General features: G+C 36.9%; 105 protein-coding genes, 1 tRNA gene and 3 other annotated features (1 of these 109 running past the window's edge). Of the genes, 17 read left to right on the top strand and 89 right to left on the bottom strand.

What is annotated here, in order from left to right; translation table 11 throughout:
* Window positions 1–128 precede the first annotated feature (128 nt).
* A complete protein-coding gene (locus CBF30_RS01845; protein ID WP_126822187.1) occupies window positions 129–1,484 on the top strand; it encodes an MATE family efflux transporter in 1,356 nt (451 codons plus the stop codon).
* Window positions 1,485–1,525: 41 nt separating this feature from the next.
* On the opposite strand, the gene CBF30_RS01840 is transcribed toward CBF30_RS01845, so the two are convergent.
* From CBF30_RS01840 to CBF30_RS01830, 3 genes are all read right to left on the bottom strand, one after another.
* Window positions 1,526–3,163, bottom strand: a complete 1,638-nt coding sequence (locus CBF30_RS01840) for a peptide ABC transporter substrate-binding protein (protein ID WP_126822185.1) — start codon at window positions 3,161–3,163, stop codon at window positions 1,526–1,528.
* A 243-nt stretch (window positions 3,164–3,406) separates the two neighbouring features.
* Window positions 3,407–5,161: an ABC transporter ATP-binding protein gene (locus CBF30_RS01835; RefSeq protein WP_126822183.1), complete on the bottom strand. Its 1,755-nt coding sequence runs from the start codon at window positions 5,159–5,161 to the stop codon at window positions 3,407–3,409.
* The gene (locus CBF30_RS01830; protein WP_126822181.1) at window positions 5,158–6,888 is read right to left on the bottom strand and encodes an ABC transporter ATP-binding protein; all 1,731 of its coding nucleotides are present in this window, start codon (window positions 6,886–6,888) and stop codon (window positions 5,158–5,160) included. The genes CBF30_RS01835 and CBF30_RS01830 overlap by 4 nt, the downstream gene beginning before the upstream one ends.
* A 413-nt stretch (window positions 6,889–7,301) precedes the next feature.
* Here CBF30_RS01830 and CBF30_RS01825 point away from each other — a divergent pair, with 413 nt between their 5' ends.
* From CBF30_RS01825 to CBF30_RS01815, 3 genes are all read left to right on the top strand, one after another.
* Window positions 7,302–7,517 (top strand): DNA-directed RNA polymerase subunit epsilon, encoded by a 216-nt coding sequence (locus CBF30_RS01825; RefSeq protein WP_126822179.1) that lies wholly within the window; start codon window positions 7,302–7,304, stop codon window positions 7,515–7,517.
* A gap of 1 nt (window position 7,518) precedes the next feature.
* Window positions 7,519–9,195 carry a ribonuclease J1 gene (gene rnjA, locus CBF30_RS01820; protein ID WP_126822177.1) on the top strand — a complete coding sequence of 559 codons (1,677 nt, stop codon included), beginning with the start codon at window positions 7,519–7,521 and terminating at the stop codon, window positions 9,193–9,195.
* An 88-nt stretch (window positions 9,196–9,283) separates the two neighbouring features.
* Entirely contained in the window at window positions 9,284–10,150 is an 867-nt protein-coding gene (locus tag CBF30_RS01815; RefSeq protein WP_211340461.1) for a glycosyltransferase family 8 protein, read from the top strand.
* 5 nt (window positions 10,151–10,155) lie between these two features.
* On the opposite strand, the gene CBF30_RS01810 is transcribed toward CBF30_RS01815, so the two are convergent.
* From CBF30_RS01810 to CBF30_RS01765, 10 genes are all read right to left on the bottom strand, one after another.
* Window positions 10,156–10,356, bottom strand: coding sequence for a cold-shock protein (locus CBF30_RS01810; protein ID WP_126822175.1), 201 nt, complete (start codon window positions 10,354–10,356; stop codon window positions 10,156–10,158).
* 169 nt (window positions 10,357–10,525) lie between these two features.
* On the bottom strand, window positions 10,526–11,233 hold the full coding sequence (gene radC, locus CBF30_RS01805) for a RadC family protein (RefSeq protein ID WP_126822173.1): 708 nt from the start codon (window positions 11,231–11,233) through the stop codon (window positions 10,526–10,528).
* A gap of 112 nt (window positions 11,234–11,345) precedes the next feature.
* Window positions 11,346–12,665 (bottom strand): bifunctional folylpolyglutamate synthase/dihydrofolate synthase, encoded by a 1,320-nt coding sequence (locus CBF30_RS01800; RefSeq protein ID WP_126822171.1) that lies wholly within the window; start codon window positions 12,663–12,665, stop codon window positions 11,346–11,348.
* Between the two features lie 54 nt (window positions 12,666–12,719).
* Window positions 12,720–15,374 carry a valine--tRNA ligase gene (locus CBF30_RS01795; RefSeq protein ID WP_126822169.1) on the bottom strand — a complete coding sequence of 885 codons (2,655 nt, stop codon included), beginning with the start codon at window positions 15,372–15,374 and terminating at the stop codon, window positions 12,720–12,722.
* A 54-nt stretch (window positions 15,375–15,428) separates the two neighbouring features.
* Window positions 15,429–15,647: a binding site (T-box leader), on the bottom strand.
* Window positions 15,648–15,686: 39 nt separating this feature from the next.
* Window positions 15,687–16,175 carry a thiol peroxidase gene (tpx, locus tag CBF30_RS01790; protein WP_126822167.1) on the bottom strand — a complete coding sequence of 163 codons (489 nt, stop codon included), beginning with the start codon at window positions 16,173–16,175 and terminating at the stop codon, window positions 15,687–15,689.
* Between the two features lie 71 nt (window positions 16,176–16,246).
* Complete coding sequence (locus tag CBF30_RS01785) at window positions 16,247–16,915, bottom strand: redox-sensing transcriptional repressor Rex (protein ID WP_126822165.1); 669 nt, start codon at window positions 16,913–16,915, stop codon at window positions 16,247–16,249.
* Window positions 16,916–17,099: 184 nt separating this feature from the next.
* Window positions 17,100–18,317 carry a tRNA uracil 4-sulfurtransferase ThiI gene (gene thiI / locus CBF30_RS01780; protein ID WP_126822163.1) on the bottom strand — a complete coding sequence of 406 codons (1,218 nt, stop codon included), beginning with the start codon at window positions 18,315–18,317 and terminating at the stop codon, window positions 17,100–17,102.
* Window positions 18,318–18,335: 18 nt separating this feature from the next.
* Window positions 18,336–19,484: a cysteine desulfurase family protein gene (locus tag CBF30_RS01775; RefSeq protein WP_126822161.1), complete on the bottom strand. Its 1,149-nt coding sequence runs from the start codon at window positions 19,482–19,484 to the stop codon at window positions 18,336–18,338.
* Window positions 19,485–19,845: 361 nt separating this feature from the next.
* The gene (locus CBF30_RS01770) at window positions 19,846–21,567 is read right to left on the bottom strand and encodes a septation ring formation regulator EzrA (protein ID WP_126822159.1); all 1,722 of its coding nucleotides are present in this window, start codon (window positions 21,565–21,567) and stop codon (window positions 19,846–19,848) included.
* Window positions 21,568–21,746: 179 nt separating this feature from the next.
* Entirely contained in the window at window positions 21,747–22,400 is a 654-nt protein-coding gene (locus tag CBF30_RS01765) for an HAD family hydrolase (RefSeq protein ID WP_126822157.1), read from the bottom strand.
* A gap of 214 nt (window positions 22,401–22,614) precedes the next feature.
* On the opposite strand from CBF30_RS01765, the gene CBF30_RS01760 reads away from it, so the two are divergent.
* Window positions 22,615–23,970, top strand: a complete 1,356-nt coding sequence (locus CBF30_RS01760; protein WP_126822155.1) for an aspartate kinase — start codon at window positions 22,615–22,617, stop codon at window positions 23,968–23,970.
* A gap of 34 nt (window positions 23,971–24,004) precedes the next feature.
* Window positions 24,005–24,295: a hypothetical protein gene (locus CBF30_RS01755; RefSeq protein WP_126822153.1), complete on the top strand. Its 291-nt coding sequence runs from the start codon at window positions 24,005–24,007 to the stop codon at window positions 24,293–24,295.
* Window positions 24,296–24,348: 53 nt separating this feature from the next.
* Here CBF30_RS01755 and CBF30_RS01750 read toward each other — a convergent pair whose 3' ends face one another.
* The 4 genes from CBF30_RS01750 to CBF30_RS01735 form a co-directional block, all read right to left on the bottom strand.
* Entirely contained in the window at window positions 24,349–24,552 is a 204-nt protein-coding gene (locus CBF30_RS01750) for a hypothetical protein (RefSeq protein ID WP_126822151.1), read from the bottom strand.
* A 176-nt stretch (window positions 24,553–24,728) separates the two neighbouring features.
* Window positions 24,729–25,232, bottom strand: coding sequence for a pyrophosphohydrolase domain-containing protein (locus CBF30_RS01745; protein WP_126822149.1), 504 nt, complete (start codon window positions 25,230–25,232; stop codon window positions 24,729–24,731).
* 13 nt (window positions 25,233–25,245) lie between these two features.
* Window positions 25,246–26,082 (bottom strand): Cof-type HAD-IIB family hydrolase, encoded by an 837-nt coding sequence (locus CBF30_RS01740; RefSeq protein WP_126822147.1) that lies wholly within the window; start codon window positions 26,080–26,082, stop codon window positions 25,246–25,248.
* Window positions 26,083–26,098: 16 nt separating this feature from the next.
* Complete coding sequence (locus CBF30_RS01735) at window positions 26,099–26,941, bottom strand: DUF72 domain-containing protein (RefSeq protein WP_245974987.1); 843 nt, start codon at window positions 26,939–26,941, stop codon at window positions 26,099–26,101.
* Between the two features lie 105 nt (window positions 26,942–27,046).
* Here CBF30_RS01735 and CBF30_RS01730 point away from each other — a divergent pair, with 105 nt between their 5' ends.
* Together CBF30_RS01730 and CBF30_RS01725 are read left to right on the top strand one after the other, a co-directional pair.
* The gene (locus CBF30_RS01730) at window positions 27,047–28,021 is read left to right on the top strand and encodes an asparaginase (protein WP_126822143.1); all 975 of its coding nucleotides are present in this window, start codon (window positions 27,047–27,049) and stop codon (window positions 28,019–28,021) included.
* Window positions 28,022–28,176: 155 nt separating this feature from the next.
* Window positions 28,177–28,374 (top strand): hypothetical protein, encoded by a 198-nt coding sequence (locus CBF30_RS01725; RefSeq protein ID WP_126822141.1) that lies wholly within the window; start codon window positions 28,177–28,179, stop codon window positions 28,372–28,374.
* 85 nt (window positions 28,375–28,459) lie between these two features.
* Here the strand turns inward: CBF30_RS01725 and CBF30_RS01720 are convergent, their stop codons facing one another.
* From CBF30_RS01720 to tyrS, 15 genes are all read right to left on the bottom strand, one after another.
* Complete coding sequence (locus tag CBF30_RS01720; protein ID WP_126822139.1) at window positions 28,460–30,580, bottom strand: PTS sugar transporter subunit IIABC; 2,121 nt, start codon at window positions 30,578–30,580, stop codon at window positions 28,460–28,462.
* A 238-nt stretch (window positions 30,581–30,818) separates the two neighbouring features.
* Window positions 30,819–31,331 (bottom strand): adenine phosphoribosyltransferase, encoded by a 513-nt coding sequence (locus CBF30_RS01715; protein ID WP_126822137.1) that lies wholly within the window; start codon window positions 31,329–31,331, stop codon window positions 30,819–30,821.
* Window positions 31,328–33,652 carry a single-stranded-DNA-specific exonuclease RecJ gene (recJ, locus tag CBF30_RS01710; protein WP_126822135.1) on the bottom strand — a complete coding sequence of 775 codons (2,325 nt, stop codon included), beginning with the start codon at window positions 33,650–33,652 and terminating at the stop codon, window positions 31,328–31,330. The genes CBF30_RS01715 and recJ overlap by 4 nt, the downstream gene beginning before the upstream one ends.
* Window positions 33,653–33,807: 155 nt before the next feature.
* Entirely contained in the window at window positions 33,808–34,197 is a 390-nt protein-coding gene (locus CBF30_RS01705; protein ID WP_126822133.1) for a LapA family protein, read from the bottom strand.
* Between the two features lie 12 nt (window positions 34,198–34,209).
* Complete coding sequence (locus CBF30_RS01700; RefSeq protein ID WP_390221181.1) at window positions 34,210–35,007, bottom strand: SDR family NAD(P)-dependent oxidoreductase; 798 nt, start codon at window positions 35,005–35,007, stop codon at window positions 34,210–34,212.
* Window positions 35,008–35,028: 21 nt separating this feature from the next.
* On the bottom strand, window positions 35,029–35,955 hold the full coding sequence (gene rnz / locus CBF30_RS01695) for a ribonuclease Z (protein WP_126822129.1): 927 nt from the start codon (window positions 35,953–35,955) through the stop codon (window positions 35,029–35,031).
* An 88-nt stretch (window positions 35,956–36,043) separates the two neighbouring features.
* Window positions 36,044–37,360: a sensor histidine kinase gene (locus CBF30_RS01690; RefSeq protein WP_126822127.1), complete on the bottom strand. Its 1,317-nt coding sequence runs from the start codon at window positions 37,358–37,360 to the stop codon at window positions 36,044–36,046.
* A 9-nt stretch (window positions 37,361–37,369) separates the two neighbouring features.
* Window positions 37,370–38,047, bottom strand: a complete 678-nt coding sequence (locus CBF30_RS01685; protein ID WP_126822126.1) for a response regulator transcription factor — start codon at window positions 38,045–38,047, stop codon at window positions 37,370–37,372.
* Between the two features lie 182 nt (window positions 38,048–38,229).
* Window positions 38,230–39,546 carry a GTPase ObgE gene (gene obgE / locus CBF30_RS01680; protein WP_126822124.1) on the bottom strand — a complete coding sequence of 439 codons (1,317 nt, stop codon included), beginning with the start codon at window positions 39,544–39,546 and terminating at the stop codon, window positions 38,230–38,232.
* 67 nt (window positions 39,547–39,613) lie between these two features.
* Complete coding sequence (locus CBF30_RS01675; protein WP_170168906.1) at window positions 39,614–40,375, bottom strand: MurR/RpiR family transcriptional regulator; 762 nt, start codon at window positions 40,373–40,375, stop codon at window positions 39,614–39,616.
* A gap of 283 nt (window positions 40,376–40,658) precedes the next feature.
* Window positions 40,659–42,440 (bottom strand): ABC transporter ATP-binding protein, encoded by a 1,782-nt coding sequence (locus CBF30_RS01670; protein WP_170168905.1) that lies wholly within the window; start codon window positions 42,438–42,440, stop codon window positions 40,659–40,661.
* Between the two features lie 2 nt (window positions 42,441–42,442).
* On the bottom strand, window positions 42,443–44,194 hold the full coding sequence (locus CBF30_RS01665) for an ABC transporter ATP-binding protein (protein WP_126822118.1): 1,752 nt from the start codon (window positions 44,192–44,194) through the stop codon (window positions 42,443–42,445).
* 90 nt (window positions 44,195–44,284) lie between these two features.
* Window positions 44,285–44,515: a YneF family protein gene (locus CBF30_RS01660; protein WP_126822116.1), complete on the bottom strand. Its 231-nt coding sequence runs from the start codon at window positions 44,513–44,515 to the stop codon at window positions 44,285–44,287.
* Between the two features lie 105 nt (window positions 44,516–44,620).
* Complete coding sequence (locus CBF30_RS01655) at window positions 44,621–45,517, bottom strand: deoxyribonuclease IV (protein WP_126822114.1); 897 nt, start codon at window positions 45,515–45,517, stop codon at window positions 44,621–44,623.
* Between the two features lie 137 nt (window positions 45,518–45,654).
* Window positions 45,655–46,917, bottom strand: a complete 1,263-nt coding sequence (gene tyrS / locus CBF30_RS01650; protein WP_126822112.1) for a tyrosine--tRNA ligase — start codon at window positions 46,915–46,917, stop codon at window positions 45,655–45,657.
* Between the two features lie 187 nt (window positions 46,918–47,104).
* On the opposite strand from tyrS, the gene CBF30_RS01645 reads away from it, so the two are divergent.
* Complete coding sequence (locus CBF30_RS01645) at window positions 47,105–49,513, top strand: transglycosylase domain-containing protein (RefSeq protein WP_126822110.1); 2,409 nt, start codon at window positions 47,105–47,107, stop codon at window positions 49,511–49,513.
* A gap of 37 nt (window positions 49,514–49,550) precedes the next feature.
* Here CBF30_RS01645 and ccpA read toward each other — a convergent pair whose 3' ends face one another.
* Window positions 49,551–50,552, bottom strand: coding sequence for a catabolite control protein A (ccpA, locus tag CBF30_RS01640; RefSeq protein ID WP_126822108.1), 1,002 nt, complete (start codon window positions 50,550–50,552; stop codon window positions 49,551–49,553).
* Window positions 50,553–50,749: 197 nt separating this feature from the next.
* Between ccpA and CBF30_RS01635 the strand changes: the two genes are divergently transcribed.
* Window positions 50,750–51,850, top strand: a complete 1,101-nt coding sequence (locus CBF30_RS01635; RefSeq protein ID WP_126822105.1) for a M24 family metallopeptidase — start codon at window positions 50,750–50,752, stop codon at window positions 51,848–51,850.
* Window positions 51,851–51,915: 65 nt separating this feature from the next.
* Here the strand turns inward: CBF30_RS01635 and CBF30_RS01630 are convergent, their stop codons facing one another.
* The gene (locus CBF30_RS01630; protein WP_126822103.1) at window positions 51,916–52,377 is read right to left on the bottom strand and encodes a YtxH domain-containing protein; all 462 of its coding nucleotides are present in this window, start codon (window positions 52,375–52,377) and stop codon (window positions 51,916–51,918) included.
* A gap of 12 nt (window positions 52,378–52,389) precedes the next feature.
* A complete protein-coding gene (locus tag CBF30_RS01625) occupies window positions 52,390–52,809 on the bottom strand; it encodes a DUF948 domain-containing protein (protein WP_126823728.1) in 420 nt (139 codons plus the stop codon).
* A 162-nt stretch (window positions 52,810–52,971) separates the two neighbouring features.
* On the opposite strand from CBF30_RS01625, the gene CBF30_RS01620 reads away from it, so the two are divergent.
* Window positions 52,972–53,901: a mechanosensitive ion channel family protein gene (locus CBF30_RS01620; RefSeq protein ID WP_126822101.1), complete on the top strand. Its 930-nt coding sequence runs from the start codon at window positions 52,972–52,974 to the stop codon at window positions 53,899–53,901.
* A 40-nt stretch (window positions 53,902–53,941) separates the two neighbouring features.
* On the opposite strand, the gene CBF30_RS01615 is transcribed toward CBF30_RS01620, so the two are convergent.
* The 11 genes from CBF30_RS01615 to CBF30_RS01565 form a co-directional block, all read right to left on the bottom strand.
* The gene (locus CBF30_RS01615) at window positions 53,942–55,081 is read right to left on the bottom strand and encodes an N-acetyldiaminopimelate deacetylase (RefSeq protein ID WP_126822099.1); all 1,140 of its coding nucleotides are present in this window, start codon (window positions 55,079–55,081) and stop codon (window positions 53,942–53,944) included.
* A 55-nt stretch (window positions 55,082–55,136) separates the two neighbouring features.
* Window positions 55,137–55,838, bottom strand: coding sequence for a 2,3,4,5-tetrahydropyridine-2,6-dicarboxylate N-acetyltransferase (gene dapD / locus CBF30_RS01610; protein WP_126822097.1), 702 nt, complete (start codon window positions 55,836–55,838; stop codon window positions 55,137–55,139).
* Between the two features lie 77 nt (window positions 55,839–55,915).
* On the bottom strand, window positions 55,916–56,404 hold the full coding sequence (gene cbpB / locus CBF30_RS01605; RefSeq protein WP_126822095.1) for a cyclic-di-AMP-binding protein CbpB: 489 nt from the start codon (window positions 56,402–56,404) through the stop codon (window positions 55,916–55,918).
* A 104-nt stretch (window positions 56,405–56,508) separates the two neighbouring features.
* On the bottom strand, window positions 56,509–57,030 hold the full coding sequence (locus CBF30_RS01600) for a metallophosphoesterase (protein WP_126822093.1): 522 nt from the start codon (window positions 57,028–57,030) through the stop codon (window positions 56,509–56,511).
* A gap of 24 nt (window positions 57,031–57,054) precedes the next feature.
* Window positions 57,055–58,389 carry a ribonuclease PH gene (gene rph / locus CBF30_RS01595; protein WP_245974986.1) on the bottom strand — a complete coding sequence of 445 codons (1,335 nt, stop codon included), beginning with the start codon at window positions 58,387–58,389 and terminating at the stop codon, window positions 57,055–57,057.
* Between the two features lie 16 nt (window positions 58,390–58,405).
* Window positions 58,406–59,218, bottom strand: a complete 813-nt coding sequence (gene racE / locus CBF30_RS01590) for a glutamate racemase (RefSeq protein WP_126823724.1) — start codon at window positions 59,216–59,218, stop codon at window positions 58,406–58,408.
* A gap of 199 nt (window positions 59,219–59,417) precedes the next feature.
* Entirely contained in the window at window positions 59,418–61,832 is a 2,415-nt protein-coding gene (gene pheT / locus CBF30_RS01585) for a phenylalanine--tRNA ligase subunit beta (protein WP_126822091.1), read from the bottom strand.
* A 6-nt stretch (window positions 61,833–61,838) separates the two neighbouring features.
* Window positions 61,839–62,885 carry a phenylalanine--tRNA ligase subunit alpha gene (gene pheS, locus CBF30_RS01580; RefSeq protein ID WP_126822089.1) on the bottom strand — a complete coding sequence of 349 codons (1,047 nt, stop codon included), beginning with the start codon at window positions 62,883–62,885 and terminating at the stop codon, window positions 61,839–61,841.
* A gap of 48 nt (window positions 62,886–62,933) precedes the next feature.
* Window positions 62,934–63,144, bottom strand: a binding site (T-box leader).
* 31 nt (window positions 63,145–63,175) lie between these two features.
* Window positions 63,176–63,508: a winged helix-turn-helix transcriptional regulator gene (locus CBF30_RS01575; RefSeq protein ID WP_390221182.1), complete on the bottom strand. Its 333-nt coding sequence runs from the start codon at window positions 63,506–63,508 to the stop codon at window positions 63,176–63,178.
* Between the two features lie 97 nt (window positions 63,509–63,605).
* Window positions 63,606–64,109 (bottom strand): HD domain-containing protein, encoded by a 504-nt coding sequence (locus tag CBF30_RS01570; RefSeq protein ID WP_126822085.1) that lies wholly within the window; start codon window positions 64,107–64,109, stop codon window positions 63,606–63,608.
* 111 nt (window positions 64,110–64,220) lie between these two features.
* The gene (locus CBF30_RS01565; RefSeq protein ID WP_126822083.1) at window positions 64,221–64,979 is read right to left on the bottom strand and encodes a TrmH family RNA methyltransferase; all 759 of its coding nucleotides are present in this window, start codon (window positions 64,977–64,979) and stop codon (window positions 64,221–64,223) included.
* A 126-nt stretch (window positions 64,980–65,105) separates the two neighbouring features.
* Between CBF30_RS01565 and CBF30_RS01560 the strand changes: the two genes are divergently transcribed.
* The 3 genes from CBF30_RS01560 (at window position 65,106) to pbp4 (ending at window position 68,556) form a co-directional block, all read left to right on the top strand.
* Window positions 65,106–65,378 carry an acylphosphatase gene (locus CBF30_RS01560; protein ID WP_126822081.1) on the top strand — a complete coding sequence of 91 codons (273 nt, stop codon included), beginning with the start codon at window positions 65,106–65,108 and terminating at the stop codon, window positions 65,376–65,378.
* 103 nt (window positions 65,379–65,481) lie between these two features.
* On the top strand, window positions 65,482–66,411 hold the full coding sequence (gene yidC, locus CBF30_RS01555; RefSeq protein WP_126822079.1) for a membrane protein insertase YidC: 930 nt from the start codon (window positions 65,482–65,484) through the stop codon (window positions 66,409–66,411).
* A 123-nt stretch (window positions 66,412–66,534) separates the two neighbouring features.
* Window positions 66,535–68,556, top strand: coding sequence for a penicillin-binding protein PBP4(5) (gene pbp4 / locus CBF30_RS01550; RefSeq protein WP_126822077.1), 2,022 nt, complete (start codon window positions 66,535–66,537; stop codon window positions 68,554–68,556).
* Window positions 68,557–68,594: 38 nt separating this feature from the next.
* Here pbp4 and CBF30_RS01545 read toward each other — a convergent pair whose 3' ends face one another.
* From CBF30_RS01545 to secG, 15 genes are all read right to left on the bottom strand, one after another.
* Complete coding sequence (locus CBF30_RS01545) at window positions 68,595–68,774, bottom strand: DNA-directed RNA polymerase subunit beta (protein ID WP_126822075.1); 180 nt, start codon at window positions 68,772–68,774, stop codon at window positions 68,595–68,597.
* Window positions 68,775–68,795: 21 nt separating this feature from the next.
* Window positions 68,796–70,097: a UDP-N-acetylglucosamine 1-carboxyvinyltransferase gene (murA, locus tag CBF30_RS01540; RefSeq protein WP_126822073.1), complete on the bottom strand. Its 1,302-nt coding sequence runs from the start codon at window positions 70,095–70,097 to the stop codon at window positions 68,796–68,798.
* A gap of 91 nt (window positions 70,098–70,188) precedes the next feature.
* Window positions 70,189–70,431, bottom strand: a complete 243-nt coding sequence (locus CBF30_RS01535) for a DUF1146 family protein (RefSeq protein WP_126822071.1) — start codon at window positions 70,429–70,431, stop codon at window positions 70,189–70,191.
* Between the two features lie 103 nt (window positions 70,432–70,534).
* The gene (locus CBF30_RS01530; RefSeq protein WP_126822069.1) at window positions 70,535–70,957 is read right to left on the bottom strand and encodes a F0F1 ATP synthase subunit epsilon; all 423 of its coding nucleotides are present in this window, start codon (window positions 70,955–70,957) and stop codon (window positions 70,535–70,537) included.
* 15 nt (window positions 70,958–70,972) lie between these two features.
* Window positions 70,973–72,376 carry a F0F1 ATP synthase subunit beta gene (atpD, locus tag CBF30_RS01525; protein ID WP_126822067.1) on the bottom strand — a complete coding sequence of 468 codons (1,404 nt, stop codon included), beginning with the start codon at window positions 72,374–72,376 and terminating at the stop codon, window positions 70,973–70,975.
* An 18-nt stretch (window positions 72,377–72,394) separates the two neighbouring features.
* A complete protein-coding gene (locus tag CBF30_RS01520; RefSeq protein WP_126822065.1) occupies window positions 72,395–73,306 on the bottom strand; it encodes a F0F1 ATP synthase subunit gamma in 912 nt (303 codons plus the stop codon).
* 16 nt (window positions 73,307–73,322) lie between these two features.
* Window positions 73,323–74,864, bottom strand: coding sequence for a F0F1 ATP synthase subunit alpha (atpA, locus tag CBF30_RS01515; RefSeq protein WP_126822063.1), 1,542 nt, complete (start codon window positions 74,862–74,864; stop codon window positions 73,323–73,325).
* Between the two features lie 31 nt (window positions 74,865–74,895).
* Complete coding sequence (gene atpH / locus CBF30_RS01510) at window positions 74,896–75,438, bottom strand: ATP synthase F1 subunit delta (protein ID WP_126822061.1); 543 nt, start codon at window positions 75,436–75,438, stop codon at window positions 74,896–74,898.
* Entirely contained in the window at window positions 75,425–75,952 is a 528-nt protein-coding gene (gene atpF / locus CBF30_RS01505) for a F0F1 ATP synthase subunit B (protein WP_126822059.1), read from the bottom strand. Before atpF ends, atpH begins: the two co-directional genes overlap by 14 nt.
* Window positions 75,953–76,033: 81 nt before the next feature.
* A complete protein-coding gene (atpE, locus tag CBF30_RS01500) occupies window positions 76,034–76,261 on the bottom strand; it encodes an ATP synthase F0 subunit C (RefSeq protein WP_126822057.1) in 228 nt (75 codons plus the stop codon).
* A 43-nt stretch (window positions 76,262–76,304) separates the two neighbouring features.
* On the bottom strand, window positions 76,305–77,024 hold the full coding sequence (gene atpB / locus CBF30_RS01495; RefSeq protein ID WP_126822055.1) for a F0F1 ATP synthase subunit A: 720 nt from the start codon (window positions 77,022–77,024) through the stop codon (window positions 76,305–76,307).
* Between the two features lie 337 nt (window positions 77,025–77,361).
* The gene (smpB, locus tag CBF30_RS01490) at window positions 77,362–77,826 is read right to left on the bottom strand and encodes an SsrA-binding protein SmpB (protein WP_126822053.1); all 465 of its coding nucleotides are present in this window, start codon (window positions 77,824–77,826) and stop codon (window positions 77,362–77,364) included.
* Window positions 77,827–77,843: 17 nt separating this feature from the next.
* Entirely contained in the window at window positions 77,844–80,210 is a 2,367-nt protein-coding gene (gene rnr / locus CBF30_RS01485; RefSeq protein WP_126822051.1) for a ribonuclease R, read from the bottom strand.
* Window positions 80,211–80,257: 47 nt separating this feature from the next.
* Window positions 80,258–81,007, bottom strand: a complete 750-nt coding sequence (locus CBF30_RS01480) for an alpha/beta hydrolase (RefSeq protein WP_126822049.1) — start codon at window positions 81,005–81,007, stop codon at window positions 80,258–80,260.
* A 68-nt stretch (window positions 81,008–81,075) separates the two neighbouring features.
* Window positions 81,076–81,315 carry a preprotein translocase subunit SecG gene (gene secG / locus CBF30_RS01475; protein WP_126822047.1) on the bottom strand — a complete coding sequence of 80 codons (240 nt, stop codon included), beginning with the start codon at window positions 81,313–81,315 and terminating at the stop codon, window positions 81,076–81,078.
* 248 nt (window positions 81,316–81,563) lie between these two features.
* On the opposite strand from secG, the gene CBF30_RS01470 reads away from it, so the two are divergent.
* Window positions 81,564–82,769: an NAD(P)/FAD-dependent oxidoreductase gene (locus tag CBF30_RS01470; protein ID WP_126822045.1), complete on the top strand. Its 1,206-nt coding sequence runs from the start codon at window positions 81,564–81,566 to the stop codon at window positions 82,767–82,769.
* A gap of 124 nt (window positions 82,770–82,893) precedes the next feature.
* Here the strand turns inward: CBF30_RS01470 and CBF30_RS01465 are convergent.
* From CBF30_RS01465 to CBF30_RS01425, 9 genes are all read right to left on the bottom strand, one after another.
* Window positions 82,894–82,965, bottom strand: a tRNA-Arg gene (locus CBF30_RS01465).
* A gap of 183 nt (window positions 82,966–83,148) precedes the next feature.
* Window positions 83,149–84,351 carry a GNAT family N-acetyltransferase gene (locus CBF30_RS01460; protein ID WP_126822043.1) on the bottom strand — a complete coding sequence of 401 codons (1,203 nt, stop codon included), beginning with the start codon at window positions 84,349–84,351 and terminating at the stop codon, window positions 83,149–83,151.
* 46 nt (window positions 84,352–84,397) lie between these two features.
* Complete coding sequence (locus tag CBF30_RS01455; RefSeq protein WP_126822041.1) at window positions 84,398–85,801, bottom strand: glycoside hydrolase family 1 protein; 1,404 nt, start codon at window positions 85,799–85,801, stop codon at window positions 84,398–84,400.
* Window positions 85,802–85,916: 115 nt separating this feature from the next.
* Window positions 85,917–87,185, bottom strand: coding sequence for a PTS sugar transporter subunit IIC (locus CBF30_RS01450; RefSeq protein ID WP_126822039.1), 1,269 nt, complete (start codon window positions 87,183–87,185; stop codon window positions 85,917–85,919).
* 76 nt (window positions 87,186–87,261) lie between these two features.
* Window positions 87,262–87,576, bottom strand: coding sequence for a PTS sugar transporter subunit IIA (locus CBF30_RS01445; protein ID WP_126822037.1), 315 nt, complete (start codon window positions 87,574–87,576; stop codon window positions 87,262–87,264).
* Window positions 87,577–87,610: 34 nt separating this feature from the next.
* Entirely contained in the window at window positions 87,611–87,937 is a 327-nt protein-coding gene (locus CBF30_RS01440) for a PTS sugar transporter subunit IIB (RefSeq protein WP_126822035.1), read from the bottom strand.
* A gap of 151 nt (window positions 87,938–88,088) precedes the next feature.
* Window positions 88,089–90,782: a sigma-54-dependent transcriptional regulator gene (locus CBF30_RS01435; protein WP_126822033.1), complete on the bottom strand. Its 2,694-nt coding sequence runs from the start codon at window positions 90,780–90,782 to the stop codon at window positions 88,089–88,091.
* Between the two features lie 19 nt (window positions 90,783–90,801).
* On the bottom strand, window positions 90,802–92,094 hold the full coding sequence (locus CBF30_RS01430; RefSeq protein WP_126822031.1) for a DEAD/DEAH box helicase: 1,293 nt from the start codon (window positions 92,092–92,094) through the stop codon (window positions 90,802–90,804).
* A 20-nt stretch (window positions 92,095–92,114) separates the two neighbouring features.
* Window positions 92,115–93,125, bottom strand: coding sequence for a Gfo/Idh/MocA family protein (locus CBF30_RS01425; protein WP_126822029.1), 1,011 nt, complete (start codon window positions 93,123–93,125; stop codon window positions 92,115–92,117).
* A gap of 158 nt (window positions 93,126–93,283) precedes the next feature.
* Here CBF30_RS01425 and CBF30_RS01420 point away from each other — a divergent pair, with 158 nt between their 5' ends.
* Window positions 93,284–93,649, top strand: a complete 366-nt coding sequence (locus CBF30_RS01420) for a DUF4828 domain-containing protein (protein WP_126822027.1) — start codon at window positions 93,284–93,286, stop codon at window positions 93,647–93,649.
* A gap of 73 nt (window positions 93,650–93,722) precedes the next feature.
* Here the strand turns inward: CBF30_RS01420 and CBF30_RS01415 are convergent, their stop codons facing one another.
* Window positions 93,723–94,178 carry an Lrp/AsnC family transcriptional regulator gene (locus CBF30_RS01415; RefSeq protein WP_126822025.1) on the bottom strand — a complete coding sequence of 152 codons (456 nt, stop codon included), beginning with the start codon at window positions 94,176–94,178 and terminating at the stop codon, window positions 93,723–93,725.
* A gap of 258 nt (window positions 94,179–94,436) precedes the next feature.
* Between CBF30_RS01415 and CBF30_RS01410 the strand changes: the two genes are divergently transcribed.
* Window positions 94,437–95,828, top strand: a complete 1,392-nt coding sequence (locus CBF30_RS01410; RefSeq protein ID WP_126822023.1) for an aspartate ammonia-lyase — start codon at window positions 94,437–94,439, stop codon at window positions 95,826–95,828.
* 91 nt (window positions 95,829–95,919) lie between these two features.
* Here CBF30_RS01410 and CBF30_RS01405 read toward each other — a convergent pair whose 3' ends face one another.
* From CBF30_RS01405 to CBF30_RS01320, 18 genes are all read right to left on the bottom strand, one after another.
* The gene (locus CBF30_RS01405; RefSeq protein ID WP_126822020.1) at window positions 95,920–96,741 is read right to left on the bottom strand and encodes a Cof-type HAD-IIB family hydrolase; all 822 of its coding nucleotides are present in this window, start codon (window positions 96,739–96,741) and stop codon (window positions 95,920–95,922) included.
* A gap of 123 nt (window positions 96,742–96,864) precedes the next feature.
* Entirely contained in the window at window positions 96,865–98,112 is a 1,248-nt protein-coding gene (pepT, locus tag CBF30_RS01400; RefSeq protein ID WP_126822018.1) for a peptidase T, read from the bottom strand.
* 29 nt (window positions 98,113–98,141) lie between these two features.
* Complete coding sequence (locus tag CBF30_RS01395) at window positions 98,142–99,797, bottom strand: peptide ABC transporter substrate-binding protein (protein ID WP_126822016.1); 1,656 nt, start codon at window positions 99,795–99,797, stop codon at window positions 98,142–98,144.
* Between the two features lie 59 nt (window positions 99,798–99,856).
* Window positions 99,857–100,121 (bottom strand) — a binding site (T-box leader).
* 72 nt (window positions 100,122–100,193) lie between these two features.
* Window positions 100,194–100,865: a phosphate signaling complex protein PhoU gene (gene phoU, locus CBF30_RS01390; protein WP_126822014.1), complete on the bottom strand. Its 672-nt coding sequence runs from the start codon at window positions 100,863–100,865 to the stop codon at window positions 100,194–100,196.
* Window positions 100,866–100,880: 15 nt separating this feature from the next.
* Window positions 100,881–101,633 (bottom strand): phosphate ABC transporter ATP-binding protein PstB, encoded by a 753-nt coding sequence (pstB, locus tag CBF30_RS01385; protein ID WP_126822012.1) that lies wholly within the window; start codon window positions 101,631–101,633, stop codon window positions 100,881–100,883.
* 11 nt (window positions 101,634–101,644) lie between these two features.
* A complete protein-coding gene (gene pstB / locus CBF30_RS01380; RefSeq protein ID WP_126822010.1) occupies window positions 101,645–102,454 on the bottom strand; it encodes a phosphate ABC transporter ATP-binding protein PstB in 810 nt (269 codons plus the stop codon).
* A 16-nt stretch (window positions 102,455–102,470) separates the two neighbouring features.
* The gene (gene pstA / locus CBF30_RS01375) at window positions 102,471–103,355 is read right to left on the bottom strand and encodes a phosphate ABC transporter permease PstA (RefSeq protein ID WP_126822008.1); all 885 of its coding nucleotides are present in this window, start codon (window positions 103,353–103,355) and stop codon (window positions 102,471–102,473) included.
* Window positions 103,356–104,276, bottom strand: a complete 921-nt coding sequence (pstC, locus tag CBF30_RS01370; protein WP_126822006.1) for a phosphate ABC transporter permease subunit PstC — start codon at window positions 104,274–104,276, stop codon at window positions 103,356–103,358.
* 20 nt (window positions 104,277–104,296) lie between these two features.
* On the bottom strand, window positions 104,297–105,148 hold the full coding sequence (locus CBF30_RS01365; protein WP_211340459.1) for a phosphate ABC transporter substrate-binding protein PstS family protein: 852 nt from the start codon (window positions 105,146–105,148) through the stop codon (window positions 104,297–104,299).
* Between the two features lie 165 nt (window positions 105,149–105,313).
* On the bottom strand, window positions 105,314–106,762 hold the full coding sequence (gene cls / locus CBF30_RS01360; protein ID WP_126822004.1) for a cardiolipin synthase: 1,449 nt from the start codon (window positions 106,760–106,762) through the stop codon (window positions 105,314–105,316).
* Window positions 106,763–106,868: 106 nt separating this feature from the next.
* Complete coding sequence (ftsX, locus tag CBF30_RS01355; RefSeq protein WP_126822002.1) at window positions 106,869–107,753, bottom strand: permease-like cell division protein FtsX; 885 nt, start codon at window positions 107,751–107,753, stop codon at window positions 106,869–106,871.
* Window positions 107,746–108,432: a cell division ATP-binding protein FtsE gene (ftsE, locus tag CBF30_RS01350; RefSeq protein WP_126822000.1), complete on the bottom strand. Its 687-nt coding sequence runs from the start codon at window positions 108,430–108,432 to the stop codon at window positions 107,746–107,748. Before ftsE ends, ftsX begins: the two co-directional genes overlap by 8 nt.
* Before the next feature lie 122 nt (window positions 108,433–108,554).
* Window positions 108,555–109,653 (bottom strand): peptide chain release factor 2 gene (gene prfB, locus CBF30_RS01345; RefSeq protein ID WP_126821998.1). Its coding sequence is split into 2 segments (ribosomal slippage): window positions 108,555–109,580 and window positions 109,582–109,653, totalling 1,098 coding nucleotides; the frame shifts between segments, so codons are not numbered across the junction.
* Window positions 109,654–109,717: 64 nt separating this feature from the next.
* Complete coding sequence (gene secA, locus CBF30_RS01340; RefSeq protein ID WP_126821996.1) at window positions 109,718–112,243, bottom strand: preprotein translocase subunit SecA; 2,526 nt, start codon at window positions 112,241–112,243, stop codon at window positions 109,718–109,720.
* A 165-nt stretch (window positions 112,244–112,408) separates the two neighbouring features.
* Window positions 112,409–112,963, bottom strand: coding sequence for a ribosome hibernation-promoting factor, HPF/YfiA family (gene hpf / locus CBF30_RS01335; protein WP_126821994.1), 555 nt, complete (start codon window positions 112,961–112,963; stop codon window positions 112,409–112,411).
* Between the two features lie 142 nt (window positions 112,964–113,105).
* Window positions 113,106–113,792 (bottom strand): ComF family protein, encoded by a 687-nt coding sequence (locus CBF30_RS01330; RefSeq protein WP_126821992.1) that lies wholly within the window; start codon window positions 113,790–113,792, stop codon window positions 113,106–113,108.
* A gap of 12 nt (window positions 113,793–113,804) precedes the next feature.
* The gene (locus tag CBF30_RS01325) at window positions 113,805–115,031 is read right to left on the bottom strand and encodes an ATP-dependent helicase ComFA (protein ID WP_170168904.1); all 1,227 of its coding nucleotides are present in this window, start codon (window positions 115,029–115,031) and stop codon (window positions 113,805–113,807) included.
* A gap of 192 nt (window positions 115,032–115,223) precedes the next feature.
* Window positions 115,224–115,343 carry the end of a DUF7662 domain-containing protein gene (locus CBF30_RS01320; RefSeq protein ID WP_126821988.1) on the bottom strand. It continues 186 nt past the right edge of the window, so the window shows 120 of its 306 coding nt (coding positions 187–306); the start codon falls outside the window, past its right edge; it ends in the stop codon at window positions 115,224–115,226.

Below are 115,343 nucleotides of genomic sequence, written 5' to 3'. Positions count from 1 at the left end.
TTTTTTACTTGTATTCTCTTTTTTATTAGAATTTAAAAAAAAATACCAGAATGGCCAATTTTATGCTTGACTTTTACTTGTTGTCGCTTAAAATAAGCAAGAATCAATCATAAAGGAGGTTCTAAAAATTGAAAAAAGGTCTCAATATTTCAGATAAAGAATTACTATTTTTAAGTTGGCCGATTTTTGTGGAATTGTTTCTTAGAGTGGTCATTGGGAATATTAATGTTTGGATGATTTCGCATTACTCTGAACTTGCCGTTGCCTCTGTTGGAGCCGCAAATCAGCTGCTTAATTTAAGTGTTTTTATCTACGGTTTCATTACAGTCGGCTCTCAAATTATTATTGCTCAGCTGATTGGCGCAAAAAGAAGAGAGGAGATAAACACGGTTATTACCACCTCTTTATACGGCGCATTATTTATTGGTCTTATCGTTAGCAGTATTTTCTTACTATTTCCAGGGCAGTTATTATCGTTTATGAATTTGGACGGACAATTGGTCATGATTGGTAAAAGTTATCTACGCATTTTTGGAGGGAGCCTGTTTATCTCTGCACTTTCGTCTTCTATTATTGCAGTACTAAGAAGCCATGGGTTCACTCAACCCGCTTTATTAATTCCTTTGTGCGCGAGTATTCTTGCAGTCATGGGTAACTACATTGCTTTGTATGGACCTTTTGGATTACCCCATTTAGGTGTCGCAGGACTTGCCTGGTCGAGCGCTATCGGAAATTCTATTGGCTTAATCATTGCTTTTTCATTGCTGAATAAGTACTTAAACTATTCTATTTTCAATTTAAAATTCAAAGGAATTTCTTTTAGTTATTTAAAGAAAATCTTAGCGCTTGGACTTCCCTCTTCAGGGGAATCACTTTCCTATCAAGCTGCTCAAGTTGTCGTCACAATGATTGTTGCGTCCTTGGGCTCTAGTGTCCTCATTGCCAAATCTTACGTGACCGCGATCACTCAGTTTGTGTATCTAATTGCAGCAGCACTTAGTCAAGGGAACCAAATTATGATTGGCCGAAACGTTGGGGCAAAAAAATATGAGGATGCTTATACTCGTGGTATCAGAACAGTCGTAATTGGAATATGCTGCTCTGCCATTATTTGCTTTTTCACTTGGCTTTTTATCCATCCAATTATGGGCATCTTCACAACCAATGAAGAAGTCATAAATATTGCCTATTACGTTTTACTAGTAGATATTTTCCTTGAATGTGCACGAGCTGTAAATATGGTATTAGTCGGATCACTAAATGCTTCTGGTGACGTAAAATATCCATTATTTTGCAGTCTACTTGTTCTTTGGGCAATCAGCTTACCCTTTTCCTATACGCTTGCAGTTTGGCTAAAAATGGGATTAGTTGGTGTTTGGCTTGCGTATGCCATTGATGAAATCCTTCGAAGCTTACTTATGCTATATCGTTGGCGCTCAGGTATTTGGAAAGAAAAGTCCACGATTCACTCGGCGGAAAAATAAAAAAGGAAGGGGGAGTCCCCTTCCTTTTTTTTATTTTTCTATCATTTCACGTAAGATAGTCTGTACGATACTGAGCGTCCAAATGGAAAGGTCTGAATATCCTTTACATCAGATGTTTTAAGATACGCAATTGCACCTTGATACACAGGTACAACCGCTGCATCTTCTTTAATCATAATTTTCTCAGCTGCTAGCATTGTATCCCAGCGTTTTTCTGGCTCGGTAGCATAGGTCGTCATCGCTTGATTAATCGCATCATCATAGGCAGTATTACTATACTTACCAAAATTCAATCCACCAGTAGTCGTATAAGGTTGTAAAAAGTTGATTGGATCAGCATAATCTGGTGTCCATGTTCCGAAGAAGACGTCATAATCTCCCGCACGATTTAAATCCAACCTTTGACCAATAGGGACAGAACGAACATTTATGCTTAGTCCGCTCAAATTCTTTTCCAGTTCCCCTTGTAAAAATTCAACTGTTTTCTTAGCAATAGAAGTATCAGCGGATAAGATTTCAATTGTTACTTTTTCTTTACCAAGTTCTGCTTTTGCTTTTTTCCATTCTGCTTTTGCCTCTTTCAAATTATAGCTCGAAAGATTACCATTTTCTGTACGAAATTCATTTTTATTATTTGGATCTTTAGCAAAATTCGTCGGTACCAACCCATTTAAAGCAGTTGAACCATCTGCTAAAACATTTTGAGCAAAGCTTTTCTTATCAATTGCTTGGGCAATTGCTTTTCTAAAATGAACATTACCTGTTGTTTCTCGTTTAAAGTTAAAGTTCAAATAACCGATTAAGGACTTAGGAACAGAGTGATACTCTGCACTTCCTTGCTTTTGTTTCGCATATTCGTCTGTTAGGACTGTAAAATTCGTTTTTCCAGAATCAAAAAGATTTACGCCTGTGGCAACTTCTTTTACAACATCTACTTTTACTTCTTCCATTTTAACATTCTTAGCATCCCAATAATTTTTGTTTTTAGTCAAGGTCCAACTATCATTGGTTCCATTCCAGCCACTGATTAAAAAAGGTCCATTGGATACAATCGTGTCAGCAGAAGTACCATATTTTTTCCCTACTTTTTGCGCAAATTTAGCATCTTTAGGCAAGAATCTAGTACCTGTCAATAATTTTTTCAAGTAAGTAATCGGATGTTCTAAGGTTAATTCAAGCGTTTTATCATCTAACGCTTTGACACCGAATGTACTCTTATCAGCATTTCCAGAAGAAAAAGCTGCTCCATTTTTAAAGACATCCATACTATCTGAATTTTGAGAACCATAACTTGGATCCGCTACATTTTGAAACGCATAAACAAAGTCATCCGCCACTACTGGATCTCCATTACTCCATTTAGCATCACGCAATTTAAATGTATAAACCGTTTTGTCTGAACTAACAGTTGGCTCAGCAGCAGCAATTCCCAGTTCAGGCTCATTATTTTTGTCTAAACGATATAACCCTTCAATCGCTTGACCAATATTATCAGAGCTGTACACATCATCATACAATGCACTATCAAGAGTAGTCAGAGAACCACTTGAGGTGACATTTATTTTTTGCTCAACTTTCGTATTGGAACTTGTTTTTTTGTTGCTTGAATTCGTGCCCCCACACGCCACAAGAATCAGTGCCAAAGAACTAACCACAAGTAACTTACTTATCTTTTTCATTTCATACCTCCAATTTTTTTAATAAACAAAACTCACATAATTGCTTTTTATTGTAATGTAGGATGCCATTTTTCACAACTAATATGCTGTCTCTTTTTATTATCAAATAAAAAAGTGTATGAAGAGGATGATTTCCATCTTCACACACTCTCTAGCTTGGCATCAACAATCGAAAGAAAAAGTACTTTATAGCAAATGTGCTTCTATTCGAGTTCTTTTTCATTTGTTGCCACAAGCATTACTCTATTCTTCTTGGAATTGACTCTTATATAGAGTTTCGTAAAACCCTTTTTGTTTTAGCAATGATTCATGCGTTCCTTGTTCAATAATTTTTCCATTTTCCATGACTAAAATTAAATCTGCCTCACGAATCGTAGACAAGCGGTGTGCAATCACAAAACTTGTTCGCCCTTGCATCATCTTGTTCATTGCTTCTTGGATTAAAGCTTCTAGACGTGTATCCACTGAACTTGTTGCTTCATCTAAAATCAAAATTTTAGGATCCGCAATCATTGCTCTGGCAATAGTAAGCAACTGTTTTTGTCCAAGCGAAAGATTAGAAGCCTCTTCGTTGATCACCATTTCATACCCACCAGGCAGATGACGAATAAAATGATCTAGGCTCGCATGACGCGCCACGGCCATGACTTCTTGTGTGGTCGCATCTAGACGGCCAAAACGAATATTTTCAGTAATCGTATCATTGTAAACCCAAGCATCTTGTAAAACCATGCCAAATAAAGACCGGACATCCGCTTTACTGATGGAGGTTGTTGCAATGTTATCCACCTTGATGGCACCTTGGCTGACATCATAAAAGCGCATGAGTAAATTAATGAGGGTCGTTTTTCCAGCACCAGTTGGTCCCACAATTGCTACGGTTTGACCTGGCTGAACCTCAAAATTCAAATTTTGGATAAGCGGTTTGTCTTGCGAATACGCAAAGGACACATTCTCAAAACTTACTTTGCCCTCTATTTTATCAGGCAGTTGAACAAGTGTCTTCATTTCTGTTTCTTCTGGCTCATCTAAAAACTCAAATACACGAGATGTAGCGGCAAAAGCACTTTGTAAAACAGCAGATAACTGGGTGATTTGGCCCATTGGTTGACTGATTTGCCAAATATATTGGATAAAGGCCTGTAAGTTTCCAACAGATAAGACACCTTGCAAAATAAAGAATGAACCTAAAACAGACATTCCAATATAGGTTGCATATGCAGTCAATTGAACAAGCGGCATCATAAGTCCGGAGATCACAGCGGATTTAAAACCGAAATTAGACAGCCTATGACTGATTTTTTTAAAGTCTTCCATTGATTCTTTTTCTTGGCCAAAGGCTTTTAGCACACTAAAACCCGTCATATTTTCTTGTACATACGAATTAAGTTCGCCAAGAGAATTTTGCTGTTCTTTAAAATATTTCTGCGATATTTTGACGATCGTACGAGAAATATAAAAAGAGAGTGGAATCATAATCAGCGAAATAACCGCCATTTTGACATTGATATAAAACATCATTCCAACCGCTAGTCCAATGCCCAGCAAAGAATTTAAAATGGCAATAAAACTTTGCTGCAAGGCATTGCTGATAGCGTCCACGTCGTTGGTCACTCTTGACAACACATCTCCTTGCTGATGGCGATCAAAATAAGCAACTGGTAATCGGTTGATCTTCTCTTCAATATCGCGACGCAAATTTCGCATTGAGGTTTGCACAACATTGGTCATCAAATAGTTCGCCAAAAATTGCGCAACACAGTAGCCAAACCCTATCAGTAGGATTAGAACAAGTATTTTCAAAATGTAATCAAAATTAACTGGTTGGTGCATCTTAATATTCTTTGTTACTTCTGTAATGGGTAAACCCGTCACAAGTGGAATTAGCGCATTGCAAACCGTGGCTACCACTGTAAAAAATAGAGCTGAAAAGAACATCAACTTGTGTTGCCTTAAGTATCTCCAAATTCTTTTCCCTGTGACTTTTAGGTTTTTCATGCTAACTCCTCCTCAGACAATTGCGACTTGGCAATATCATAGTAGACTGAGCAATTTTGAAGTAACTCTTTGTGTGTCCCCATTCCTATAATTTTACCCTCATTTAAAACCAAAATTTTATCAGCGTGCATAATCGTTCCAACGCGTTGTGCCACAATCAGAGTAGTAGATTCTTTCGTTTCTTTTTTTAGTCTTTGACGTAGTTTAAAATCCGTCTGATAATCAAGCGCTGAAAAGCTGTCGTCAAATATATAAATCTCTGGTTTACGAATCACCGCACGAGCAATCGCAAGACGTTGTTTTTGTCCACCTGAAAAATTACTTCCACCTTCTGATAGCCTTTCCTCAAATCTCAAAGACTTGGAATCAACAAATTCTTTTGCTTGTGCAATTTCTATTGCTTCTTCTAAATCAGACTCAGTCGCTTCTTTTTTTCCGTAGCGCAAATTTTCTGCTATTGTTCCAGTAAAAAGTAAGGCTTTTTGAGGCACATAGCCAATTTTTTTTCTCAATGACTCTAATTTGTAATCACGGATATCCACACCATCAACCAAAATTTTCCCTTGGTTTACATCATAAAAACGAGGGATTAGCTGTACCATTGAGGTTTTTCCACACCCTGTGCTCCCGATGATCGCAACGGTTTCCCCTGGACTTGCTTTAAAACTAACATTTTCGATTGTAGGAGTGTCTTCTTGTCCTGGATAAGCAAACGAAACATTTTGAAATTCAACATAACCTTTTAACGTTGTCTTTGTCACAGCTGATTCTTTTTCTTTAATAGAGGTCTTAAGTTCTAAAACCTCTTGAATTCTTTGTGCTGAAACAGAGGCACGAGGATACATCATAAAAACAGAGGCAAATAACATGAATGAGAATAAAGCATGGAAGATGTATTCAATAAACGCAATTAAATTCCCAATTTGAAGACTACCATTATTAATTTGTACCGCACCAAACCAGATGATTAATGCCATAATGATGTTAAAAAGAAAGAAAAATGCCGGCTGAGCAAGCGCCATTAATTTGAATAGTTTTTTTGAGCTATCTGCATAATTCTCATTCACTTTTTCAAATCTTTTTTCTTCAAATTTTTCATTCACAAAAGCTCTTATCACACGTAATCCTGATAAATTTTCTCTAAGTATCCTATTGATACCATCTAGATTTTTCTGTTGACGCTTGGACAATGGGTCAGAATATTTACTAATCAATAGTACACCTAAAAGTAGGATTGGAATCGCAAAAAAAACAAATAAAGACAATCCTGGACTGGTTTTCAATACTAAGAATAGACTGACGATAAACATCAATGGCGTCAATAAGCCGGTCTTTAGTATCATTCCTATAAAAATCATCACTTGATACGCATCATTTGTTGTCCTTGTAATTAAAGAAGAGACCCCAATCTGATCATATTCATTATGTGAAAACGTTTGTATATTTTCGTACATATCATCGCGGATTTCCATAATAACCTTTGTCGTGATTTTTTGACCAAAATAAACAAGCAGCACGTTCAAACTAACCCCGATAACGGTAATTAGAATCATCCATAGTCCCATCTTTTTTATATAGCCAAAATCATTGTTCAAGATTCCTTTATCTAGCATCGCTGCTAACAAAGTTGGCAATCCTAATTCAATAATGATGAAGCCAAATACACAAATAAAGTTTCCTAAAAGTAATTTTTTGTGCTTCATCAAGTAGTGCAACATCAACTTCACAAATTATCCCTCCTTATGCTTACTCTTCCAAATATAGCACAGAAAAAATATATCGTAAACTTTTAAAAAAACATCTTTTAATCTTAGTATTTTTTTAAACTTTTCTCACTCAATAACGAGGCTTAAAAAAACAAAAGAAGTAAGACTAATAAGTAGACTATTCTATACTTATGAAAAAAAATATGGTAAAATAGAAGTAATTATTTGGACACAGCGAAATGATACACGCACAGTGAATGAGTATACTACGACAAATGAAACAAAGACGAGGTTTCATTTCATCATCAACAAATATTAGTTATGATGGTTTATTGCTGCTGGGATGCTTTCTTCCCCTGTTTTGTTGTGCTCAAAATGAACAAGCACTCAATACTATTATCATAAATAGTATAATTATAAAGGAGAATGATTTTATGATTTTTAAAGTATATTACCAAAAAACAAAAGAAAGAAATCCAAAAAGAGAACAAACCCTTTCTTTATATGTTGAAGCGGATGATGCTGTACAAGCACGTATCAAAGTGGAAGACAATACCCCATTTAATATTGAACATGTTCAAGAATTAGTCGGAAACCATCTTGAATATGAAAAAGAACATGCAGATTTTGTGCTGACGGAGTTTAACTAACATGAAACTTTCGATAAAAAACAACGAAACAGGTGTTTTTGCTATCGGTGGTCTTGGAGAAATTGGAAAGAATACTTATGGGGTCCAATTTCAAGACGAAATTATCATTGTAGATGCTGGGATTAAATTCCCTGAAGATGACTTACTTGGGATAGATTATGTTATTCCTGATTATAGTTATATCATCCAAAACTTGCACAAAGTCAAAGCGCTCATCATCACCCATGGTCACGAAGACCATATTGGCGGGATTCCGTTTCTATTAAAGCAAGCAAATATTCCGATTTATGCTGGTCCATTAGCGTTAGCGTTAATTACAAACAAATTGGAAGAACATGGATTACTGCGTGAAGCAGAAATGCATGAAATTCATGAAGATACGATTATTAAGTTCCGGAAAACAGCGGTTAGCTTTTTCAGAACAACTCATAGTATTCCAGACGCACTAGGTGTTGTTATCAAGACCCCTTCTGGAAATATCGTTTGTACCGGTGACTTTAAATTTGACTTTACTCCTGTTGGTGAGCCGGCCAACTTACACAAGATGGCAAAAATTGGTGAGGAAGGCGTTCTTTGTCTCTTATCAGACAGTACAAATGCAGAAATCCCTGAGTTTACCAAGTCAGAAGGTGTCATTGGAGAGTCTATTGCTAAAATTGTTGAAAAAGTAGAGGGTCGGATTATATTCGCTACCTTTGCGTCAAATATTTTTAGATTGCAACAAACAGCGATGGCTGCTGTTAAAACGGGGCGCAAAATTGCAGTATTTGGTCGCAGTATGGAAAACGCGATGATTAATGGTCGTAGACTCGGCTATATCGATGTTCCAGATGACACGTTTGTTGATGCACGTGATATTAATCGCATCCCTGCAAACGAAATGATGATTTTGTGTACAGGCTCTCAAGGTGAACCAATGGCTGCTTTAAGCCGAATCGCAAATGGTACACACCGTCAAATTTCTATTCAGCCAGGAGATACTGTGATTTTTTCTAGTTCACCAATTCCTGGGAACACCACAAGTGTCAATCGTCTCATCAACCTACTTTCAGAAGCTGGTGCAGAAGTTATTCATGGGAAAGTCAACAATATCCATACTTCTGGTCATGGCGGTCAAGTAGAGCAAAAATTGATGTTACGTTTAATGAAGCCTAAATATTTTGTTCCAGTTCATGGTGAGTATCGGATGTTAAAAATCCACTCGCAGTTAGCTCATGCTGTAGGTGTGCCCAAAGAAAACTCATTTATTATGGGGAATGGGGATGTTCTTGCCTTGACTGCTGACAGCGCACGACTAGCGGGACACTTCAACGCTGGCGATGTATATGTAGATGGAAATGGAATTGGAGATATCGGCAATGTGGTTTTACGAGATCGGCGCATTCTTTCTGAGGAAGGACTCGTACTTGCAGTTGTCACAGTTAATTATAAGAAAAAAGAAATTTTGGCTGGACCAGACATTCTTTCTAGAGGATTTATCTATATGCGCGAATCTGGTGAATTAATTAGTGAAGGACAACGGATCTTGTTCCACGCCATTCGTAAAGCATTAAAAAACCCAGACTGCGACGAGCAATTGCTGAATACAACCATTATAGACACGCTTCAACCATTCTTAATCGAAAAAACGGAGCGTCATCCAATGATTCTACCTATGGTGATGGAGCCTTCAATATAATAATAACAACTTTAGATAAAAATAGGGCTTGAACCAACGGTTCCAAGTCCTATTTTTCTTTATACTAAAAAAATTAAAGGAGCTTCTGATGAATATTTTAGTAACCATTGATAAAAATTATCTACAGCCACTGTATGTAATGCTCCAATCATTATTTATCAATGATGATTCGGAAACCATGACTATTTACCTAATTTATGATCACCTTGAAGAACGTGATTTAAGAGAATTGCGTCAGTTTTGTACAAATCATCATGCCACTCTTTTCCCAATCCAAGCCGAAGCTCATTTGTTTGCTGAGGCCCCTGTCGTTAAACACTATACTCAGGCAATGTATTATCGTCTTCTCGCTTATAAAATGCTCCCAAAAGATGTCGATAAAGTGCTCTATTTAGACCCCGATATTCTTGTGATTAATTCTTTCTACGAGTTCTATCACACGAATCTATCCACTTACTTATTTGCCGCTGCTAGTCATACAAAAATCACAAAGTTAACTGATCAAGTAAATAAATTACGCCTCAATTCTTATGATACGAAGGGCTATTTCAACTCTGGTGTTTTATTGATGAATTTGAAACAACAGCGCCAAGAAATAAATGAGCAGGATATTTTCACTTATGTGCGCAAACATAAATTAGAATTAATTTTACCTGATCAAGATATTTTGAATAGTTTATATGGTAAAAGAGTTCTATCTATTGACGATACGATTTATAACTATGATACTCGCTCCTATCAGACTTACTATCTTCTTAGTAATGGTGAAAAGGATATCGACTGGGTGATGACACACACAATTTTTTTACACTTTTGCGGGAAAAATAAACCTTGGAACAAGTCTAATCACAATCGCTTTAGTATCCTTTACAAACACTATCAACAAATCGTAAAACGTGAAAAAGTACTGAACAAAAAACTCGCATCTAAAAAGATGCGAGTGATAATTTTATAATCAAATTAGTTTTTTTCAACGTTTGCTGCTTGAGGTCCGCGGTCTGTTTCTTCAATATCAAAAGTAACAGATTGTCCTTCTTCTAATGATTTGAATCCTTCACCTTGGATTGCTGAAAAATGTACAAATACATCTCCACCATCTTCTTGTTGAATAAATCCAAATCCTTTTTCAGCATTAAACCATTTAACTGTTCCTTGAGCCATTATACATTTCCTCCTCGTGCCTAACGCACATATGATTATTGTAATACTTGCTACTGGTACGATAGAGGTGTCTTGATTGATAGATAAAACAACTTCTATGATGCGACCGAACAAAAATTACACTTACATATTAACGTATTTATAAAAAAATTGCAAGTTTTTCTCCTATTTATTCTTCACACTCCCCACTTTCTTTGAGGCTGATATACGATTTTGTCCCCACAATAAGGTGATCCAAAAGCTCAATCCCCATCATCCTACCACAACTAAAGATCCTTCTAGTAAATAAGATGTCATTGGTTGACGGCGTAGGATTTCCAGACGGATGGTTATGAACTAGAATAATTTGAGCAGCAGAACATCTCACCGCCCCTTTAAAAATCTCTCTTGGATGTGCAATTGTTTGATTAAGCGATCCAATAAAAATCGTCTCTTTTTTTAATAATTCATTTTTTACATTCAGATATAGGGCAATTAAATGTTCTTGCTTGAGGTCTTTTAATTCGTACATCATTGATCTAGCGATCTGCTTACTCGAACTTACCTTCCCAAGTTTTAATTGATTTGAGCCAGCAATTCGGCATCCAAGCTCAATAGCTGCTTTGATTTCTAACGCTTTGATTTCACCAATTCCATTGATTTTTTGAAGTTCCTCTACTGTCGCCTCTTTTAATTCATGTAAGTTCTCAAATTGATTTAAAAGATGCAACGCTACCTCCATCACATGCTCTTTTTTTGAACCGGTGCGAAGCAATACTGATAGTAATTCTTGGTTTGATAGTGCTTTTACTCCATACAATCTTAATCTTTCTCTTGGTCGAATTGACTTTGGTACTTGGTTACAAAACTTCATCAACAGTTTTTCCTGCACAATCATCCCCACTTTCTTTCTAAAGACTATCTTTAAATACGCAGATTCAGTGTTTTACTACAAAAAAACTTTCTAGCTAACTTAACGCAATCGTTAAGTTAGCTAGAAAGTTTAATTCTTACTCCTCGTGTGCTTTTTGAAGCTCACGAATCTCTTTTTTCACTTCTGAAATAAAATAAAGAGAACCTGTTATCAAAATAATTTCTTCACCGGACTCCTGCTGTAAAAAATCATGTAGCGCCTGGCGCCAGTCTTGATAATACACAAAATTCTTTTCCAGAGGCAACGCTTCATAATTACTTTGATCTGCTGCATTTGGATAGTCAAATGTTGAAAGAACGACATGTATATCGGGAACAGTGGTAAGCTCTGATAGCATATTGTTTAAATTTTTTGTTTTTAATCCAGCAAAAATGGTATTTACTTTTTGTCCTTTAAACTCTTTTTTTAGATTACTTACCAAGCATTTTATCGCTGGTTCATTATGAGCACCATCTAGAATAATCAATGGTTCTTCTGATATTTTTTCCATTCTTCCTGGCCAAAAAGCTTGATTCAATGCTTCTTGACGTTCTTTTTTAGAAGAATGGAGTTGGAGTACCTGACTGATGATGCAAAAGAGTTGGAGCGCAACAGAAGCATTGTCAACCTGATGTTGTCCAAGCATTGGGATTTGATACGTCTCTTTTGGCCATACCTCATTTTTGAAAGAAAAACGTTCACCCCATGTACTTAATGTTTGCACATGTTGGGACTCAAACGCTTGATGTTGTATATAGACTGGACTATTTTTTTTAGAAGCCTCTTTTACAATTACTTCCCTTGCTTCATCGTCCACATCACCAACTACAACTGGCACTTTTTCTTTGATAATCCCAGCTTTTTGGTACGCAATTTTTGCCAAGCTATTGCCTAAAATATCCATATGATCAAATCCAACGGTCACAATCCCAGAAATAATTGGTGTAATAACATTCGTTGAGTCAAGAAGTCCGCCGATTCCGACTTCGATAATCATGATATCTACTTTTTTTTCAGCAAAATAATCAAACATTAATGCCGTCAAAATTTCAAATTCAGTGATACCATTCGTTTCTTCTTGGCTGTCAACTTCAGCTACTAAGGGTCTGATTTTATTGCTCCAAAAAATCAAATCATCATTTGAAATAGGTACACCATTAATACTAATTCTTTCATTAAATATCTCCACATATGGTGAGGTAAACGTTCCCACTTGTAAAGCTTGTTTTTCTAATAAACAGCGTAAAAATGTAACCGTCGAGCCTTTTCCGTTGGTCCCAGAAATATGCACCGACTTTACTTTATTCTGAGGATTACCTAGCTTTGATAAAAGCGCATTTACTCTTATCAAACCAGGTCTTGAACCAAATTTTTTACGACTGTGAATCCACGATAAAGTTTCTTCATAAGTCTTCAAACTACATCGCTCCTCATATTTTATTTCAATAATTTTTTACGAACTGTTTGAACTTTACATATTTTTAAGTGTGGCAATTCGTTCTGCCACAGCAATTTGTTTTTCTAAATAATCTTTTTCTTTTTCTTTTTCAGCCGCAACAACTGCCTCGGGCGCTTTCGAAACAAATCTTTCATTGTTCAATTTTCCTTGCACACGCTTCACTTCATTGTCCCATTTTACCAACTCTTTTTCTAGACGCGCAACCTCTGCTTTAATATCAATTAAACCTTCAAGCGGCAAGTAAATTTCTGCCCCCGTAATGACCGCACTCATCGCACTTTCTGGAGCTGAAACAGTTTGGGCAATTTCCAATTTTTCTGGATTACAAAAGCGCTCAATATATTGTTTATTTTCAAGTAAAAATTGTTCAATCTTTGCATCAGTCGTCTTAATTAATAAGGTAACTGCTTTGGAAAGTGGCGTATTTACCTCAGAACGAATGTTTCGAACAGCACGAATCACTTCTTTTAAGACTTCCATTCCTTCTGCTGCCAATTTATCATTTAACTCTGGTCGAACTTCTGGGTACTTCGCTACAACTAGTGAACGACCCTCATGAGGGATTTTTTCCCAGATTTCTTCTGTTACAAATGGCATAATTGGGTGTAATAAACGTAAGATCTGATCGAGTACAAAAACAAGGATGCTTTGTGTCATTTTCTTCGCTGTTACATCTTCCCCGTACAATACTTCTTTACTCATCTCAATGTACCAATCGCAAAAATCATCCCAAATAAAGTTGTACAATTTGCGACCCGCTTCGCCAAATTCAAAATGATCAAATAAATCCGTGACTTGTTCAATCGTTTCATTTAATCGAGTTAAGATCCACTGATCCGCTACATTCTTTGTCCCTTCAAGTTGGATATCTTCATAAGTTAGCTCTTCTGTATTCATGATTACATAGCGACTAGCATTCCAAATTTTATTGATAAAGTTCCACGATGCATCCATTTTTTCATAACTAAAACGAACGTCTTGCCCTGGAGCAGAGCCATTTGATAAGAACCAGCGAAGCGCATCAGCTCCGTATTTTTCAATAACTTCCATTGGATCAATTCCATTACCCAATGATTTGCTCATTTTCCGTCCTTGCTCATCACGAATCAAACCATGCATTAGTACATTGCTAAAGGGTTTTTTTTCTGTAAACTCTAAGCTTTGGAAAATCATCCGACTAACCCAGAAGAAAATAATATCATAACCTGTCACTAAAGTGTTGGTTGGAAAATAACGTTTATAATCGGCCGCTTCTTCATCTGGCCAACCCATTGTTGAAAACGGCCATAAAGCAGAGCTAAACCAAGTATCCAACACATCACTATCTTGTGTCCAATTTTCTAAATCCTCAGGTGCTTCTTCCCCAACATATACTTCACCAGTCTCATTATGATACCATGCTGGAATTTGATGTCCCCACCACAGTTGTCGAGAAATAACCCAATCATGGACATTTTCCATCCAACGAATAAAGGTTTGATTAAAGCGAGGTGGGAAAAATTCTACAGCCTCTTCAGTTGCTTGATTTTGAATGGCTTTTTCAGCAAGTGGTTGCATCTTAACAAACCACTGACTTGATAGACGTGGTTCTACTACAACTCCTGTACGTTCTGAGTGCCCAACTGGGTGCACAATTGGCTTGATTTCAATTAGTAAACCAGCATCTTTCGCATCCTTGACAAATTGTTTCCGAGCATCAAATCGATCCATTCCACGGTATTGAAGTGGAACACGCTCAACATCTGCCATCTTTCCTTCTAAATCCATAATAATATCTTGAGGAATTTGATGTCTCAAGCCTACCTCAAAGTCGTTAGGATCATGTGCTGGGGTAATCTTTACACAACCAGAACCTTTTTCAATATCTACATACTCATCGGCAATAACAGGAATTTTTACTCCAGTTAAAGGAACAATCACTTCTTTTCCAACAACGTCTTTGTAACGCGCATCATCTGGATGAACCGCAATTGCCCCGTCTCCAAACATGGTCTCCGGACGAGTTGTCATAATTGTTAGATACTCACCGCTTCCATCTGCAAATAGATACTTAAAGTAATGTTCGTTTCCTTGAACTTCTTTATGGATGACTTCAATATCTGATAAAGCGGTTTTTGCCTTAGGATCCCAATTAATAATGTATTCCCCACGGTAGATCAGACCTTTTTTATAAAGAGCAACGAAAACTTTTCGAACTGCCGCAGAAAGTCCGTCATCTAAAGTGAATCTTTCTCTTGAGTAATCGAGGGATAGACCCATTTTTGCCCACTGTTCGCGAATGTGGCTAGCATACTCTTCTTTCCAATCCCATACTTGTTCTACAAATTTTTCTCTCCCTAAGTCATAGCGAGAGATTCCTTCTTGTGCAAGCTTTTCTTCTACCTTAGCTTGAGTAGCAATTCCTGCGTGATCCATTCCTGGAAGCCAAAGTGTGTCGAATCCTTGCATGCGTTTTTGCCGAATAATCATATCTTGAAGGGTTGTATCCCAAGCATGTCCTAGATGAAGCTTTCCGGTGACATTTGGTGGTGGGATTACAATCGAATAGGGCTCTGCCTGTTTATTTCCACTCGGACGAAAAACATCTTCTTCTAACCATTTTTCATATCTTCCTTTTTCTACTTCTTGTGGTTGATACTTTGTTGGCAAATTTTTTCCTTCTGTCATCTTACTGCCTTCTTTCTTTTAAAATAAAAAAAAAGTCCTAAAATACGTATTGTATTTTAGGACGAATCGACTCATTCGCGGTACCACCTAATTTGTAGTGCGTTTACTACCTCTCTAGCGTGAAATAACGATCACGAATCGGCTTTTTCTACATTCATTCAAAAAAGCAACTCCCAAGCTACCTTCGCACACTTCCAATTAAAAATCTTTCAGCATCTGATTTTCTTTCTTTAAATTGGTACCTGTGTTACTCCTCTTGTTCTGCGTCTAACCCTTATTCTACAAGAAAAAACAAAAGACGTCAAACACAACTTATAAGTTTGTAACAACGTCTAGTGCTTTGCCATAATCTGGCTCCTGTGCCATTTCTGGTACAATTTCTTCATATACAATTACACCATTTTTGTCTACCACAAAAATAGAACGTGCTAAGTGTTTAGCACTTGGGATATAGAGCCCGTACGCCTTTGCAAAGTTAAGTTCGGTATCATGTAACAACTCCATATCGACTCCCTCAGCCGCACACCAATTTGCTTGTTCTTCTGCTGTATTATTCGAAATCGTCAGGAAATGCACTTCTTTAATATTTCCAGCCTCTTGATTGAAACGTTTTGTCTGTAAAGCACAAACACGCGTATCAATATCTGGCACAACACTGATTAATACTGGCTTATCTGTCAAATCAGATAAATTGATTATTTGTTTTTTTAAATTAACTAAGGAAAAATCTGGTGCTTTCTCTCCTACTTTAGGTTGAACTCCTTCAACTTCTGCCATCGTTCCTTTGATTGTAATTTCCATACTCGGCCACCTCTTTCTCTTATGATTATAAGAGATTGGGGATAAAAAAACAAAATAATTGCCTTATCGCACTATTTTGAAAAACGAAACTTATTAGCAGTCGGAAAATTCTCATCAAAATAAATTAAAGTTTGTAATTCAGTCGTCAAATCAATGTATTGGACTTTGACACTTTCAGGAACTTTCACTCGATTAGGTGCAAAATTTAAAATAGCGGTTATTCCCGATTCTACTAATTTTTCTACTACCTCTTGAGCATATTCACTTGGTACCGTGGTAATAGCCGTGGTAATGCTCTTTTCCTGAATGATTCTTTTTAAATCGTTCATTGAAAACACTGAAATGCCATTAATTTTTTGACCTATTTCAGCTGAGGATACATCAAACGCACAGGTTATTTTTAGGTTTTCATTTCTTCTAAAATTATTTTTAAGTAGCGCCTTTCCAAGATTGCCCACCCCGACTAAAGCGATTCTTCTTTCAATTTTTGTGTGTAAAATATTTCCAAAAACTTCTAATAAATACGCTACACTATAGCCATATCCACTTCGTCCAAGTTCACCTAGGTGGGAGAAGTCACGACGAATAGTCGCTGCTGGTACTTGAATCATTTGGCTAAATTCTTTTGACTTAATTCTTTCTATTTTTGATTCTTCTAAGATTTTTAAATAACGATAATAAATTGGAATTCTCTTAGCAGTAGCTCTGGGTAGTCCCTTAATTTCTGAATTTTCTTGCATTTTATCACCCACTTGTTATCTTTTTCACATATTATTATAACATTTAGTACTGATATTGACAATCGATTGTATATGAAAATAAGTCGAAGCAAGCCTTAAATAGCTTGCTTCAACAGCTTCTCAGTGGGAAACAAATGAATATCTTGCTTGTTTTAGCCCAATCATTATTAACCAAAAAATACTTTTACAAAAAGTCGGAAAACTCATCTTCCTGATTTTCTAAATAGCTTTCGCCTGCGTGAATCTCTGTTATCTCAATTCTTTCTAGTGCTCTTTCAATTAATCCTGCAACATCAAGTCTATTCTCATATTCTATAGCCTTCTCTAGCTTAGGCTTTGTTTTAGGTTGTGGTGGGGCAAAAATAGTACAACAATCTTCAAATGGTTGAATAGCCAATTCAAACGTATCGATTTTTATTGCGAGATCAATAATTTCATTTTTATCTAATGCTACTACTGGACGAATAATCGGTGTATTGGTGACATCATTAATCGCTATCATACTCTGCAAAGTCTGCGAAGCAACTTGCCCTAGTGATTCCCCATTAATGATTGCTAGCCCCTTCCTTTTTAAGCGGATAGCATCCGTAATGCGCAACATCATTCTTCTTGTCACTGTCATTAAATAACTTGGTGGCACGTGCTGCTTTATTTCTTCTTGTATTTCTGTAAATGGAACTTCCAAAAACTTGATTTCGCCTACATAAGGAGCCAATTTAACCGTCAAATCTTTGGCTTTAGCTAATGCTTGTTCACTCGTATAAGGAGGACTGGCAAAATGCACCGCTTCGATTTTCACTCCACGCTTCATCGCCATATAGCCTGCAACTGGAGAATCAATTCCGCCTGATAACATCAACATCCCTTTTCCACTCGAACCAACTGGCAAGCCACCAGCTCCTTTAATGGTCAAACAAGATAAAAAGGCTCCTTCGTTGCGAACTTCAACTCGTAATTTGATATCAGGCCGGACCATTTGCACCTTGATTTTAGGAAATGCTTTCACGATACGTGCACCAAGTTCACGGTTCAAATCATTCGTATCCAGCTCAAATGTGTGGTCCGCTCTTTTAGCTTCTACCTTAAAACTTTTTCCTGCTGTGTCGATTTCATCCATTAACTGTAGCGCTGTATCCTCAATTTGATCCAGTGATTTTTCTACTTTAATTGATGGAGAAAAATTTTGAATTCCAAAAATAGGACGCAAGCACTCCATGACCTTCGTACTATCTTCTCCGTTTAAAAGGAGGTGCATTCGATCACGTTCACCGTGGATCCTAACATTTGGAAATTGATGTAAGGCTTTTTTTACATTCATCACCAATTGATTGATAAAAATCTTTCTGTTTTTCCCTTTCGTAGATAGTTCGCCATAGCGAACCATAATTTCTGTATATTGCATGGTAGTTCCTTTCAATAGTTAGTTGATTTTTGAAAATTTTTGGTATAGTTGTTGAAAGATAATCATAAACTGCTCTGCTTCCACCATAGTGTTTTTTTCACAAAGGCTTAGGCGCACGGCACCAGTTGCGATAGACGGACTTACAGCCATTGCTTGTAGTGTACCAGGTGTCAATCCTTTCTTACTCGAGCATGCACTTGTTGTTGAAATAAAGACTTCTTTTTTTTCAAAGGCATGGACAAGGACCTCACCTCTGACACCTTTTAACGAAAAACATAAAATATGTGGCGCATATTTTTGCTCACAAGCTTCGGAAAAAACTGTCACTTTTTCAAACTTTCTTAATGAGTCTAGTAAAAATTGTTTAATATTTCGTTGATGTGCATTTTTTTTAGCTTGATCTTCTTGTAACATTCTCAAGGCTTTTGCCGTAGCAACAATTCCAGGAACATTTTCAGTTCCATTGCGTAATCCACGCTCTTGACCTCCACCATTTAAAAGAGGGGCTAGTTTCTTTCCTTCTTTTGAATAAACAATTCCTACTCCTTTTGGTCCATGGAACTTATGTGCAGAAAAAACCGCAAAATCAACTCTTGGAGTCAGCCAGCTTGTAATTGGAATTTTTCCAATCGCTTGCACCGCATCCACATGAAAATGAATTTTCGGAAATGCCTCCAGAACCTCACTAATTGCTTGAATAGGTTGAATCGTACCAATTTCATTGTTAATTGCCATAACAGAAACAAGGATTGTTTGACTCGTAATCAAGTTTTTCAATGCTTCTACTTTCACAAAGCCCCGATTGTCTACGGGTAAAAACTTTACTACAAACCCTAGACGTTCTAGTTGCTTCGCCGACTCACTTACAGCAGGGTGCTCAATAGCAGAGAGAATAATTTCCTTGCCAAATGGAGCTTTTTCAATTGCGGTGCCTTTTATCACCCAATTATCGCCTTCTGTTCCGCCACTTGTAAAAAATATTTCATTGACGGAAACATTTAATAAGCTCGCGACTTGCTTTCTTGATTGTTCCAACAAACGATATGCTTGGCCGCCTACCAAGTGCAAGCTAGAGGGATTGCCAAAGATTCGTTGGCTTGTTCTCATATATGTGTCTAGTACACTTGGCTCGATTTGAGTTGTTGCACTATTGTCAAAATAAATCATTTATTTCACTCTTCTCTTCATAATCTAACTTTAACATTATATACCAAACAACCGCATTATTCATTCTTTTTTTGCGTGAATATCTAATTGAAATGCCTAGATTAGAAAAAAATAATATCTACCAAAGAAAAGACTTAAAGCCTTCCCGCTAATTTTGACCCTAAAAAGGATACTCTTTGTTATTTTACTTGTCTCTCAAAAAAAATTATTCCCCTCTATTTTGAAGTAGAAACGCGTTACAAGAATCTTTTCAGTCGGTCCATGTCGAGTGTTTGTGCTAGTGATTTAAATTATATTCAGCTATGTTTTCGCTTTTGATTTATAAAAAAAAGTTTTGAGCTTAACAGCTCAAAACTTTTTCTTATAAAATTTCGCGATTGTGATAGTAGAATGATTCAATTCGCTTTGGTGCGCCTGGCTCAGTCAGCTCTAAAGCAGCACGAATTTCTTCCAGAGCGTCTTGATAGCGATATTCTTTATCAAACAGTTCTAATGTACGATCCATTGCTCCTTGAATCGCTGGATGTGTATGCTTAAAACGATTAGCATACTGAAGCATTTGTTCTGTAAGAGCAGCACTATCTACAAGCTCATTGGTCTTTTGTTCGAGTAATTGAATATCGTCTTGGCAGAATCCCACAAGATCATTGATATGGTCCATGTCGATTCTCAATTTGTTCAACTCTTGCGATAGTTCTTCTACGCGATCAGTCGCCACAAAGAAAAATTCTAAATAGTCGGCTGGAATCCCTGGCAACCGGTATTTTTCAATGTATCGTTTCATTGTCCGTAGTTTAAACTCAAATTCATCTACTTTTGCCAGTGCGTGTTTTTCATCCGTTCTTAACTTTTGAATGGATTGGTCAATCACGATTTGTTCATTTTCTATGTCCCCTAGGTACTGGAACATTTCCTCATAAAAACTTTTCACTTCTGAAAAGACAGCAGTTTGATCGGTCAATTTTTCTTCAACTTCAAGATTTTGTTTTTGGATTTCTTCAATTTGTGTTTGGAAGGTCCTAGACGTTCCAAGTTCATTATGGTTTAATGTATAACTTTGGGAAGTATGATCTAGTTCAATAATCAATTGACGGTTATTTCTTTGTACATGTCTTAGATAATCATTTATCTTACTTTGATTTTTAGAAACGTATGTTTTCGCATCCATTTCTTTTTCCATTTCGCTGTATAAACGATCAATTTTTTTATCAATTTCAAGATTATTCTCTTCCACAATTGAAATTTCACATTTTTCTAACTCTTTTAGCGTACTACTTTGTAGTTTTTTCACTTTAGCCAGTTCTTCCCCGACAAAATTGTTACTAAATTGATAATTTTCTGCTTTTAATTTGGCATATCCTTCATCAATTTCTTTTATTTGCTCTGGGAACACCTCGTTCAAATCTTTGTACAAAGGTGGTACTTTTTCTAAAGTAGCTTTTAACTCATAAGTTTTCTCTTCTGCCTCTGTTAAAACAGAACGAGCCTCCATCGGATCTCCTGACGTATTAAGCGCAACAAATTGGGTGAACTCCGTTTCAATCTTATCAACACGTTTTTCTAGTTCTTTCAAAGCAGGTCCATATTTTTCACCGTTATCATGTACGTCTTTTGCGATTTCTTCATAGGCATCAAGTGCCTTTTGAACATCGAGAGAGTTTGTTTTTTCACTTTCTCTCAGTTCTTTTAGCCCTGCTCTGACTTGATCAACTTCTCGTTCCATTTCTTCCATGGTTTCGTAAGCTTCATCTACAGCTTGTTTTACTTTTAAAAATCTAAACGTGTCATTTAAACTTTCTGCTTCAAAAATTCGACTTTCTAATTCTGCAAAGGATGTTGTTGAAATGTCTGACCATTTTTGATTCCACTCTCTAAAAGTATTTTGACTTTGACCAACCAAATGCATTTTTTTTACTTCATCTACCTCTTCAATTACAGGTAAATCAAACAGTGCGATTTTTCTTTCTTCTAATTTTTTTAGCCGTTCATCATTTTTTCTTTTCATTAAAAAGGCAACTAAATAGAGAATGGCTGCTACTACTATAATCGAGACAAAAATAAATAACATTGTGTTTGATTTCATGAAGATTCCTCCGTCTATTTCGCTATAATCCTACACTTAAATAGGAAGACTATGTTTTCGTTATATTTATATTCACTATTGCTTTTCCGTTCTCCATATTATATGAAGACATCTAAAGTTGATTATAGCACAGCAAAAAGGTTCTATCACTATAAAATTAAAAAAATCATGCAATAAATTTATTTAGTTAATACTTTTAATACTTCTTTTAAGGAATAAATTTTTTGATTAGCTTTTTCTTGATTCATCTGGTAACGACTGTCCACTAAAGCCCAAACTTCCAACTGGGCATTTACTGCAGCAGCGATTCCTGCTTCTGAGTCCTCAATCACCACACAGTTTTCAGGCATTACCCCTAAAGCCTGAACGGTATACGTATAAATTTCTGGATTAGGTTTGGTTTCTTTAAAGTCTTGTCCACTAACAAGAAGATCAAACTCGTCTTCTAACTCACATTGTGCTACCATTTTATCGATTGCAATTTTAGTTGAAGAAGAAGCAATAGCGACTTTGACATGTGCAGCCTTTAGCTTTTTCACAACTTCTTTTACCTCAGGATTTAATAGCGTTTCATATGGGATAATATTTTGCTTTTTAAATTCTTTGTATGCCTCTTCTAATTCAGCTACTTTCTTTTCAGAAAATTGCTCTGAATTCTCTACTAATTTTGGGAATATTTTTTTAAAGGTTAAACCAATCAACTGATTCATCGGAATTTTCCTAACAGTTAGACCTTGAGAAACTAAAAATTCGCTACGACGTTCTTGGTAGAACTCTTCGCTGTCCACTAAAACCCCGTCCATATCAAATATAACGGCTTCTATTTTTTTCATTCTATCGCAACCTTTCTATTCCTATTTATGCTAGCAACTTCTATATGAATGGTCAAGGAAATACTTTTCTCATGACACAAATATGTTATGTTTTCCTTTAAAAAAAAGAAATAACAGAGAAATTTATGGATTTTAATTGATTTTATAGCAGAATTTTTGTATTCTAAATAGTGATAAATAACTCGAGAAACTCACATAATAGGAGTGAATATAAGTGAAGGTTATAAAATTTGGTGGCAGTTCTTTAGCTTCCGCCACACAATTAAAAAAAGTTTTGGATATTGTAAAATCTGATGATAAACGAAAATTTGTCGTCGTTTCTGCTCCAGGTAAACGTAGCACCGATGATGAAAAAGTAACGGATATGCTTATTCAATACGCAGAAGCTTACCTCGCAAATAAAGAGGTAAACAAGTATCAAGAAAAAATTATCAATCGATATGCAGATATGGTGCAAGAACTTCACTTAGATTCTTCTGTCTTAACCAAAATTTCAGATTCCATCAAAAAACTTTGCCACTTGGATAAAACGCATCCGCATCGTGTATTAGATACGTTTAAAGCGAGTGGTGAAGATAATAACGCCAAATTAGTTGCGGCTTATTTTAGCTCTAATGGCTTGCCTGCAACGTATGTGAATCCTAAACAAGCAGGCTTACTTGTTAGTGACGAGCCTGGCTGCGCCAATGTACTAGATGAAGCTTACGAGCAGTTATCCAACTTGCATCATATAGAGGGAACACTCGTGATTCCTGGTTTCTTTGGTTATACAAAAAAAGGAGATATCTGTACGTTTTCAAGAGGTGGCTCTGATATAACTGGTTCCATTATTGCCGCAGGAGTTCATGCTGAATTATACGAAAACTTTACGGATGTTGATGCGATTTATGCAGCGCATCCCGGAATTATTGACGAGCCTAAAAAAATTGATGTTTTGACTTTTAGAGAGATGCGTGAGCTTAGTTACGCTGGCTTTGGTGTTTTTCATGATGAAGCATTAATCCCTGCATTTAAAGCAAATATTCCAGTTGTCATCAAGAATACCAATAACCCTAGTGCTCCTGGAACCAACATCGTAGCTTCAAGAGCGACTAATCCTCATGAATCCGTCATTGGAATTGCTGGAGATGCTGGATTTTCAAGTATTTATATTAGCAAATATTTGATGAACCGCGAAGTGGGTTTTGGTCGTCATGTTTTAGCTATCTTTGAAAGTTTAAATTTGAATTATGAGCATATGCCTTCTGGAATTGATGATATTTCAATTGTGCTGAGAGAAAGTCAAATTACATCTGAGCTTGAGCAAATCCTACTGGAGCGTTTAAAGAAAGAATTATGTCTTGACGAAGTAAAAGTAAGACATGGTCTATCAATGATTGTTGTAGTAGGTGAGGGAATGAAAAGTCGCGTTGGAATTGCGGCAAAAGGTACTTGCGCTTTGGCTAAGGCTGGAATTAACTTGGAAATGATTAATCAAGGCTCTTCAGAGGTGAGCATTATCTTTGGAATAAAAAAAGAGGATGAAATAGACGCAATCAAAGCTCTTTACCATGCCTACTTTAACGAGTGATAAAATACTAAATACATTGAGGTTTAAAACAATTATGACAAAAGATATCAAAACTACTTCTATTGAAGTAGACGCCAATGCTTCTGTAGATTTTACTGATTTATTCACAAATGCATTCATGAAAGAACACACTTCTTTTTCTGATATTTATTCTTTCTTTGAAAAAGGTGGATTCAAAGCAAAAACGAATGAAGATTTTGAAAAAATTGATGAAAAATCACTTGATGCCTATATCATAAAACAGACAGACTTTAGTAGTTGGCTCGAAATGTTAGCTATCGCTTCCAATGAATATATTGCGACTAAATTTGAACAAAAAAAATAAGACAAAAACCCCTTCTCAAGTTATTTTGAGAGGGGTTTTTGTTACTTCTTTACTTAAACTTTAACTAGGTGTTCGTATTTGGCTACAACCATTTTTATTTTTTCTTCTACCGTATCTGCATCACATGTTGCACAACTTTCAATTGCAATGACCACGCAGTTTTCCATTTTATGTGTTACTTTTCCAACCGCTTCTTCATTTAACCCAACTGCTTGGCAGAGATATTCTTCCCCAACCTCTACTAATTCTTTATTCATAAATTTTCACATCCAATTAAATAGAATAGGCCAATTTTTTTATAGTAACAAAATAACAAAAAAATACTAGAAAAGGAACAAGATTAGCAATATTTATCCGTTTTAGAAAAAATTGTTCTAAAAAGAGGCATTTTCCAAGCGCTTTTAATACAATATTGTATTAAAATAAAAATTTGTTATTTATTTTTTTGTTTGTCCAGCGCTTTTTTGATTTTATTTTCAGGAGCAAACATTGCTTCCCAATGTGCAGGTTTTAGTATTTTATGTGTTATTGGGTCAAAATGAGCCAGTCCATCTGGAAATTTCTTCCCCATATTTGCTTGATGGACAATGTGAAAGATTTCAGTTGGGTCGACTCCCATTAAAACAAATGAACCATACGTCAAATAAAGTAAATCTGTCAAAGCATCGACCTGTTCTACTAATGGATCCTTAACTTTTTTTTGTTTTTGTTGAATTTTATTTACAGCCTTATCTATACTCCCTTTTAGATAGGCAATATTTTGTGCAAAAAGCTGCGAGTCATTTTCAGATGATGCATAAATAAATTCTACTATTTCTTCAATTTTAAATTCAGCACGATGTTTTGCTTCTACTAGATTGAATGCAGTTGGTTTTGAGTGTTCACTTGGATGAAATTCATTGTGGAATTCTTGAACTTTTTCATAAAAATGATCCATTATTTCTCTCCTTTTAATTAAGTAACTGATAATAGTGTAAAGCGTTCATAATTCCATCGTGATTGTTATCGCTCGTCACATAGTTGGCGCTTTTTTTGACTTCCGTTAACGCATTCCCCATTGCTACCCCAATTCCTGCATAGCTTAACATCCCAATATCATTCCAGCTATCTCCAAAAACCATAATTTCTTCTTGAGTTATGCCGTAAGCAGCACACACAGCCTGTATGCCTTTTTCCTTTGCACCATTTTTTGGTAGGATGTCGACTAAATAACTACTTGATCGAGTAAAATCACAATCAGGAAAACTTGTACTCAGCGCAGATTGTTCACGAATATCACTCACCATCATACACTGATAAACTGGTTCAGTCGTATGCAAGAGCTTTTTATACGTACCTTGTCCTCCACTACCTAAAAGCCGCAATACTTTTTTAAGAAAAGAAGCAGAAATATTCTTGGGAAATAGGTTCGAAATTTTTTTCAACCATCCTTTTTCTCCTTGGGTCATATAATAACTGCCTTTTAATTCATCTGAAAACCCAAAGACGGTTTGTTTCTTTTCCTTAATCGAATACTTAGCGATAGCGTGAACAATCTCTTGGGAAAATGGTTTTGAAACAAAGGTCGTCGTCTCGTTATAAGCCAATTGTCCATTATAGGTCACAAATAGATCAAATGTGACGTTGTCTAACCGATTTTTTAATTGACTTGGCCCTCTCCCCGTAGCAATACCACACAGAATTCCTTGTTTTTGTAGTTGCTTGATTGCTTGTTTTGTACTAGGTAAAATCTGTGACTGATTTGTTAATAGTGTCCCATCAACATCAAAAAAAACTGCCTTTATCATGTTTCTCCTCTTCTCTTTAAAACAAATCAATTTGTTCAGGATTCAGATCCGCATATTGAATGTTTAATCTATTTTTTAAAGAAGTTGCATTCCGATACGCATCTCCACCAGAATTATTATTAAAAATAATTGCTACCTCTAATTGCTTACTTTCTAATTGTGACGCATGCTCTGCAAGTTCTTCTAATTCTTTTTCGTTATAATCATATAATGTTCTTTTTTGGCGCCAATCTTCCCCTTTTTCAAGCCAGCCTTGAATGTTTCTGCCATGACAACGAATCAATACTTTTGAACTATGAGTTGCAAGTGGTAAAAAAGGAATGGCATTTGTTGGGAGTTGCGGACTATCGACAATCGTTAAGATAAATTGATTTTCCTGCATAAATCGAATCATTTTAGCTTGCATTGGATCGGAAAACCATGCCGCATTGCGAAACTCAATAGCAATTGGTAGTTCTTTAAAGATTTTTCGAATCTTTTTTAGATGAAGAATGTTTTCTTTTGTACAAGAAAAATATGGTGGAAACTGAAACAAAAAAGCATACAACTGATTTTTTGAGATAAGAGGAGCAACTGATTCAAAAAATTGTAGATAGAGATCTTTTTCACTCTCATAGTTTTTTTGCCATTCCTCATGCAAAGTCATTGCTTTTGGCACTTTTAAAATAAACCGAAAACTTGGTGGAACTGCTTCTATCCATGAAGCAACCGTAGTTTTCCTTGGAATCCCATAAAAAAGAGTATCTACCTCTACCAAAGGAAATTTTGAGGCGTATTCAGCCAATGTCGGTTTTTTCCCATTACTTAAGTCTGTATGTTCTGACCAAGTTGTGAGCCCTATACGAATCAATTCCCTCATCCCTTTCCCTGACTATCTTGTAGTTTGTTACGTATTTTCTGATTGTACTCTCTTAATAAAAATAGTATCATAAATAAGAATTATAATACAGAAAGTTGGTGTCCAATGAAGAAAGTTCTAATTTTGCATACAGGTGGTACCATTGCCATGCACGAAGATCCTGAATCAGGAAGTGTCGTGACCGATCCTCAGAATCCACTTCTTACCTCTTCTCTTACTTTGGAATCGGGTACTGAACTTATCATAGAGGATTTCTTGAATGTTCCCTCTCCTCATATTACGCCTACTCACATGCTGCACCTAAAAGAACGCATACAAAAAGCGCATACTGAGGGTGTCTATGGAGTGGTGATTACCCATGGTACAGATACCTTAGAAGAAACAGCTTATTTTTTAGATATCACGATTGGACAACTTATGCCAATTGTTTTGACTGGAGCAATGCGTTCCAGTAATGAAATTGGCTCGGATGGTCTCTATAATTTTCAGTCTGCTATTCGTGTGGCCTCTGCTAAACAAAGTAAAGGAAAAGGTGTTTTGGTCGTTATGAATGATGAGATTCATACTGCTCGCTATGTTACAAAGACTCATACCACCAATGTTGCTACGTTCAGAACTCCAACTTTTGGTCCTATCGGATTGATTACAAAAAGTAAAATCTTGTTTTTTCAAGAACTGACACAAACTTCACAACTAGCTATTCAATCTGTAACAGGTACCATTCCAATTGTTAAAGCCTATGCTGGGATGGAAGAGACCTTACTAACGATTCTTTCAGAAGCACAGCTAGATGGACTAGTAATTGAAGCATTAGGAGCCGGAAATCTTCCCCCTAAAACTTTACCTGCAATACAAAAGCTTTTAGACAAAAAAGTGCCAATCGTTTTAGTTTCTCGTTGCTTTAACGGAATTGCCGAAGGAGTATACGGTTATGAAGGCGGGGGGAAACAACTGATTGACTTAGGTGTAATGTTTTGTACAGGACTAAACAGTCAAAAAGCACGAATCAAATTACTCGTGGCCCTTAATCATCAGATGTCGTCAAATGCTTTGGTTGAATTTATTACTACTGAAGGGTAGAAATGGTAGTGCATTAGCTATTCAGATACTAATAAGTACGGGACATAACTCAAAAATTATGTCCCATACTTATTTTTTTCTTTACAACGGGAACATTTGTTTGTATACTATAAATAAGAACAAACGTTCTCTATAATTAATTAGGAGGAAAAATGATGACAGCGATTAGAAGAATTGGCGCTATATTGGTTGTATTGCTTATTGGAATATTTTTAGGGTTTTTAGGATGGAAAAATGCCCTTCTTGTTGTCGCCCCTCTCATTTTACTCTGGTTAATGAGCTGGGATGAAAGACGTTACCGAAATTTTGAAAAAGAACAATATTATCAAGAGCATTATGCTTATCGAAAATAAAATCGTTTCTTCATAAAAAAACACTTTAGAGAAAACTTTTTCTCTAAAGTGTTTTTACATTTAAATCGACCTATATATCTGGGAGCTAAACCTCGACCGTCCCCACACTGCTACTAGCAGCTTGATTTCCCGTCTTTGCTAATTCAAAAGCTTTCACTTTATCCATATTAGTCAAGACAACAATCATCTCATTGCCTTTCCCAGCATCTTTAAGTGCCTGTAAATCAACCGTAGCCAGCTTAGTCGTTGGCTCTACTTTGTCGCCATCTTTGACAAAGATTTCAAATGGAGCTCCTTCAAGCTCCACTGTATTGATCCCCATGTGTAGTAAGACTTCCACACCAGTATCTGTTTTAATTCCAATTGCGTGTTTTGTTGGGAAAACACTCATAATTTCCCCTTTTACGGGAGAATAAATTTCCCCATTTTCTGGAATAACAGCATAGCCATCCCCCATCATTTTTTGGGCAAATACAACATCATTTACTTGCTCAATTGGAACGACTTTTCCTTTTGCTACAGAGTATAGCTCAAGCTGCTCCGTGACAGGAACTTGATTTGTAGCCTCATCTACTGAAATTTGCGTTTCAGCCTGCTGTTTTTCGGTCGTTTCAACCAGGTGTGTTGCTGCTTCTTTGGGTGCTTTTCCAGTTGCAATAAATTCATCAACATTTGTTTTTATATTCGCAACTTTTGGTCCGTAAATTACTTGTACACCATTTCCGTTTACCACCACTCCAGCAGCCCCAGTACTTTTTAACTGTGATTGATTGACTAGTTGTCCATCTTTTACAGTCACACGCAGCCGGGTAGCACAATTATCAACGTCTACCAAATTATTTGTTCCACCTAATCCTGAAACAATCTCATAAGAAACAATTTCTTTGTCGGTCAAATTGGCTGTTTCTTTTGAAGCTAAATAGTCTTTTTTAGTAAACATTTTGGTTTCTTCATCATCTTCTTCACGTCCTGGTGTTTTCAAGTTGAACTTTTTGATAAAGAAAGTAAACACAGTATAGTAAACAATCGCATAAATAACCCCAACTATAATAATTGGAATCCAGTTTGTTTTGTCTTGCCCTGGTAAGATTCCATTAAAGAACAAGTCAATTAATCCTCCAGAAAACGAAACGACTACTCCCACTTTCAAGAAATTCATCAATGCAAATGAAAATGCTGCAAGCACACAATGAACCCCAAAGTAAAGAAGCGGAGAAGCAAATAAAAAGGAGAATTCTAATGGTTCAGTTACCCCCGTTACAATCGAAGTAATTGCTGAAGAAAAGAGCAAACCTTTTGCTTCTTTCTTCTTATTTGGTTTTGCTTGACGATACATTGCTAACGCTGCAGCAGGAAAACCAAAAATCATGAAAGGAAACATTCCAGAGAAGTACTTAGCCGCTTCAGGCGAAACAACTTTTCCAGCTGAAATTTGTGCAAAGGCGATATTTTGTGCCCCTTCTACCAAGTGCCCATTGATTGTCGCTGTACCTCCAAGTGCTGTTTGCCAAAACGGCATGTAAAACACATGGTGCAAACCAAGTGGAATTAACGCACGGTAGATGTATCCATAGATAAAGGTTCCAAATACACCTAATGAAGCAATGGCAGCGCCAAGCCAAGCAATTCCTGCCCCAATATAAGGCCATATAAGTGCTAATAATACCCCAATCACCACTCCGGCAATCGCAGAAATAATTGGAACAAATCGAGTTCCCCCAAAGAAGGACAAACTATCTGGTAATTCAATCTTATAAAATTTATTATGTAACGCTGCAACGACAAGCCCAATAATAATTCCACCTAAAACACCAGTGTTCATTGTATTATGGAAACCTACAACATCTCCTATTAGGCCTAAAGTTTCTTTTAGCTTTTTAACATCCAGAAAGTTACTAATCATACTCGTTAGAGAAGCATACATAAAGAAATAACCCACAACTGCTGATAATGCGGCAACTTCTTTGACCTTATTCGCCATTCCTAATGCAATAGATACTGCAAACAATAGTGGCAGATAAGCAAATACAATATTCCCACAATCATTAATAACCGAGAACAATTTAAATAAAAATGAGTGAGAAGAAGTATGGGTGGTAACCGCTGAACTAACCCCTAGCATTAGTCCTGCAATTGGCAGTAAAGCAATTGGTAACATAAATGTTTTTCCAATTTTTTGTAAAACCTCAAATCCTTTCCCTTTCATACGGGTTCCTCCAAATTATTTTTTTGTTGTTTTTTCGAAAGCGTATTCATGAAAACAATCAAAAGAATTTCACTATAAAAAACCAACGTTCTTATTCTAACATTGTGAAAATGATGCGTCAATAAGTCCTACGAACAAAAAAGAGTGTAGCACAAAGTAAACGTTACTTGTGTTCTACACTCTCTGTATTTTTTATTTAGTCAGAATTTATCCTTTTGCTGCGTGCGCACTCACAAAACTAATATTCCATTAAAGCTAAAATATCGTAGCCTTCAATTTTATTGCGACCTTTTAATGCTTCTAATTCGATTAAAAAGGCTGCTCCTACAACAATGCCGCCTAAACTTTCAACAAGCTCAATCGTCGCTGCAATGGTGCCACCAGTTGCTAATAAATCATCACAGATCAAAACTTTTTGTCCAGGCTTGATTGCATCTTTATGTAAGGCTAATACATCTGCTCCGTATTCTAAACCATAGCTAACTTCGACCGTTTCACGAGGGAGTTTGCCTTTTTTACGTGCTGGAGCAAAGCCAATTCCTAGTTCATAGGCAACAGGACACCCCACAATAAAGCCTCTAGCTTCTGGTCCAACAACCATATCTACTTCTTTTTCTTTGGCATATTCAGCAATTCTTTTTGTTGCTTCGCGGTATGCATCTCCATCCGCCATTAGTGGAGAAATATCTCTAAAGATGATCCCTTTCTCTGGAAAATCTGGGATACTTGCAATATAATCTTTTAAATTCACTTTTTTTCCTCCTGTTTTAAAAACCAGTCTTTCAACGTCGTCAAATTACTATACAATAAAAATTCTTCTGATTTGATTTTTGCTTCTCGACGCTTAAAAGCTTGGCTATCATTAAGTTGCTGATTTTTTGGATTTTCGATTTGGTTCATAACACCATTATCTATTGTAACAAATTCCAGTTCAGAAAACACTTCAATCATAAAAATTAATAGGTTTTCTTTTAACTGTAAAAAACTCGCGATTTGTTTGAGCTTATATCGAATATCGATATTTTTATGTTGTGAAATAAAGCGGAACAACTTAGAAAATTGCTCTCTACTTGGCATACCATCTAAATAGCATTCATCTTTTGAAGCACATTGTAGATAGATTCGTTGATAGTTGCCTTGAATTAATACATCACGCAGGCTTTCAACTTCCACTGGACAATCTACCACTACCAAATTAGACACAACCGGATGCTCACTAGAAATAGTTTTTGGGGTCAAAATAGCCTCAGGTGTAACATAGGATGGCACCAAGTCTAAATTTTTTTCTTCAAAAACCATGTACTGAGTTGCTTCTGTTAACCGAGGTAATTCTTTGGCTCTGCCCCCTCTATAATCAAAAACTTGCAGTCCCGATATTTGATAGTCCACTAATAAAAGCTGTGGTTTCTTTAACCCATTCCATTCATTCACATTTAGCTTTCCAACAAAAGTCGCTGTTAGGTCTTGTTCTTGAAGTTCCAGGGCTTCTTCTCCTTTACCAAACGCAACACAATCTAAGCCATTTTGCTGATTATCTAAGAGTTGAAACTTCAAATGTTGCTGTGTAGCACCAATTCTTTTTATCTGCACTACTTGTTTAGGTGAAAAAGCAAAATTAGGAGCAGGATTATCTGTCCCAAATGGAGCTAACAAATCCAAGCTTTGAATAAATGCAACGGACGCATCTGCAATGTCCATTTCCTCATCAATTAAAAGTGGTTGGCCTATAGAGAAATCAATATTATGTTCATCAACATAGGCGTCTAATTGTAGCTGAAATGAGTCGAGATTTTCATAGGGAAATGTTAATCCAGCAGCCATATGGTGTCCCCCAAAACGAGTAAGTAGCTGACTTGAATGAGTTAGAGCATCATAAAGATTTAGTTGCTCAACGCTTCGACCAGAACCTTTTACTGTTTGTGCAGCTGCATCAATGTTTAGGACAAATGTGGGTCTTCCAGTTTTTTGAACAATCTTGCTTGCGACAATACCGAGCACGCCCTCATGCCAGTCTTCTTTTGCCAATACATAGACAGAATGTTGGTCTTGTTCTGCAATCATCTGGAACGCTTCACAAGAAATTTTTTCAACAATTGCTTGTCGTTCTTCATTTTTCTTTTGAATGGTTTGCGCCAACACGATTGCCTCTTCCTCATCAAAAGTAGTCATCAGCTTAACTCCTGGTGTCGCATCCCCTAATCTCCCGATTGCGTTGAGTCTAGGGGCGATAATAAACCCAATATTTTCACCAGTAACTTTCTCAACTTGAAGACCTGCTTCCTTGCACAAAGCTCGAAGTCCAATACGATCCGTTTCTTGTAATAGTTTCATGCCAATTTTTACCAACGTACGGTTTTCACCGGTTAAAGAAACCAAATCTGCAATCGTTCCAATTGCAACTAAATCCAAAAATTCATAAGGGATGTCATCTAGTAGCGCGCACGCCACTTTAAAGGCCACACCGACACCAGCTAAATCGCCAAATGGATAGTTTCCATTTGGATGTCTTGGATGAATAATTACGGTTGCATTAGGCAGCTCTTCTGGCAATTCATGGTGGTCAGTCACAATGACGTCTACCCCTTGATTTCTAGCATAATCAATCGCCTCATGTCCAGCCACACCATTGTCAACAGTCACAATTAAGCTGACCCCAGACTCAATTTCTTTGGCAAACGCATCCACATTTGGACCATAGCCTTCACTAAAACGATTGGGTATATAAACTTTAACTTGACCCCCTATTAACTCAATTGCCTCCTTCATCACAGTTGTGCTTGTGATGCCATCTGCATCATAGTCTCCATAAACTAAAATAGTCTCACTATTTTCTACAGCTAACTGAATTCGTTCGACTGCTTTTTCCATCCCATAGATTGCTAATGGATCGTGTAATGATTGAATTGTCGGATTTAAAAATTGTTCTATTTCTGCTTCTGTTTGCACCTTACGATTCCAAAGAAGCGTAGCTAAATTTTCAGGAAGTTTCTTTGTATTCAAGTAAGTAATAAGTGGAGTTATTTCTTCTTTCTTTGGTGCCTGATAGTGCCATTGATACATTGCTGGTTTCAAATTATCACTCCTAACCCTATATATTATACCAAAATTTTCTTTTGAACCAAAGAAAATTAAGCGATTTACTTATTTCTATTCTTTTTGGAAAAAAAGAGTCCAAGACTCGAAACAGTCTGGGACTCCTTTTTATTTAAATGACTCACTGTATTTCTTTATTCTACAGGTGAGTCTTGATTATTATGATCAAGTAACTGTTCGCGTAAAACACGAATTTCTTGCTCTTTTTGCTCTAATTGTTCTTCTAAATCTTTTTTTGTCTGCTCTAAATTTTTTTCTAGCTCTGTTTGAAAATTGTTTTGATAAGATTTCACTTCTTTTTTCAAACTTTTAACTTCTTTTCCTTTTCTCCATAAAGAAGAATAAGAGGTTAAAATGACAATCAGCGCACCGAAAATGGCTGAACCCAAAATAATAAAAATTAACGGCCATTGATACTCTTTAAAGCCAAAACTTACTGCTACATTCTTAGTATTAATCACCGAAAATATCACAATAATCACTACCATTGCAAAACTAATCATCAATCTACCTTGCTTTTTCATTACAAACTCCCCCTATTTCTTATTAAATAAACTACCTGCTAGATAATCGCCAACACTTGGAAATAACGTGTATGCCTTGCTTGCCATCTCCATAAACAACGGACTATTAATCTCTCTTTTATTACTTCCCATAGAGCGTACAACTTTACTTGCCAGTACTTCTGGTTTTAGCACCATCCAGTCTACAGATGATAGATAACTACCACTTTCATCCGCAATCGTAAAGAAGTTGGTCTCAATGGGTCCTGGATTGACCGTTGTTACTTGAACCCCCAGTGGCTTCAGCTCGAGCCTGAGTGCATTGGAAAACCCAATTACTGCGAATTTGGTTGCCGAGTATACGGTACTTTTAGGTGTAGCCATTTTCCCCGCCTGAGAGGCTACATTAATGATATGTCCGGCTCTTCTCTCTCCCATATGGATTGCCACTTTTTGTGTCATGTACATTAGACCTAATACGTTAACACGAAACATTTTTTCAGCTATATCCATCGAAAAATCAGAAAATGTTTCAAATAAGCCAAAACCAGCACAGTTAACTAATATGTCAATTTTGCCGATTTCATGGATGATTTTTTGGTACACTTCCTCAATGTTTTCTGGTTCTGCAATATCTAATTGAAAAGCATAAGCCTTCTGACTAGATAACTCTTCACAGCGCTCCCGTACTTTTCCAATTAATTGAATACGTCTTGCACAAATCACCACAGTTGCATTTTTTTTTGCAGCTTCGTATGCAATTTGTTCACCCAGTCCTGAAGACCCACCTGTTATCACAACAACTTTATTGGTTAAATCTTTAAATCCCATTTTCATCTTTTCTCCTCCTTTTTACTTAGTTGGAATAGAAAACTCATCAAAATCTTTCACGACTTTTGTTTGTTTGAAGACTTTTTTGGCTTCATTTTCAAGTTCAACTGCTGCTTTTCCGATATAACGCGCACTAATATGAGTCAAAAACAACTGTTTAACATTCGCTTCTTTTGCCACTTGACCTGCTTCCACTGTAGTAGAGTGATAATACGCTTTAGCTAGTTGTGCCTCACGTTGATTAAATGTACTCTCATGCACAAGGACATCGGCATTCTTAGCAAGTTCAACACTGTTTGGATGTTTCCTAGTATCTCCTAATATGGTGACTGTGCGTCCTTTTTTGTCTGGACCTAAATAATCTTTCCCATATAATATTTTTCCATTTTCAAGGTGAATTGTTTCCCCTTTTTTTAGTCGACCATATATAGGACCTGAAGGAACTTCTTCTTTTTGAAGCTTTTCCACTAGCAATTCGCCTGGTTGATCTGCTTCTTCGATACGATAACCATAACAAGTAATTCGGTGATCAAGTGGCAAACAATGTACTTGAAATTGATGATCTTTAAAAATCAGTCCACCCTCTTCAATCTCATTGTAATGAATCGGGTATTTCAAGTGTGTTTCTGAAATCTTGAGACTAGTTTGAATAAACTCCTTAATTCCTTTTGGTCCCACAATCGTCAACGGTTCACTGCCCCCTTGAAAAGAACGACTACTCAATAAGCCAGGAAGGCCAAAGATATGATCTCCGTGTAGATGCGTAATAAAAATTTTTTCTATTTTTCTTGGGCGAATACTACTTCTTAAAATCTGTTGTTGCGTTCCTTCCCCACAATCAAATAACCAAACTGAATTACGCTCATCTAGTAACTTGAGGGCAATACTTGTTACATTTCGTTGCTTTGCAGGCACACCTGCACCTGTTCCTAAAAATTGAATGTCCATCATAACCCATACTTTCTAAAAATTCTTAATTACACTGTATTGTAAAAGAAAAACACAAAATGTGCAAATCTCCGCTCAATCATTCTTTTTAAAATGGAATTTCAACATGGAAAACCGTTCCTTTAGGCTGGTTATCTCTGATTGTAATCTTTCCATTGTGATTTTTCACAATCCACATCGCGATGGCTAATCCCAGACCATATCCACCAGTTTCTCGCTGCCTTGCACTATCTTCTCGGTAAAAGCGATCAAAAACATGTTTCTTCTCTTTATCTGGAATTCCCCTTCCGCTGTCTCTAACTTCTAAAATCCACTGTTGGTTTTTAATAGTAGAGAAAACTTCAATTTCATCGCCTTCTTGAGTAAATTTGAGCGCGTTATCAATCAAAATTACCAACAACTGATGAATCCTTTTTGGGTCAAAAACCACTTGTTTTGTTGCATCCTCAGTTGCATAAAGCGTTTTGTTCTGAGTCTCAGCTATCTCCTTATACGGATCAATTACTTGCTTCATAAATTCCGATACATTGACCGGTTCCTTTTTAACAACTGCCATATTCGAATCTGAGCGCGCTAATAATAATAAATCTCTGGTTAACTGATTGAGCCTTCTTACCTCACCGAGTGCAAGCGCGATACTTTCTGACTCTTCTAATACGGTGTGAGAAGGATGCACAAACATATTTTCCAATTTGCTTTGGATAATTGTTAAGGGCGTCCGTAACTCATGTGAAGCATTTTCGACAAATTCTTGTTGCTTTTTCCAAGAGTGAAGTACTGGTTTCATATTAATTCTAGACAGATAATAACTGAGAGCGATTGAAATAAACCAAAAAATCACCATGCAGATAATCAGTACATTTTTAAATTGATTCACAGTTTCTCGTGTCGCATTTGTGTTGTACAAGATCTGAACATACAAAGGATTTCCTTCCTCGTCATCTTCTTCGAGTTGAACTGTTATGGAGCGAAAAGAAAGCGTATTTCCATTCAAGTCTTTTGTTGTAACATCGACGATCTGATTCAATTTCTTTTTTCGCAGTTTAAGCTTGGAAAAAGAGTCGTAACGCTCCCCTAAACGTGCTTTGTTTTTTATTTCGCCTGAGCTGGACCAGATCAAAGTTTGCGTTTGAAAATTTGTAGGCAGTGGTTTCCCAGCAACTCTAAGCCCCCCAATTTGAAGGCCAGATGGGACTTTCTCTAGGGAATTCGTTCGGAGCAGTTCATTTTGTAAATACTGCTGATTTGTTGATAAACTTGATAAGTTTCCATCAATTGACGCATATAATGATCGCTCTAAAATCTGGAAGACAATCAAACCTAGAACAATAAAAATAAGTGCAAAAGACCCTAAGTTTATTAAGAAAAATCTTCTATACTGCTTTTTATCCATCAAATTTTGCATGCACGTTCCTCACTCTTTCGCATCTAACATGTATCCGACATTTCGGAGTGTTTTAATTTTTTTATCCAGACCTGTTGCCTTCATATGTTTTCTTAAATTGCTCATATATACCTCTACAACTGTCAATGAGGTTTCAGAATCAAACCCCCAAATTCTGTCAAAGATTTGCTCTTTTGTGACAATCATATTTTTATTTTGAATTAAGTATGTCAATAAATCAAATTCTTTTCCTTGCAGAATAAACTCTTGATTTTGATAATGCACCACGCGACTTCCCAAGTCGCACTCAATTTCGCCTAGTTTCAATCTATTTTCTTCATGCAAACCCAATGTACGCTTTAGCAATGCTTTTGCTCTAAGTAATAGTTCTTCCCTGTGAAAAGGTTTGGTCAAATAGTCATCCGCACCTTGAGTGAATCCTTTTACCTTATCATCTAATCCATCTTTTGCCGTTAAAATTAAAACTGGCGTTGCAATCGAACGTTTTCTTAATTGTTGTAATACTTCGTAGCCATTCATTGAAGGCAGCATTAAATCAAGCAAAATCAAGTCATAAATATCTTGTTCTGCCTCATACAAGCCTTCTTCACCATCATAGATTTGGGTAATCTCGCCTAATTCTTTGACTACCGATTCAATACTATCTGAAAGAATTTTATCATCTTCTACCACTAATATTTTAATCATTTTGCACCTACTTACTTTTTCTTTTGCTCCTTAATTCTATTAAAATTACCATAAACAAAGCTTAAATCAAGTATACCATGTCTCCACTTTTTTTTGTAAAAACATAAAAGAGGAAAGAGTCTTAGCATCTGCCGAAACTCCCTCCTCTTTTTACTTTCTCTCTTTATTCGTGCGATTCATTCTTAGTCAATAAATTCAAATTCAAACTTATCGATACGAACCAAATCACCATCTCGAGCACCACGTTCTCGTAATGCCTCATCAACGCCCAATCCTCTAAGTTGACGAGCAAATCTCATCGTACTTTCGTCATGGTCGAAATTCGTCATCTTGAATAATTTTTCAATTCCAGGACCCGACAAAATCCAAGTTGCATCAGCATCGCGCGTAATTTCAAATGGACGATCTCCTACGTCAAAGCCGTATAATACGCTTTCCTCTTCAGCAGTTTCTTCGTCATATATTGGAAATTCGGGTGTCACATCAAGCAGTTCTGAGGTTGCATTTAGCAACGGTTCGAATCCTTGACGTGTAATGCTTGAGATTGGGAATACCAATTGTTCTTTGGCAAACTCGTCTTCTCTTAGATTGGCTAATTTTTCTTTGAACTCTTTTAAATTAGCTTCTGCATCTGGCATGTCCATCTTATTGGCTACAATTATTTGAGGTCGCTCCAACAAGCGTAAATTATGAGACTCTAGCTCTTTATTAATTGCTAAGTAATCCTCATACGGATCGCGTCCTTCCATACCACTCATATCAATCACATGTAATATTACCCGTGTTCTTTCAATATGACGTAAAAATTGTGTTCCAAGCCCTACTCCTTGAGAAGCGCCTTCAATCAATCCTGGCAAGTCTGCAACCACAAAACTATTGCCCTCAGCGGTGCTTACCATCCCTAGATTAGGCACAAGCGTTGTAAAGTGATACGCCCCTATCTTCGGTCTAGCTTTTGAAATGACAGATAAAATTGTTGATTTTCCAACTGAAGGAAATCCTACTAATCCGGCATCTGCTAAAACTTTCAACTCTAGTTCAATTTTTCTTTCTTGACCTGGTTCACCGTTTTCAGCAATTTCTGGCGCTGGATTTTTTGGGGAAGCAAAGCGGATGTTTCCACGTCCACCACGTCCACCTTGTGCGATGACTAATTCTTGCTTATTATGTAATAAGTCTCCAAGTACCTTGCCAGTCTCCGCATCTTTAACAGTTGTGCCAGGCGGTACAGGAATATGCTGATCCTCTGCGCCTCGACCATGCATACCCTTACTCATCCCATTTTCTCCCGGAAGTGCTTTGAAATGACGATTAAAACGAAAATCCATCAATGTACGTAATCCCTCATCAACTACGAGCACCACATCACCACCATGACCCCCATCGCCACCAGCTGGTCCTCCATCAGGAACGTATTTTTCTCTTCTAAATGCAACCATTCCGTCTCCGCCTTTTCCAGCTTTGACATCTATGGTTACCTGATCTAAAAACATGGACATTACTTGTCCTCCCTTGCTTAATTAAAAATGCTCTCTTCATTGTACGTGCTAAAATACTTTTTGTCTATTACTTCTCCAAACTATCCAGCGTTTTGCCATGTTTCTCTTTCAGTTGTCTTGCTTTTCTTGCTAGTTCCTCTAAAAGATAGACAGTTGGAACTTGACTGGTAACATTGTAATGGTCAGCAACCAACTCAATGGGAATGTAACACGGAATGCTTCTATCTGAAATTTTGGCCAATGTTGATGTTTCGTGATTGGTAATACTGATAATTAGCACGCCTCTTGCTTTTAAACGTGACACAAGTTGCAGCATCATTTCCGTTTCGCCAGATACAGATAGCACTACCAAAATAGTCGATTCGTTATCCGTATCAGGTAATGGATAAAAGGAATCTTCAATGTTTAGTGTATCTATGCCTACCGTAGAAAACAAACGTGCTCCATACTGTGCCATCATACCACTGCTACCCATACCAAAAAAAAAGAGACGTGATGCTTTTTGAAGCATCTGTGCGCACGCTAAAATATTTTGCTGAAATGCTGGTTTCCTCGCTAATTTAAAAAAATCTTGCAATTCATCATCACGCTTAGATAAGTTGCTCAGCGCTTTATTTTCTTTTTCTATTTTTAGTTGAAGCTTAAAATCAGAATAACCTTCGTAGCCCATTTTTGTACAAAAACGCAAGACAGTCGTGGTCGATACATGGGCATTAGCCGCTAACTGTCTAATTTTCATATGCATGACTTCATCTCTATGAGTCATCACATAATTGTAGACGCCAAGCTCTAATTCGTTTAATTTCTGTACGCTTTTGTAATGAAACATACCTCTCCTCCGAACCCTCATGATACATTTATCATAACACAAAAATCGGCTTAATCAGAAATATTTTTATTCCTCTTACCTGGGTCTGTATCCCAATTTTAACCCTATTTTCAAATATAAATGGACAATCCATTTCATAAAAATTGTGAAACAAAAGCAAAAATTAGTTTTGTTTCACAATAAAAATTTGATTCAATTAACACAATTCACCACATGTTTACTCCCGTTATCTAGCCAAAGTGATTGTTGGATTGTTGCTATTTTTCAATTATTTACTCCAGGATTAAGATTGATTGCTTTGCAAACGGTACATATCATAGTAAAGACCACCTTGTTCAATTAACGAATCATGGTTGCCCCGCTCCACAACATGACCTTTTTCCAAGACCAAAATTAAATTAGCATCTCGAATGGTTGATAGCCTATGTGCGATGGCAATCGTGGTTCTACCTTGACGCATTTTTGCTAATCCTTCTTGAATCAAGGATTCAGTTTCCGTATCAATATTAGCAGTTGCCTCATCTAAAATAAGCATTTTAGGATTGGTAACAATCGTGCGAGCAAAAGAAATCAGCTGACGTTGGCCGCTTGAATAACTGGCTCCCCGTTCAATCACTTTTGCATGATATTTTCCAGGTAACGTTTCGATAAATTTATCTGCTTGGACAAATTCCGCAGCTTCTTTAATTTGTTGGTCAGTGATATTAGAATTAAGTAAGCGAATATTTCCTGCAATATCGCCATAAAACATGAACGCATCTTGTAAAACTAGCCCCATTTTTTCGCGTAATTCTTTTAAAGGGTACGTCCGAATATCACGGTCATCTATCAGTATTTCCCCGTCATAAAATTCATAGAAACGCATCATTACATTGATTATCGAACTTTTTCCACTTCCCGTATGCCCCACAAGTGCCACAGTTTCACCTGGTTTTGCCACAAAACTAATATTATTTAGTACATTGTGTTCTCCGTCATAAGAAAAGCTCACGTTTCTAAATTCAATTTTTCCTTCTGTGACTTTTGCATCTGCATCTGAATTTTGTTTAGGAGCAAATTCTTCATGATCGAGCACTTTAAAAATTCTGGTTCCCGCAACCATTCCATCTTGATAGATACTTAGATAATCCATCATGTTGGTCATTGGATTAAAGAAAGCTTGCACATATGAAATAAACGCATAAATCATCCCTACTTCAACGGGGTGTTCCAATGCCTGGTACCCAAACATAGAAAGTACGAGCGCTGTGGCCAAAGCCATTAATAAATTGATAATCGGAGCCAGCAATAAAGAATTGGTTTTAATCATTGAAAGTCTGGTTTGTAGATATTCATCATTTGTCTGTTCAAATTCCTCTTCTAAACGATGCTCTTGACGAAATTGTTGAATAATACTCATCCCAGAAATGGATTCATTTAACTTCGTGTTCAATTGGCTCAGTTTCTCCCGCATATTTCGGTAAACTTTGGAACTGAATTTTTGATAATACCAGATAATAATCAAAAGAAAGGGTAAGAAAAACAGGCAAGCAATTGTGATTTTGACATTAATTAACGCCATTGCAATAAACGAAGAGATCACTGCAAAGACTCCTGTAAGAATCATCAAGAAAACAAACCAAAATTCAAATAAAGTATCTGTATCATTGGTCACTCGCGAAACGATTGAACCAGCAGGCGTCTGATCAAAATAACGCATCCCAAGGGTATGCAACTTTTCAAATAAGCGAACTCGAACACTTTGATACGTATTAAGGGAAGCTTTTGAATAGAGATACCCTTGAAAAAACCAAACAATACTTTTCACTAAAATCCCAATAAAATAGAGACCACCAAAAAATAATATAATTTTAGTTGTTGCAGTTTTAGGCGTCAAATATTGGTCCATAAATACTTGCAATATTTTAGGTAACAAAACATTCATGCCTGAAAGAAGAATCGCAAAAAATATCGCCCAAGCAAAAATTTTTTTAAATGGTCGAGCAAACTTCAGCATGCGACGTGTCACTGCTAGTTGTTCTTTGATGGACATTGATTTTGACCATTCTGAATTATTTTTTTGCATGATTAGCCTTCACTCCCTTCTATTTTTTCTGCTAACTGTTGTTGCTCATACATTTTCGCGTACCAACCCTGTTTTGCGAGTAACGCCTGATGTGTTCCACGCTCTATAATTTTCCCTTCGTCCAAAACTAAAATTTCTTGCGCATGTTTGACACTACTCAAACGGTGTGCCGCAATAATCGTAGTCTTCTCTTTTCTTTGCTCTTTTAGATTCGATAGAATTTTCTCTTCTGTCTTAGCATCTACGGCTGATAAAGCATCGTCCAAAATAAGTAATTCTGGATTTAGCACTAAGGCGCGTGCAATGGACAAACGTTGCTTTTGACCACCTGAAAGTGAAACACCTCTTTCTCCAACCATTGTTTCATACTGCTCTGGAAAAGAAAGAATATCTTCATGAATTGCTGTAAGTTCTGCTACTTCCTCGACTTTTGCTTGGGAAAGTTTTGGACTAGCAAAACGAATATTGTCTTTCACTGTCATTGAAAATAAAAAATGATCTTGTGGCACATAGCCGATCGATTGAAGAAGCGCATTAAGCGAATAATCTCTAATATCTTGTTTTCCAAACTGAATCGTTCCAGCGTAGTCATCGTATTCTCGTAACAGCAGCTTCAATAAAGTCGTTTTTCCAGCACCAGTTTTTCCAACTATCCCGAGTGTATGTCCTTGCTCCAAGGTAAAATCAATATTTGTTAATACTGGATGCTCACCATCGGGATATTGGAATTGATTGATTTCAAACTGAATCGTCCCTTTAGCTGGTTCAGTAATTGCATTTTCTCTTTCTACAATAGAGGATTTTTTACTCAGCATTTCTTGCACCCGGTCATAACTAGCATTTCCTCTTTCTAATACATTAAACAAACGACCAATTGCGAACATTGGCCATACAAGCATGGCAATATAATTGATAAATGAAACAAATTGACCAATAGTAATCTGCTTGTGTACAACATAATAGCCCCCTAAAACAATAGTAATCACATAAGCAGCTCCAATAATTATCGTAATCAGTGGGTCAAAAAGCGCATCTAACGTATTCACTCGATTATTTTTTTCAATTGAGTGATTAATTTTTTGCTCAAATTCTTCAATGTCTTCTTTTTCTTGACCAAATGTTTTGATTACTTTTATCCCCGAAACACTCTCTTGTGTTTTGTCATTGATATCCGAGAAGGTCTCTTGTGACTCACGAAAAGCATCGTGCAGCTTAGCACCTAATATTTTAGAAGTAAGAGCTAGCAGAGGTAACGGTAATAACGCAATGAGGGTCAAACGCCAATCAACAAAAAGAACCATTGCAACAATCGTGATACTCCCCGTAATAAAAGAGTCCGCAAACGTTAAGATCCCTGCCCCAGCAACATTTTGAATGGCTGTTAAGTCATTAGTTGCATGCGCCATCAGATCTCCTGTCCGATGCTCTTTGAAAAAGGTGTTGTCCATCACTGTAAAATGATGAAATAATCTTTTACGCAACATTTTTTCTAAACGGGAAGAGCCGCCCCAAATATTGGTTCTCCATACATAGCGTAAAAAATATTGTGTAACAGCAACTAAAATTAAGATTCCTACCCATATAATAAGTTGTTTAGCGGTTAGTTGCCTACTCGCAATGCTATCCACTACAATCCCAATCACTTTTGGAGGAATCAGTTGGATCAGCGCTACTAAAATCAAACTTGATACACCGATTAAATAAGTTTTTTTCTCCAACTTAAAAAACCAGCTTAATTTTCTAAAAATCGACATTCTTCATTTACACCCCTTTATTTTAAATCAGAGCACACAAAAACGGATAGTGAAAGAACACTACCCGTTTTTATTACGAATACCAAAATACTATTTATCAGACTTTTTAGCCTGAGTTTTCATATTCTGCATCATTTGACGTATTTTCTTCTCAGAAGGCTTTTGGCCCATCTGCAACATCATCATACGTAACATATCCTCATTAACGGGAGGATTCTTTTTTAAATAGTCTTGCATATATTTACGCGCAAAGAAAAAGCCACCGATTGCGCCCACGATCAAAGCGATTACTACAATCAAAATAACTAAACCTGTATTCATATCAAATCTCTCCTTCCTCTTTCTATTTGTGCTCTCAATTTAACATTGTACTAGAAAAAACAACAAATGGAAAGTTATTTTATTAAAAAAATCGATTTGTTTTCTTTATTCGTTTCCTTGTGCAATCTTTTCAAGTAGATCTGGTTGGAAGACTCCTGATTTTAGCATGGAAATCTCATAACCATAAGGTGCCTTAGCATTTTTTTTATCTTCTCCAACATAAGGAGTTTCTAAAATTTTAGGCAATAACGCTAACTGCTCATGGTGAACAATCTTATTTAACGCGTCAAAACCAATCGTCCCAAAGCCAATATTGGCATGACGATCCTTTTGTGCCCCTTGCGGATTTTTAGAATCATTGATATGCATGACTTTTAAACGATCCAACCCAATGATTTTATCAAATTCTTCTAAAACCCCATCAAAATCTTCTTTAACATTGTATCCAGCATCATTTGTATGACAGGTATCAAAGGTAACCGATAGCTTTTCATTTAATGTGACCCCATCAATGATACTAGCCAGCTCGTCAAAGGAACGACCAATCTCTGTGCCTTTTCCTGCCATTGTTTCCAGCGCAATCTGAGCCGTTTGTTCCTTTGTCAGCACTTCATTTAATCCTTTTATAATTTGTTTAATACCTGCCGGTGCGCCTGCCCCTACATGTGCACCTGGGTGTAACGTAATTTGTGTAGCTCCAAGTGCTTGTGCACGGACAATTTCTTGACGTAAAAACTCTGTTGCAAAGCCAAAATTTTCTGGCTTAATCGTATTTCCTAAATTAATAATATAAGGAGCATGAACAACAATCTTAGAGAGTCCCTGTTCTTTCATAAAAAGAGAGCCTGCTTCGATATTCATCTCCTCAATGGGTTTTCTTCTGGTATTTTGAGGTGCTCCTGTATAAATCATAAATGTAGATGCACCGTAACTTGCAGCTTCTTGCGCTGCGCCTAGTAACATTTTTTTTCCGCTCATGCTAACATGTGAACCAATCAACATATATTTTACCCCTTTTATTTAGTATTATTCTTCCTCATTGTATAGTGTTTCTTCCATCAAAACAAAATTGATGCTTAAAAAAAAGAGAGCACCTTCTAACCGAGGCTCTCTTTTTTGTGTGTTAATCAAAATGAGGTTTAGAAATTCAAGACAAAATATTTTTTCTTACCACGACGGACAACCACAAACTGATTTTCAATCTTATCGGCTTCCGTTAACTCATAATTCAAATCTTGAACACGTTCACCATTGATATAAATGGCGCCGTTTTGAATATCTTCTCTTGCTTGACGTTTTGAGCTATCAATTCCTGATTTCACTAAGATTTCGACTAATTTTAATTCATCATCTGCTTGAACATTGTAACTTGGAACATCCTTAAATCCTTGACGAATTTCTTCTGCATTGAGCGATTTGATTTCGCCACTAAATAACGCAGTTGAAATCTTCACCGCCTGTTCATATGCCTCTGCTCCGTGCGCTAGAGTTGTGACTTCTTTAGCCAAAACTTTTTGAGCCAAACGTTTTTCTGGTGCAGCCAAAAATTCTTTTTCAATTTCTTCAATTTCAGTCAGTGGTACAAATGTAAAGTATTTAATGAATTTAATCGCATCACGATCATCTGTGTTAATCCAAAATTGATAAAACTCGTAAGGTGATGTTTTGTCGGCATCTAACCAAACAGCATTTCCTTCCGTTTTACCAAACTTAGTTCCATCCGCTTTTGTAATCAGTGGCATCGTAATCCCGAATGCTTGTACTTCTTTTTCTCGACGAATCAATTCAATTCCGGAAGTAATATTGCCCCATTGATCACTTCCACCTAATTGAAGTAAACATCCTTCTTTTTCATAAAGCTTTAAGAAATCATAAGCTTGCAACAATTGGTAAGCAAATTCTGTATAAGAGATTCCTGTTTCAATCCTACGCTTCACACTTTCTTTGCTCATCATATAATTAATAGTAAAGTTCTTGCCTACATCGCGCAAGAAATCAATTAACGAAACACTTCCTAGCCACTCATAGTTGTTGGCAATGACCGCTGGATTTGTTTTATTATCAAAATCAATAAAACGTGACAATTGATTTTTAATTTTTTGAGACCATTCTTGCACAGTATCCAGTGTATTTAAGCTACGCTCTGCATCTTTAAAAGATGGATCCCCAATCATTCCAGTTCCTCCGCCTACCAACGCAACCGGAACATGTCCTGCTTCTTGGAAGCGACGTAAAGTTAAAATAGGCAACAAGTGCCCTATATGTAAACTATCAGCAGTTGGGTCAAAGCCAATATACAATTTTACAGACTCTTCCATCAATTGTTTAGTTAAAGCATCTTCATCTGTCGTTTGGTAAATCAATCCTCGAGCTTTTAATTCAGCAAAAAAATCTGTACGCATTGTTTTCCTCCTCAGTTTTGTCATTATTATATTAACTGATTTTCCATCTATTGAAAAGAGTAAAATCGGATAATCAAGAAATATGTCAATTCTAAAATTCCTAGATATTTTCAACAAAACTAGGCAGACTTTCAAATGTTTGCTATAATAAAGCAAAATCTTTCTAATAAAATAGAGGTGAACTTTTTTGGCAGAGCACGATCAGAATCACAAAAATAAGCATAAAAAGTCTTCATATAATAAAAATTGGCTTTTAGGATTTCATATTTCTTACGGAGTTTTAAAATCTTTGTTGCTTTTTGTGATTGTTTTGTTACTTTGGTTAGGTTCTTTAGGTATTGGTGTTGGGATGGGGTATTTTGCCTATCTAGTAAAAGATACAGAAGTTCCTACGAAAGAAACACTTAAAAATGAAATCAACGATATTGAACAAGTTTCACATATGGTTTATGCCAATAATGAGTCTATTGGAGACATTACGACTGATCTCATCCGGACAAACGTAAAATCAGATGCGATTTCACCTTACGTGAAAAAGGCCATTGTTGCAACCGAAGATGAGAACTTTTGGAAACACCATGGATTTGTACCCAAAGCAACTATTCGAGCGCTGATATCTGAAGCATTAGGTGCAAGCAACTCTTCAGGGGGGTCTACTCTGACACAGCAATTGGTGAAGCAACAAGTGTTAACCAGCGAAACTACCTTTAAGCGAAAAGCCAATGAACTTTTACTTGCTTACCGTGTGGAAAACTTTTTTTCAAAGCAACAAATTTTGACCACATACTTGAACGTTTCCCCTTTTGGACGAAATAATAAAGGAGAAAACATTGCAGGAGTTGAAGAAGCTGCTAAAGGAATTTTCGGTGTCCACGCTAAAGACTTAAGCTTGCCACAAGCTGCTTTTATTGCGGGTCTTCCGCAAAGTCCAATTACCTACAGTCCTTATACTGCTACAGGAGATAAGAAAAAGGATCTTTCAGCTGGTTTAGAAAGAAAAAATGATGTTTTATTCAATATGTACCGAGAAAAAGAAATTACGGAAAAAGAATATTTAGCAGCTAAATCTTATGATTTAGCCAAAGATTTTATTGAAAAAGGCAGCAATACTTCTAATCAAAATGATTATCTTTACTATTACGTTCAAAAAGAAGCAACCGAAGTCTTGATGCCAACTTACTATAAAGCAGATGGGTTTAAAAAAGAAGACATTACTTCCAGTGATGATCTATACAACAAGTACTACAAAATAGCCAATCGCTCCCTTAGAAGAAATGGCTATACGGTTCATTCAACCATTAACAAAGAACTTTATGACTCGATGCAAGCTACTGCCCAAAACTATGGGAACATGTTGGATGATGGTAGAGGAACCATTCAAGTTGGAAGCATTATGATGGAAAATAGTACGGGAAAGATCTTAGCGTTCTTAGGTGGCCGTAATTATGCAGAAAATCAAAATAATCATGCATTTGATACCCGCCGTTCTCCCGCTTCAACAATGAAACCAATTCTTGCCTACGCTCCTGCGATTGATGTTGGGCTTATCGGTTCTGAGTCTCAACTATCAAACTTCCCCACCACATTCAAATCAAGTGGTGGTCCTGTTACAAACTATGACCGTATCAATCGAAATAGTTTTGAAAGTGTCCGACAAGCATTAAAGAAATCGGATAATATTCCTGTTTACAACCTCTATCAGGCCTTACTTACAAAAACAAACCCTGAAAGCTATTTTAAAAAAATGAACATTCAGATGTCCTCGGCAGAATTCAGTTATGAATCTATTCCAATGGGAGGAACAGACCACGGACTAACGGTACTTGAGCAAACCAACGCGTATGCTACACTGGCAAATGGTGGCGTATATAATCAAGGCTATGTGATTGATACCATCACCGATAACAACGGGAACGTAATTTACAAGCATGAGCAAAAACCCGTTCAAGTTTATGCCAAGGCTACAGCTTCTATTATGAATAATTTGATGCGTGATGTTATAAATTCTGGGACAGGTATCAAAGCCAAGTCGACTCTTGCTCAACTTTCTCCAACACTTGCAGGCGGTGACTGGGTTGGAAAAACTGGAACTTCTCAAGATGAAAATGACTTTTGGTTCACTGCCTCTACCCCGGGGATTACGTTGAGTTCTTGGATTGGTTACGATAATAATACCCCAATGTATAGTTCATGGGGGCAAAATAATATGCAATTTTGGGCTTATCTCGCAAACGGTACCTACCAAATTGATCCAAATGCCTATCAGACGAACAGAAAGTTTGAATTAGATGCTAGCGTGATTAAATCAGAAGTTTCAAGCTTTACTGGTCAAAAATTAGGAACTTCTACAATCAATGGTGTTAAAATGCAAGTTCCAGGCAGTAAGGTCACCTCTTATTTTGCAAAAGATGGCGCAGCTAGTTCTTCTTTTGAATTTGGAATTGGTGGAACAACGGCAAATTATAATACTGTCTGGGCCCCTTACCTCTCTGCTACGAAAAAAACAACCGAAAGTACAAAAAAAGAAGAAAAAAAAGCAGAGACAACGACGAATAATGACGAAGAAGATCAAGATCAAGATGAAAATGAAGACTAAAAAAGAGCTGAGGTATTGTCCCTCAGCTCATCTTTTTTTATTTTGTAGAATCTTTTTTAGAAATCGTATAGGGCAAAATAATGGTTTTTTCTTCGACTTCCTCTTTATTCATCATCTTGGTCAACAGACGCATTGAAACTGCCCCGATATCATAAAGTGGCTGTGTAATACTTGAAAGGCGAGGTCGCGCGATTTCTGTTAGTAAGGAATTGTTGCTCGTAATAATCTCAAAATCGTCTGGTACGTTAACGCCTGCATCAGTCAAACCGTTCAAGATGCCAACTGCCAGCTCATCATCTGAGATAAAGGCAGCTGTTGCCCCACTGTTTAAAATTCTTGTAGCGAGCGTTTCACCTGCTTTGTAATTATACTCTGATTCAAAAATCAAGCCCTCTGAATACTTAATTCCAGCAGATTTCAAGGCTTTTTTATACCCTTCCAAACGCATTTTCCCATTAATCGGATCTAAAAGCGAACCACTAATAAAAGCAATTTTTTTGTGTCCGTTTTCAGCTAATAAGCTAACTGAATCACTTGTAGCTTCCTTGTAGTCAATATTTACAGAGCCTACTTGGTGATCTGGGTCAATTGAACCAGACAATACCACAGGCGTCTTAGACCGTGAAAATTCCCCGCGAATTTCTTCGGTAATGTGATGTCCCATAAAAATAATTCCATCTACTTGTTTGGCAAGTAATGTGTTTAGTACATTGATTTCTTTTTGATCATTTCCATCTGAATTTGCTAAAATAATATTGTATTTATACATGGTTGCAACATCATCAATCCCTCGTGCAAGAGATGAAAAAAAGGTGTTGCTAACATCTGGAATCACTACTCCAACCGTTGTTGTCTTTTTACTAGCTAACCCTCTTGCTACTGCATTGGGACGATAATCTAATCGATCAATGACTTCTAGTACCTTTTTTCTTGTTGCTGGTTTTACATTTTGGTTTCCATTGACAACGCGAGAAACCGTAGCCATTGAGACGTTTGCTTCACGAGCCACATCATAAATGGTAATCGTTTGCTTATCCATAATTATTTTCCCCTTTAATCTCGTCTATTTATTTTCAGAAAACTTCATTTACATTTCTTAATTAAAGATTACCAAAAGCCTATAAATTATGCAACCGTTTTAGTTGGATTCTCACAAATCTTTCGTAATTTTAGCATTTCAACCAACTATTAGTCATGATACAATGAGATTATCTACTAGAAAGAAGGGCGATTTAGTTGAATCAACAGTTAACCATTTTACGCAACTGGTTGCAAGATAACCAGATAGATCTTGCTTATATTACCGATCCAAGTCATATCCATTATTTTTCAGGGTTTCATAGTGAACCACATGAACGAATTTTAGCCTTATTTGTGCCAAAGGATGCCGAACCATTCTTATTTGTTCCTGCTTTGGAAATCGAAGAAGCACAAAATAGCGATTGGGCGTTTCAAGTGTCTGGCTATCTAGATAGTCAAAATCCGTGGGACTTGATTCAAGAGGCTATTAAAAAAAATAGTGGCGTTCCTAACAAAATGGCGATTGAAAAAAATAGTCTCACAGTCGACCGTTTAGATGCTTTAAAACAAAGAATGCCTCAGACTGATTTTTCAACAGATCTCACACAACTTATTCAACAAATGCAATTGAAAAAAAGCACAGCTGAAAAAGAAATTATGTTAGAAGCTGGGCACTGGGCAGATGTTGCATTTGAGATTGGATTTAAAGCGATTAAAGCAGGCGCAATGGAGCAAGAAATTGTTGCTGAAATTGAGTATCAATTGAAACGTAAGGGTGTGCCTTCTATGAGTTTTGACACGCTTGTTTTAGCAGGGAAAAATGCAGCAAACCCTCATGGAACTCCTGGGGAAAATCAGGTAAAACCGAATGAATTAGTCTTGTTTGACTTAGGCGTTGTCTGGAAAGGGTATTGCAGTGATGCCACTAGAACAGTTAGTTTTAAAGAACCAACAGACTTTCAAAGAAAAATTCATGCTATTGTTCTCGAAGCACAGCTTGCTGCCACCAAAGCTGTAAAACCAGGAGTCAAAGCCAGTAAAATCGATAAAATTGCTCGTGATGTTATTTCGTCATACGGATATGGTGAGTATTTCAATCATCGTCTAGGGCACGGTATTGGAACAACCGTTCATGAATTTCCATCAATTGTTGAAGGAAACGATATGACACTTGAAGCAGGCATGTGTTTTTCAATTGAACCTGGAATTTATATTCCAGATCAAGTAGGCGTTCGTGTCGAAGATTGCCTCTACGTAACAAAAGATGGGTGTGAAAATTTCACAAAAACGCCTAAAGAATTACAAATTTTTGACTAAGTTACAACCAAAAAAAGTTCAAGCAAAATATTTGCTTGAACTTTTTTGTTGAATAAGACTACCTTTTAATGTTTTAAATCTTCTTTTGCTTTTTCAACTTCATCTTTACCTTTTTCTACTATATCTGAAGCTACCTCTTTTGCTTCTTTTGTCCCTTCTTTAACAGATTGGACATTTTCTGCGGTTTGGTCTTTCACTTCGATAATAATATCTTCACTCGCATCTGCTGCCTCATCTTTGGCAACTTCCGCTACTTCTTTTAAGTCTTCTGATGATTTTTTGAATTGACTAGATAAATCAGCAGTTTGTGTTTTTAAGTTTGTTAAAACATCATCTGATACATCTTTAGCAATGTCAGCTAAGTCAGAGCCTTTTTGTTTTGCAAAATCAGTATAATCAGCTGTACGCTCACTTAGTTCTGCTCTTAATTTTTTCCCTGATTTTGGTGCAAATAACAATGCGGTTACTGCTGCTGCTGTCCCTCCAACTAATGCACCTAAAATAAAGCCACCTTTTTTCTTAGTCATAATCTTATCCCCCTATTTTTTTTTATTTCTCATAAAATGAAGTGCTGATCCTGCTAACTTAGAAGCAACTGTAGCCTTAGCAGCATTGCGTCCAATTCCACCAACTTTTGTCGCCATATTACGACTAGAATAATTTAAATCCGAAACTGTCACACTAAGATCTGCAACAGCATCAAATAATGGATCAATTGTTTCCACCTTTTTAGTTACATCAGCTAACAGTTCATTACTTTTGACTAGTAACCCTTCGACCTGATCCGTCAAAACCTCTACATCCTTCGTAACAACATTAATCGTTCGATTTGTCTCATCAATCGTCTTTGATAGTTGATCCATTGTTTTCGATGCTTTAATTAGGATTGGAACACAAAAAGCTACCAAAACAACAAATGCTATCGCTGCAATAATCGCTGCAACTTCTCCACCCGACATTGTCACACCCCTTTCTTCCATTAAAACTTGCTCTAAGCATACCATTTTCATCTTTTTTTCTCAATAAATAACTTCATACAATGAAACATAACGGTGATTTCTTAAATTTTATGCTTTATTATGCTATAATAAAAAAAACTTTTTATGAAAGTAGGATTGAAAATGTTCGCACTATTCCCTAAATTTTTTTCGTTATTTGCAGCAACTACTTCTGATACTACCAATGAACTAACAAAGGCAACGACTGTAAAAGTCAATGCACTAACTAAATACTGGCAATCAATTGACTGGGATGGGATTGTTTCTTTACTTATCTCAAAAGGAATCACTTTAATCATGCTATCCATTTTCATTATCGTTTTAAGGAAAATTGGAATGCGTTTAATCAAAAAGAGTTTTGATAACTATAGTAAAAAAGAAGCATTTAGTCAAAGTCGAATTCGCACCCTTTATACGCTTTCTTCTAACCTTTTTCAATACACGCTATTTTTTATTTTCCTTTATAGCCTGCTGACCTTACTTGGAATTCCAATTGGTTCGCTTATTGCTGGAGCAGGAATTGCAGGGGTCGCCATTGGGCTTGGTGCACAAGGTTTTATCAATGACTTAATTACTGGTTTTTTTATCATTTTAGAACGGCAAATTGATGTAGGCGATTATGTCAAGATTGGAGCTGTCGAGGGAAATGTAGTCGCTGTAGGTTTGCGTACAACCCAGCTAAAATCTTTAGATGGAACACTTCACTTTCTACCTAACCGAACGATTTCTCTCATTAGCAATCTCTCTAGGAGTAATATGCGCGTCCTTATTGACCTTAGAATTAGTGGAGATACTGATTTAGAAAAAGTCAAACAAATTATTGAAGTTGTCAACCAACGACTCACACCTAAATATAAGGATATTCAAAGTGGTCCTACTGTTATCGGTCTCGTTGATACTGGAAATGGCAATTTTGCTTACCGCATCATCTTATACACCTTAAACGGTTCTCAAACCGATATTCAGGTTGCCTTTCTATCAGAATATGTCGAAGCGCTCCACAAAGAAGGAATTGAGCTTCCACAATCTCCCGTTAACTTTAGTGCTAATTAAAAATAAAAAGGTTTGATTCGTGCAATCAAACCTTTTTATTTTATTTTTTATCTAACTCAGCAAAAAAAGCACTAATTGCTTGCACGCCTATTTCAATTGCCTCTTCTTTGGGCATCATTTTTTCATGATGCAACCCATACGGACTATCTACCCCAAGCCAAAACATTGTTCCTGGAATTTTGGATAATAAATAACCAAAATCCTCACCTGTCATTGCTGGCTCCGTTTCTATTAAATTAATCGCCGCATAATGACGCATAAAATCCATAAAATTTTTGGTAGTTTCTGGATTATTTTCTACTGGCAAGTAGCCTTTTTGCGTCAGTGTCATATCCAATTGGCATTGAAAAGAGACGGCGATTCCTTCTGCAATCTGACGAATTCTTTTTTGGGTTAATTCGTTCATACTCTGTGTCAAGGTCCGAATGGTTCCAGAAACATGCGCACTACCTGCAATCACATTGTTGGTGGTACCCGCTTCGAACGTGCCAAAAGTGACAACTGCCCCCTCAATTGGATTAACGTTACGACTAACAATGGTTTGAGCTTGCTGTACAAACTCTGTAGCAGCAATGATCATATCGTTGGATTCGTGAGGAAAAGCTGCATGTCCACCCTTACCTGTAAAATGAGCTTGAATCTCACACGTTCCTGCAAACAGCGTTCCAACTCTTGTGCCAATCGTTCCAACAGGCAAAAATGGTTGCACATGTAGCCCATAAAATTCATCTGGAAGACAGTCATCTAACAAGCCATATTCATAAACAAGTTTCCCCCCTGATTCATTTTCCTCAGCTGGTTGAAACAAAAAGACAAAGTCATTTTTAGGTTTTTGATTCACTATTTCTTGAAGTAATCCTAGTGCTACCGTCATATGCATATCGTGACCACAGGCATGCATTTTTCCTGGATGAGTAGAAGAAAAGTCCAGACCTGTTTCTTCTTTAATGGGCAAACCATCAATATCTGTTCGCCAGCCAATTGTTTTACTTGGACTTGTTCCCTTTACTTTGACCACAATCGCGGTTTTCCACTCTTTGACCTCAATCTGTTCTTGCGGAAGTTCGTTTATTTTTTGCATCAAGTACTCGTGTGTTTCAAACTCTTCTAATCCAATTTCTGGAATTTGATGAAGTTTTCTTCTGATAGCAATTAAATCATTTTTAGTCCATACTGTCATCTTAGTAAGCTCCTTTATTATTTTTTTTTGCAAAAAAACCCCTCAATGAGGAGTTTTATAATTTGCGAAGTTCTGCCATAATGCTTGTTTTGCCTTTTGTTTTTTCGTCAATGTCTTTAATTTTTTTTGCCGGTACTCCAGCCACAACTGTATAAGGTGCTACATCATCTACTACAATTGCACCTGCTGCAACAACTGCGCCTTTGCCGACTCTAACTCCTTCGAGGACCACTGCATTGGCACCGATTAACACATCGTCTTCTACGATAACAGGATCTGCACTAGGTGGTTCAATCACTCCTGCAAGCACAGCACCTGCTCCAATATGAGCATTTTTTCCAATAGTAGCACGCCCACCCAAAATTGCTCCCATATCAATCATTGATCCTGCACCAATTACAGCGCCAATATTAATCACAGCACCCATCATTACAACCGCTTGATCTTCGATAGTTACTTGGTCACGAATCACTGCACCAGGCTCAATTCTGGCATTTACATATTTAGTATCCAACAATGGGATGGCAGAATTACGCCCATCATTTTCAACGACATAGTCTTCAATTTTGTCTTTATTTTCATTTAAAAAAGCTTCTACATCTTTCCAATCTCCAAAAATTGTTCCAGTTTTACAATTAGTAAAGGTCTGAATTGTTTCTGGAAAAGAAATTTCTTTTAGCTTTCCTTTTAGTGTTACCTTAACAGGGGTTTTCTTTTCTGATTCGCTAATAAAACGAATTATTTCGTATGCATCCATTCACGAATTCCTCCTTTTTTCTTTTCTCTATAAGCATAGCAAAAAAAAGGTGAAAAATACATTTTTTTCTTCTAAAATTATATTTTTTCTTTTTCACATGCCTCTTTTTTGGTCAGCTCATAATTCAATTCTAACTCATGTGCCATATGATTAACCGCTTTCAGTAATTCTCTTCGCGTAACAATTCCTAGAAACACCTCATCCTCATCCACTACTGGAATAAAGGAACGGTCTACCATCATATGAAGGACTCGTTCAATCTCATAAGGCGCTTTAAGCACAGGAACTTTCGCATCCATTACGTCTTTTACTTTTAAAGTATCCAACTTTTTCGTATCAATCGTCGTCAATTCAAACATTTCATCCACAATTGCTGACAAACTAAGTAAACCTACAATTTGATCTTTCTTGTTTACCACAGGGATGACCGAATAGCCCACTTTACTTAAGACAAGCAATGCATGACTAAGTGGATTTTCGGCCATCACCGTTGCAACGTTATCTGAGGATATCAAAAAATGTTCTTTGTTTTCTAGTAATAAGGATTTTATAGCATTTCCGATCATCGGAGTGCCTCCATTTCGTTGTTAATCTCTACTCTATATATTGTATCCAAAATATTACAGAAAATCAGTAATTTCACAATTTTTTCAAGACTCTTCAAAAAAAGTTAATCTTTTATCTTTTGGATAGTTTGTGTCAGTTCTGTAATTTCCTGATGGTCACGTGTATAATAGGTAACCTGATAATTGGTTAGGTTTTCTTCAATAATTGCATAGGTCTTTATTGGATACTTGCCACGAGGTAAGCAAATACTACCGGAGTTTACTAGAAGCAGATGTTGGTCCTGCCATACGCCCAGCTGATGCGTATGACCAAATAATGCAATACTAGCGCCTAATTCTTTTGCCCGATAGCTTAGCTTGTCTAAAGAAAAGTTAACCCCCAAAAGATGCCCATGCGTTAGATATATCTTATCCTTGCCCGTATCAATTAGCTGTTCCTCTTGGTAACCCGAATCAAAATCACAATTTCCACCTACAACATAAAATACTTTCCACAAGCTATCTGTTGCCGGCAACTCTGAATCTCCACAATGAAAAAAAACATCTACTTTCCCTTGATATTTCTGTACTAACTCCTCTAATATCCCTCTATCTCCGTGATTATCACTGACAACTAGATATTTCATTCTGACATTCTCCTCCTATTAAAATCAAGATTTCCACTGACCACGAAGTGCTTCTATTGCTTTAGCTCGGTGACTGATTCTGTTTTTTTGATCTTCTGAAAGTTCAGCTGCTGTTTTCTTTTCAGAGGGAATATAGAAAAGTGAATCGTAGCCAAACCCATTTTCACCTTGGGGAATCGTACCAATTGTTCCTTCAAGTTCTCCTGAAACAACCAGACTTTCCTTATTCGGCTCAGCTAAAACAAGGGTGCAGTGGTAACGTGCCGTTCTTTTTTCAGTCGCAATCCCGGTTAGCTCATGAAGGAGTTTCGCATTGTTAGCGGCATCGCTCTTGTTTGGCCCTGCAAAACGGGCAGAATAAATCCCTGGCTGCCCCAAAAGAGCATCTACAATCAAACCTGAATCATCAGCTAAGACAGGACCTTGGACAATTTGAGCAATCGTTTCAGCTTTAAGGCGTGCGTTTTCTTCAAAGGTTTTGCCTGTTTCTTCTACATCTGGTAAATCTGGATAATCTAACAAGGTCTTTACCGTAAATCCTTTTTCAGCAAAAATAGCCGCAAACTCTTTTGCCTTTCCTTTGTTTCTAGTTGCAATGAGGACTTCCTTTTTTTCCTGAGAAGTTTCTTGTCTTTTAGACACTAACAATACTTCTTTTTGCTTGGCAATCAATGTTTCAATTCCAGATTTCCCGTAAAAAAGCAACGTATTTAGCTCCTCACCAGAAAAGGTTGCTTCTTCACCTGTTCCTTGTATTTCAACAAAGCGACCGCTGCCTGTCATGACCAAATTCATATCAACAAGCGCTGCTACATCTTCTTTATAATCTAAGTCAAGCACACATTCACCACTTGGTAAGATTCCTACACTAATCGCTGCCAAATAGTCTTTTACAGGGTTCTTTTTAATTATATTTTTCCTCATTAGCTCTTGGATGGCTAGTTGTACGGCTACAAAAGCACCTGTAATACTTGCAGTCCGTGTCCCCCCATCAGCTTGGAGGACATCACAATCAACAATGATCGAGCGCTCCCCCAGTAAAGTTAAATCAATGACAGCACGCAAAGAGCGTCCAATCAACCTCTGGATTTCCATGGTTCTTCCAGAAACTTTTCCTTTGGTGCTTTCACGCATATTTCTTGTTTGTGTTGCACGGGGTAACATTTGATACTCAGCCGCAATCCAACCTGTCCCTTTTCCTCGGATAAACTTAGGTACACGTTCCTCAACTGTTGCACTACACAAGACTTTTGTATCACCAAATGTAATCAGCACCGATCCTTCTGAGTATTTCATCACATTCGTCTCTATCTCAACATTTCTTAACTGATTTTCTGATCTGCTATCGTGTCTCAACATGCGTCTTTGCTCCTTTTCATTTCTTTAAGTTAATTTTTCTACTGTTTATTTCTTTTAAATTTAACCATTCTTTTGTAATGTTGTTGAATAAATTTTGTGAGCCTGTCATATAAAATTCATGTTCTCTAACAGCCTCTTTTTTGGCCGATGCTGCGATATCAAAATAGTCTAACAGCATGCTTACTTCACTGATTGTTTCTGCACCTGAATCAATCAAGGTAACTTTCTTCCCCATTACATGTTGAATGATGGGCTTAAGTAATGGATAATGCGTGCATCCTAAAATAAGTGTATCTAATTGTTGCTTTTTTAGTCCATTCAAAGCTTCTGCCACAATCATCTTTGCAATAGACGAACTCGCTTTATGGCTTTCTACTATTGGAACAAACTTTGGACAGGCTTTTTGAATAACCTTGGTATGTGGAGACTTTTTTTGAATGACAGTCGCATAGGCTTTACTATTTATCGTAACTTCCGTACCTATCACGCCAATCCGGTTATTTCTAGTTGCTTTTAGTGCCGCTCTACTTCCCGGCATAATTACCCCTACAACAGGGATATCTAAAGATTTTTTGATTTCTTCCAAAGCAACTGCCGTCGCGGTGTTACAAGCGATCACGAGCATTTTTATTTTTTTATTTAGTAAAAAGGAAGTCATTTGCCAGGTAAATTCTAGAACTTGTTCATTAGGTCTTGGACCATACGGACAACGTTTTGTATCTCCCAAGTAGATGATTCGTTCATTTGGTAGTTGCCGCATTGCTTCTTTGACAACTGTTAATCCCCCAACACCTGAATCCATAAATCCAATTGCTGCTTCGTTAGCCATGTTTTCCCCTCTGTTTTCTTTCATTTATTCTTTTCTATTTTCTCTTTTTTCTTAGCTTTTTTCAAGTGATATCGCATAGTTATTATCCGAATTTATTAATTTTAAAAAAAAGAAACTAAAACAAAACTCAAAAACAGTTTTGTCTCAGCTCCTTTTAGCTTGGCTTTGGCATATTTCTCTTCAAATGATGCGGTAATTGCTAGCGAATTTCAACTTGATAATTGTCTACCAATGCCCGTTCAACTTTTGCCATGGCTTTTGTGACATCTTCATCAACTAGGGTTGCCTCTGAGTTTAAGAAAGTGAGTGAATAGGCCATGGATTTTTTATTTTCTCCAAGTGAACTACCTGCATAAACATCAAATAGTTCAACAAATTGTAAATAGTTGCCCCCATTTGCTTGAATGACAGTAGTCAGCATGGCATTGGTTACTGCAGCATCCACTAAAATAGCAATGTCTCTTTTTACTGCGGGATACTTACTAACCACTTGATAATTGATTCCAGCATTTCTCATACTAAATAGCGTCTCTAAATCAAGTTCAGCAACATATGTTTCCATGATGTCATAACGTTTGGCAACCTCTGGGTGAACTTGACCAATGAATCCTACCAGTTGACCATTCAAAATAATTTTGGCAGTGCGTCCTGGATGAAGCTCCGCAAACTCGTCTGTTGCTTCAAGTATCACTTGTTGCTTGATTCCATAAACCTTAAACAATTCCTCTAGCACACCTTTAGCTAAGAAAAAGTCAACAGGTTGTTTTTCCGTTTGCCAGTCTTTTGTTTGCCACAAACCTGTTAGCGCAAAAGCTAGATGGTTTTCTTCGATGGGTAGTGTGGCATCCGCTTGATAAAATACTCGACCTAATTCATAGAAAGCGACATTTCCATTTTTTCGAGCCTGATTATAAGCAATGTCATCCAACAAGCCACTGACTAGATTTTGACGAAGGACCGCATGCTCTTCAGTCATTGGCCAATCAACCGCAATCGTATTTGCCTTTTTCAAGCGGAAATCCGTTGCTTTTTCTTTCGTAGTTAAAACATAACTAATGGCTTCAAATAATCCCGCACCCTCTAGTACTTGCTTACTTTCTCTCATCAATCGTTGCTCTTTTGTTAGACTTCCAGCAAGTGCTTGGCCACTTGGAAGGGTTGATGGCAGTGCATCATATCCATAAATTCGTGCGACTTCTTCGATAATATCAGCCTCAATTGAGATATCCCAACGTCTTGGAGGAATGGATACAATAAATTGTTGCTTTTCTTCTGTGTACGAAAAACCTAATGCTACAAATATATCGCCAACCTCGTGCGCATTTAACTCGGTGCCAAGGTAATCATTAATTCGAGCTAACGTAATGGGTACTTCAACATTTGTTGCTTGATACTCACTCGCTGCTAAAACGCCACTGACTACTTGTCCTCCACCAAGTTCAACCATCATCGCACTCGCAAAATCTAGCGCTTCTTTTACCGTTGCTGGATTAATTCCTTTCTCAAAACGACTACTTGACTCACTTCTTAAATGGAATATTTTAGCAGTCTGGCGAATAGATACTGCGTCAAATAGAGCTGATTCTAGTGCTACAGTCGTAGTTTTATCCGTGATTTCAGATTCCAGTCCACCCATTACTCCAGCAAGAGCTAATGGCTTGTAACCATTTGTCACCACAATATTTTCAGGGGTAAGCGTGCGTTCTTCTTCGTCTAATGTCGTTAGAGTTTCGCCTTCTTTGGCGCGGCGAACCAAAATTTCTTTTGAACCAATCTTATCATAGTCAAAAGCATGCATTGGTTGGCCAAACTCAAGTAAAACAAAGTTTGTCACATCCACAATGTTGTTGATTGGGCGAATCCCTGCGTTCATCAACCGCGTTTGTAACCATAATGGACTTTCTTTAATTGTGACATCTTTAATCAGTCGCATAGTATACGTTGGTGTGTCTGTTTGATTCTCTACTTCTACAGATAAATAGTTTTCAATTTGTTCGTTTTGCTGTTCAACCACTTCTTTGCATTCAAAGTGCGGCGTTTGCTGGTATAGAGCACCTACTTCATACGCAACCCCGCGCATACTAAGAGCATCTGCTCTATTTGGAGTAATAGCAAGATCCACGATAGCATCATCCATATCCAAATAGTGAAACACTTCATCTCCAGGAACAGCTGCTTCTGGTAGATAAAATATTCCTTCAGAATATGCTTTGGCGACCACGCTGTCTGAATAGCCTAGTTCTTGTAAGGAACAAATCATGCCATTTGATACCTCGCCACGCATCTTACCTTTTTTTATTTTCACGTTTCCTGTAATTCTAGATCCCGGTAACGCAACAATTACTTTCACACCTGCTTTGATATTTGGGGCACCACACACGATTTGTGCTAGGTCCTCTTCGCCAATGTCTACTTGACAAATCGAAAGATGATCACTGTTTGGATGAGGTGTACATTCTTTTACGTCCCCAACTACTATTTTTTTAAGTCCTTCTTTTGGAACTTCAATCCCCTCTACTTCAATTCCAGTACGTGACATTTTATCTGCCAATTCACTCGGCTGAACCTTCGTTAAATCTACATATTCACTTAACCATTTATAAGAAACTAACATGTTTTGCTACTCCTTTACCTTGAATTGTTCTAAGAACCGGCGATCATTTTGATAAAAATCTCGAATATCATTGACACCGTATCGTAACATAGCCACACGGTCTGGCCCCATTCCAAAGGCAAAACCACTGTACTTAGTTGCATCAATTCCTGACATTTCTAACACATTTGGATGAACCATACCAGCGCCTAAGATTTCAATCCAACCTGTATGTTTGCATACGTTACAACCTTTTCCACCACATTTAAAGCAGCTAATATCTACTTCTACAGATGGTTCAGTGAATGGAAAGTAGCTTGGACGAAGACGAACATCACGTTCTGCACCAAACATTTTTTTTAGCACCACTTCTAGTGTCCCTTTTAAATCCCCCATGGTGATTCCCTTATCCACTACAAGTCCTTCAATTTGATGAAATTGGTGACTATGAGTGGCATCATCCGTATCACGACGGAATACTTTACCTGGACTAATCATGCGTAAAGGACCTTTAGAAAAATCATGTTTTTCCATTGTTCTAGCTTGAACAGGAGAAGTGTGCGTACGAAGTAACAGCTCTTCCGTAATATAAAACGTATCTTGCATATCCCTGGCTGGATGATTTTTAGGCAAATTCATTCGTTCAAAGTTGTAGTGATCTTGTTCTACTTCACGACCATTGATTACTTGATAGCCCATTCCCAAAAATACGTCTTCGATCTCGTTCATTGTTTGAGTCAAAATATGTGAAGTCCCTTGCGTCATCTTTTTACCTGGAAGCGTCACATCAATTGTTTCGCTTTTTAGCTTTTTAGCTAATTCGAGTTCTTCGATTGCTACTTTTTTTTGCTCGATTTTTTCTGTCAAGTCATCTCGAATCTGATTGGCAAAGCTCCCAACAACTGGTCGTTCTTCAGCTGATAAATCTTTCATACCACGTAAAACTTCTGTGATAGGACCCTTTTTACCCAACATCTCTATTCTTATTTTATTTAGTTCATCTAATGATGTAGCATCTTGAATGTTCTTTTCTGCTTGTTCTTTCAGTGCTTCTAACTGATTTTTAAGTTCCATTGACTTATTCCTTTCTCTTTTTAAACATAAAAAAAACTCGCTCCTAATTAAAGGAACGAGAGAATTTCGCGGTACCATCCTGTTTTATATGCAATAAAAATCGCACATACACTCTTTTTGTTAACGATGTCTTCACCGGCTCTACTGGAGCGATTCAGGAAGTGAACTTCATCTTACGCTCTTATACTTGCTTGCAGTCTGAGACAAGTATTCCCTAAAAAGAAACAATAAAATTACTCTTTTCCCTCATAATCTTTCACTTCATAGTTTACAAGAAATCACCTGTTTGGTCAACTAATATCTTGACTTGTCAGCCATTCTTCTCCCCAGTGATGAATTTCTTGCATCACTCGCTCTAATGCAATACCTTTTTCGGTCAGTGAATATTCACTTCGATTGGAGTCACAACAGCTTTTTTGAATAATTTGATTTTTTTCTAATTCTTTCAAACGTTCAGCCAACACCCGATCACTCACGTCTGGTATTTTTCTTGCAAGTGCAACAAAGCGTTGTGGTCCTTCCCCAATAAGAACATCAATAATTAAACCATTCCATTTTTTGCCTAGAATAGCAAATGTTTTTTCAAATTTTGGACACAGCACAAATTCTTTTTCAACATACATTTCTGCCATTCTATTCACCACTATTCTTTGAATTTATTTTATTTGTAATTAGTATAAAATAAAAAGTCAACTATTGCTAGTCAACTTGTTTATTTTCTTAAATATCGCCAGAATATCCTAAATAGCTTTTGCATTTGTTCTTCACATTCACCGCAAAGGGAACTAAGACTTCTTGGCACGCACAGTATTTGTCAACAAAGGTCACAATATAGCTTTCTTTATATCTTGGAAAGGCGATGGTTGCAAGCCACATATGTTTAATGATTATATCTCTTTCTAAAGGGGAAAGATCGGTGATTTTTTCAGCATTTTTGACAGCAATTCTTGGATGAACATAGGCATGTGTCCCCTTGTCTGATTTTTCAGTACGCCAATCATAATAAAACAAATCATGCAGCAGACCTGCTCTAGCCGTTGCTTTTGCATTAGCATGGAATTTTTTTGCCACTTTGTAGCTAGAGTACGAAACACTGATGGAGTGCTCTAAACGATTCGTATAGTGATGTTGCTTAAATTTTTTTAATTTTTGTACTTCTGGACGATTAATTAAATCTTCTATATAACTCATATATTCTGGATCATTTTCCCAGCTTTTTGCCATTACGTCTCACCTTATCTACTTAAAAGTTTATCAATTATTGTTTAAATAATAGCACGTTACTTCTTGAATGACTAGAAGAAGCAGCTCTATTTAAGTATTCTTAATAAATAACTACTTTTTCAAGCTATACATCAATATCCCTGCTGCTACAGCCACATTAAGTGACTCTGCACTGCCGTATATGGGGATATAGGTGGTCAGTGTGGTTTGTTGGAGCAGTTCTTTTTGCACGCCTTGCCCCTCATTTCCCATCAATAATGCAAACCGCTTCATTTTAGTGATTTCATCATAGTGTTGGGCCTGTTTGTTTAGCTCCGTCCCAACAATTGAAATCTCTTGCTCTTTCAATTCTTCCATGCATTCACCCAGCTCTTTACGAAAAATTGTAATATGAAAATGACTCCCTTGCATTGCGCGCAGCACTTTCTCGTTATAGATATCTGCACTACCATCACCAAGAATCACCGCTTCAAAACCTGCCGCATCAGCAGTTCGAATCATGGTCCCAACATTACCTGGATCTTGTACATTATCTAGCAATAGCACCGGTCGCTCAAAAGACTGATTCTTGCGCTCTGCTTGCATGGCCACAATCGCAACAATTCCCTGAGGTGTAGGAACGCTTGAAATACTCGCTAAAACTTCATCCGTTACAAGACAGGTTTTATCATCAGGAATCGAAAAGTTCGTCTCTGCAAATGCTTTTTGTGAGAAAAGTACCCACTCAATTGGCGCTTGCGCTTTGATTGCTTCTTCGAGTAAATGCTCGCCTTCTATTAAGTATTGTTGTTTCAGCTCACGGTATTTTCTTTTTTGTAATTTTTTTATTTCCTTAATAAATTGATTTTTAGTCGAATGTATTTCTTTCATGATTGAACGTTTCCCCCATCTAATTAAGGTATTCTTCTATTTTAACAAATTTCCAGCTGAATTACTTCGGTTTTTCGCGCTTTTCGGGTAAAATAAAGAAAACAACTCTAACTAGGAGGTACTGTCATGTCAAAAATTCGAATGAATATCCAAGGTCATGTTCAAGGAGTGGGCTTTCGCTTTATGACCAAAATACTCGCTGAACGCATAGGCGTTTTTGGAATTGTCAGAAATGAAGCCGATGGTTCGGTCTATCTTGAGGCAAATGGCGCAGATGAACTGATTGAAGACTTCATCCAACAAATCAAAAATTCTCCTTCTCCAAGTGGAAAAGTAACAAATTATACCCTTGATTATGATTCCACAATCGAAGAACGAAAAACGTTCAAAGTTGTTTAATTCATACATTTAAATAGGTTTTTATTGAAAAAAAAGCTCAAATCCAGTATAGTTAATCATGTTGAAAACTACTTATTTATAGTAAATGTAAAGGAAGAATTAGATGAAAAATGTAAAAAAATGGTTCCTTGCTTCCGGATTATTTGGTTTACTTCTCACCTTGTCTGGTTGCGTAGATACGTATAAGTCTGGCTCAAAAATCGGTCAACCGACTGGCAATGGCTGGGTTTACAATCTTCTCGTTAAACCGATGGGAAATGCCATCACTTATTTGGTCCACAATTTTGATTGGAGTTACGGAGTTGCGATTATTGTACTGACGATCATCGTCCGAATTATTATCATGCCACTCGGTCTTTATCAGTCTCGTAAGACCATGCAACAAACAGAACGAACAACTTATCTAAAGCCCCAAATTGATGTGATTCAAGCAAAAGTAAAACAAGCTCAAACCCAAGAAGAAAAAATAGCAGCAAATGGAGAGCTACAAGCTTTTTATAAAGAAAACAATTTGAGTATGTTTGGTGGTATGGGCTGCTTGCCTCTACTCATTCAAATGCCGATATTCACAGCTCTTTTCTATGCTGCAAAATTTACTCCTGGTATCAACGGCAGTATGTTTTTAGGGTTTAATCTTGGCAAATCAAGTATCGTTTTTGTTGTACTAGCTGGAGTTAGTTATTTGATTCAAGGTCTGGCAGGAATGATTGGCGTTCCAGAAGAGCAAAGAAAAATGATGCGCTCCATGGTGATTTTTTCTCCTTTAATGATTGTTTTCATTTCGTTAAGTTCACCAGCCGGAGTTACGTTATACTGGATTGTCGGTGGGATTTTCAGTACGCTACAAACACTGATTACAAATTTGTATCACAAGCCAAAAATTCGTGCTGCAATTGAAGAAGAATTCAAAAAAAATCCACCTAAAGTGGTTAAACCTTCCGTGGTCAATCCTATAAAACCAAAGCAAAATCCAACGATGACTAATCAGTCTAAACGAAATAGTGGGAAACAGCCACAGCGTAAAAAACATTAAAAAAATAATGATGCCTTTCTAATTAGGGCATCATTATTTTTTTAGAATTCTCCGCACTCCATTATATATTTATTTTCTAAACTAGCGTATACTTTATTTTAGCAGAAATCAAGGAGGATTTATATGAAAAGAACAACTAACAAAAGAACAAAGAACCGACCTTTTTTAATTATCGGAGGGGTTGTGGTTGTTGGAGTTATAGCTATGTGCTTTACTTTCTATAGTAGTTATCAAGATAAACAAAAAAGCAAGGAAGTGGCACAGAGCTTTTTATCAGAATTAAAAGCCAAAAATACGACTGAGTTGTCAAAATTAATCAATCCGAATTCTTTGAAACAGACAGATTATACCCAAAAAACTGTAGCTAAAAAATATGAAGCAGTTTTCTCTGGTTTAAACGTACAAAAAATTCAGACAAGTAGTATTTCCATCAAAAAAACTAAGAGCAATACCTACACCCTCTCTTATAAACTCGCAATGGATACGGAATTGGGTAACTTGAAAGACTTGACGTATAAAACTACTTTAAAAAAAGTAGATGGCAACTATAAAGTAGACTGGAAGCCTTCTTTAATCTTTCCTGGAATGACTGGTAATGATAAAATCTCTGTTACAACAGATGAGGCTAGTCGAGGCACGATTGTTGATCAGGATGGGACTCCCCTAGCCACTAACCAAGCACTTGACCAATTAGGAGTTGTGCCCAAAGAGCTTGGAACAGGCGCTGAAAAAACTAAAAATATTGACGCAATTGCTCAAAAATATCAACTCGAAAAAAGTTTCATCGAATCTCAGCTGAAACAATCGTGGGTAACAGATGATTCTTTTGTTCCGCTTAAGACGCTCTATAACGAAGCATATGTCGCCCTCACCGGAACTACCATTGGCAAAAAAACTGTTCGTTATTATCCATTAAAAGAAGCTTCTGCGCAACTGATTGGCTATACTAGTAGTGCAACAGCTGATGATCTAAAAGAAAATGCAGCTTTAAATGAAAATTCATTGGTTGGCCGAAGCGGACTTGAGAAAACTTACGAGAAAAAGTTACAAGGAACTCCTGGTGGGAAAATCAATATATTGACTAGTGCAGGTGCCATTAAAGATACTTTATTTTCAAAAGATAAAAAAGATGGGCAAACCATTACCTTAACGATTCGCTCAGATATTCAGCAAAAAAGTTATGAGGCACTGCAAGGAAAATCAGGATCAACCATTGTAACCAATCCCACTACAGGGGCTGTGGAAGCTTTAGCGAGTTCTCCCTCCTTTGACCCTAACAAATTTTCACTTGGCATTTCGCAAGCAGACTATAATAGCTATGCAAATAATGCTGCCAAACCTTTTCTGGCACGTTACGCCTCCAGATATGCACCTGGCTCTACTTTTAAAACCATCACAGCCGCAATTGGGCTAGATGCTGGTGTCACTCAGCCAGATAAAGTGCGCACAATCAATGGACTAAAATGGCAAAAAAATTCTAGTTGGGGTGATTACCAAGTAACACGTGTTTCGGATTTATCCTCTGTAACAATGAAAACTGCCCTGATCTATTCAGACAATATATACTTTGCCCAAGAAGCACTTGAGATGGGCGAGACTACTTTTAGAAAAGGACTTGATAAGTTTATCTTTGGTGAGAAACTAGACCTTCCAATCGCAATGGACGCTGCACAAATTTCAAACAAAAAATCTTTCAATTCAGAGATTTTACTTGCAGACACCGCTTATGGTCAAGGACAATTATTGCTTTCACCTATTCAACAAGCCACGATTTATTCCGTCTTTAGTAATCAAGGAACGCTCGTGTACCCACACTTGTTAAAAGAAGAAAAGACGAAAACAAAAAAAGAAGTAATCAAAAGTACTACTGCAAATGAACTAAAAACTGATTTAGTCCAAGTCGTTGCAGATGAAAATGGGACGGCCCATTCTCTTTACAACAGTTCAGCTACGTTAGCAGCCAAAACTGGAACAGCTGAATTAAAAGAAAAACAAGATGAAAAAGGCAAAGAGAATAGCTTTTTACTTGCATTTGATGCAAGCAATGGCAAATATCTAGTTGTCTCATCGATTGAGGACTATCAAACAGGAGAATCTGCAACTGTACTAGCTAAACCACTTGTTGATTACTTAGAAACTAAATAATTAAAAAAAGCCAAAGTGCGTGTTTCGCACTTTGGCTTTTATTTTTTAAAGAAGTCTAAAATATGTATCCAAGTTCCAGACTTAAACACTTCTGAACTTTTCCCTTCTCCAATTACACTATATCCAATGACTAAACCAATCAAAAATAAAACCAAGATTAATAATAGAACCATCAATATTTTTATTAAATTGCGTGTAATATAACGGGAAGATTTCATTCTCGGACTCCTCTTGCTTTTCTATACTTCTTCTAATACAGATTTTTCTACTTCAATCATCGTATCATAGACACGCTCAACATTTCCACCTAATTTTTGAAGTTTATGATGAAAATCGTAATATCCACGGTCTAAATACTCTAAATGAGTCACTTTTGTACGGCCTTTTGCCACCAGCCCTGCCAAAACGAGTGCTGCTGCGGCTCGTAAATCGGTTGCAGCTACCTCTGCACCGTGTAGCTGAGGAGTTCCATATATATAAGCTGTATTGTTATCCACCTTATATTCAGCACCCATACGTACCATTTCATCTAAATGCTGAAAACGATTTTCAAAAACAGTTTCAGTGACGGTACTCGTTCCTTGAGCCACTACTTGTAAAGCAGACATTTGTGCTTGCATATCTGTTGGGAAGCCAGGATGAGGCATCGTTTTAATATCTGTTGCCTTTAAGTGATCCGTTCCAATCACTCGAATCCCGTTTTCTTCTTCTTCGACTGTAACACCCATCTCACGAAGCTTTGAGATTAGGGGACTATTGTGCTCCATAATCCCTTCATGAATCAGGACGTTCCCAGCTGTCATCGCTGCGGCAACCATAAAGGTTCCTGCCTCAATCCGATCTTGGACAATCGCATGCTCTACCGCATGAAGCTTTTCGACCCCTTCAATTTTCATCGTTTCAGTTCCAGCACCAACTATTTTAGCGCCCATTTTATTCAAGACGTTCGCCAAATCGACAATCTCTGGCTCACGCGCAACATTTTCAATCACAGTAGTTCCAATCGCTTTCACTGCTGCCATCATAATGTTTTGTGTCGCACCAACACTTGGAAAATCCAAATAAATACGTGCGCCATGTAATTGATCGGCAATGGCTTCAATATAGCCATTTTCTTGACGTATCGTGGCTCCTAATGCTTGAAATCCCTTTAAATGGAGATCAATTGGTCTTTTCCCAATGGCACAACCACCTGGCATAGCGACTTTCGCATGTCCATTTCGTGCTAACAAAGGTCCCATCACGACGATAGAAGCTCTCATTTTACTTACATATTCATAAGGTGCCTCGACAAATAAATCTTTCGTTGCATCGATGATAACTTGATTTTTTTGTTGATTAAAATCAACTGTTGTATTTAAGTGGCGAATCACGTTGTTCATCATAAAAACATCTGAAAGAATAGGTACATTATTCAGTACCGTTTGGCCTTCTTCTGCAAGCAACGTTGCAGCAAGGATAGGTAAAACAGCATTTTTTGCCCCTTCGATTTTCACTGTTCCTTCCAACTTATTTCCGCCTTGAACAAGAATATAGTCCATTATTTCCCCTCCAAAATTTTAACAAACCTTAGTTATTATAGCATTAATGTTTGCATATGAATACCATTTTTAAACTTAAAGTTTTATTTCTTTAAGACTGCATAAAAACAGCGAGAAAATTCTTAGTTAATGTCATACATTCCCAGAAGAAAGAACTCACAGTATATCCGATGACTATTGCTAAAAGAAGATAAAAAACCTGAATTTTTTTTGTTTGATTTCGTTTAAACAATTGTTCAAGACTTAGAGATTGAATCGCCCAAAAAGCTATGTATATGAAAATTAGATGTAAACTTAACCGTAAAATCGCATCAATGCCATATATCTGTGACAATCTGGTTTTCCCTCATTTCTTAATATAAACAATCTATTCTCCTATTCTAACATACTTATGTCTTTTCAAGCAAAAAAATAGTGAGCCAAAGGCTCACTATTTTTTAATGGTGACTTGAAGCATTAATTCTATTAATGGCTCTGTGTAGTGCAACTGTTGCACGTTTGAGTTCATTTTTATCTTGAAGTTCTTTCGCTTTTTGAATTTTACGCTCTGCACGTATCTTTGCTCTTTCTGCTCTAGAAACATCGATATCACGATCACGCTCTGCACTATCAGCAATTATAGAAACAATATTATCACGCATTTCCATAATCCCACCATTAACAGCAATCCAATCCACGTGTGTGTCTGCATCCGTCCTTCTCACTCGCACTTCATCTATTGCAAGTGGAACGATAATAGGCGCATGATTTGGCATAATACCCACTTCACCGTCAATCGTTTTTGCCACAACTAACTTAGCATTATGCTCATAAATCGTTCCATTCGGAGTCACAACATTCACGACTAATTTGTTACCCATGGTGATGCCTCCTTATTAGTAACCTAGTTGTTTCGCTTTTTCCACGACGTCTTCTATACGGCCGACACTTCGGAAAGCTTCTTCTGGATATTCGTCATATTTACCATCTAAAATAGCCCTAAATCCTTTGACCGTTTCAGCAACTGGAACATACGACCCAGGTTGTCCGGTAAATTGTTCTGCAACGTTAAAGTTTTGTGACAAGAATAATTGAATTCGTCTAGCACGAGATACTAAAACTTTTTCAGTATCTGATAATTCATCCATCCCAAGTATTGCAATGATATCTTGAAGTTCACGGTAACGTTGAAGCACACGTTGAACTTCTGTTGCAACATTGTAATGTTCCGCCCCAACAATTTCAGGTGCAAGAGCACTTGAAGAAGAGGCCAATGGATCAACGGCTGGATAAATCCCTTGTTCTGTCAAACGGCGTTCAAGGTTAGTCGTCGCATCCAAATGCGCAAAAGCGGTTGCTGGCGCCGGATCGGTATAGTCATCTGCTGGTACATAGATGGCTTGAATCGAAGTAATAGACCCTTTTTTAGTAGAGGTAATTCGTTCTTGTAATTGTCCCATTTCAGTCGCAAGTGTTGGTTGGTATCCAACTGCTGATGGCATACGTCCTAATAGCGCAGATACTTCTGAACCAGCTTGAGTGAAACGGAAAATATTATCAATAAACAAGAGTACATCTTGACCTTCAACATCACGGAAATACTCCGCAATCGTAAGTCCTGTCAGTGCCACACGCATTCTAGCACCTGGTGGTTCGTTCATTTGTCCAAACACCATCGCTGTTTTTTCAATAACGCCTGACTCTTTCATTTCAAAATACAAGTCATTACCTTCACGTGTTCGTTCACCAACACCAGTAAATACTGAAATCCCACCATGTTCTTGTGCAATATTGTGGATTAGTTCTTGAATCAAGACCGTTTTCCCAACACCGGCACCACCGAATAGTCCGATTTTACCACCTTTTAAGTAAGGAGCAAGTAAATCAATGACTTTGATTCCAGTTTCTAAAATTTCAGTACTTGTACTTAAATCATCAAATTCAGGGGCTTTTTTATGAATCCCACTACGTTTTGCATCCTCTGGAAAGGGTGCTTCTCTATCAATTGTTTCTCCTAATACGTTGAAGACACGCCCTAAAGTTTCTTCCCCAACAGGAACAGAAATCGGACCACCAGTGTCAAGCACTTCCATTCCTCTTTGTAATCCATCAGTTGATTCCATCGCAATTGTGCGAATTACACCGTCTCCGAGTTCTAACGCAACTTCTAACACAACTTTTTGCTTAGAACCAGACTTATAAACAACTAGAGCATTGTTTATATCGGGTAATGATTTGTCTAACGGAAATTCCACGTCAACAACGGGACCGATGACTTGTACAATCTTACCTGAATTCATTCCATTTTCCTCCCGTCATCATTCTAATGCCGCAGCTCCGCCAACTATCTCTGTAATCTCCTGTGTAATGGATGCTTGGCGTGCTCGGTTATATGAAATGGTTAACTCATCAATAATCTTTCCTGCATTATCTGTAGCACTTTTCATTGAGGTCATTGAGGCTGCATGTTCTGCAGTCTTCGCATCTAAAATTGCCCCGTAGATCAAGCTCTCAGCATATTGCGGTAGTAAATTTTCTAATATGGCATCTTCATTTGGTTCTAGAAGATACTCTACATCATAAGATTTTGCTTCATTCGTATCAATATCAGAAATCGGCAACATTTTTTCTGCACGAAATTCGCTTGTCAAAGAATTAACGTGATGATTATAACAAACATATAATTCATCAAAAACTTCTTGTTCGTACATTTTCGTAGCAGTTGTCACAATTTTTCTTACTTCTTCAAAAGAAGGTTGATCACTCAAACCTCTCAGTTCATAAGAAAGATCGTATTTTCTAGACTTAAAGAAATCTGCACCAGTACTTCCAATCGCCATAATGGCATATTCATCTGCAGATTGATGATCTTTTTCTAGCATAGATAATGTTTGTTTCAAAATCGAACTATTATAGCTTCCTACAAGACCTCTATCAGAAGTGATGACAATGTATCCCGTTCGTTTAACTGGTCTAGAAACTAACATACTATGATAATCAACATCCGCTGACTGACTGCCTTTTGCAGAAGAGTCATATGCTGGAAGCTGAGACGAAACCAAATGAGTGACGATTTCTCTAACTTTAGAAGCATAAACCTGAAATTGTGTTGCTGCTTGTTCAGATTTGTTGAGCTTAGCCCCAGATACCACTTGCATGGCACTGGTAATCTGACTTGTTTTTTTTGTTGAGCCAATTCTTTTTTTGATTTCAGTTAGTGATGCTCCCAATTTTTGTCACCATCCTTTATTCGTTTCCACCTTTTTGACTGGCTGAAGCGGTACTTGTCGCACTGAACATTTCTTTGTATGCATTGATTGCTGCATCTAAGTCTTTTGCTTCTGGCAATTCTTTTGTTGTACGAATTGTTTCAAATAATTCATCATGATTTTGTTCCACGTATTCAAACAATTCTTTTTCAAAGCGTAAAATATCGTTTACGGGAACACTGTCTAAGAAGCCATGTGTTAATGCATATAAAATGACTACTTGCTTTTCAACCGCAAGCGGTGCATGCAAATCTTGTTTTAGGATTTCTACAGTTCTACGTCCACGATTTAATTTTGCTTGTGTTGCTTCATCTAAATCTGAACCAAACTGTGTAAATGCTTCAAGTTCTCGGTAACTAGCTAAATCTAAACGAAGTGTTCCTGCTACTTTTTTCATTGCTTTGATTTGGGCGGAACCCCCTACACGTGATACTGATAATCCAGCAGCAATCGCAGGACGAACACCAGAATAAAATAGATCACTTTCCAAGAAAATTTGGCCATCTGTGATAGAAATTACGTTTGTTGGAATATACGCTGAGATATCTCCTGCTTGCGTTTCAACAAATGGTAAGGCAGTCATGGATCCACCACCTAGTTCATCACTGAGTTTTGCCGCACGTTCTAATAAACGTGAGTGCAAATAGAAAACATCCCCTGGATAGGCTTCACGACCTGGAGGACGACGAAGTAATAAAGAAATTTCACGATAAGCTGCTGCTTGTTTTGATAAATCATCAAATACAATCAACACGTGCTTACCATTGTACATAAATTCTTCACCCATCGCTGTTCCAGCATATGGTGCGATATACAATAATGGAGAAGGTTGTGAAGCACCTGCTGTCACAACAATTGTATAATCCATTGCCCCATAACGTTTTAATGTTTCAACTTGTGTACGCACAGTTGATTCTTTTTGTCCAATAGCTACATAGATACAAATCATATTTTGACCTTTTTGATTCAAAATCGTATCAATTGCAATAGATGTTTTTCCTGTTTTACGGTCTCCAATTACTAGTTCACGTTGTCCACGACCAATTGGGACTAAAGCATCAATCGCTTTTAAACCAGTTTGTAGTGGTTCATCAACTGATTTACGTTGCATAACTCCTGGAGCTGCTGCTTCCACAGGTCTTGTTTTATCCGTTGCAATGTCACCAAGTCCATCGACTGGTTGACCTAACGGATTTACGACACGTCCAATTAAAGCTTCCCCTACTGGGACTTCCATAATTTTTCCTGTCCGTTTTACTTTGTCCCCTTCACGAATATTTTCAAATTCTCCAAGGACAATAATACCTACATCATTTGATTCAAGGTTTTGCGCCATTCCATATGCGCCAGTGGAGAATTCTAACAATTCACCAGACATTGCATTTTCTAAACCATGAGCTCTGGCAATACCATCCCCAACGTAGGTAACTGTTCCTACTTCGTCTACTTTTAAATCATCTTCATAGTGGGCAATTTGCTCTTTGATTAATGCACTGATTTCTTCTGCCTTGATGCTCATCCGTTTCACCTCTTCACATTTTCATTCGCCATTAATTTTGTAAAACACTACGCATTTTATTCAATTTGGCTTTTACACTTCCATCAATAACATGGTGATTTGCTTCGACAATCATGCCACCAATCAAGCTTTCATCAATCATACAGCTTACTTTAGCTTCTTTATATCCTAGTAGCTGTGCTAATTTCATTTCAATTTTTTTCTTTTGATTCTCAGTTAGAGGCACGACTGTTGTCACTTTACCGTATACAACTCCGTGGTGCTCGTAATATAAATGTTGAAAATCTTCAATCATTAAAAGTAAATCATCCATTCGAGCATAATCATATACAACACGAATGAATTGTCGTACAATTCCTTCAAATGGTTTTTCTAATTGTTGCATAAGTAATTTTTTTTCATCTAGATTCAAGCGAACGTCGGTCAACATATGTCCTAGATCAGGTATTTCTTCAAAAATCTTTTTCAATTCTTTTAGTTGTTCATTGACTTCTTCAAGTTGCTTTTTTTCAACCGAAAGTTCAAACAACGCTTTACTATACCGTTTTCCTACTGTGTCTTTATCTAGTTTCATGATTGTTTCCCAACCCTTCGATGCAGGAATTAATCAAATCTTCGTGTGCTTCTTTTGTTAGTTCTTTTTGTAAAATTTTTGTTGCAATTTGAACAGAGAATTCTGCTACTTCATCTTTCACAGAACTTAATGCTTGTTGACGTTCTAATTCAATATCATCTTTTGCTTTTTGCTTCACTTGTCGTGCTTCATCTTTTGCATCGTTGAGAATAGTTGCACCGCTTTTTTCAGCAACGCTTTTCGCATTATTGACAATCGTTGCAGCTTCTTGTCTAGAATTCACAAGATTTTCTTGGCGTTCTTGTTCAAGAGAAGCAGCATGAATGCGAGATTGTTCTGCTGAATCTAAATCATTAGCAATTTTTGCCGCACGTTTTTCTAGCATTTCAGCTATTGAACCCCATGCAAACTTCTTAATCAACGCTAACAGAAGTAAAAAACATAGCGAAACAAATAGTAATGTCCCTAATGTGGTACTCGTAGTTGTTTCGGCTACGACCAAATGTTTGAACATCGCATTGGCACTTCCTTTCTTTAGTAATAGAAAGAAAGCAGTGACGGTGCTCCGAATTAACGGCGTCCTGCCTCCGTATTGTTATTTGTTGAATACAAACAATAGTAGTAATGAAATAACCACACCTAAGATTGGCACAGCTTCAATAAGACCAACACCGATAAACATAGTTGAACGTAATTCTCCAGCCATTTCTGGTTGACGAGCCATTGATTCAATCGTTTTTGAAATTACACGTCCATTACCAATACCTGCACCGATTGATGCTCCGGCAACTGCGATTGCTGCTGCGATATCTACATAATTCATACTTAATTTCCTCCTAATATTCACGATAATGTGATGTTTTTATCTACTCTGATACTTCAATCTTATGTCCCATGTAAACCATGGTTAGCGTCACAAATACATACGCTTGGATACTACCTATAAACATTGAAAAGGCTTGCCATACCATTTCTAATGGAATAGCGACAATAAATGTTGCTGCATTGTGCACAGCTAGTTGTGCGATCAAACCTAGTAGAACTTCCCCAGCAAAAATATTTCCATAAAGACGTAAACCTAACGTTAAAATGTTTGTAAATTCTTCTAAAATATTTACTGGAAGTAAGAAACCCACTGGTTTTAGATAACTATTGACAAAGTATCCTTTCACTCCGAACTTCTTCACACTAAAGAATATAGTTAGTAAAATAACAGTGAAAGCAAGAGTCATTGTTACTAATGGATCTGCTGTCGGGCTTTTCCAAACCGTATAATTGTTTGGACCAAATACAATTTTGGTCACTAAGCCAAGCATATTGGCTACAAATATAAAGACTAAGAAAGTAAAACCCAGAAGGTGAAAATTATCGACTTCTTTACTTGGCAGATTGTCAGAGGCAATCCCTCTTGAAAAGTCAATTACCCACTCCAAAGCGTTTTGCTTGCCCGAGGGTTTCAATTTCAAATTTCTTGAGAAAAAGAACACGAGGCCAAAAACGATGAGACACGTTAGCAAAACCATTAAACAAATTGTTCCATCAAACCATATACCAAATAGCTGAAACTTCAGAGTTTGATCTTCCATGATCCTTCACCTCTTTTCTGATTAAAGGATAAACAAGCAACGGCCTCAGTCCTATCATTTGATAAGAAAAAACACATACATGAAATTCTTACATAAGTTTTTTCTTATTGAACTATTAACTATTGCTTTTAACACGGTTTATCATACCACCATTCCAAAGAAATTACAAAATGTTTTCATGAAAAAACTAAATATTTTTTTCACTAATAAAATAAACCAATATTTCTTAAAAAGTGGTGAAATTTTGGTTAATTCTAAGAACTATTTTTTAATAAAAAACAAAAGAAAGCCCCTCATCGTTCGCGGATGGATGAGGGGCTTTCTTTATGTTATTTGATTACTTACTACGACTTTTAAGCGTTCTGTCAATTTGACGATCTATGTCTCGTCGCTTCAAATCTTCACGCTTATCATATTGTTTTTTCCCTTTGGCAATCCCAATCAATACTTTGGCATAACCATTTTTAATGTAAACTTTTAAGGGAACTAACGTCACACCTGCATTTTTGGTTTCAACAGTTAATTTTGCAATTTGTTTTTTATGCAACAACAGCTTTCTTGTTCTCAAAGGTTCGTGATTGAATAAGTTCCCTTGTTCATAGGGACTGATATGCACGTTATGCAAAAAGACTTCACCGTTACGCACCCGAGCAAATCCGTCTTTCAGGTTGATCCTACTATTGCGGATCGATTTTATCTCCGTACCTAAAAGAACGATTCCTGCTTCCATTGTATCCGTTACAGCATAATCATGTCTTGCTTTTTTATTTTGTGCAATTAATTTCCCTTCACCTTTAGGCATCTGAATTCACCTCAATTTCATTTCTTTTTTTTCAGCTTCTTCTTTTTAGAAATCTCTTTATAAAAAGGTTTTTTGCTTTTTTTATTTTGTTTGTTTTTCTTCCCTTTTTTTTGTTTTCCATCAAAATTTTCCTTTTTTATCGGATTTTTTTGACGTTTGTTTTCATTTTTACTAAACGTTTTATTTTTCTTTTTAGGAACTTCAATGCGCTCTACTGATTCAGCATCTAGTAACTCAAAATCAATTTCTTTGGTCTCTGGATCTGCTCGTGTTACTTTGATGCGGACTTTCTGTCCGATTTTATAAGTCACACCCGTTCTTTCTCCCACCAATGCAAGATGATTTTCCAAATAATGGAAATAATCTTGGTGTAAGTTTTTTAAATGAATTAACCCTTCTACAGTGTTAGGCAACTCGACAAACATCCCAAACTTGGTTATAGAGCTTATAATTCCGTCAAATTCTTCATCCACTTTGTCCATCATAAATTCAGCTTTTTTCAAAGAATCTGTATCACGTTCCGCTTCAACCGCTCGACGTTCCATCTTCGAACTATGGTCCGCAATATCCGGTAGCACTTCTGCCCATTTCGCTTTTATTTCCTCTTGGACAGGTAAACTGTCATATTGTCGAATCAAACGATGAACAATTAAGTCTGGATATCTTCGAATAGGAGACGTGAAATGTGTATAGTCTTCTGCCGCAAGACCATAGTGACCATAAGGGTCTTCTGAATATTTGGCTTGTTGCATGCTTCGAAGTAGCATGGTATTGATAACTGCTTCTTCGGGGTTGCCAGCCACTTGATCTAAAACAGCCTGTAGTTCTTTGGGTGAAATGTCTTCTTTCGTTCCTTTGACTACGATCCCAAAGTTAGTAGCAAACTCGAAAAATCTTTGGACTTTTTCTTCTTTAGGTTGCTCATGTATTCTATATATAAAAGGAAGTTTTAACTCTCTAAAATGTTTAGCTACTGTTTCATTCGCAGCTAGCATAAAGGATTCAATCATTCTCTCGCCTATCCCACGCTCTCGAAGAACGATTTCATTTGGATGGCCTGATTCATCAACTAAAATTTTGGCTTCATGATCTTCAAAGGAAATGGCACCACGTCTTTGTCTCATTTGTTCTAAAATTTGATGCAATTCTCCCATTTGTTCAAACATTGGGACAAGATTTTGATACTTTTCTCTCGTCTCCACATTTTTCTCTTCCAGGATTTCGTTCACAGCCGTATACGTCATCCGGGCACTTGTGCGAATAACACTTGGAAAAATCTCGTGGCGAACGACTTGCCCCTCTTGATTAATCTCCATTTCACAACTCATCGTCAAGCGGTCCACCAAGGGATTGAGCGAACAAATTCCATTTGAAAGTCGATGTGGCAACATCGGAATTACTCTATCTGTGAGATAAACGCTAGTGGCCCTGTCATATGCCTCAGCATCAAGCGGACTATTCTCAGTAACATAATACGAAACATCTGCAATATGCACACCTAAAAAATAATGTCCATTTGACAGTATTCTCACCGTTACCGCGTCATCTAAATCTTTGGCATCTTCTCCATCAATTGTAACCGTTACTTGCTCTCGCCGATCTTGGCGGTTTTTAAAATCTTCTTCACTCAACTGATCAGCAACAGCATCTGCTTGTTTTAAAACATCTTCCGGAAATTCAGTAGGAATACCGTGCTGCATTACGATAGATAAAATATCCATTCCAGGATCATTTTTATGCCCAACTACTTGTTTAACAATTCCTTCGAGACTTTTTTCATATCCTTTTTCTGGATAATGAACTAACTCTACCACACAAATAGCACCTTCAACCGGTTCGATACCTGTGGCTGTAATCGAAACTTGATAGGCAGTTAATTTCTTATCTTTTGGAATCACATACCCATATAATTCTGTTTCTTTGACCGTTTCTTTATCAAAAGGAACAAACTCGCCCACTATCTGAGTAAAAGCACGCTTTAAAACCTTGACTACACGCCCCTCTGCTCCTTTATCGCTCCAAGCTTCAGCTGGCTTCGTAATTTCAATGGAAACAGTATCTCCGTCTAAAGCAAAACCGGCATTTTCTTTTGGAACATACACATCATCTTCTTCAGGATCAATGGTCACAAAACCAAATCCTCTTTCATTTGCTCTATAAGTTCCCTCTATCTGAACATCTTTAACTGGCAATCTCACTTTGCCTTTTTTCGTAAATTCTAATAGGCCTTCTTGTTCCATAATCGCAATTGTTTGAACAAGAAGCTTAAAATCATTACTTTTTTGCAAAGATAGTCCCTCACTTAATTGCTCAACAGACAGTACTTTTTTGCTTTCTTGCTTCATGTACGTCATTATTTTTTCTTTAATTGTTGTATCTGACATTATTTTCCTCTTTTCATCGAGCATCTATCCCCATACAAACACGCCTTTTAAAGTTGAGCTAAAAAAGTAACTACATCATTTTCCAACTGGTGATGTGCTTTGTCCACAGTTAAGACATGTCCACTTTCTGGATACATTTTTAGGACTGTTTGTGTATGTGTTAATGCTTGTTTTATTTCTTTGACCGCATCTGGATCAATCATTTTATCTTTTCCTGCTTGTGCTAAGAAAACAGGTTGTTGAATTTCTGCTAAACTAGCCGCTGTTTGGCCAGCAAATAGTTGGATTTGCCTTAACTGGCTTTGCGCAGCAGGTTTTATGGACTGGATAAAATTAGTGATTTCATCTGGCGTTTTTTTTTGATAGCGTAAAACCGTTTCACAGTAACTAAGAAAATTGGGTAAAATGGCTTGCTTAGTATCTGGAAAGAGCGGTGAACAAAAACACCCGCCTGCGCTACACTCAGAAAACTGTTCAAGTGTTCGCATGGCAAAAATCCCGCCCATTGATAACCCAAATACTGTGATTTTTTGGTATCCTTCTTCTATTAAAAAATGCATGCTTTGCTTTACTTGTCCCCACCAATCTTCTGGTGTAAAACGCAAAATATCAGAAGGATTGAGTGTACCATGGCCTAAAAGCAGAGGGACATAAACAGCGTATTCTTCTTTTTCTAATTTTCTTGCGAGCATTCTGACATCATTTGGACTCCCAGAATAAGCATGTAATAGTAGAACTGCTTTTTTTTTATGTATTTGTTTAAAATATAACGTTGTGGGTAATTTCACTTGCACCATCTACTTGTCTCTCCTTCTTTATTATTTTCAAAGAAAAAGCCCCCTGAAATCAGGAGGCTTTTTTTATTCTAAGAACCAGAAGATAAATAAGCTAATAATAAGGCAACAATCACCCACGCGCATCCAAGAATCGTTGTGAAACGTTGCATAACCGCTTCAAAACCGCGCGCTTTTTGTTTGCCAAATAACTGATCTGCGCCTCCAGAAAAAGCACTTGCAGCACTATTTTGTTTGCTAGGCTGCATCATCACAACAATCACGATGAGAACAGACAAAATAAGCATGATAGCTAATAAAATATTATACACGGGCTAGACCCTCCCCACTATATTAAACTAATATAGTACAACTTTATCATAGATTCTTTAAAAATACTAGTGAATTAATAGTGAAAACAGCTAAAAAATTGTGAAGGTTTTCATTAAGTTGTGGAAAACGGACATTTTACACTGTTACAGCCTTATTTACTGTGTTTCTTTTTGTTGACACTAAACACAAAGAGCTTTATCATAGAACGGTAGATATTCAATAAGAGACTTATTTTGGAGGCATTAACATGGCAAAGAAAAAAATTGTAGTTTTAGGTGCCGGTTACGGTGGACTACGTGTGATTAAAGGACTACAAAAAAAACATTTAGACGCTGAAATCGTACTGGTTAACAAAAACAGCTACCACTATGAAGCAACTTATTTACACGAAGTAGCTGCTGGTACACATGATTCTGACAAGATTTGTTTTGATTTAAAACAAGTCGTTAACGAAAAGAAAGTCACATTTATTCAAGACACTGTGGAAAAAATAAACAAAGATTCAAAAACTGTATCACTGCAAAAAGGAAATGATTTATCTTATGACTACTTGGTTGTTGCTCTTGGATTTGAGTCTGAATCGTTCAATATCCCAGGTGTAGAAGAAAACAGTCTATGTCTCGTAGATATTCCAACTGCAACTGCAGCAAGAAAACACTTAGAAGCACAATTAGCAAACTACGCAACTTCTAAAGATGTAAATGATTTGAGCATCGCTGTTTGCGGAGCGGGTTTTACAAGTATTGAATACTTAGGCGAATTAACAAATCTTTTGCCAAAATTAGCAAAGAAATATGGTTTCCCATTAGAGCAAGTGAAAATAACCTGTATCGAAGCAATGGACAAGTTACTGCCAATGTTTCCAGAAAAATTATCTAACTATGCCATCGATAAACTAAAAACACGTGGAGTTACTTTCTGTGTTGGAACGCCTATCAAAGAAATTAAATCTGGAGCTGTTGTTTACCAAAAAGGAGAACAACTTGAAGAAGTGGCAGCAAATACGATTATTTGGACGACTGGGGTTAAAGGTAGTAGCGTTATCGAGGGTTCTGGGTTTGATGCTCGACGTGGTCGTGTCATGGTCAATGAGGATTTAACCGTTCCTAGTAATGAAGAAATTTTCATGATTGGAGATGTCAGTGCGGTTATGAACAAAGAAAATAATCGCCCTTACCCAACAACTGCTCAAATTGCTTTAAAACAAGCAGATACAGTTGTCGTGAATTTGGAAGCAAAACTGAATAATAAAGCAACTCAAGCTTTTAGCTTTACCTCTGCTGGAACCGTTTGTTCTATCGGTGATAACGAAGCAATTGCCGAAGTTGGAGGCAAACACTTTAAAGGTTATCTTGCCTCTGTGATGAAAAAAGGTGTTGCTGACAAATCTCTCTTACAAGTTGGATCTGCCAATGTTCTTTTGAAAAAAGGGCGCTTCGATTTTTATCATTAAAAATATATGAGGGTCCTAAGATTCTGGACTCTAACTAAAAAGTTAGAGTCCAGAATCTTTTTCTTTCTATTCCAAATTTTCGTATAAAAAAAGTGTAACGCTCCCACGTTACACTTTTTTTATACGTCCCCTGCCGGAATCGAACCAGCAACTAATCCTTAGGAGGGATTTGTTATATCCATTTAACTAAAGGGACAAGAGAACTATAAAATAACAAGTTAAGTTTTTAAGACTCACCTATTATTCTATCGAATATCCCCTTCACTGTCAATCCAATTAAGAAAAGCTCACTCATTTAAAGTAACCATCTAATGATCATGGCCTTAAGATCTGCTCTATATTAGCTGAAAATCCTGTGCGCTTGAAAGCAACTATTTAGTTAAAAGTAATCGTGTAAAAGAGACTTTCCTTTTGGAAGAACGTTGCTGAGTGATAAAAGTTCCTCTGCGTTTCCTTTCAACCTTTCAAAAAAAAGCAGTTGTTCCACTGATTTATATCCTAATAAAAGTTGTGTGAAAGATTGAATAGTCCCCTTGACTCTTACCGCACCCTCAAAATTTGCTGAGCCTCTACTTATTTTTTTGACTTGATTTTGATCATTCTTTGTAGGAATGACTTGCCAGATGCCTGTGTTCCACGGCGCATATCTATCTTCTTCCACTTCAAAATAGTATACAGCTTTTTTTTCGTTCTCCTTAGAAAACGGATACTTTTGGATAAAATGCTCAAAATCAACAATTCTTCCCATCATATAAGGATTTAGTTCCATTTTCAGACTGGGATCAGATAACAGAAAACTTAGATTTTCTCCACTAAAAGCTTGCTTTAAGTAAAATTCTTTAGCTGAGCCGTTATGTGAGCCTACAAAATGAACCAGAGCTCGCATCGCTTCTGAGCTAAGGTAGCCCCATTCTTTTATCGTAAACTGCTGTGTACTAGACTGATAAATCAAATACCCCGCTATTTCCCCTGTAGCCTTTTGATAAATGGCGTATTTGTTTTTTTCTTCTAAGCCAAACACATAATCCCACCACCAAGATTCTCTTATCAATGCTGCTTTGTGATTTTTTATTACTTGCTCATAAACGTTTTTCCCTGCTTCTTTTGCTATTTCAAACGTGACTCTTTTCACTACTCCCGAGGTCTTAGCAGGAATCGGCCACTTTTCTGCTTGAACCGTGTAACCGATTTGTTCAAAAATTTGTTCAAATCCATATTTCCGATAAAAGGGATAGGAAAATGGGGCTAAATAGGCCAGTTCTATCTTATTTTGTGCCAAATCCTTTAGCATCTGTTGCATAATCGCCGAAATCCCCCCTTCCCCTCGGTATTCAGGATAAGAAGAAACATAGCCAATGCCTCCCACGTTATAGCTTGTTGTATGAAAAGCAACTTTGAAGTGTGTTGCAATCACTTGACTGCTTAACATCCCTTCTACAAAATAACCATAATTTGACGAGTGACCTATCAATTGATTTAATCGTTTTTTTCTTTTTTCTGTTGTTTCGGAGTTGAATGCATACGCTGCTAATTGAAACATCTCTTCTACATTTTGTGTGTTCATTTTTTTCACTTCATTCATAGGATACCTCCAACCTACCTAAAATTTGCTCGATTGAATTTTTACTTTACTCTTCCATAAACCCATTTTTTTCGGTTAGTTCTTTAAACCAATAGCCACTTTTTTTGATGGTTCTTTTTGTCTTATTCTCCAAATCTACTGCAATAAAACCATAACGATTTTTATAGGCATTCAACCAAGACCAGTTATCCATACATGTCCACATGTGGTAGCCTTGTACTTGACTGCCTTCTTGGAGCGCCTGGTGGACCCATTTTAGATGATCAATCACAAATTTAATTCGGTAATCATCTTCAATCACACCCTCTGCATTCATAAACTGCTCTTCTCGTTCGACTCCCATTCCATTTTCAGAAATATAACAACGAATATTGCCATAGTTTTCTTTAATGTTCATTAGTGTGTCGTAAATTCCTTTTTCATAGATTTCCCAACCTCGGTAAGGATTCATCTTTTTCCCTGGCATATCATAAACATCATAAAAATCTTCTGGCATGATAAAGCGTAAATCGTGATTTATTGGTGTCTCTTTTACTTTTACCCTACGCGGTTGGTAGTAGTTGACGCCTAAAAGATCAATAGTATTGTTTCGAATCAATTCTAAATCTTCCTTATACACTTTGGGCATAAGTCCGTGTTCTTTTAACCATTGCACCACATCACGTGGAAACTCACCTTTTACTGCTGGATCTAAAAAAGAGCGATTGAATAATCCATCTACTAGTCGTGCTGCTTCAACATCCGCTTTATTTTGTTTATCTCTCGGATAAGTTGGTGTAAGATTCAGAACAATCCCTATCTCACCAGCATAATGCTGTGCGTGATAGACTTCGATTGCTTTAGCACTGGCCAGAGTCTCATGATATGCTACTTGAACACCGTGTTTTAGATTTACTTCATCAGGATAATGCCACCCATAAAGATAGCCACCTTCAACAGGTACAATCGGCTCATTATGAGTAAACCATTTTTTGACACGATCACCAAATAGCTCAAAACAAGTTTTGGCATAAAAAATATAGTCTTCTACCACTTCTCTATTCAACCAACCTCCCTTTGCTTGCAGGGATAGGGGCATATCGAAATGATACAAATTAATAAAGGGTTCAATATCATTTGAGAGAAGCTCATCAATCACATGATTATAAAAAACCACAGCCTCCTCGTTTATTTTTTTCGTTTCAGGATTTGGAATCAGACGGCTCCACTGAATAGACGTTCGAAACGAATTGTGGCCAATTGCTTTCATCATTTGAATATCTTCCTGGTAGTTCAAATAAAATTGTGAAGTTTCACTTGGTCCTACTTCTTGGTAAAATTTTTCAGGTTTTTCTTGATACCAAAAATCCCAGATATTTTGCGCTTTTCCATCACCACTTACGGTCCCTTCTGTTTGTGGGCCACTAGCTGCTGATCCCCACCAAAAGTTTTTTGGAAATTGATACTCCATTTACTCTCACTCCTGTTCTGTGATTTAAAAATAGATAAAATCTCTAGCAAACATCAAAAACGTTCAATTCGTCTTATCAAGAGTGCTACAAAGAGATTTTATCTAGCTAACTAAACTATTTTGCTTGTGCTTCTTGTCTTAAAAATTGATCGGTTGCGACCTTAACAAATGGAATGTAAATTAAGATGGCAATGACCAAATTAACAGCAGCTAAAACACCTCCAGCAATGCTTTTTGTGGCTAAGAATCCACCAATAATTGGGGGTGTTACCCATGGTGGCATGAACGTAGCTCCAGGAACAAGCCCGCTTGCTGTAGCGATGTAAGCAATCGTTACAAGCACCATTGGGACGATAATAAACGGAATAAACATAATTGGATTTAGGACTATCGGCAAACCAAACATAACAGGCTCATTAATATTGAAAATTCCCGGTGCTAAACTCAAGTTGGTGATTACTTTGTAAGGTTTGTTTCGACGTCCAACAATAAAAATGGCAATTAAAAGTGCTAATGTCGCACCCGTTCCGCCTAAATTGACAAATGAATCAAAAAAAGGTTTATTAACAATATATGGAATTGCTTTTCCGGCTTCTAGTGCTTTTATGTTCGCGTCGATGGCTGGTACGTTAATGGTTTGCATCAAAGGATCAACCATATTGGCTCCGTGTAAACCAAAGAACCATAGAAAAGGCGTAATAAATGCAAGCAACAGTGCAGATGGATAGCTATTGGCTAATCCCATAAAGGGTTGTTGCACCGTTTTATAAAATGAAATAACAATATTTTCGACACCAAATGCAAAGAAAATCGATGTAATAAAACTGAATAGACTAATCGTAATCATAGCTGGAAGAAGTGCTGCAAATGATTTAGCAACTGCTGGTGGAACTCCCTCAGGCATCTTGATTACTAATTTTTCATTGCCAACTAATCTTTGAAAAATTTCACCAGAGACAAGCGCAATCACGAGTGCAATAAATAATCCCGTTGCATCCATTCCTTTTAATCCACCTACTGAAAAAAAAGTCGCAACAGATACAGTTCCAGCCGCAATTCCATCCTTTCCGTATGATTTGACTAAATTATAGGCGACCAAAAATGAAATGAGTACTGAAAAAATAGCAAAAGTTCCATTCCAAATGTTGCCACCAAAACTTCTCCAGATTGGAGCATCGTTGACAAGCATGGGAAATAATTTATCCATCAGATTTAAGAAGCCTGGAATTGGTAAACTATTGATTAATACTGCTAATGCCCCTAAAATCATTAAAGGCATCGTCACAACAAACGCATCTCGAATTGCTACTAAATGCCTCTGAGCTGCAACAACCGAAGCTTTAGGCATAAAATATTTTTCCATCCATTGAACAAATGTATCCATTTTTTTCCTCCTATTTTGAGCAAAATTCCTGTCAAATGAGACTGTATTTAATACAGCCTCATATTGTTTTATTTTTTTAAGCTATTTTCTTGTATAAATCAATGATTTCTTTAGCTAAATCGGCAAAAGCAATTGCTGTCATTAAATGATCTTGACTGTGTACAGTAAGCAAAGTGACCGTCACATGATTGCCCTGTGCTTCTTGGGTCAACATACTTGTTTGCGAATGATGAGCCTTGCTCAAAAATTGTTCTGCACTTTTGAGCTTTTCATCTGCTAAGTCAAACTCTCCTTTTTTAGCTGCATGAATTGCTTCCATAGCATCACTTTTGGCATTCCCACCATTCATAATCAACCCCATGATGGCTTCTAAATTTTCTTCATTTTCCATATTGTCAGCCTCCTCTACTAAATTTTAATCCAGCTTATTCTTGTTCTTCGATTAAATTCAATGCTTGATTTAAAACATTTTGACCATTCATCATGCCATAATCACTCATGTTGATTATTTCTACTGGAATTCCTTTTGGTGTTAATTTGTCTTCAAATTGTGATTTCATAAAGCGAACTTGTGGTCCTAACAAGAGAACGTTTACATCTTTGTTTTCAATATGTGAATCCGCCTCTGATGCTGATACAGCAAAGATATCTGCATCTAAGCCTTTTTCTTCTGCTGCTTTTTGCATTTTTGTAACTAGTAAACTCGTACTCATTCCTGCTGAACATACAAGCATAATTGTTTTTTTTGACATAACACTCACTCCTAATTTTTATTTACACTTAATATAAAGCAAGAAACGTGCCAACTTTTTTATATATAAAACGGATACAATCAGCATTTTGACTGTACATTCTGTCTTACACACTAGCTATTTCATTACACACTAAAATAGACAAGACACCTTATTGGGTCTTGTCTACCTTTTTCACTTGATTATTTTGTATAAACATCTGCGACACATAAGCAATCTCGCTTTCAGGAATCTTGGTGCGATACTGTTTTTCAAGTAAAAGTAAGTGCGTGTGCACAATATCCATTTCCATTCTATGTTCTTTTTTAAACTGATCCAGACGAGGAAATGTACGAATTTGACTTTTTGACAACAGTGCATCCACAAGAAAAGCTAAATGTAAAACAATCCCAGTATTTACTCCTTTTTCTAGAGAAAAGTGACAATCAATTTCAATCTGATGCGTCACTTTTTTTAACAGCAAGACTAATTTTTGAACAGAGTCTACATTTTTAATCATTCCTTCTAGTGCTAGGACAATTTGTTCAGTGGGGATATCCTGAATGACAAGCTTTGTAAACAATTCAAATTTTTCATCATTAAAAATATCCAACGCTGAAAAAAATGGAATGTTTTGATACGTGACTTCTACGGTGCCTACGATCGCTTGAATTTCATACTTTGTCATTAAATCATCGATCCGTTTTTTGAAGTTATTTTTCTCTAAATACTGTAATGTAATCAACTCAAGGGATTGTTTTTCTGTGAGTGGCTGAATGCGGTCATACATTTTTTTCGCCACACCTTCTCCTGTAAAACAAGTGACCACAATCGCTTTTTTTAAATCTTTTGCTGTTTTAAACTGTTCTTTTAGCATACCTTGGAACGAAAATTGAATACTTTGATAAATATCTTCCAAACTTCGACCGATACTAGCCATGCGGACAGCTTCAAGAACATTCATCGTGCTAGCCATTGTAATCACTTTCGTTCGAACACCTAATTCTTCAAAAATCATATTCCCAAAAGTGTTTAGCGAACCCATGTCTGTCAAAAGCATTAAGCCTTCTTTCATATCTGCTAAATTGTTCCCAACATATTCTTTTAGTTGCTCATAAGCTTCGCGCACTTCCATCGTCAAAGGCATATTGATTGCCTGACCATAAGGAATATTCAGTAAGTCCTGAGCTGCTTCTAACATACTTGAGGCGGTTGATTTTCCATGCATCATCACGATAACTGCTACCCTAGATTGAGGTTTTTGCCGTTTTTCACCAATATCTGCGGCTAAAAACATTGTAATAAAGCCAATTTCATCAAATGGAATCTCAATATCTAGCTTATCTTCTACAATCCCTGATAAATCAATGGCAATCTGAAATTCTTTTGAATAATGTTTTCGTATATTATTTAAATCTGGATGTACAATATTTCTTCCTGTCTTTATTCTTTCAATCGTACTTTGTAAATGCAAAGCAAGAGCAAAACGCATACTTTTACTAAAACTTCTGCCAAGCTGTTCTGCCGCTAAGTCGTATAATTGATTGGCTAATTCCCATATTTTTTGATTGGTCATTTCTTGATAAATATCATTACTTGTCAGTTCTGTAATATAGGTTTGGAAATATCCTTCAACATTTTGTGCAATTAAAGTTTCTAAATCAAAGGTTTCCAACTCTCTTTGGCTCAAACTCTCAACTTTTTCATCGATTTTATTATAGACATCCATGTTTTGAGAAGAATCTTGTGACCAGACAACCTCTAAAGAGCCTGGTTCAAAAGAGATATATTTTCGATTTTTTTCAATAAATTGGTCAATTTCACCTGAGAATTCTTTTATTTTTAATAGCCCTTTTTGAACAGTCAAAGGCAATTCTTTTTGCCTAATGATCAAACGATCTAATTGTTGGGTTCGATAGTTTAAAAAAGCTTTGGCACAGACTAACTTTAAATCTCTTTTTACTTGCCCGATATTCCCCTCTGCCTCATATAACATAAACGCTAACATAACTTCTCTTTCCAAAGAGACTTTCTTTTCGAGTCGGTTAGCCTCTTGTTTCATAAATTGTGCCACAATTTCATAGCGCTCATCAATCGTTCGGCTTTTTAAAGCAGGTAAATGTATGGCCATTGGGATTCTTCGATTAAATGTATTTAAAAATGCATCTGATGACTCCGTTGTAGCACCAATGATTCGAACACTAGCATGATAGGTTTCACTACTTTCACCAAGTGGTCGATAGATCCCTTTATCTATAAAAGTAAACAGCATCTCTTGCCCTTCTGGTGGGAGTCGATGAATTTCATCTAAAAATAAAATTCCTTGATCTGCTTTTGCAATCAACCCTGGTCTGTCTTCCATTGCACCTGTATATGCACCCTTTTTAACCCCAAAAATTTGTGCAAATAGCAATTGTGGATTTTGCGCATAGTCTGCACAATTAAAGGTAATAAATGGCGCATCCTGTACTAAAATTTCAGATTCTATAGAAAAATTGAACATGCATTCAGCAAACAATGATTTTCCGGTTCCGGTCTCACCATAAATAATGGTGTGAAGCCCTGCTGGTGGATAAAGAATCGCTGCCTTTGCTTGTTGGATACTTACTTTCAAAGAGGCTCCACTCCCAACAAGGTTTTCAAAGGAAGGAGCTAGTCCTTGATTGTTCTCTTCATCTTTTTCTACCAAGGCAAACAATACCGGCCGACCTTCAATTTTTTTGACTACATGTTCTTTGTGCAGTTCATTGAGATAACGACTAATGTTACTTCTATCAATCGATAAGATGGAGGCAATTTCTCCCGCATCCATCTTTCGATTCTCTTTCTCTAATAAGCCTAAAATTTGTTTTTTACGATTGGTCATCGTTTCACCTTCACTTCTTTTAGGATTTTTTGCGCGCTCCTTTATCCTTTTGTGCTTTTTTCTTCACTTTAACTTTCTTCTTACTTTTTTTCACTTTTTCTTTGACTTTTTTCTTCACTAATAAAGATTTTTCTTTTGTTTCTGGTATAGAAGAACTTTTTTCTACCAGTATTTCTGGTTTTTCAAAGACAATTGCACCGCCATGAATAAATACTTCTACAAACTTTTCTTTCATCTCTTCCTCAAATTTGCGGATGTCTCTTTTTTGTGATTCCTCACACAAGGAAAGAACGACTCCTTTTTTACCCATTCGACCTGTTCGACCTGAACGATGACGATAATTTTCCACTTTATAAGGCAAATCATACTGTATCACATATGGTAAGGCCTCAAAATCAAGCCCCCTTGCTGCAATGTCCGTTGTCAAAAGAAGTGTTGCCTTTCCTTTTTCAAATAGTTGCAAGGCAAGTTTTCGCTCCCCTTTACTTTGATCCGAAGCAAATGTTGCAATAGGAACTCCTTCATAAATTAGCTTTTCTGCAATGCTTCCCATCTCTGTAAGCTCATTAAAAAAAACTACCGCGCTCATATTTGGGATATGGGCTAATCTACGAAGATAGTCGGCTTTTTTCCTTTTGGGAATTTGTACGTAACAATGGGTTGTTTGGCGATTAGACTGGTCCTCATTTGTAACATCTATGACTTGTGTATTACTATGAATTAGTTTTTGTGCAAGCTCCTTATTTTGAAGGGCGGTCGCCGAAACAAAAATCTGTTGGGCTTGATTGTCTAAACGTTGCATGATTTTTTGTGTAAAGGTGACTTCATTCGTCTGCAACAATTGGTCTACTTCATCTAAAATAATGGTTCGTAGCAAGTGCGCCTTGATTTTTTTGTTTTGAATCCACTCAAAAATTCTTCCCGCACTGCCAACAATAATCTCCGGCTGCTGCTTCAATTTTTCGAGCTGACGCTTTGTATTTGCTCCGCCAATAATGGTTTCACTATGCAACCCAAGTAACTCTGCCCACTCTTTTGTCACTTTTCCAACTTGCATTGCTAATTCATGGGAGGGCAACAAAATTAAAAGCTGATTGCCACTTCCTTTGGTTACTTTCAATAACGTAGGAAAAAGATACGCCAGCGTTTTTCCTGAGCCAGTCGGTGATACTACAACCGCATTCTCACCTTGGAATAGATGAGGAAAACTTTTCACTTGAATCGGCGAAAACTTTTCAAATTTCTTTTCTTGCCAATGCTCTTTCCATTCACTTGGCCACTCTTTTGCAAAACTATCTGTTAATTCTTTCATATTTTCCAAACTTTCTATATTTATTTTCGCTTTTGATCTGCTTCAAATTGAATATTCGCTCGTATCTTCAACTTGGCGATTGTCTCGTGCACCTCTTTGGCTAGTTTTAACCATTCCTGATAGTCTTTTTGTATGACTTCATTCTTTTTATTCGTTAGAACTTCTGCAAAGTTTTCTGCTTCTTCTACCATCGGATTTTCATTATTTTTACAGGCAATCGTTTCTGTCTTTCCGGTTGCTTGACTGTATTCTTTGATACTTGAAATCGAATTAATCGCATTGATTATAATAGTCTTTTCCTCTCCATAAATTTCTGAGGGCAAAAAGCTATTCGCGACTTTTCCAACTTGCATAGTCACATCAAATGTGGGATAACGCAGTAGAATGGTCCCGATACCGTCTACCCCTGTTGGTAATTTCCGAGCAATGTAGTCGACATCTGTAGGACGACCAAACCATCCAATTGCCGCATAGAGTAAATAGATTCCTAAATCCATCAACGCTCCTCCAGAGTACTGACTAGAAAATATATTGGGACTACCACCGTTCTTTAATTCATCATACTTGGAGGAGTATTTCATAAAGGTCAGATTTGCTCCCACAAGCTGAGTTGGCAAATGTTTTTTCACTTGATTGAACCCATCCTCATGCAAAGTGCGTGTTGCTTCAAAAAAGTATTTGTTTTGTTTTTTGGCTAAGTTGAGAATTTCATTCAATTCTTCAACATTTGAAAAAGCTGGCTTTTCTACTATAATATGCTTGCCAGCAAGTAGTGCTTGCCTAGCTTGCGCAAAATGCACACTATTTGGGGAGGCAATGTAGACAACATCTAATTGTTCGTGTGCTAAAAACATTTGCAGGTCATCATACAGCGAAACCTCTTGTCCCACGCCACTCATTTTCTTTGCTTTCTCTAAAGAACGCGAATAAACAGAAACCAATTGGTACCTTTGTGTTTCATCTGCTGCATGGATAAATTGTTCCGTAATCCAACTGGTACCGATTGTCCCTAAGTTTAATTTTTCTACCATTCTTTTTCCTCCTTAACGGATCCTAGATAGCCAAATTCTTTCCTTAAACATACCACATTTTTAACGTTTCTGCATACCTTTTCATTTCCTAAAAAGATAGCTTTTACTATCTTTTTTTCAAGTAACTACTTATAATAAAGAAAAAAGGAGTGAAGTTTATGCGGAAAAAAATCCCTTTCATCTTTGGAGTGTTACTCGCTTCTGGCGTCACAAGTCTTTCTTATTTCAAAAAACGTAACGATGCAGAAACTAAAAAAATTTTGGAAAGCTTTGTTGGCATATGGTATTATGTTGAAAAACATCAGCGAATCCAACACACCTTATCTTTCACCTCAGATTTTACTTTGCTACTAGATGAAAAACCACTCCAAGTTACGCTGATAGAAAAAACAACTCAACACCTTATTTGGCTTGATTCTTATGGGTATCGTCTTATCCTTCGCAAGAGCACACAAAAAAAATATTCGTTTTATGATGAAGCTGAAGACGCTTCGTACCAATTAGTGACTCGGCACAACACATAAAAAGAGGTGGGACAGAAGTTGCTTCTGCTCCCACCATTTATTATGCTAAAAAGTCTGAAACATAACTTAAATGTTATGTTTCAGACTCTTTTTTATCATAGTAAGTCATTCCCCTTCTCCTCACTGGAGTAGAGAAAACAATCTGAGTATACGTTTTTCCGTACTTTTGCAGCAAACCAATAAATTGATCTAACTCATCTGTGCTTGGAAAAACAACCTTAAGTAACATCGCGTATTCTCCCGTTACACAATCACATTCTAACACATTTTGACACGAATCTATAAATGGATAAAACGAATCTTTTTGTTGCGGATCAATTTGGACACTAATAAACGCTTTAATATGAAACCCGATTTTTTTATAATCTACTTCAATCCCGTATGAAGTGATAATCTTCTCCTCTTCTAGTCGATGTATTCGCGCTGATACGGCTGGTGAAGATACAAAACAGCGTTCTGCGATCTTCTTTAATGACATTCTTGCATTTTCATTCAAGCAATTCAAAATCTCTTTATCAATTTGATCCATTCACTTACTCACCTCTCTATACAACCTTATGTTAGATATTAGCACATGAACTTTAAAAAAAGAAGTAATTATTCTTAAATTTTTGAATATTTATTTTATTCAAGGCTGAAGAAAGCAAACATCCCCTTGCTAAAAACTTATAAAAACAAACCCTGACTTCCTGTAAATATTATATTTTTCACTAAATCGATATATTTATATACACAAATATATTGGTGTGATATCTTTTTACATATACTAATAAAGGTGAGGTCCTGTATGAGAATTGAAACTGATAGCATTGGTCCAAAAGCACTCCCCTGTTCTGCTTATTATGGGATTCATTCATTAAGAGCTAGAGAAAATTTTCCACTTTCAAGCGATAACTTACATCCCATTCTAATCAAAAAAATCGCTCAAATAAAGCTAGCCGCTGCAAAAGTTAATGCTCAAACAAACCAACTTTCCCTAAAAAGAAGTGAAGCGATTATTGCCGCATGTACCGAAATCATCCTTGGAAATTTCCATACCGAATTTATTGTTCCGGCTATCCAGGGTGGTGCTGGAACCTCTGCTAATATGAATGCTAATGAAGTAATTGCCAACCTCGCTTTGGAAAAACTAGGATTTGAAAAAGGCTCCTATAAAAGACTGCATCCAAATGACCATGTCAATATGAGTCAATCGACAAATGACGTTTTTCCAACAGCAGGAAAACTTACTTTTTTGGAGTTACTTCTGCCATTAAAAAAGAACTTGACCCTTTTAATTCAATGTTTTCAACAAAAAGCTCTTGAAAGTCGTGGCATTCTCAAAATGGCTCGTACTCAACTGCAAGATGCAGTACCCACAACTGGTGACCGAATGTTTGATGCCTACGCTCAACTAATCCGTCGTGAACTAAAACGAATCGAATTGGCTGAAAAAGAGTTGCATATTTTAAACTTAGGTGGAACGGCTATTGGTAATTCCATCAACGCAACAAAAGCATATGTCCAAAATATTATTCCAGAACTTAGTAAAGTTACAGGAGAAGATTTAGTCCCCGCGCTTGATTTGGTGGATGCTACTCAAAATCTTGATGGATTTATGCAACTTTCCCATAGCTTGAAAGGACTTGCGATTTCCTTATCCAAAATTTCAAATGATTTACGCCTTCTTTCTAGCGGCCCAACTGCTGGTTTACAAGAAATAATGCTGCCAAAACGTCAAGCAGGATCGTCTATTATGCCAGGTAAAGTTAACCCCGTTATCCCAGAAGTCATCTCTCAAGTTGCTTATCACGTCATTGGTACTGACACAACCGTTACAATGGCTGTTGAAGCGGGACAGCTAGAACTCAACGCCTTTGAGCCTATTATTTTTCATGATTTATTCCAATCAATTGAATTACTCACTCAAGCAACTCAAATTTTCCGCACACACTGTATTGAGGGGATTGTCTTTAATGAAGAACATTGCCAACAGATGTTAGAAAGCAGTCCGGTTCTAGCGGTTGTTTTAGCCCCACATATCGGCTATGAACGAGCTAGTAAACTTGTCCAAAAAGCCCATCATTCTGGAAAAACTATTCCAGAATTATTAACAGAAGAGTTACATTACTCTCCCGAAGAAATAAAAAAAATACTTATACAGTCTCATTATCCAGAGAAAACTAGCGCACAAATGTAAGCTGAAAATAAGAAAAGTGCCAAACAAAGGGAGTATTCCTTTTGTTTGGCGCTTCTTTTATTTCGTACTTTCACTCTTCAGACCATTTCGTTTAAATTAAATGGTAGCTTTCAAACGCGTGCAACAAGCCGTCCTCACTAGGTGCAGTGGTTACAAAATCAGCCCTCGCTTTTAATTCCTGGTGCGCTGTTCCGACAGCAATACCAATATCACAATAGGCAAACATCTCCAAATCATTTAGTCCATCCCCTATAGCAAGCGTTTGATTTTGGGGATGTTTGAGATGCTTTAACAAAAAATCAATTGCTGTTGCTTTATGAATACCAGGAACCATCATTTCCCCGCTGTTTTTTCCAAACGCTGGCACGGTACACTGAATCACTTCAAATTCACCATCAAATTCTTGTTTAATTTTTTTAAAATCAATCGCAGGATTCTCTAAAAAGCAAACTTTATTTACATCATCTCGGTATAAATTCTTCTCTCCAAAGATCAAGGCTTCCATAAAAGGGTGACTCTCTCCCTTTACTCCTTCTTGACCATAAAAAAGCAATTCTAGACGCGGTCTCAAGTTATGACTCGCAAATAATCCTCCGTTTGATTCCAAGTAAAAATCAATTTGCTGCTGATTGAAATAATCTACCATATGCTGAACTTGCTGTTTCGAGACTTTTTTGTGATATAAAACTTTCCCATCCGACTCGATATATCCTCCTCCAGCACCGATAATACCATCAAAGCCAATCGCTAAGATGTGGGGGAAAATCTCAGGTTTGGATCTTCCAGTACACAAATAAATTTTGTGCCCATTTTTTCTCGCTTGTTGACACGCATAGATAGCGGTCTCTGCCACTTTTTCTTTCTCATCCACTAAAGTACCATCTATGTCTAAAAAGATAAGCTTTTTCTCCATACTTCCACCCACATTCCTTTAATTGTACTTTTATTATAATACAAAAAAAGTTTGCACCTGTTTTTTTATTTAAAACTAGTTTTTTAAATAAATTAAAAACGAAACCCTTGTTAGGGTTTCGTTTTAGCTTTTATTTAGTCCGTTACTTGCTGTATTCAAACGAATAATTTCCACAACCGTTTGAATGGTTTTCTCCATTGCTTCCACACTAATAAATTCATATTGACCGTGGAAATTTTCTCCGCCGGTAAATAGATTTGGGGTGGGGATTCCTTTATAAGAAATCTTTGAACCATCTGTCCCTCCTCTAAATGGCTTGATAATTGGTTCAATTTCCAAATTTTTCATAGCTGTTTTGGCTAATTCAACGGGATAAAAATCTTTTTTGATAATCTCTGCCATATTATAATATTGATCAAAAATCTCGATTTTTAAAAGTTCTCTACCTAAGCGTATATTTATTTTTTCTACTTGCTGTACTAGAAACTCTTTCCGTGCTTGAAACTTTTGTGTATCATGGTCCCGAATAATATACGTCAGTTCTGCATGGTCAATCGTTCCGTTAAATTTGGTTAGCAAATAAAACCCCTCATACCCTTCCGTTTTTTCTGGAACTTCTTCTGGCGGAAGTAAAGAATCTAGCTCTTCCCCTAATTTTATTGCTTGAATCATTTGATTTTTAGCAGTACCTGGATGAACACTGACTCCCTCAATCGTAATATGTGCTTGGGCAGCATTAAAGGTTTCATACTCAAAATGTCCAATGGTCCCACTATCAAGTGTATAGGCATACTTAGCTCTAAAATGCTTGGCGTCAAACAAATCTGCACCACGCCCAATCTCTTCATCTGGTCCAAAGGCAACCCTAATCTCTCCGTGTGGCCGTTCTGGATGTTCTAGATAATCACTTAACGCTCCAATAATTTCTACAATTCCTGCTTTGTCATCAGCCCCCAAAAGTGTCGTACCATCAGTTGTGATTAAGGTCTGTCCAATGTAAGTAGTGAGGTTTGGGAAGACGTCAGGAGAAAGAAAGATGTTTTTTTCTTGATTCAAGCATAAAGACTCTCCTTGGTAGTTTTCATGGATTTGCGGCTGGATATTCTCTGCCGAATAGTCCGCTGTATCTAAATGAGCTATAAAGCCAATCACGGGTCCGCCTTCTTCTACATTTGCCGGAAGCGTAGCAGTTACAAAACCATTTTGTTCATTATATTCAATTTCTGCTAGGCCCAACTCCTTTAAATCCTCTACCAACACTTGGGCAAATGCTACTTGTCCAAGTGTTGTAGGTACTGTTTTACTCGCTGCATCTGAACGTGTATTTAACTTTGCATACCGAATAAATCTTTCTGCTATTGTTTCTGCCATTCATTTTTCCTTCTTTCACACATTTTCTGTTAGTTGCCACGCAAATATGCTTCCCTAAAATTAAAGTAATCGCCATATAAATGATACTCAATTCCCTTAATATTTGAATTGATCAAATAATTAGAAGCACTTTGGTACAGTGGGACTTGAGCTGCATCTTCTTCAATAAGGATTTTTTCCGCTTTTTTGTAATCTTCAAATTGCTTATTACTATCGTTTGCGTCCGTTGTTTTAGCCGCTGTTACTAGTTTATCATATTCAGAATTGTTGTAGCTGCCATAATTGTAAGCAGATGCACTTTCATACAAAATAAAGTACATAGACAAGTCATTGTCCCCCGCAATCCACCCCGAAAGAGAGAGCTCATAGTTTTTATCTCGGCGGGACTGATTGACATTATTTTTAGGTTGGGTACTAATTTCAATTTTTAGCCCTTCTAAATTTTCTTGAATTTGACTTTGAATAAATTCGGCGACTTTTTTAGAATTATCATCATCCGCTACAAGTAAAGTTAGACTGATATTTTTCCCTAAATTAGCTTGTGCCTTTTTCCATTCGCTTTTCGCTTTATTCTTATTGTACTTCATATAGGTTCCACTATATGTTCTAAAATCTTCTTTGGTTTGCGCATTGCTTGCTAGTTTTGCTGGTATTAGGCCATTAAGCGGTTTAGAACCATCATTTAAAACGTTTGTACTCAAAGCTTCCTTATCAATTGAATAAGCAATTGCTTTTCTTAACGCTTGATTGGCAAGAGGGGTTCCGGCTTTTTTGTTGAAGTCGATGAAATAATTTGCAATATCTGTATGCGTCACAAAACTATTTTCACTTGCATATTGCGGAACAAACTGTCCGCTAATTTTTTGTAAATCTAATTTATTTGTATGGAACAAATCAATCCCAGTATTTTCTTCTTTGATTGTTGTTCCGTCAATTTTTGTTAGCTTCACTTTACTTGCATCATAATACGCTTTATTTTTCTTAAGTGTCCAAGAATCACTGGCCTGTTTCCAGTTTTCAAGTGTGAACGGACCACTATAAAGCAAGTGTTCACTATCTACTCCATAATTTTTCCCTTGGGCTTCTACATACTTTTGTTGTTGTGGTGCTAGCCAACCAATTGAAATCAACGTTAGAAATGAAGGCTGTGGTTGCGATAATACTACTTTAAATTCTGTTTTAGACGGTGCAGATATTCCCAATTCTGAAATATCCTTTTTCCCTAAACGAATCTCTTTACTATTTTTAACGTTATCTAATAGATAAGCATTTGCTGCTCCATTTTCAGGATTGACCAGTTTTTTCCACGCATATACAAAATCTTCTGCAGTAATGCTCTCTCCGTTACTCCACTTGGCATCGGAACGGATATGGAAATCATAGTTTAAACCATCCTTACTTATGTCAACTTTATCTGCAATTCCAGGTACGGGTGTACTATTTTTATCTAAGCGATATAGCCCTTCAAACAAATGTTGTACAATCGTAAAGGTATTTTTATCCATCGTTTGAGTTGTATCCAGTGTGGTTAACTCTGCAGGCAAGCTTACTGAAATTTCTTGTGTTTTAGCCAGTTTAGACTTCGCTGTTGTACTTTCCTTTGTAGTACTATTCGTTTGACCACACCCTACCATTATGCTAAGAATGGCAAGTAATGCTGTAAAAAAACCGATTTTTCTTTTCATCTAACTTCCTCCTTCAATTCCATTAATTGTTTTGATACAACAAAAAAGCTTTCATCCTAAAAAAGGACGAAAGCTTGCGCGCTCGTGGTACCACCTTCATTGATTGTAATTTAGCTAAACGATTACAACCCACTTGTTATTCCAATACACTTTTGTATATTGTAGCGCGATAACAGGCGCACCTGAAACAACTTTACCCACTAAAAAGCTCAGCTGTCCATGCTACGAGACCATCTTCTACCAAGAATAGTTTGCTTATTTTCACCCAACTAAGCTCTCTATAAAACTATTACTATAGTGTACTCTTCTCATCATTGCATTTAAAACAATTAATTTCATTCATAATAAAACGAATTATATGGATTGTCAAGATTAAAGAACTGTTTCATTTTGAACTTATTTTTTTTGATTCACATTTAGCTCAGAAATTTTCCCTGTTTTTAAATATACAATCCATTCACAGATATTCGTTACATAATCACCAATACGTTCCAAGTAACCTGCAACTTGTAAATAATCGGTTCCACCAATCACTGTTTCTGGGTGTTTTTCCATAATTTGGATGCTCTCTGCATAGATTTTTTTGAAAAAATGATTGACATGTTCATCGCTTTTTGCAATCTTACGAGCTGCTTTAGCATCCGATTTTACATAAGCCATAAGCACTGCATCAACCATTTGTTTTACATTTTCTGCCATTTCGTAGATATCGGCTTCTACCTCTGGAATCCGTTTGTTGCCTTTTACACGAATAGTTGATTTGGCAATTGAAACCGCGTGATCGCCCATTCTTTCTAAGTCAGAACTTGCTTTCATAACCGTTACAATCATCCGTAAGTCTTTGGTTACAGGCTGTTGCAACGCAATCATTTCAAAACTTTTCTTTTCAAGTTTGAGCTCTCTTTTATTTATACTTTTATCGCCCTCTATAACTTCTTGAGCTAATGCTTTATCATGATTCACAAATGCTTTCACTGACTTATAAATGGCTTCACTAACAGCCATCCCCATTTCATAAAATTGCGTGTGTAACTTAGTTAAATCTTCATCAAATTGTGATCGTAACATACGATTTCCTCCTCATTATCCAAATTTTCCAGATATATAATCTTCCGTTTCCTGACGGTCAGGATTTAAAAAGATTTTCTTAGTATGATTATGCTCAATTAAATCGCCATTTAAGAAAAATGCTGTTTTGTCCGAAATTCTAGAAGCCTGTTGCATACTATGCGTGACCATAATCATCGTATAGTGCTCTTTTAGGTCAACCAACATATTTTCTATTTTACCACTTGAAACTGGATCTAAGGCACTAGTTGGCTCATCAAGTAAAATAATATCAGGCTGAACAGCAAGTACACGGGCGATACAGACTCTTTGCTGTTGCCCTCCTGAAAGTGACAATGCACTTTTATGCAGTTTATCTTTTACATCATCCCAAACTGCTGCCGCTTTTAAACTTTCCTCTACCACTCTATCCAGTTCTTGTTTGTCTTTTTTGCCCGCAAGCCGAAGACCATAAGTCACATTATCATAGATTGAAAACGGAAATGGATTGGGTTGCTGGAATACCATCCCAATTCTTTTTCTAAGTTCAACAGTATCTACTTTAGAGCTGTAAACATTTTTCCCTTCAAAAAGAACCTCGCCTGTAATGCTAACCGTACCAATCAAATCATTCATACGATTGAGTGTACGGAGGTATGTCGATTTCCCACACCCAGAAGGACCAATCAGTGCTGTGATTTCTCCTTGATCAAATCCCAAAGTAACGCCGTTTAACGCTTCCTTTTTCCCATAGAAAAGATGCAAATCTTTTGTTTCAATAATTGACATATTTGTCCCTCCTAACCAAAATGTCCAGAGACATAATCTTCTGTCGCTTGAATTTTTGGACGTGTAAAGATTTTTTTCGTTTTATCATACTCCAATGCCTTCCCCATATAGAAGAATGCTGTGTAATCACTAATACGAGCTGCTTGCTGCATGTTATGCGTTACTATGACAATGGTATAATTCTCTTTTAAATTAATTAAGGTTTCTTCCACCTTACTTGTTGAGATAGGATCCAAAGCACTAGCGGGCTCATCCAGTAGCAAAATATCTGGTTTCATTGCGATTGATCTAGCAATGCATAGCCGTTGTGCTTGTCCTCCTGATAATGCCAATGCACTTTTGTGCAAATCATCTTTCACTTGGTCCCATAAAGCCGCTTGTTTTAAACTGGTTTCGACAATTTCATCCATTTGCTTTTTATCTTTCATTCCGTGTTGTTTTAAAGCAAATGTAATATTTTCATAAATCGATTTACTAAAAGGATTAGGGCGTTGAAAGACCATGCCTATATGCTTTCTCATTTCATAGACGTCTACATTTTTTGAATTGATGTTTAGCCCTTCGTAATTGATTGCACCTGTTACACGTGTATTGGGGATTTCATCATTCATTCTATTTAGCGAACGTAAATACGTGGATTTTCCACAGCCTGATGGTCCAATTAAAGAAGTGATTTTTTTTGCTTCAAATTGAAGTGAAACACCTTTTATCGCTTCATTTTGCCCATACCAAACATGTAAATCTTCAGTATCTAATGCAATATCATGTTGAGCTTGATCAAGTGTAATAATATGTGAATCTGTTAAACTATATTCTTTCATCCCAACTTCCCTACCTTTATGCAGATGTTATTTTTTTGTGAATTCTTGCTCCAATGAAACGAGCAAAAAAGTTAAACAGTAATACAGCAATAATCAATACAGCAGATGCTCCAGCAGATACTTGGGCTCCGTCTGGCATGTTTCCTTCACTATTCACTTTCCAAATATGTACTGCCAATGTTTCAGCTTGCCTAAAAATATTGAGTGGGCTCGATATACTAAACGGATTCCAATTTGAAAAATCTAGTGCAGGAGCACTTTGCCCAGCAGTATAAATCAATGCTGCTGCTTCTCCAAAAATACGTCCAGCTCCTAAAATAATCCCAGTTAAAATCCCAGGCAAAGCTTCTGGCACAACCACCTTGGTTACTGTTTCCCAGCGGGATAAACCTAAGGAAAGTCCTGCTTCACGTTGAGTAAAGTGAACCGCTTTTAAAGACTCTTCAACATTTCTTGTCAAAAGTGGCAGATTAAAAAAAGTCAGCGCAAGTGCGCCAGATAATATAGAAAAACCCATTCCTGCTTGAATGACAAAAATTAAGAAACCAAAGAGACCCACCACAACTGAAGGTAAGGAACTTAAAATTTCAATCGAAGTTCTAATAACATCGGTTATCCAATTCTTTTTTGCATACTCAGAAAGGTAAATTCCTGCCCCTAGAGAAATGGGGACACTAATAATCATTGTAATGATTAAAAGATACGCAGAGTTGAATAATTGAATGCCAATTCCGCCACCTACTTCGAAAGATTTAGCAGGAGAAGTTAAAAAATGCCAGGAAATATGAGGAACACCCTGTACAAGAATGAATAGTAACAAACTTGCCAAAATTAACACAATAATCGCAGAGATAGTGTATAAAACAGTAGTAGCAATTTTATCGATTTTTTTTGCAGACATTTACTTCATCGCTCCTTTCTTTCCAATCAAGCGAATCACAATATTAAAGAACAAGGACATCAGTAGTAAAATCAACGCTAAAGACCATAATATATTATTTTCAAGCGTTCCCATTACCGTATTTCCAATCCCCATCGTAAGAATACTTGTTAAAGTAGAAGCAGGAGTAGTCAAGTTTTCAGGAATTAGTGCAGCATTCCCTATCACCATTTGAATCGCTAAAGCTTCCCCAAATGCTCGTGCCATCCCAAAAACAACTGCTGTTAAAATACCTGGAACAGCTGCGCGCAATACTACTTTATAAATAGTTTGCCAACGAGTTGCACCTAAAGCAAGAGAAGCTTCGCGGTAATATCTAGGAACTGATTTCAAGGCATCTACCGTCATGGAGGTGACAGTAGGTAAAATCATGACAAATAATACAAAAGTTCCAGCTAAAATACCAAATCCAGTTCCTCCAAAGACTGAGCGTACTGCCGGTACAATGACTGATAGTCCAATAAAGCCATACACTACAGAGGGAATACCAACCAACAACTCAATAACCGGTTGCAGTACTCTTTTCCCTAATTTCGGGGAAATTTCTGTCATAAATACAGCAGCACCAATTGCAAAAGGTGTTGCCACAATTGCAGAGAGGAAAGTGACAATAAAAGAACCTGCAATCATTGGTAACGCTCCAACAATAGGCTTTCCATCTGTCCCCACCGCACTAGGATTCCATTCACTTCCGAATAAAAAAGAACTCAACTTTACACCATTTTTGAAAAAAGGTGTCACTCCCTTACTCGCTACAAAATAAAAAATAGCTAAAACTACCAAAACAATAAATGAAATACACAACAAGCTAAGCGCTTTTCCAAAATGCTCTAATTTCGCTTTCTTCGATTTTTTGAGTAGTTGGCTACGGATATCTTCCAAAATTATTTCCCCCTTAATGATTATTGCTTCAACTGCTTAACTGTTCCCGAGGCATCTTTTTCTACCTTCATTTGTGAGATTGGAATATATCCCAACTTTGGAACTAGTTTGTCTTGAACAGTATCCGAAAGAATATATTCTAAAAAGTCTTTTGTAAGTCCTGTTGCTGCTCCTTTGGTATACATATGCTCATAGGACCAAATGGGCCAAGCATTGGTTTTCACGTGATCCTCATCTGGCTTCACCTGATCAATGGAGAGCGCTTGTACACTACGATCAATATAGTAGAAAGAAACATAACTAATTGCCCCAGGTGTCGAGCCTACAATTTGGCGCACCATTCCAGTTGAATCCTGCTCTTGTGCTCGAATAGACGTTTTCCCATTAAGAACAATCTTCTCAAAGGTATAGCGACTACCACTGCCGGCAGCACGGTTGATTAAAACAATGTCTTGATCTTTCCCACCAAGTTCTTTCCAGTTGGTGATTTTACCTGTAAAAATCGCAGCCAAGTCTTTCATTGATATATTCTTAATTCCTACATTTTTATTTACAATCGGTGCAAGTCCAACGACCGCTACTTTATGATCAACCAGCTTGCTTGCATCTATTCCGGTTTTTTCTTCTGCAAACAAGTCAGAGTTTCCAATATTGACAGCACCTGACTGGACTTGGCTTAGGCCAGTACCACTCCCGCCACCTTGGACATTAATGAATTTTCCAACTTCCTTACTACTATACTGTTCACTTGCTGCCTCAACTAGCGGTTGCATGGCTGAGGAACCTACTATATTTATAGACTGACCTTTGTCGCACCCAGCCATCACAAACAGTCCTGTAATTAAAGCGGTTAATCCGATAATTTTTTTCACAAAGGAATCCTCCCAATTTCTTTTTTACAATATTTTTACATTACCTTCTTAACATATAGGTCATATTAAAAAAAAGCAAGTATTTCTATAGAAAAATTTAATTTTCTTCAAAAAAAGAACAATGATTGTTGTGAGAATACCGACACAGCAGTCATTGTTCAATTTTTATAATAGTGGTGAAATCAAACGTGCTAATCCCTCTTTAATCTTAATGATAAAACCACGTTTACGATATATTTCTTTTGTTAACACTTTTGATTTTTTCGAATCCTCTAAAAAGGCATTTTTAACCTCTTGAGCGGTTTCTTTACTATATACTACTGCATTCACTTCAAAATCTAAGCGGAAAGAACGAATATCAATATTGGCTGAGCCAACTGATACTACTTCTTCATCCACAATCATTGTTTTCGCATGGATAAAACCATTTTCATAAGTCTCAATAATTGCACCTAAATCTAGCAACTCAGCAGCAAAAGAATACGTCGCCCAATATACCAACATATGATCTGGTTTATTGGGAATTTGTAAGTGAACCTTTACCCCAGATAACATCGCGAGCTTCAATGCCTCGTGGATTGAATCATCTGGAATGTAATAGGGGGTTTGAATCAGTATTTCTTTTTTTGCTGTATTAATCATTTTCAGATAAACCATTTTGATTTGTTCGTGTTCGCTATCTGGGCCACTTGTCACAATTTGAATATCCTTGTTTCCTGTCGATAAAATGACAGGAAAATATTCCGGTTCAATCGCTGCTTTAGGCTTATGCTGTGAATTCCAATCCATTAAAAATCGATTTTGCAGTGAATAAACAGCTTCTCCGTAAATTCTTAAGTGGTTGTCTCGCCAATAGCCAAATTTTTCGACTTTCCCCAAATACTCATTGCCGACATTAAAACCACCGGTATAACCTATTTGTCCATCAATTACAACAATTTTCCGATGATTTCGGTAGTTCAATCGCGGGTTGATGTAAGGTAAAAATATTGGGAAAAAATCTTGGATTTGTCCTCCAACATCCTTAAGTGGCTGAAAAAAATTTTTCCCGACTCCTGTTGAACCCCAAGCGTCAATCAAAAGTCTAACTTGTACCCCGCGTTTAGCTGCTTTGATCAAGGCATCGCGCACCTTTATGCCTAAATCATCATTTCGATATATATAGTATTGAATGTGGACATGATGTCGCGCATTCGCGATATCTTCTAATAAAGCATCAAACTTAATCGTACCATCGGTAAACAACTTTACTTCATTATTTGTTGTAAACAAAGAGTTATCATACACCGTCATCATATAAATCAGTTGTTTGGCATCTACAGTCTGCATGTTAGGCAACGGAAAAGTCCCATCTTGCAGCTTTTTCTTTTGATTGGCGAGCTCTTCTTGCAAACCAAGACGATCTTGCAAGCGCAAATCAAAGATTCGATCTTTCGAGATTCCTCTTCCAACAAATATGTACAAAATAAATCCCACAATTGGAACAAACATCAAGACCAACAACCAAGCCCAAGTTTGAGCTGTATTTTTTCTTTCCAAAAAGATAATAGCCAAACTCAACAATAGGTTTAAACAGAATAAAACTGTCAAATAATTTTCTGAAATAAATGTCATATTCTTCCTACTTTCCCAAACAATATCATTCTTTTATACAATAACGAACTATTAAGAAAATGTAAAGAAAAAGTGAACAGGTTGCTCCTGCTCACTTCTATTTTCTTTATGTTCTCAAAAATCTTCTCATAGATAGAATAGATCCCAATGACCCTATGACAACTCCAATGGCTAACATCAGGAGATTCACTTTAAAAATTAATTCGTTGGGGGCAATCAAAGAGTAATTCGATGTAATCAAACTTTTATTAATAATCAAAAATGCTTTTGTATAACCAAAACTCATCAAGAGAATAGGGACAACCGCACCTAAGACACCAATCCAAGCACCTTCGAGGAAAAATGGCCAGCGAATATAACCATTTTTGGCACCAACTAAACGCATGATTTGAATTTCTCTTTTTCTTGATATAATCGTAATCCGAATCGTATTTGATATTAGGAATATTGCAACAAAGAGTAATAAAATCGTTGCTCCAGTGCCCCATTTTTTAATACTATCAGACATTTTTAAAATTTTATCAGAAGATAAACCACCATAATCAGCCTTGAACACATTATCAAGCTTTTGTGCAGCCTGTTGAACACTCTTTGTTTCGTCAGGAGTTTTGACACTTAAAATGTATACGTCATAAAGTGGATTATTATCCCCATCAAACAGTTTCCAAGAATTTCCTAAGCTTTTCACTAATTTCTTATATTGATCTTCACTACTAGAATATTTCACATTTTTTACGTTGGATATTTTTTCCAGCTGACTTTCTAGTGTCTTCATATCTTTTTTAGACGTTCCGATATGTACAAACACAGAAACATTGACATTTTTTTCAACATCTTGAGCTACCTTGGTAACATTTAATATCAAAGATAAAAATGCCCCCACTAATACTAATGTAACTGTAACAGCACTGACAGAAGCAATCGTCATCCAACCATTACGCTTTAAGCTTTTAAAACTTTCTAACAAGTGACGGAACATCCTTCTAATCATCGTAGCCGTATTCCCCCTCACTTTGGTCACGAATAATGCGCCCATTTTCAATTGCTAATACACGATGACGAATCGAATTCACAATCGTACTATTATGTGTAGCCATTACTACTGTCGTTCCTTGGGCATTGATTCTATCCAAAAGTTTCATGATTTCCCAAGAATTATCTGGATCCAAGTTTCCAGTTGGTTCGTCTGCAATTAAAACTTTAGGCGTATTCACTATGGCACGGGCAATAGCAACACGCTGTTGTTCCCCTCCTGATAGTTCGGTTGGGAAAACACGGACTTTGTGACGTAATCCAACTAAATCTAATACTTCCATTACACGACGTTTGATTTCTCTAGGCTTTTTGCCAATAACTTGCATCGCATAAGCAACATTTTCATATACTGTTTTTTTAGGCAATAACTTGTAATCTTGGAACACAACGCCAACTTCTCTTCTTAAAAGAGGTATATGTTTATTTTTAATTTTCACAAGGTCATATCCACAAACATCTAGTACCCCTTTGTTTGCCTTCTCCTCGCGGTACATTAACTTAATAAACGTTGACTTTCCTGCACCACTTGGTCCTACAACATATACGAACTCTCCTTGATCAATGCTGACAGAGATATTACGAATTGCCGTAGTTCCATTGCTATATTTTTTTGCAACATCTTTCATTTCAATCATTGGTAATCTCCCTATTTTTTAACTTCATTACAAAGACTATTACTCATTATAACATTAGTTTGATTTTCATGTTCTGACAATTCATTACATTTTTATTTCTTTCTTTACATATTGTAATATTTTTAAAGCTTTTGTCTTAAATAGGCATCAATAAATCCATCCAGATCCCCATCCATTACAGACTGAACATTTCCGGTTTCATAATTTGTCCGATGATCTTTGACCATCGAATAAGGATGGAATACGTAGGATCTTATTTGTGAGCCCCATCCAATTTCTAATTGCTCTCCACGTAAACTGGCAGCTTCTTGTGCTTTTTTTTCAAGCTCCACTTGGTACAATTTTGCTTTTAACATGCCCATTGCTTGTTCTCTATTTTTTAATTGTGAACGTTGTGCTTGGCTTGATACAACAATTCCAGTTGGCATGTGTGTAATTCGCACAGCCGACTCTGTTTTATTGATATGTTGTCCCCCAGCTCCACTTGCACGGAAAGTATCAATCTTTAAATCATCTGAATTGATTTCTATATTTACTTTGTCATCTAATTCTGGCATGATGTCTACTGAACAAAACGAGGTATGTCTTCTACTTGCTGAATCAAATGGTGAAATTCTGACTAAGCGATGGACTCCCTTTTCAGATTTTAAATACCCATAAGCATTATAGCCTTTAATTAATAAAGTCACACTTTTAATTCCTGCTTCGTCCCCAGCAAGGTAATCCAATGTTTCTACTTGAAAATGATGAGCTTCTGCCCAACGTGTATACATTCTAAGTAACATTGATCCCCAATCTTGTGATTCTGTGCCACCTGCACCTGGATGAAGTTCTAATATAGCATTGTTTGCATCATAAGGTTCACTTAATAATTGCGTCAACTCATAGGTGCTAAGGCGCTCTTTAAACACTTGTACACGCTCTTCTAATTCTTGTTGCATTTGTCCGTCAAATTCTTCTTGTTGCATTTCTAGCATCATTTCAAGTTCTTCTTGTTCTTGCTCTAAAGAGTGAAATTGCTGATATTTTTCTTTTAGTAAATTGGCTTCATTAATCACTACTTGAGCCGCTTCATTATCATTCCAGAAGCTAGGATTCGCCATTCTTTCTTCTGCTTCTGCAATATCTTCTTCCAATTGATCTAAGTCAAAGAGACCCCCTAAACTCAGCAATCTTTTGACTACTCTCTTCTAGATAATTTCGGATTTCACTTAATTCCATGATTTATTTCTCCTTAAAAGAGTATACAGTTTGTAGATTCAAACTGTATACTCTTCGTTTATTCTTATGCATTTTTCCCATGACAGTTTTTGAATTTCTTGCCACTACCACAAGGACAAAGATCATTTCTTCCAATTTTTTCGACATGAATTGGTTTTTTCTTTTGGTTGTCTTCCACTACGCCGTCTTCTTCTGAGGGATGATGGGCATCTCCTTGAGCTACTTGTTCACGTTGGACATTTTGACGAATTTCTGCTTTCATAAATAAACGAGTTGCTTCATATTCAATCGCGCCAACCATCGTTTCAAACATTTGATAACCTTCTTGTTGGTATTCAACAAGCGGATTATTTTGTCCGTATGCACGCAATCCAATCGATTGTCTCAATTGGTCCATCGCGTCAATGTGGTCTGTCCATTTTGTATCTACTACTCTTAGAATCACTACTTTTTGGAATTCTAACATTTGGTCAGAACCTTCTAATTGTTGCTCTTTAACAGCATAAACCTCTTTCGCTTTTGCTGCTAATAATTCTTCGATTTGCTTCGCATCTTTTCCTTCTAAGTCTTTTACTGAAACTTCCTCTTCATGAACGAGACAAGAGCCAGCAAAATCAACAATTCCTTCTAAATTCCAGTCTTTTTGATCCACTTGAGTATGACTCTCAACCACTCTATGAATGGTTCGTTCGATCATGCCCATGAGTACTTCTTTTAGACTGTTATCTTCTCGAATAACTTGATTGCGTTGCCCATATATAACTTCACGTTGTTCACGCATCACATCATCATACTGTAAAATATTTTTACGTGTATCGTAGTTATTTCCTTCGACACGTTTTTGCGCAGATTCGACTTGACGTGAGAGCATTTTACTTTGGATAACTGCATCTTCACCCTCAATTTTTAAGCGATCTAAGAATGCTTTAATTCGTTCAGAGCCAAAGCGTTTCATTAAATCATCTTCAAGAGAAAGATAAAATTGAGACATTCCGGGATCTCCTTGACGTCCAGCACGTCCTCTTAACTGATTATCAATCCGTCTTGATTCATGACGCTCTGTCCCAATAACAGCTAGCCCACCAACTTCTTTGACACCTAAGCCTAACTTAATATCTGTACCACGACCTGCCATATTGGTTGCAATCGTTACCGCACCTTTTTGTCCGGCATTCATAATAATTTCAGCTTCTTTAAAATGGTTTTTCGCATTTAAAACTTCATGTGGCACGTGCTCTTTATTTAGCATATCTGACAATAACTCAGAGGTTTCAACTGCCACAGTTCCGACTAAAATAGGTTGTCCTTTACGATGACGCTCTTTGATATCTTGAACCACAGCATGGAACTTGCTCGTCAAAGTTGGATATAGTAAATCTGCTTTGTCGTCTCTTAGAATTTGTTTGTTGGTTGGAATTTGAATGACTTGCATATTATATATTTCACGAAATTCTTCTTCTTCGGTTTTAGCTGTACCCGTCATCCCAGCTAATTTTTTATACATACGGAAGTAATTCTGGAAAGTGATATTTGCCATTGTTTTGGTCTCGTCTTCAATTTCAACGCCTTCTTTGGCTTCAATTGCTTGATGCAAGCCATCAGAATAACGTCTCCCATCCATGATACGACCTGTAAATTGGTCAACAATCATAACTTTTCCTTCTTGAACCACGTAGTCAAAATCTCGAATCATAATATAGTTTGCCCGTAAAGCTTGATCTAAGTGATGGGTTAAAGCACTATTTTCGATATCATACAAGTTATCTAAGCCAAATGTTTCTTCTGCTTTTCCAATTCCTTCTTCTGTTAAACCAATTGTTTTTGTTTGAATGTCAATTTTGTAATCCTCTTCTTCTTTCAAACGTTTGACAAAATTATCCGCACGAACATATAAAGCAGTTGATTTTTCTGCTTGTCCGGAAATAATTAGTGGTGTTCTTGCTTCATCAATCAAAATGGAGTCAACTTCATCGACAATAGCATAATTCAACGGTCGTTGTACCATTTGCTCACGGTAAACAACCATGTTGTCACGTAGATAGTCAAAACCTAATTCATTATTGGTACTGTATGTGATATCACACGCATAAGCCATTCGTTTTTCATCAGACGTTTTTGAATTAATATTTAACCCAACACTCAAGCCTAAAAAGTTATAAAGTTCGCCCATTTCACTAGCATCACGAGTCGCTAAATACTCGTTGACGGTAACAACATGTACGCCCTCACCTGTCAATGCATTTAAATAAACAGGCATTGTAGCTGTCAAAGTTTTCCCTTCACCCGTCTTCATCTCAGGAATATTGCCGTCATGTAACACAACCCCACCCATTAACTGAACATGGTAAGGATACAAGCCTAGTACTCGCTTAGCTGCTTCTCTGACTAATGCAAAAGCTTCTGGTAGCAGTTGGTCTAATGTTTCCCCTTTTTGATAGCGCGCTTTGAATTCCTCGGTTTTTTCTTTAATTTGTTCATCTTTTAATGCTGCCATTTCTTCTGAAAAAGTTTCTACTTGTTTTGCAATTTTATCTAATCGTTTTAATTCTTTTTTATCACTTTCAATTATCTTCTTTAGAAAATTCGCCATTTTTTGTTCCTCTCTCGCTTAAATATTTCAGTTTTATTTAAATTCATTTGGGCTAAAATGCTAGAATATTAGAATTCATCTCTAATATTCTAGCATTTATTCGGAATAAATGGAACAATTTTTCGGTTACTTTTCAAAATAAAAAAACGACGTAATGTCGTTTTTTTAAGCTTCAGTTTCAATTAAGCCATATTTTCCATCTTTTCTTCTATAAACGATGCTTGTCCCGTTTGTTTCTGCATCTTCAAAAATAAAGAAGTTATGCCCTAACATGTTCATTTGGAGAACAGCTTCTTCACTATCCATCGGTTTTAAGGATAGACGTTTTGTTCGAACAATATCAAACTCTGGTGTTTCATCTGAAGCTTGCTCTTCAAAAAATGTCAGTGCTTCTTCTTTTCCTAAAGAACTTTTTTGTCTCGTTCTTCTATTTACTTTTGTCTTATATTTTCTAATTTGTCTCTCTAATTTATCGACGACTAGATCCGTACTTGCGTATAAATCTGGAGAAGTTTCTTCTGCCCGTAAAAGAATGGAAGAAAGTGGTATTGTCACTTCAACTTTGGCAGTTTTATCTGAGTAAACTTTAAGGTTAATATGTGCATTCGCTTCAGGTGCTTGGTCAAAATATCTTTCTAATTTACCAACTTTTTTCTCTACGTAATTACGAATTGCTTCTGTTACCTCAATATTTTCTCCTCGAACATTATATCTTAACATATGCAGTCCCCTCTTTCGTCTACCATTTAAATTAAAGAATTTATTGGCGGACCACTCGCCTTTTCTTCTAAATTCATTATACCCTAACTACCTATTAAATGACAAATAAACCACCCTTTATCTTTTAATACTTTAAAGAAAATTATCTAGCTAAAGAAAAACTTGCAATACTTTGCGGTCTTTCTAGTGTCAAGACTTGATAGGCTTGGAAAATCGTTTTCCCAGTTGTGTAGATATCATCTACGAGCAAAATTTTTTTCCCATCTATTCGATTTTTGTATTCATTTTTCAGTTTAAAGACTTGCTCCATTTTTAGCCGACTCTTTTTATTTTTACTGGATTGACTTTGAGTGTGTGTGTTCTTTAGTAACATATTCGTATACGAAATCCTTGCTGCATCTAGTAAACTTTCTACTTGATTAAAGCCACGCTCAGCTCTTCGTTCGGTGGAAAGTGGAATTGGAATGATATAGTCAACCTGATAGCTCTCTAGGGCTTTTTCGATAACCGTTGAAAATGTGGTTGCGAGCTGTTCATTGCCCAAAAACTTAAATGTACGAAACCATTCTTTCATAGCTTGATTGTAATAATAAATTGCTCTGTGATTCACGACGTACGGCGGAAAATTTATTCTCCAAGCACGGCAATCTTCACATTCATCTTGCTCTAGCATCTGTCCACAGCTCTGACAACTAAAAGAAGCTGTAACTTTGGCAAACAGACGCGCACATTTGGGGCAAATATCTTTTTCGCTAATTGATTTGAATCTAACTATATCCATCAGTTCATGGACGAAAGGAATCTTTTCAAGACAAAAGCTGCATTCCATTGAATTGCTCCTTTAATCGGCACGATTCATCGTTTTAATTTGTTTGATTGCCAGTTTCATCGCTCTTGACTTTCCTTCATGAAAAAAGTAAACTTTTCCACTTGGAAATTGATAGTTTCTGCCAACCCTGCCCGCTATTTGTACTAAAGACGCTGTATTAAATACCTGATGACTCGCACTTATTACAAAGACATCAATTCCTTTAAATGTCACGCCTCGCTCTAATATAGTTGTTGAAATCAAAACATCATAGTGTTCCTTTCTCATGTTTTCCACTTTTTTCTTACGCTCTGAATCTTCTGCATAAACCCCGCAAATAGAATAGCCCTTATATTCTTTCGACAGCACGCTTTGTAAATTAATCACAAGCTCAACTGTTGGACAAAAAATCAGTAATCTGTGCTTACTGCGCAATTGCTTTTTTAAAAGCGTATGAAACTTAGGCGGTAAACTCCCTTGTGAAATTTTTTGAGGCAAACGAGACAGCCAAATTGTTTTTGGAAGGGGAAGTGGGTAGCCATGATATCTTTTAGGGATTTTGACATAAGATAAATGGCCTTTTTTTATTTGAGAAAGTAAATGTTTATCTGGTGTTGCTGTCAGAAGCACCAGCGCACTCTCTTCTTTGCGAGCGTGACGAACAGCATAATTAAGTTCCACATTCCCTGAGAATGGAAAAGCATCTACCTCATCCAATACAACTACATCAAATGCCCTATAAAATCGAAACAATTGATGGGTAGTGCAAATCACTAACTTGCTATAATGATAGGGTTCTTTTCCATCTCCGTGCAGCAAAGCCATGTTCTCTTTTGGAAAAACTTCCTTAATCCGAGGAAATAGCTCTAAGCAAACATCTACTCTAGGAGAGGTCAGACACACCCGCCAATCTTTACTCAAGGCTTGGTTTAGCATTTCAAAAATCATCTCTGTTTTGCCTGCGCCAGTTACTGCCCAAATCAAAAAGTCCTGTTTGGCTAGCGCATGTGTCACTAAATCAGCAGAAGCTTTTTTTTGATAATCAGTGAGTGTGCCCTTCCAGAAATAATTGATTTCTCTACAAGCTATAGGCTCAGGCTCTTCTAGATAATAAAAGGGCTGGTCACTGCGTACTCTTCCCATCTGAATGCAGGTGGGACAATAGAAAAACTTTATTTTTTCTTTTGGTAGTCCCACCTTTTTTTTACTATGACTGCTCCCGCAGCGCAAACATTGAATATCTGTTTTTCCAAGTTTCATCGAAGGGACTACTACTAAATGTTTCATCCTATTTTTTTTAGAGTTTGGTATCTCTCTTTCTAATAATTTTCGTCCATAAAAAAATCCATCTACTCTTTCCTTTCTTTTTCAATCTAAGATTATATACGCAAAAAAGTGGCAAAAACTTCTGCCACTTGAAAAATTATTATCCGATAGAGCTCATACGTTATTTTATTTGTTAAACCGAAGGAATTTAGATTTCATCAATTTATTAAAAACCACATACTCTTTTTTTAAGTTCACATGAGCAACTTCGTACCCACTATTTAACCAACCATACGCTCCTTTTTC

This window comes from Vagococcus entomophilus, from assembly GCF_003987595.1.
In the GTDB taxonomy this organism is placed as follows: domain Bacteria; phylum Bacillota; class Bacilli; order Lactobacillales; family Vagococcaceae; genus Vagococcus_E; species Vagococcus_E entomophilus.
The sequence above is the reverse complement of the archived record's forward strand: the minus strand, read 5'-3'. Positions and strand labels throughout refer to the sequence as shown.

Excerpts from the sequence above, each read along its gene's own strand:
- CBF30_RS01660 (WP_126822116.1), bottom strand. The coding sequence starts at position 44,515 with ATGAATACAGGTTTAGTTATTTTGATTGTAGTAATCGCTTTGATCGTG.
- CBF30_RS01625 (WP_126823728.1), bottom strand. The coding sequence starts at position 52,809 with ATGTCGGGTGGAGAAGTTGCAGCGATTATTGCAGCGATAGCATTTGTT.
- pstA (WP_126822008.1), bottom strand. The coding sequence starts at position 103,355 with ATGTCTGCAAAAAAAATCGATAAAATTGCTACTACTGTTTTATACACT.
- CBF30_RS01755 (WP_126822153.1), top strand. The coding sequence starts at position 24,005 with ATGACAAAAGATATCAAAACTACTTCTATTGAAGTAGACGCCAATGCT.
- CBF30_RS01545 (WP_126822075.1), bottom strand. The coding sequence starts at position 68,774 with ATGAAATCTTCCCGTTATATTACACGCAATTTAATAAAAATATTGATG.
- CBF30_RS01765 (WP_126822157.1), bottom strand. The coding sequence starts at position 22,400 with ATGAAAAAAATAGAAGCCGTTATATTTGATATGGACGGGGTTTTAGTG.
- pbp4 (WP_126822077.1), top strand. The coding sequence starts at position 66,535 with ATGAAAAGAACAACTAACAAAAGAACAAAGAACCGACCTTTTTTAATT.
- CBF30_RS01575 (WP_390221182.1), bottom strand. The coding sequence starts at position 63,508 with ATGTATGTTGAAAAAGAATTTGTGCTGTGTCCAAAATTTGAAAAAACA.
- CBF30_RS01330 (WP_126821992.1), bottom strand. The coding sequence starts at position 113,792 with ATGGAATGCAGCTTTTGTCTTGAAAAGATTCCTTTCGTCCATGAACTG.
- CBF30_RS01825 (WP_126822179.1), top strand. The coding sequence starts at position 7,302 with ATGATTTTTAAAGTATATTACCAAAAAACAAAAGAAAGAAATCCAAAA.
- CBF30_RS01630 (WP_126822103.1), bottom strand. The coding sequence starts at position 52,377 with ATGACTAAGAAAAAAGGTGGCTTTATTTTAGGTGCATTAGTTGGAGGG.
- atpF (WP_126822059.1), bottom strand. The coding sequence starts at position 75,952 with ATGTTCAAACATTTGGTCGTAGCCGAAACAACTACGAGTACCACATTA.
- rph (WP_245974986.1), bottom strand. The coding sequence starts at position 58,389 with ATGTTGAGACACGATAGCAGATCAGAAAATCAGTTAAGAAATGTTGAG.
- CBF30_RS01655 (WP_126822114.1), bottom strand. The coding sequence starts at position 45,517 with ATGTTGATTGGTTCACATGTTAGCATGAGCGGAAAAAAAATGTTACTA.
- CBF30_RS01690 (WP_126822127.1), bottom strand. The coding sequence starts at position 37,360 with ATGCAAAATTTGATGGATAAAAAGCAGTATAGAAGATTTTTCTTAATA.
- tpx (WP_126822167.1), bottom strand. The coding sequence starts at position 16,175 with ATGGAAATTACAATCAAAGGAACGATGGCAGAAGTTGAAGGAGTTCAA.
- CBF30_RS01675 (WP_170168906.1), bottom strand. The coding sequence starts at position 40,375 with ATGTTTCATTACAAAAGCGTACAGAAATTAAACGAATTAGAGCTTGGC.
- ftsE (WP_126822000.1), bottom strand. The coding sequence starts at position 108,432 with ATGATTGAAATGAAAGATGTTGCAAAAAAATATAGCAATGGAACTACG.
- CBF30_RS01670 (WP_170168905.1), bottom strand. The coding sequence starts at position 42,440 with ATGCAAAAAAATAATTCAGAATGGTCAAAATCAATGTCCATCAAAGAA.
- CBF30_RS01835 (WP_126822183.1), bottom strand. The coding sequence starts at position 5,161 with ATGAAAAACCTAAAAGTCACAGGGAAAAGAATTTGGAGATACTTAAGG.
- CBF30_RS01810 (WP_126822175.1), bottom strand. The coding sequence starts at position 10,356 with ATGGCTCAAGGAACAGTTAAATGGTTTAATGCTGAAAAAGGATTTGGA.
- CBF30_RS01530 (WP_126822069.1), bottom strand. The coding sequence starts at position 70,957 with ATGGGTAACAAATTAGTCGTGAATGTTGTGACTCCGAATGGAACGATT.
- rnjA (WP_126822177.1), top strand. The coding sequence starts at position 7,519 with ATGAAACTTTCGATAAAAAACAACGAAACAGGTGTTTTTGCTATCGGT.
- yidC (WP_126822079.1), top strand. The coding sequence starts at position 65,482 with ATGAAAAATGTAAAAAAATGGTTCCTTGCTTCCGGATTATTTGGTTTA.
- CBF30_RS01395 (WP_126822016.1), bottom strand. The coding sequence starts at position 99,797 with ATGAAAAGAAAAATCGGTTTTTTTACAGCATTACTTGCCATTCTTAGC.
- rnz (WP_126822129.1), bottom strand. The coding sequence starts at position 35,955 with ATGGACATTCAATTTTTAGGAACAGGTGCAGGTGTGCCTGCAAAGCAA.
- racE (WP_126823724.1), bottom strand. The coding sequence starts at position 59,218 with ATGGCTAACGAAGCAGCAATTGGATTTATGGATTCAGGTGTTGGGGGA.
- phoU (WP_126822014.1), bottom strand. The coding sequence starts at position 100,865 with ATGTTACGATCACAATTTGATGAAGATTTAACTAAGTTACACACGCAA.
- CBF30_RS01750 (WP_126822151.1), bottom strand. The coding sequence starts at position 24,552 with ATGAATAAAGAATTAGTAGAGGTTGGGGAAGAATATCTCTGCCAAGCA.
- thiI (WP_126822163.1), bottom strand. The coding sequence starts at position 18,317 with ATGCAATATACAGAAATTATGGTTCGCTATGGCGAACTATCTACGAAA.
- atpA (WP_126822063.1), bottom strand. The coding sequence starts at position 74,864 with ATGAGCATCAAGGCAGAAGAAATCAGTGCATTAATCAAAGAGCAAATT.
- CBF30_RS01745 (WP_126822149.1), bottom strand. The coding sequence starts at position 25,232 with ATGGATCATTTTTATGAAAAAGTTCAAGAATTCCACAATGAATTTCAT.
- CBF30_RS01620 (WP_126822101.1), top strand. The coding sequence starts at position 52,972 with ATGTTCGCACTATTCCCTAAATTTTTTTCGTTATTTGCAGCAACTACT.
- CBF30_RS01430 (WP_126822031.1), bottom strand. The coding sequence starts at position 92,094 with ATGAAAGAATTAACAGATAGTTTTGCAAAAGAGTGGCCAAGTGAATGG.
- ccpA (WP_126822108.1), bottom strand. The coding sequence starts at position 50,552 with ATGGATAAGCAAACGATTACCATTTATGATGTGGCTCGTGAAGCAAAC.
- atpE (WP_126822057.1), bottom strand. The coding sequence starts at position 76,261 with ATGAATTATGTAGATATCGCAGCAGCAATCGCAGTTGCCGGAGCATCA.
- CBF30_RS01730 (WP_126822143.1), top strand. The coding sequence starts at position 27,047 with ATGAAGAAAGTTCTAATTTTGCATACAGGTGGTACCATTGCCATGCAC.
- CBF30_RS01325 (WP_170168904.1), bottom strand. The coding sequence starts at position 115,031 with ATGAAACTTGGAAAAACAGATATTCAATGTTTGCGCTGCGGGAGCAGT.
- CBF30_RS01785 (WP_126822165.1), bottom strand. The coding sequence starts at position 16,915 with ATGCAAGAAAATTCAGAAATTAAGGGACTACCCAGAGCTACTGCTAAG.
- CBF30_RS01445 (WP_126822037.1), bottom strand. The coding sequence starts at position 87,576 with ATGGAAAATGAAGAAAATTTAGAAGCCATCATGGGGTTGATTATGAAT.
- CBF30_RS01470 (WP_126822045.1), top strand. The coding sequence starts at position 81,564 with ATGGCAAAGAAAAAAATTGTAGTTTTAGGTGCCGGTTACGGTGGACTA.
- CBF30_RS01720 (WP_126822139.1), bottom strand. The coding sequence starts at position 30,580 with ATGAAAGGGAAAGGATTTGAGGTTTTACAAAAAATTGGAAAAACATTT.
- CBF30_RS01425 (WP_126822029.1), bottom strand. The coding sequence starts at position 93,125 with ATGGTAGAAAAATTAAACTTAGGGACAATCGGTACCAGTTGGATTACG.
- tyrS (WP_126822112.1), bottom strand. The coding sequence starts at position 46,917 with ATGCGTACAGATTTTTTTGCTGAATTAAAAGCTCGAGGATTGATTTAC.
- CBF30_RS01700 (WP_390221181.1), bottom strand. The coding sequence starts at position 35,007 with ATGGGATTTAAAGATTTAACCAATAAAGTTGTTGTGATAACAGGTGGG.
- CBF30_RS01615 (WP_126822099.1), bottom strand. The coding sequence starts at position 55,081 with ATGACAGTATGGACTAAAAATGATTTAATTGCTATCAGAAGAAAACTT.
- pstB (WP_126822012.1), bottom strand. The coding sequence starts at position 101,633 with ATGTCAATTATTGAAACAAAAGATTTGCATCTTTTCTATGGGAAAAAG.
- CBF30_RS01770 (WP_126822159.1), bottom strand. The coding sequence starts at position 21,567 with ATGAAATCAAACACAATGTTATTTATTTTTGTCTCGATTATAGTAGTA.
- CBF30_RS01665 (WP_126822118.1), bottom strand. The coding sequence starts at position 44,194 with ATGTCGATTTTTAGAAAATTAAGCTGGTTTTTTAAGTTGGAGAAAAAA.
- CBF30_RS01565 (WP_126822083.1), bottom strand. The coding sequence starts at position 64,979 with ATGAAAGAAATACATTCGACTAAAAATCAATTTATTAAGGAAATAAAA.
- rnr (WP_126822051.1), bottom strand. The coding sequence starts at position 80,210 with ATGTCAGATACAACAATTAAAGAAAAAATAATGACGTACATGAAGCAA.
- atpB (WP_126822055.1), bottom strand. The coding sequence starts at position 77,024 with ATGGAAGATCAAACTCTGAAGTTTCAGCTATTTGGTATATGGTTTGAT.
- pheT (WP_126822091.1), bottom strand. The coding sequence starts at position 61,832 with ATGTTAGTTTCTTATAAATGGTTAAGTGAATATGTAGATTTAACGAAG.
- CBF30_RS01735 (WP_245974987.1), bottom strand. The coding sequence starts at position 26,941 with ATGAGGGAATTGATTCGTATAGGGCTCACAACTTGGTCAGAACATACA.
- CBF30_RS01570 (WP_126822085.1), bottom strand. The coding sequence starts at position 64,109 with ATGGCAAAAAGCTGGGAAAATGATCCAGAATATATGAGTTATATAGAA.
- CBF30_RS01450 (WP_126822039.1), bottom strand. The coding sequence starts at position 87,185 with ATGGATACATTTGTTCAATGGATGGAAAAATATTTTATGCCTAAAGCT.
- CBF30_RS01435 (WP_126822033.1), bottom strand. The coding sequence starts at position 90,782 with ATGACCAATCGTAAAAAACAAATTTTAGGCTTATTAGAGAAAGAGAAT.
- CBF30_RS01560 (WP_126822081.1), top strand. The coding sequence starts at position 65,106 with ATGTCAAAAATTCGAATGAATATCCAAGGTCATGTTCAAGGAGTGGGC.
- CBF30_RS01460 (WP_126822043.1), bottom strand. The coding sequence starts at position 84,351 with ATGAATGAAGTGAAAAAAATGAACACACAAAATGTAGAAGAGATGTTT.
- CBF30_RS01410 (WP_126822023.1), top strand. The coding sequence starts at position 94,437 with ATGAGAATTGAAACTGATAGCATTGGTCCAAAAGCACTCCCCTGTTCT.
- CBF30_RS01600 (WP_126822093.1), bottom strand. The coding sequence starts at position 57,030 with ATGAAATATCTAGTTGTCAGTGATAATCACGGAGATAGAGGGATATTA.
- murA (WP_126822073.1), bottom strand. The coding sequence starts at position 70,097 with ATGGACTATATTCTTGTTCAAGGCGGAAATAAGTTGGAAGGAACAGTG.
- CBF30_RS01775 (WP_126822161.1), bottom strand. The coding sequence starts at position 19,484 with ATGATTTATTTTGACAATAGTGCAACAACTCAAATCGAGCCAAGTGTA.
- radC (WP_126822173.1), bottom strand. The coding sequence starts at position 11,233 with ATGATTGTGCAGGAAAAACTGTTGATGAAGTTTTGTAACCAAGTACCA.
- smpB (WP_126822053.1), bottom strand. The coding sequence starts at position 77,826 with ATGCCTAAAGGTGAAGGGAAATTAATTGCACAAAATAAAAAAGCAAGA.
- CBF30_RS01405 (WP_126822020.1), bottom strand. The coding sequence starts at position 96,741 with ATGGAGAAAAAGCTTATCTTTTTAGACATAGATGGTACTTTAGTGGAT.
- CBF30_RS01440 (WP_126822035.1), bottom strand. The coding sequence starts at position 87,937 with ATGTCAAAAAAAACAATTATGCTTGTATGTTCAGCAGGAATGAGTACG.
- secA (WP_126821996.1), bottom strand. The coding sequence starts at position 112,243 with ATGGCGAATTTTCTAAAGAAGATAATTGAAAGTGATAAAAAAGAATTA.
- atpH (WP_126822061.1), bottom strand. The coding sequence starts at position 75,438 with ATGAAACTAGATAAAGACACAGTAGGAAAACGGTATAGTAAAGCGTTG.
- CBF30_RS01705 (WP_126822133.1), bottom strand. The coding sequence starts at position 34,197 with ATGAAAAAGCAAGGTAGATTGATGATTAGTTTTGCAATGGTAGTGATT.
- CBF30_RS01740 (WP_126822147.1), bottom strand. The coding sequence starts at position 26,082 with ATGATAAAGGCAGTTTTTTTTGATGTTGATGGGACACTATTAACAAAT.
- cbpB (WP_126822095.1), bottom strand. The coding sequence starts at position 56,404 with ATGATCGGAAATGCTATAAAATCCTTATTACTAGAAAACAAAGAACAT.
- CBF30_RS01480 (WP_126822049.1), bottom strand. The coding sequence starts at position 81,007 with ATGGTGCAAGTGAAATTACCCACAACGTTATATTTTAAACAAATACAT.
- CBF30_RS01815 (WP_211340461.1), top strand. The coding sequence starts at position 9,284 with ATGAATATTTTAGTAACCATTGATAAAAATTATCTACAGCCACTGTAT.
- CBF30_RS01795 (WP_126822169.1), bottom strand. The coding sequence starts at position 15,374 with ATGACAGAAGGAAAAAATTTGCCAACAAAGTATCAACCACAAGAAGTA.
- CBF30_RS01725 (WP_126822141.1), top strand. The coding sequence starts at position 28,177 with ATGACAGCGATTAGAAGAATTGGCGCTATATTGGTTGTATTGCTTATT.
- obgE (WP_126822124.1), bottom strand. The coding sequence starts at position 39,546 with ATGTCCATGTTTTTAGATCAGGTAACCATAGATGTCAAAGCTGGAAAA.
- pstB (WP_126822010.1), bottom strand. The coding sequence starts at position 102,454 with ATGAAAGAATATAGTTTAACAGATTCACATATTATTACACTTGATCAA.
- ftsX (WP_126822002.1), bottom strand. The coding sequence starts at position 107,753 with ATGATTAGAAGGATGTTCCGTCACTTGTTAGAAAGTTTTAAAAGCTTA.
- pheS (WP_126822089.1), bottom strand. The coding sequence starts at position 62,885 with ATGGAACTTAAAAATCAGTTAGAAGCACTGAAAGAACAAGCAGAAAAG.
- pepT (WP_126822018.1), bottom strand. The coding sequence starts at position 98,112 with ATGGCAGAAACAATAGCAGAAAGATTTATTCGGTATGCAAAGTTAAAT.
- CBF30_RS01420 (WP_126822027.1), top strand. The coding sequence starts at position 93,284 with ATGCGGAAAAAAATCCCTTTCATCTTTGGAGTGTTACTCGCTTCTGGC.
- atpD (WP_126822067.1), bottom strand. The coding sequence starts at position 72,376 with ATGAATTCAGGTAAGATTGTACAAGTCATCGGTCCCGTTGTTGACGTG.
- CBF30_RS01415 (WP_126822025.1), bottom strand. The coding sequence starts at position 94,178 with ATGGATCAAATTGATAAAGAGATTTTGAATTGCTTGAATGAAAATGCA.
- CBF30_RS01840 (WP_126822185.1), bottom strand. The coding sequence starts at position 3,163 with ATGAAAAAGATAAGTAAGTTACTTGTGGTTAGTTCTTTGGCACTGATT.
- CBF30_RS01685 (WP_126822126.1), bottom strand. The coding sequence starts at position 38,047 with ATGATTAAAATATTAGTGGTAGAAGATGATAAAATTCTTTCAGATAGT.
- cls (WP_126822004.1), bottom strand. The coding sequence starts at position 106,762 with ATGACATTTATTTCAGAAAATTATTTGACAGTTTTATTCTGTTTAAAC.
- hpf (WP_126821994.1), bottom strand. The coding sequence starts at position 112,963 with ATGTTAAGATATAATGTTCGAGGAGAAAATATTGAGGTAACAGAAGCA.
- CBF30_RS01455 (WP_126822041.1), bottom strand. The coding sequence starts at position 85,801 with ATGGAGTATCAATTTCCAAAAAACTTTTGGTGGGGATCAGCAGCTAGT.
- dapD (WP_126822097.1), bottom strand. The coding sequence starts at position 55,838 with ATGGATGCATACGAAATAATTCGTTTTATTAGCGAATCAGAAAAGAAA.